Consider the following 115343-nt stretch of genomic DNA (forward strand, 5'->3'; position numbering starts at 1 on the left):
GGGCACTTTATAGATGGCCTATTAGATCCTATATATAAATCAAACGACAATATGATATTCAATATCTGGTCTGATTTAAGAGGAAACACAGCGCCTTTATTTTTTACAATTACAGGCTTAGTGGTTATGTTTTTACTAAAGAAAGCAGAAGCTAAGCACACTGAAAATTTCAGAATTAAAAAAAGTATAAAACGCGGTATCTCTCTAATTATAATTGGTTACAGTTTAAGAATTCCTATTTTTCATTGGTTATCGGGACACTTTGATAGTTATTTTTTAGTGATTGATGTTCTTCAAATTATAGGTGTATCTTTACTTATATTAAACGGGTTATATCTGTTATTAAAGACTAAACCGATACTCCTTTCTTTGCTTTTAACGACAATTGGAACTCTTGTATTTCTTACAGAACCTTTGTATAGAAACTTAGCATTACCATACATTCCAGATCTAGTGGTAAATTATATTACTAAAGAAAACGGCTCTGTATTTACATTTTTCCCGTGGTTTGGTTATGTGGCTTACGGAAGTGTATTGGGAATTATATTTCAGAAATTTCAAACTAAAGCACAATTTAAATCTATAGCAATTTCAAGCTTTTTAATAGGAGGATTAGCCTTATGCTTTTTAAGCTCTATTACTTTAGAAATGCTTTATTATATTACAGATATAAAACTTTTTTACGATGCCTCTACCTATAACTATTTATTTTCTAGATTAGGATCTGTAGGTATTACGTTTGGTATTTTCTATGCTTTAGAAGCCTATTTAAAACACCCACTTATTACTAAAATAGGAAACAACACACTCTCTATTTACGTTGTTCATTTTATAATACTTTATGGAAGCTTTACGGGTATTGGTTTATATAGATATTTTCATGAAGCATTAGAACCTATAACAGCACTTTTAGGTGCTTTAATATTTGTAGTTGTAGTTAGTTTTATTGTATTACAGGAAGACAAAATAAAAGCCTTCCTAAATGTATACATTAGAAAGGCTTTGCTTTTTATTAAACTAAATACGGTAAGCAGAATTAGACTAAACAGACGCTAAATAAGCTTCTACATTTGTTTTAATACGCTCTTGAATGTTTGTAACATCTCCTTTTTCAAACGGTTCTCCCATAATGTTTTCGTATAATTCGATATAACGTTCACTAACAGTTTCTATATATTCGTCGCTCATTTCTGGTAACTCTTGGCCTTCTAATCCTTGAAATCCTTTACCAATTAACCATTGGCGTACAAACTCTTTAGATAATTGCTTTTGGGATTCTCCTTTTTCTTGACGCGCTTCATAACCATCTGCATAAAAATAACGAGAAGAATCTGGTGTGTGAATTTCATCAATCAAGACAATTTTCCCATCTTTAGTTTTACCAAATTCATATTTAGTATCGACTAAAATTAAACCTCTGCTTGCAGCGATTTCTGTACCACGCTGAAATAATTTACGTGTATAATCTTCAAGAATTAAATAATCTGCTTCAGAAACAATACCCCTTTTTATAATATCTTCTCTAGAAATATCTTCGTCATGATCTCCCATTTCTGCTTTAGTTGCAGGTGTAATAATAGGTTCTGGAAATTTATCGTTTTCTGTCATTCCTTCTGGCATTGCAACACCACAAAGTAAACGTTTCCCTGCTTTATATTCGCGAGCCGCATGTCCTGACATATAACCACGAATAACCATTTCTACTTTAAAAGGCTCGCATAAATGACCAACAGCAACATTAGGATCTGGTGTAGCTACCAACCAATTTGGAACTAAATCTTCGGTCTGAGCCATAAATTTAGTTGCAATCTGATTTAAAATCTGACCTTTAAAAGGAATTCCTTTTGGCATTACAACATCAAAAGCACTTAATCTATCGGTAGCAACCATTACTAATAAATTGTCGTTAATATTGTAAACTGCTCTAACTTTTCCTTTATACAAACTTTTCTGTCCTGGAAAATTGAAATTAGTATCTGTTATTGTCATGGTCTGTAATATTGCATCTATACTCCGTTTTAGAAGCTTTAATTATTAATATTAAATGATAAATTTTAAAGACGTAAAAGTAAGGAATAATTCATAAAAATTTTGTCGGATTTTTTAAAATGAAGAATATTTTTCGTGCTGTACTGTTGTAAAAGATAAAGGTCGCTTAATTACTCTACAGCGCCATCTTTACTATGCACTTGTTTTAAATCGTTTTTACGCATAAATTCTAAAACAGATCGCGATTCTTCTAAATTCAAGTTCTGAGACGGCATGCGCGTTAAACAATCTTCTAATTGCATAATCGCTGCTTCGTCCAGATTTAACATCTCATCTGTATTAATAATCATATTCAAGATCCATTCTGGACGTCTGTTATTTGTAATACCTGCCCAACCTGGACCAACACGTCTCTGATCTGTTAATTTATGGCAAGACACACATGAGGTCTTATAAATTAATGCTCCTTTTTTAGCTAAAGTATTAGAAATAGAATCTGTTAAACTCATCTTTTTTACAGAGCCAACACCTCGAGATTTTGTTTTTGTAGTATATTCTGTATGTAAATCTGGATGAATAAATTCTAATGTAGATTTCGTCTTAAAAGCATCTAAACAACTTGTAAACAACACCACGGCTATTAACATTATTATTAAAAACGAAACACGTGTGGTTTTCATAAAATATAAATCTTACTATACAAGAGAAGCTATATTTATCTGGTGTATCTTATGATGTATAAAGGTAGTGTTTTTGAATATTCTATTTAAAACAAACGTAATTACCCGACAATAAGACAGAAAATTCCGACCTACAACCATCCAAAATTAGATAAGTAAAATGGAAACTGTAATTTTAGCTTTATGTATAGTAGAATTGATTGTTATGATGCCTTTTTATGTAGAAATACAGCAAACAAAAACACAGCGTATTTAACAACAATTAAAAAGTTTAGATAAAAAAAAGAGTAGACTTACGCCTACTCTCTATTTTCTATATTTTTATATGCTTCAATCACTTTCTTCACTAATTTGTGTCTAATCACATCATTTTCATCAAGGTAAACCATGCCAACGCCTTCTACGTTTTTAAGTACCAATAAGGCTTCTTTTAATCCCGAAGTCATACGTCTTGGCAAATCTACCTGACCAGGATCTCCGGTAAGTAAAAACTTAGCATTTTTCCCCATACGTGTTAAAAACATCTTCATTTGGGCATGCGTTGTATTCTGTCCTTCATCTAAAATAACAAAAGCATTATCTAATGTACGACCACGCATAAAGGCCAAAGGCGCAATTTGTATGGTTCCATTTTCAATATACATGTTTAATTTTTCGGGAGCAATCATATCTCGTAATGCATCGTAAAGCGGTTGCATATATGGATCTAATTTTTCTTTTAAATCTCCAGGAAGGAATCCAAGATTCTCACCTGCTTCTACAGCAGGACGCGTTAAAATAATACGCTTAACTTCTTTATTTTTTAAAGCTTGTACTGCCAAAGCAACACCCGTGTAAGTTTTTCCAGTTCCGGCAGGTCCAACAGCAAAAACCATATCGTTATTACGCATGCTTTCTACCAATTTGCGTTGGTTTGCCGTTTGGGCGCGAATTAATTTTCCGCTAGCACCATGCACAATAACTTCTCCACTTTGTTTAGAGGTTTTATAATCGTCGCTACTCTGACTCGTTAATACGCGCTCTATAACGTTTTCGTCTAATTTATTGTACTTAGCAAAATGTTTTAGTAACATGGTTAAACGCCGATCAAACTCTTCTAAAAGCTCTTCATCTCCGAAAGCTTTAATTTTATTTCCGCGTGCAACAATTTTTAATTTGGGAAAATATTTTTTTAGAAGTTCAATATTTACGTTTTGCGCTCCAAAAAACTCTTTTGGAGTTATCTCTTCAAGTTCAATAATTATTTCGTTCAAAAGCTAGTCGATTTAATTAAATTTATAAGTTAAGTTTTATTAGTTTTGTGCTTCTAACAAACTTAAACAATTTTACTTCAGATATGTAAAAAACATATCAACAATTCACGTATGGCTATAATAACTTTAACAACTGATTTTGGTGAAAAAGATCACTTCGCCGGGGCGATTAAAGGCGCTATATATAGTGAATTGAATGATGTTAGAATTGTTGATATCTCTCATTCTGTGTCGCCATTTAGTATTTCTGAAGCGGCTTACATTATACAAAACGCATACACAAGTTTCCCTAAAGGAACCATTCATATTATAGGTATAGATGCCGAGTTAAACCCAGAAAACAAACACATTGCTGTGCTGTTAGATGGCCATTATTTTATTTGTGCAAACAATGGGATTATGAGTATGATTTGCACAGAAATTAATCCGGAACGCATTGTACAAATTAATATTCACGAAAATATAGTGAGTAGTTTTCCCGTTTTAGATGTATTTGTAAAAGTAGCTTGCCACATTGCACGTGGCGGAACTTTAGATGTTGTTGGAAAACGTATTGAAGAGATTAAACCCATCCAGAATTTAAAACCTTACGTTAACGACGACAAAACTCAAATAATTGGTAGTATAATATATGTAGATAATTATGGTAACGTAATTTCTAATATTAAACGTAAATTTTTTGAAAGTACACAGAAAGGACGTGCATATAAAATATCTGCTCGAAACCATACATTTACAACCATATACAATAAATATAGCGAAGTTGTAGATTTCACAAAACCTGCTACAGACAGACAATCTGAGGGAAAAGGTTTAGTTGTTTTTAACTCATCTAATTATTTAGAAATTGCCATATACAAGAGTAACATGTCTACTGTTGGAGGTGCATCTACATTAATGGGATTAAAACTTATGGACACTATAACCGTTAACTTTTTAAAAGATTAAGATATGTTTGTACGCATTGTAAAATTAAGTTTTGCCCCCTCTAAGGTCGATGAGTTTTTAAACATTTTTAATTCTAACAAAGCTCAGATTCGTAATTTTAAAGGTTGTGAGTTTTTAGAATTATATCGAGATAAAACACACGACAATATATTTTTTACATACAGTTATTGGGCAGAAGAGCACGATTTACATAATTACAGGCATTCCGATTTATTTACATCGGTTTGGACAGAAACAAAACAATTATTTAACAATAAACCTGAAGCCTGGAGTGTAGACAAATTGGTAAGTTTACCATAAACCGTTACACTTTATTAACTTCAAATTATATTAAAAACACATGTTTGCCATATTAAAAAAAGAAATTAATTCGTTTTTCGCCTCGCCAATAGGCTATCTGGTTATTGCTTTATTCTTACTATTAAATGGATTATTTTTATGGTTTTTTAAAGGCGATTTCAATATTATAGATAACGGTTTTGCAGATCTGTCTACCTTCTTTTTATTAGCACCTTGGATTTTAATTTTTCTTATTCCTGCGGTTACCATGCGTAGTTTTGCAGACGAGAAAAAACAAGGCACTTTAGAGTTACTTTTAACTAAACCTGTTTCTAAACTTCAAATTGTTTTAGGAAAATATTTTGGTGCATTTATTTTAATCCTAATCGCGCTACTCCCAACATTACTGTACGTATACACTGTTTACAAACTAGGAAGCCCAGAAGGCAACTTAGATCTGGGAAGTACACTAGGATCTTATTTCGGATTATTATTTTTAGTTGCAGCATACACTGCTATGGGAATTTTTGGGTCTTCGTTATCAGACAATCAAATTGTAACTTTTATAATTTCTGTCTTTCTATGTTTCTTCTTTTACATAGGATTTGAAGGCATTGCAGACGCTTTATCTAGTAATTTTATAGATAGCCTAGGGATGAGTTTTCATTTTAAAAGTATGAGTCGCGGCGTTTTAGACACCAGAGATATTATTTACTTTTTAAGTGTTTCAGTATTATTTATAGCCTTAACACGTTTCAACATTAATAAAAAATAGTATGATTTATACCGTTCCTTTTATAATTATACTCGTCCTTCTATTTATAGTACTATTTTTCTTTTCTAGAACTATAGATAAACGTATTTGGGTCGCTATATTAATTAGCCTAGTACTTACCCCCTTAGTGTATTATTATGTATTGTACCCATTAATAAACATTTTTAGCGATTACCATCATGAAAAATATTTTGATGCTGAAGCTTGGGAATCTTCGCCAGCATTTAGATACGAAATGGCTCAAGATTTAGAGCAATCGGACACATTAATAGGAAAAACAAAAACAGAAGTCTCTACCATGTTAGGTAAGCCAGAATGGTTTAGTTGGAACGATGCCATAAAAGCAAACGATCCTAATTTCTGGAATTACAATTTAGGTATTAAACCTGGTGCTTTTAATGAAAACCAGGAATGTATTAAGATTACATTTAAAAATAATATTGCACAAAGTTTAGAACACTATCAATTAGAACTAGAATTTAATGAGTAAGAATCTAAAACATATTACGCTAATAATCCTTGGTATTTTAGTACTAAATATTATAGGCAACAAAATATATAAACGTTTCGATTTAACCCAAGATCATCGTTATACATTAAGTAATGCTACACAGCATATTGTTGAAGAAGTAAAGGCACCTATTGTTATTGATGTTTTTTTAGAGGGTGAAGGATTTCCTTCAGAATTTAGACGTCTTCAAACAGAGACCAAACAACTTTTAGAAGAGTTTTACACGCAAAACAGTAATATAAAATTCAATTTTATAAATCCGTTAGAAGATGAAGCTAACCGCGATAAGGTTATTCAACAATTAAATAATCGCGGTCTTACGCCTATGCAACTTACCGTTCAGGAAAATGGTAAAAGCAGTCAAGAAATTATTATTCCTTGGGCCTTGGCTAGTTATAACAATGTCACAGTTAAAATTCCTTTAGTAAAAAACAAGTTAGGTGCTTCTCAACAAGAATTAGTAACCAATTCTGTACAACATTTAGAATATGCCTTTGCAGATGGTATTGGAAAATTAGTCCACGGAAAAAATAAAAAGATTGCTGTTTTAAAAGGAAACGGGGAATTAGAAGATCAGTATTTAGCAGATTTTTTAACCACACTTAAAGACTATTACTTTATAGCACCTTTTACCTTAGACAGTGTTGCAAGTCAGCCAGAAAGCACTTTAAAAAAACTACAGAACTACGATTTAATTATCTCGGCTAAACCAACAGAAGCGTTTACAGAAAAAGAGAAATTAGTATTAGACCAATACACCATGAATGGCGGAAAAAGTCTTTGGCTTATAGATGCTGTTGCTATGGAAAAAGATAGTTTATACAATAAATCTGGTCGTTCTATTGCCTTGGCTAGAGACTTAAATTTAACCGATTTTTTCTTTAAATATGGTGTACGTGTCAATCCGTATTTAGTAGCAACACCTTACTCTGCTCCTATTACATTAGCCATAGGAGAAGGTAGCGAATCTCAGTTTCAGAATGTACGTTGGCCATATTCTCCTTTAGTAAATACAACAAATACACACCCGATTGTAAACAATGTAAATATTATAAAATTCGATTTTGCGAACCCGATAGACACTTTAAAAAACAGCTTAAAGAAAACCATTTTATTAGAAAGTGCTAAACTAACAAAATTAGAAGGTACACCAAGAGAGATTAGTTTAGACCAAGTAACACAAGAACCAGATCCGCAAGAATTTAATAAAGGAAGTCAGCCATTGGCCGTTTTAATTGAAGGCGAATTTACATCTGCTTACAAGAACAGAATTAAGCCCTTTAAAGCTGCTACAATTAAAGATATAAGTACACCAACTAAAATGATTGTTGTTGCAGATGGAGACCTTATTAAAAATGATGTTATTAAAGGTGTGCCACAAGAATTAGGCTTTGACCGTTGGACCGGACAATTATTTGGAAATAAAGAATTTTTATTGAATTCGGTCAATTACCTCCTAGATGATAACGGACTTATAAACATTCGTTCTAAAGAAATTAAGGTCGCATTTTTAGATCAGGAAAAAATTGCAGAATCTAAACTAAGCTGGCAGCTCCTTAACACATTGATTCCTATTGTATTATTAGCCATTTTTGGTTTTGCTTTCAATTACATAAGAAAAAGAAAGTACACGGCCTAAATGTTAATAAGTTTGTTTCATATTTCAGCCTATTAAAGATATATTTGTAATTATTAAAATAATCTTATTAAGAGATACAGATGAAGTTTATAGTATCAAGTACCTATTTATTAAAGCAATTACAAGTTCTAGGAGGCGTAATTAATAGTTCGAACACTTTACCTATTTTAGATAATTTCCTTTTTGAATTAAGCAGCTCTAAACTTATAGTTTCTGCAAGTGATTTAGAAACTACAATGTCTTCAACTTTAGAGGTAGAAAGCGAAAGTGAAGGTAGTGTAGCTATTCCTGCGCGTTTACTTTTAGATACTTTAAAAACTTTTCCAGAGCAACCGTTAACATTTATTATTGAAGACAATAACACTATTGAAATCAGTTCTAATCACGGTAAATATGCACTAGCATATGCTAACGGAAACGAATTTCCTAAAGCTGTATCTTTAGATAATCCTAGTACAACAACAATTGTTGGAGATATTTTAGCAACTGCAATTAGCAAAACTATTTTTGCAGCAGGAAACGACGATTTACGCCCAGTAATGAGTGGTGTATTTTTTCAGTTCTCTACAGAAAGCTTAACATTTGTTGCTACAGACGCACACAAACTTGTAAAATATACAAGAGAAGATGTTGCTGCTTCTGAAGTTGCAGAATTTATTATGCCTAAAAAACCTTTAAACTTATTAAAAGGAATTTTAGCAGGTAGTGAAGATGACGTTATTGTAGAGTATAACGACTCGAATGCTAAATTTACGTTTGATAATGTAGAGTTAATTTGTCGTTTAATTGATGGAAAGTATCCGAATTACGATGCGGTAATTCCTAAAGAAAACCCGAACAAACTTACTATTACTAGAAATCAGTTTTTAAGCTCTGTAAAACGTGTTAGTATTTTCTCTAATAAGACAACACACCAAATTAGATTAAAAATTGCAGGTGCAGAATTAAATATTTCTGCAGAAGATATAGATTACAGTAACAAAGCAGAAGAGCGTTTAACTTGTGATTACCAAGGAGACGATATGCAAATTGGATTTAACTCGCGTTTCTTAACAGAAATGCTTAACAACTTAAATTCAGACGATGTACAACTTGAAATGAGTTTACCAAATCGTGCTGGTATTTTAACGCCTATAGATGGTTTAGACGAAGGAGAACAAGTAACAATGCTTGTTATGCCAGTAATGCTAAACAGCTAATATTTTACAGAATATAACACCATATAAAAGTCATGTAGATATTTAATATTTACATGACTTTATTTTTTCCATCCTTTATGTTCTTCATCACAAACGAACTTTGTATGTGTGAGACTATTGTCATTTTAGAAAATCGCTTCAAAATAAACTCTTGGTACTCGTTCATATCCTTTAATAAGATCTTCAACAAAACATCGTACGTTCCCGCAATGTAATTTGCTTCAATAACATCATCTAACGTATTAATATACGCTTCAAACTTACGGAACGGCTCATCTTGGTGCGTCTTTAATGTAACCTGACAATATACAATTAACGTTTTTCCAAGTTTGCTATAATCTATAATTGCTGTATAGCCATTTATAATCCCTGAAGATTCTAATTTTTTTATACGTTCGTGAACAGGCGTAATAGATAGGTTTACACCTTCGGCAAGTTGTTTTATAGACTGTTTACTGTCTTTTTCTAAGGCTTCTATAAGCTTAAAATCTATGGCATCTAACTTCATATTGGTAAGAATTTCTAAAAGGGTATCGTTTAATAGTCTTCAAAAGTAATAAATTCTACATAAATTAAATTATAAAGTATAATTTTTCAAAAATCACATATTACACATGATATTTTAATTAAATAGTATCTTTGTATAAGAAATATTTAAGATATGAATACACCAGAAATACAAGCTGTTTACGATAGAATTAAAGCACATTCTGAATCCTTTTTAGGGTATCCTGTTGCTAAAGATTTCTCGTATAGTGAATATGCGCCTTTCTTAGATATTTGTATTAATAATGTTGGTGACCCAGAAAACCCTTCAACATTTGCTATTGATACAAAAGACATCGAACAAAAATGTATTCAATTTTTTACAGAAATGCTTTCAGGAAAAACCAAAGATATTTGGGGTTACATTACAAATGGTGGCACTGAAGGCAATTTATACGGTTTATACGTTGCTAGAGAGAGCTTTCCTAACGCCATGGTTTACTATAGCGAAAGCACACATTACAGTGTAAAAAAGAATTTACATTTATTAAATATTCCTAACATCGTGATTCGTTCTCAAGAGAATGGAGAAATGGATTATGAAGATTTAGATCAAACCATTTCTTACCGTCGTGATAAACCAGCCATTTTCTTTTTGAATATTGGAACAACAATGACGGAAGCTATTGATAAAATAGATGAAATTAAAAAAATTATAAAAAAATACGCAATTAAGGATTATTACATCCATTGCGACGCTGCTTTTTTAGGAACAATAGCCCCCTATATTGACCCTAAACCAAAATTTGATTTTGCAGAAGGCATTGATAGTATTTCTATTTCTGGACATAAGTTTATTGGTAGTCCAATTCCTTGTGGAGCCGTTTTAGTAAAACGTAAACACAGAGATCGTATTGCGAATTCTGTATCTTATGTTGGCACTATGGATACAACTATTACAGGATCTAGAAATGGATTAACGCCTTTATTTATTTGGGATTTTATCCAAAAACATGATCACCAAGGTTTAAAAGACCGTGTTGTAGCTTCTCAAGAAGTTGCTGCATATACAGAACATAAATTAAACTTATTAGGGATGAAAGCTTGGAGAAACAATGACGGTTTAACTGTTGTGTTTCAAAAACCAAGTGATGCCCTTTGTAGAAAATACCAAATGGCTTCTGAAGAAGCTATTGCACACATTATATGTGTTCCTGGAGTGACCTTTAGCAAAGTAGATGCTTTTCTTGAAGATTTAAAAATTGAATTAGTCCAAAAATCTTCAAAATCTGAAGCAGTACACGCTTAACCTAAACACACTTTGTCTAGTCCTGAATAAACGATACAGATTATTAAAGGATTAAAAATATTAATTAAAGCTGAACAATCTTAAGATTGTTCAGCTTTTTTGATTTATACTGTTTTCTTTTTAATTTTTGTTGTTTATGCATCATATCAGGTGTTCGCATATGATTAGAAAAATGTGGTCTTAAACTATTGTAAATATTGACTGCATCTTTGATTATTAATTTCTTTGTTTCTATATCGGTATCGTAAGTTGCTATTGCAAATTCTTGTTTCAAAATACCATTTACACGCTCTGCGATAGCATTTTCATAAGGATCATATTTCTCTGTCATACTTGTAATAATATTTTTGTCTTTTAGCAAGTTCTGATAATCATTAGAACAATACTGCAAACCTCTGTCTGAGTGATGTATTAAAGATTGGTCTTTATAACTTCTTTTTCTTAGAGCCATTTCAAGAGCTCTAAGAGAACCTCCAACTTCAAGACTATTTGATATGTCATAGCCCATTATTTTTTTTGAATATGCATCTGTAACTAAAGCAAGGTAAGACGGATTTTTTCTATTCCCAGTGTAGGTGATATCGCTTACCCAAACCTGTTCTGGACGATTAAATTCTATCTCATTAATTTTATTCTTATGCTTTCTAAATCTATGATGAGAGTCAGTTGTTATATGATAACTCTTTTTAGGTTTTATAACCATGTGGTTTGCTTTGAGTATTCTAAACAACTTATCTCTACCTACATGTACTTTGCTTAATTCATTTTTAAGTATATAATATAATTTTCTTGTGCCTAGCCTTGGCATTAAATTCCTAACAGAACGTACCATAGCTATAACTTGTTTTGCTAAGCTTTGCTTATGCTTTTTGGATTTTATAGCTCTGTAATAAACCTGTCTATTTACCCCGAGTAATTCACAGGAAGAGATTATGGTCTCTTTTTGGTCTTCTTTGAAGTTTTTGATAACTCGGGTTTGTAATTTTTTCTGATTTCGATATCATATTCCTTTTCAGCCATATCTACGAGCATATCAAAAATTATAACCTTCTTATCTGCACGTTCAGCAAGGTGTTCTGCTCTTGCCTTTTGCTTTTCTAGAAGTTTAACCTTAGCTTCTAATTCGAGTATTTTTTGTTCTGGAGTTTTTGACATCGTTTTTGGAGATTGGTGTTCCCAATCAAAGTTACCATATTTTTGCAACCATTTGGTTACTGTAGAATCTCCTTGGATGCCATATTTAAGCTTAGCTTGTGATTTTGTAAGAAGTCCAAGCTCTAATTCTTCAACTAATTTAAGTTTAAAAGAAAGAGAGTAGTCTTTTTGGGTACGCTTGGTGTGCCCTAAATGGTCTGATGTTTTCATTACACTAAATTTTAGTGTATCGCTATTTCAGGACGGGACACTTCAAAACATAAAAAAACGCCCATGACAATGGGCGTTTTTTATTTTTATATCTAAATCTATTAATTAATAAAATTAAAAGACAAAGGGTAAGATGTTAATTCTCCATTACTAACTTTTAAGGCATTCATTATAGGAAATACAATACTTAGTATACCTAGAATTAAAAAGCCTAAAATTCCTAAACCGAAAAATAAAATTAGCGGCACACAAATAATACAGTAAATTATTAAACTAATCTGAAAGTTTAAAATTTTCTTCCCTTCTTGGTCCATACCTAAAACTTTATCTTTTTGTGTAATCCAGATAATTAACGGAATTAACAAACTACCAAAGCCTAAAGCCAAAGTTGCTAACTGACTTAAATGTGTGAGGATTAAAAGCTGTTTATCTTCTCTCATGATTGTATGATTTTGATTTGATTGATATATATAAGACGAGTAAAAAACACCTTTGTTACAGTAATATGCTTAATGCGGCAACTTATCTTTTAAAAGCCCATAAACAAAAGTTCCTAAAACAGCCGAGACTAATAATATAATTACGGGTACAAATCCTGCTCCAACAAGAACAAAAATAGGACCTGGACAAGCGCCTGCAAGTGCCCAACCTAATCCGAATATAATACCACCAATAAGATATCTTGCAACAGATTTTTCTTTATCAGCAATAACAATGGGTTCCCCATCGAACGTCTTAATATTAAAACGTTTTATACTCTGAACAAATATAATTCCGAAAAAAAGAGCAGTTCCTATAATGCCATACATGTGAAACGATTCGAATCTAAACATCTCATAAATACGAAACCAAGAAGCAGCTTCAGATTTATACATAATCACTCCAAAAACTAAACCTAATACTATATATAATACTTTTTTCATCATTTAAAATATAAAAGGGAATAACACATGAACCATAAATAAACCTCCAATAAAGAAGCCTATTACAGCAATTAACGATGGTAATTGCAAATTACTTAAACCTGAAATGGCATGACCAGAAGTACAACCTCCAGCATAACGCGCTCCAAAACCAATTAAGAATCCGCCAACAATTAAAATCGCCCATGTTTTTACATCAGATAAAGCGGCTATAGAAAATAATTCGTTTGGTAAATACCCATTAACTGTAGATATATTTAAATCCTGAAGTGCCAATTTAGTAGAGTCACTAATGTCTGGCATACTCGCGTCAGATAAATAATGAGACGCTATAAATCCGCCCAACATCGCACCGATTACGATAAACAAATTCCAACTATCTTGTTTCCAATTGTAATTAAAAAATGGGCTTACTTTCCCGCCTCCACAAATACTACAAAAGGCACGTAAATTAGAAGACATACCAAAACGTTTACCCAAAAGTAAAAGCACAAGCATAAAAAGTGCTATTAAAAACCCGGATACAAACCATGACCACGGCTGAAAAATAAAATCCATATATTATTTTTAATGATTAAATCGGATAACATTATCCAATTACAACTTGCAAATATATGAGGAAGTTCAAGTTTATATTGTAACATAAGTTACACCTTTTTACAACCTAAAACAGTACTCTATATTTGTCCAATATTTTAAAACCAATACTAAGATGAAATTATTAACTTGTATTCAAATTTATTAGCATGAAAAAATTTCTAAAACTGTTTGGTTTACTTATTGTAATAAGTGTAGTCGTTATTATTTATTTAAACTATCCGAAATTAAATTTCATTACGGGCTTTGCCTCAAAAAGTGTATGTTCTTGTACTTTTTTAGATGGTAGAACATTAGAATCTATAGAAACACAAGACAACGACTTCTCCCCTATTAATTTAGCGACAAACACTGTAGATTTAAAAAACAAATCTGTAACCTCTACCGTTTTTGGTCTTAAAGCAAGAACGGCAGTTTATAAAGCAGGTTTAGGTTGTATTTTAATTCCAGAAGATTCCGACCATACAGCCTTAACCGTAAAGCCAAATAGAAATAAAATATCTAACAATCTCCCGTTTCCTTATGGCGATTTACAACAAAAAGATACTGTGTTTTCTAATATAGATTACCCACTTCTAAACGAAGCTGTACAACATGCGTTTGATGTTGGTAATGAAAAATTAAAACGTTCAAGAGCTGTATTAGTTGTGTATAAAGACCAAATTATTGCAGAAAAATATGCCGATGGATTTAATAAAGACACTAAAATTTTAGGTTGGTCTATGACAAAAAGTATTACTAGTGCTATTGTTGGAATTTTAGAAAAACAAGGTCGCGTAAGTAAAGATGAATCGCATTTATTCACAGACTGGGAAAACGACAATCGTGCCAACATCACTTTAAACAATCTTTTACAAATGAATAGCGGTTTGGCTTGGGAAGAAGATTATAACAACATTTCTGATGTTACTAAAATGTTGTTTTTAAAAGAAGATATGCCTAAAATACCACGAGAAAAATTACTTACAGGCATACCTAATAAGAGTTGGAGTTATTCTTCTGGAACTACAAATTTAATATCTGGTTTTATAAGAAATCAATTTAAAACAGAACAAGACTATTTAGATTTTTGGTACACCGAATTAATCGATAAAATTGGCATGCACACTATGACTATAGAAACCGATTTAAAAGGACATTTTGTGGGTTCGTCTTACGGTTGGGCAACCGCTAGAGATTGGAGTAAATTTGGACTTTTATATTTACACGATGGAAATTGGAACGGCGAACAAATCTTAACAAAAAACTGGGTTGATTACACAAAAACACCAACGCCTACATCTAATGGAATTTATGGTGCGCAATTTTGGTTAAATGCTGGCGGACGTTATCCGGACGTGCCTAAGGATTTATTTTCTTGCAATGGATATCAAGGTCAGCAAGTAAGTATTATTCCTTCTAAAGATGTGGTAATAGTAAGATTTGGGTTAGTAGAAGATCCGGTATTTAGCTACAACACTTTTCTTTCTGAAATCCTTTCTGCTATAAACTAAAAAACTCCCAACTTACGTTGAGAGTTTTTAATATTTTAAAGTATACTAAGGTTACGAAATGTTACGCAATTCTGCCATTTTAATAGCAGCAACTGCCGCTTCGGTCCCTTTGTTACCATGTACACCTCCAGAACGATCTCTAGATTGTTGTATATTATTATCTGTTAATAAACAAAAAATAACTGGTACATCGTGAATTACGTTTAAGTCTTTTAATCCTTGAGTAACACCTTCACAAACAAAATCGAAATGTTTTGTTTCTCCCTGAATTACACTTCCTATTGCAATTACAGCATCTACCATTTGTTCTTGCATTTTTTTACAACCGTAAATCAATTCAAAACTTCCTGGTACATTCCAACGTTTAAGATTCACCGGGTCTACGCCGTTTTCAATTAAAGTATCGTAAGCACCTTTATAAAGCCCTTCAGTAATTGTGTCGTTCCATTCAGAAACAACAATCCCAAACCGAAAATTAGTCGCGTCTGGGAGTGTTGTTTTATCGTAATCGGATAAATTTTTATTAACTGTTGCCATCTTTATTTATTTGCTAACACTTGCGCCTTACCAATAAATACATCTACAGTTGTTGCTTCGGTAGAAGTTGGATAATCATTTTTAATAGTTTCAAAATAACCTAAAGCTTCAGCAGCTTTACCTAATTCTAAAGCAATCAATCCAGATTTATTTAAATACATTGGCGTAGTGAATTCGTTCGTACTAATTTTCGCCGCTTGCTTATAATAATCTAAAGCATCATCTAATTGATTTAACTGAACAAAAGCATCTCCAATTGCTCCTTTTGCTAAAGGTGCTAAAGCTTCGTCTTCGCTAGAAAAATCTCCTAAATAGTCTATTGCGTTTTTATAATCTTTCAGGTTTAAGTAAGCCATACCAGCATAATACTCTGCTAAATTTGCTGCAGGCGTACCGCTATGGTTTTCAATGATATCTAACATACCATATTTACCTTCACCACCGTTTAATGCTAAAGTGTAAAGCGAATCTTTTTCTGTCCCGTTTACAGCTTCGTTAAAATAAACTTTAGCTTGAGACATATCGTTCATTGCTTCGTTTTCTTGAGGTTGAGCTACAAATTCATTGTAACCTAAATATCCCAATACTACGACAGCAACGACACCAATAATTACAAAAATATATTTTTGATTACTAGCTACCCAGTCTTCAGTTTTAGAAGCGGTTTCGTCTAACGTATTAAAAACCTCTGCTGTTGTTGAGTTTTCTTCAACATTTTCGAAATTTTCTATATCGTTTTCTACTTCTTCTGGTTTCGTAGAGGGTTTGTAACCTCTCTTTTTATAAGTTGCCATATATTCTATATTATTCGGTCGCAAAAATAAAATATTTCCGCAGAAATAAAAGGTTATTTATTTGTTATTTTTCAATAATTTGCGAGACTTTATAAACGTTGATTTTAAATATACGCACACCTCTCTTTATATGATCCTAAAATCCTTATCTCTAATTAATTACAAAAATTTTGAAAGTGAATCTTTTGAGTTCGACGACAAAATTAATTGTTTTGTAGGACAAAATGGAGTAGGAAAAACAAACATATTAGACGCTATTTATCATTTATCTTTCGGAAAAAGCTACTTTAACCCTATCGCATCGCAAAATATTAGACACAATGAAGACTTTTTTGTTGTACAAGGAGATTTTATAAAGCATGATACTCCAGAGAAAATTGTTGTTAGCTTAAAGAATGGACAAAAAAAGGTAATTAAACGAAATGCAAAAGCATACGATAAGTTTAGTGACCATATTGGTTTTATACCCTTAGTAATGATTTCTCCTGCAGACCGAGATTTAATTATAGAAGGTAGCGAAACGCGTAGAAAATTTATGGATAGTGTAATATCGCAAAGTGATAAAGCTTATTTAAACGATTTAATTAGTTATAATAAAACCATATCGCAACGTAATGCATTGTTAAAATATTTTGCATTAAATCATACTTTTAATCAAGATACTTTAGATGTTTACAACCAACAACTAAACGATTTTGGAGCTAGTATTTTTGAAAAAAGAAAAGCTTTCTTAGATGTTTTTATTCCTATTTTTAAGGCTAGACACAAGGTTATTAGTAATAACCAAGAACCTGTAGATTTAAATTATAAAAGCGATTTATTTAATGGCGATTTAAAACAACTTTTAGAACAAAGTATAAATAAAGACAGAGCGGTACAATACACGTCTACCGGAATACATAAAGATGATTTATTATTTGAAATTGATGGCTTTCCTATTAAAAAATTTGGGAGTCAGGGACAACAAAAATCATTTTTAATAGCTTTAAAACTAGCACAATTCGACTTTATAAAGGCCCAAAGTGGTGTAAATCCTATTTTATTATTAGATGATATTTTTGATAAATTAGATGAGCAACGCGTAGGACAAATTATTAAATTAGTAGATAACTCAGATTTCGGTCAGTTATTTATTAGCGATACTCATGCAGACCGAACAGAAAATGCTATAAAACAAGTACGTCAATCCTATCAGATTTTTAATATTGGCGCATAAATTCTTATTATTATGAAACAGATTATTGTAATTTTTAGCTTAATTATTTTAAGCAGCTGCTCAAAATCTTCAGACATAAAGATTTCAAATTTAAATGGCTATTGGGAAATTGAAGAAGTTATAAAAGCAGATGGAACATCTCACGTTTATAAAATAAATGAAACGGTAGATTTTTTTGAAATAAATGATAGTCTTTCTGGCTACAGACAAAAAATGAAAACAGATTCTGACAATAAATATATGCCTGTAGCGGTTAAGGAACAGATTAAAATTATTACAGAAAACGATAGTTTAAAAGTACATTACCAAACCCCTTTTTCGGATTGGAAAGAGACTATTTTAGAATTAAATAACGACAAATTAAAAGTCGTAAATCAACATCAAAACGTATATATTTACAAACGATATATTCCTTTAAACTTATAATTATGGCGAAACGTAATAACGAAAACCTAAGCATATCAGACGTCTTAAAAGAATTTGTAGAAACCAATAAATTAGAACGTGGTTTAGACAAAGTAAACGTACGCGATGCTTGGACAAAGCTAATGGGAAATGGCGTTAACAATTACACTACGGCTATAAGTTTAGAGCGCGACACGCTTTATGTACAATTAAGTTCTAGCGTATTAAGAGAAGAATTAAGCTACGGGAAATCTAAAATAATTACTATGCTTAATGAAGAATTAGGTAAAGATTTAGTACAAAAAATTATTTTAAGATAAGTTTACCTAAAAAAATACATCCATAAAAAAGGCACCATTTCAAAGTATTGAAATGGTGCCTTTTTTATAAGTAACTACTCTCCTATCTTAATATTAAAAAACATATTCTGTTAATATGGACAAGCTCATAAAGTCCCACGAAAACAACACTTCTTAATGATTCTTAAATTATAACAAACAGAAATTAATCATATTTTTTTATTTATAATTAATCAATTCAATATTTTATAATAAGTTTATACACCAGTTAAAACGCGAAAGAAATAATTAAAATAATTTTCCAATGAGTTTAGATTTATTTAATGTAGAAAACAAAATAGCTTTAATTACAGGAAGCACACATGGTTTAGGTTTAGCTATGGCTAAAGGTTTAGGACTTGCAGGTGCTACAATTATTATAAATGGTAATTCTTCGCAAGATAAAATAGACAAAGCTGTTTCAGAATGTAAAGCCGAAGGAATAAAAGCAGTAGGCTATAAATTTAATGTTACAGAAGAAGCTGAAGTTATTTCTGCAATTTCTAAAATAGAAATAGAAGTTGGCCCTATAGATATTTTAATTAATAACGCCGGTATTATAAAACGTACACCACTTATAGACATGGAGGTAGCCGATTTTAAAGCTGTGGTTAATATAGATTTAGTGAGTCCTTTTATTGTATCTAAACACGTGGTAAAAAACATGATACAACGTAACCAAGGAAAAGTGATTAACATTTGTTCTATGATGAGTGAATTGGGACGAGCTAACGTTGGTGCTTATGCTGCTGCAAAAGGCGGATTAAAAATGTTAACGCAGAATATGGCTACAGAATGGGCAAAACATAACATTCAGGTTAATGGTATTGGTCCTGGTTATTTTGCAACATCTCAGACTGCTCCTATTCGAGTAGAAGGACATCCTTTTAATGATTTTATTATTAGCAGAACACCTGCAGCAAGATGGGGAAATCCAGAAGATTTACAAGGTGCAACCATTTTTTTAAGCTCTAAAGCTAGTGATTTTGTTAACGGACATGTGGTATATGTAGATGGTGGTATTTTAGCCACCATAGGAAAACCTTCTAATGAAGGCTAACAGTATCAATAGTATAAAAATATAAGATATTTTAATACTATAAAACGTCTAAAACAGATAGCAATATTATCTTTTTTAGGCGTTTTATATATGTGTGCCTTTTCTAAATAAAAAAAATGGATTCTTAATCCTTAAAATGTAAATCCCTTTAGATTTAGTAGACAAATCATTTCTAGTACTAACAGAAGATAATTCAATATTTTGTTCTAATAAATGATACAATTGGTATTTATTTCACACTTATCTATGAAGCATAAACCTACCTCTCTTTTAATCTTTTTTTTAGTTGTAATAACAACATCTTTTACATCTAATAATAAAACAAAAACTACTTTAGTAAGTAATAACAGTACAATAAATACAGAAATTTTACTTACTAAAGGAAAAACTAAATCCTTAAAAATTGCCTCGTGGAATATCAGAGATTTAGGACGTACTAAAGACGCTCAGGAAATACTTAAAATAGCTAAGATTCTTAAAGATTTTGACATTGTAGCCATACAAGAAGTCGTTGCTAAAGATCCTGCCGGAGCACAAGCTGTTGCTAAAATTGCTGACGAATTAAATAGAATGGATTCTAAATGGGATTATCGGATAAGCGATCCTACAAAAAGTCCTTCGGTTTATATTAGCGAACGCTATGCTTTCTTATGGAAAACCTCTAAAGTAAAACTAACTAATCGGGCTTATCTAGATTCGGAATTAGAAGACGTATGTTTTAGAGAACCGTTTATAGGCAAATTTCAATTAAAAAATAATACAGAACCATTTTACGTGATAAACTTCCACTCTAGAAAGTTTGATGATAATCCGGAACAAGAAATTATTTTCTTAAAAGAGTATTCAACAAGACTAAATTCTGATAACATATTAATTTTAGGTGATTTTAATCTAAATGAAACACATGAAGTTTGGGATAATTTATACAATCGCGGATTTAACCCCGCACTAAACAATACGAAAACAACTTTAAAAACAAAGTGTAAAAACGGGAATTATTTAAATCACCATATTGATAATATCTACTATTCTAAAAATATAATCCCAATACATTCTGGTGCTATAGATTTTGTTAACACCTGCTCTAATTTAGAAATAGCTAGAGGCTTATCAGATCATTTACCAGTTTATTTAGAGTATTCTTTAAACTAATTTAATCTATATATAAAAGCTGGACATTATATTTGCATGACTTTTATCTATTCTAAATGTTCGTTTCATTGTCAGGTAATAGAATCCTGATTAGAGTAGATTACATCCAGAAACAGAAAAACATTAGATCCAATTACAAAATATATGATTGTAAAAAATACTGTATTTATAAAGTAAATACAGTTTAGAAACACCAGTAAAAAAACAAAATAAACATCAAAAAATCAAACATTTACGGGTAACAGTAATGTTCTTTTGAATTTAAATAGTAATTTTAGTTTGTAATTATACAACATTCTATTAATAGATAATAAACTCCCCAAATGAAATTAGAGAAGATATTAGATAAACTAGGTTCAATTGAAAAAAACTCCTTCATCAAAATAATCGATAATATAATATCTAAAAACCCTAAGCATAATAAGGAAATAGATAAAATTTTAAGTAGTACAGAAAAAGGTTTAAAGTCTGTTGACAATCAAAATATATCTAAGATATTCAATTTAATAGAAGCGGAATTTAAAAATTATATAAAATGTGAATTTCAAGAAATCACATCTCAATTAGATATTTTAATTGATATAATTATAAGAGATGGAAATTGCATAATGAAACAAGACTGGTTTTCTAGGTTATATGAAACAGAAATTAAACAACTAAAAAATAGAATAAAAATACTTAATTCTGATTTTAAAGATGATAAATCTGAATTGAGTCCAACTAGAAAACGTGATTATACTATTTATAAATCATGCTTAAGTACTGCATATTATAATGATGTAGATAATAATAGAGATTCTAAAATAACGTCTGATGAATTATCTATAATTTTAACACTAGAGAAGCAACTTGGCCTTTCTCAGGAAGAAGTAAAACTAATTAATTACTCAATCTTACCAATAAAAAAACTTGATATTCTAGAAGTTATAAAAGGATTAAAAAATATTGGAGTCATATTTTATTCTAATAAAGAAAACACCATTTATGTTGCAGACGAAATAGTTAGATTATTAAGAAAAATAAGAGAAAAGGAAGTTGCTGAAAAATTTTATAGAAGAACACTTAAATTACTTCGAGAACCTATAATAAATCAAATATGCAGAGATCATAATATTGACAGAAAACTTACATATTCACAAAAGGTTGAAGGAATTATAAAAGAAGGAGTTCCATTTACAAACTTGCTCCTTGATCATATCTATAAACAAGGAAGCTCTTTAACCGATAAAAAAAAGACTCTAAATGAGCTTTGTGAAAAAGGATTAAATTTAGAGAATCTTAAAGGAAGTGTTTTAGAAGACAAAATATCTAGTTTAATCGACCATTTTGAAAATGTTGAAAAAGATGAAAAAGTAGGTATTTCATTAGACGGTTATGATAAATTACTCTGTGAACTAAATTTATCTCTACCAACATTAAATAAGCAATTAAAAGATCAGTTCGAATTACAAGATGAATTTGTTTTAAAAGCAGATTTCTTATTAGATTACAATATTAAACCAAGAGATATTTTAGACTTAATTACAAAAAAAGATCTTACTCAGTTTATTAAAGACAATGGCGTAAAACAGCGCGGTGATGATATTTTAAATATTCTAGAACATTATAAAGATGTTGAAAATTTATATTTAGAAAACTATGAAAACGTTGCTTATCGAAATTTAAATCTATTAAAAGAAAATGGAATTACAATTAAAGAAAGTGAATTAGGATTAAAGTTTGAAGAGCTAACAGAAGTAATTTTTAAAGGATTAGGATTCAATGTAGATAATGTGTTTAAAAATGAATTAAACACAAAAAAGGATATGATTGACATCCTTATAAACTTAGGCAATGAAGAAGTTATTATTGTAGAATGTAAGACGAGTAAAGAACGTGGATACAATAAGTTTAGTACCGTCTCTAGACAATTAAAATCATATCAAAATCTAGCCCTTAAAAATAATTTAAGAATCGTAAAAATTTTATTAATTGCTCCAGAATATAGTGACGATTTTATAACAGACTGCGAAATGGATACAGAGATGAATCTATCTCTCATAACTGCATCAACTTTATCTAATATTTTTGAATCTTTTAAAACTTCAAAATACACAGAATTTCCTCATGTACTGTTTAGAGATATTATAATTAATGAAGAACGCATACTAAAAGCACTAAGTAAATAATGGCAGTATCACATAAATCTTATTATAGATCAGATCAAGGTTTATGAGATAATGTCTGTTATTAATCTACATAATAAAACTGTAATTCCTCTTCTTGTTGTCTAGCAGAACTAAAGTTTTAAATACCCAATAACTCGTGTATCATAATCGACATCTTTATAACTACATATTTTAAATGTTTTTTTTCTAAAAGTACGGAATACAGTAATAAAAATCTTCTACTTAAATTTAATTTTACTTGCATAATAATGGATAAGACTTTGACCTGACAAATCCATAAAACAAGGTAAGGCAAGACTAAAATTAAGTAAAATGAATAAATTTATTAAAGTAGCAATTATTGTATTAAGTATGACTTCTCTATCTAGTTGCGCTGTACATAGCGGATTGGTTTCCAATCAAAACAACAATACAACAGAAGTTGTTTTAACAAAAAACAATTACAAAATTATTGAAAGAGTACAAGGAGAATCTGAAGCCCGATATGTTTTAGGTTTTGGAGGTCTTAAGAAAAACGGATTAATAGCTAAAGCAAAATCTAATATGCTTGAAAACGCAGATATTATTGGAAGTTCTAAAGCCGTAATAAACGAAACTGTAGAATTAAAACAATCTTTTTTCCCTTTTGTTACTAAAGTTAAAGTAATTGTATCTGCTTATATTGTAGAATTTACAGAATAAGACAAATAAATATAAATCATTAAATCCGGTAATATGAATTTATATATTACTGGATTTTTTTTTATAAAAAAAAATAAATACTCTGATTAATCTTCAGAATTTAACACGAATTATCATCCTTTATAAATAGAAAGAAACACCTATTTTTATAGCATAAACTAACGTTAAAACATGCAAAAAACTATATATTTTTAACTAATTTTATAGTACTAAAAAAGAAATCAAAATGGGAAAATTGATATTAGTAAGACACGGAAAAAGTCTATGGAATGTGAAAAATGTTTTTACAGGATGGACAAATGTAGACTTGGCTTCTGAAGGTATTGAAGAAGCTAAAAAAGCAGGAGAACTCATTAAATCTAATCATTTAGATATCGATGTATGTTTCTCTTCTTATCTAAAAAGAGCTATTCGTACGCAATGGCTTATTTTAGAAACTGCAAATTTAATGCATACAGACTGCCATTATAGTTGGAAATTAAACGAGAGACATTACGGAGATTGGCAAGGTAAAAACAAAGACGAAGTCCTTAAAGGCGTTGGAGAAGATTTATTTTTAAAAGTAAGAAGAGGTTATGATACACCACCACCAAGTTTAAATCCGGAAGATAAAAGAAACCCTAAATTTGATGCCGATTACAAACTAATAGACCCTACAATTTTACCCTTAGGAGAATCTTTGAAAGACACCTCTAAACGTGTTATTAACTATTTCTTTGAAGCCATAGCTCCTGAGTTAGCAAAAGGAAAAACGGTACTTGTTTCTGCTCACGGTAATTCTCTAAGAGCCCTAATAGAGTATATTGAACACATCGCTATAGAAGATATTGATAAAGTTGAAGTAAAAACAGGAGTTCCTCATTTATATGAGTTTGACGATAAATTAAATGTGACTAATCATTATCAATTAAAATAAAATTTGATTTAGATATATTTGAAATTATCTCTTTCTAAGATTAAATTAATAAAAAAGCTTTGCAGTATTTGCAAAGCTTTTTTGTTTTCAGCCTCTAATCAAACATAATTTGCCAAATGAGATTCCCAACTATAAGGATTATATTCAAGATTATAAGTCGTGATTTCTACTTGTAAAACGGTTTTTAATATACTTTTAATACCTTTTACTCCTCCAAAGTCTCCATGATACCAGAATAGTAGTTTAGATGTTTTTACAGTCTTATTAACAGTGTCTATAATTGTTTCTGAAGACAAGAATGCATACATCGCATCATCTAATTGTTGGTTTAATTTTTCGAAAGTATAAAAAGCTATTGGTGGGCAACTTTTAGCGCCACAATTTAAAGCAAAATGAATGCGATAATCAATTTCTTTTACTGCTAAATTTCTAATTAAGGCGGACGTAAAAAGATTAGGTAAATACCCTAAACTTTTTTTCCATCTATATTTTCTTAAAATACCATGTTCAATATCATCTAAACTAAAAACAGTGTCTGCAATGCTAATCTCCTTTTCTTTAAAAATATGCTTGCCTTGCACATTAGAACGACTGGCTAATATTTGGTAATAGGCATTGTAAATATTAATCCAGAATGTTTTCTTTTCTTTATCTGTTGCCAATAAAGCAGATAATTCTATTAGAGACAGATTGTTTAATTTTTGTTCTAATTCTGTCGTCTCTTTTTTAAGCTTTACGTTAAGTAATAATTCTCCAGATAGCGAAAGTAAAGTATTGTTTTTGTTCATAATTTTAAGTGCTTCTGTAAAGCATAAATAAAGTATTCTAATTAATAAGAAAATTGATTCTCTGGACGATTAATCTTTAAAAAAATTGATTTTCGAATACGCGATTGATGGCAATTTGATTTAATTTTTCTAGTTTTTTATTCCACATTTTTTCAATCATTATTAAAATACTATGTTTCATAATATTTCCGATAAAGTTAAATTCTAAAAATAAATCTAGACTTAAATTTGTATTAGAATCATTTATTTTATCAAGACGAATCACGTAATGAAAATCTCTAACAAACATCATATCTTTAGTTTTTTCTCCATAAATAAGGCTGTCCTTAGATTTTTCTGAAATCGTTTCAAAATTTAGTTTCCCAAATTGTAAAACGCAATGATGTTGTGTTCCTATTCTGTTAATTTTATTTTCATCGAATTCTATACGTTTAACACTGTCATCCCATAAATGCCTATATTTAAGATCGCTTATTAACAAATAAAGAGTGTCTATATCTGTACCCATAGTTTTCTGAATACTTTGTATAGGAATTACAGATTTCTCTTCTTGGATTTCCTTTTCTTTAAATGCAAGTTCATTTTTTATATGATTTAAGTTTGTGTAGAAATATGTTATTTCTTCTTTATCATATATTTCGGTTAACGATTTCCATTCGGTTCCGATCTTGTTTTTATATAAATTATATACAGCACTAGAAATAAGTAAATATTCGTTTAAAAGCACATTATTTTTTAATAATCTGTGTGCTTTTATAACATCTTTACCATAAGGTTTAACAATATCTTTTACCTTAATAAAGTTTAAATCTCCATGATGAACAACAAACTTTAATTCTAAATTATTTGTAGTTCTGCACGCGCCACAGTTACAAATTCGTTTACGCTCATACATTTTAGTATGTGCATGAAACGCCTGTATCATTTTTTGTGTTTGGTTTACAATATCGTCAAACAAAACATGTTGCGTTGTGTACATAAACAAGGCATCTCCCTCAACCTCTATCAATTTAAAATTGATTGGGTTAGTATCTATTAAAATTTCTAATAATTCTGAAATAATATGAATACTATGTTCAATTTCTGTGGTGTTTACAAATTCAGAAAAACCACTAATATCTGGCATAAAGTAAAATGCTTTTTTCATTGGGTAATTTCTATGTTAGTCGAAAGAAAAAACTTAAACTAATTACTATTTTTATTTTATATAATTGAATTGTAAAACATTTCCTTTTCCTTTTCGCCCTTCATTAGAAATATACAAGTCTCCATTTTCTGAAAAGAAAATCCCTTCTGGTTGTTTAAAAAGCGGATAATCCAAAGAATATTTATTTAAAATAACGCCTTCCAAGCTCATTTCAACCATTAATTTACCAACAGTAGAAATAACGAATAAAGTATGCGTTTTAGGATTAATAGCTAAACCACTTGGTGCAAAATGATGTTTCTTATCTTTAAATCTAAAATCCTTTTTAGGTATAATATATGCTGGTGTTTTGTTTAAAGTATTTGTGTCTAAATTAAAAGCATAGATTACATTTTTATCTTCTTTATCAATTTCTACTTCTGCTTTACAGGCTATTAACAATCTATTATTTTCTTTATCAAAAAACAATCCTTCGGCATCTTCCTTGGCACTTAAAAAGGTTTTGTGTTTCTTAACTTTTGGCTTCTTTTTAAAATTTTTAATTTCATAAATAGTTCCGTTAGATTTCAAAACATACACAACATCTTCAATTATAGCTATATCTTCATAATCACCATCTTTACCAAACTTATAACTATCTACTACCTTTTCGGTCTCTAAATTATATTCATACAACTTACCTTCTTCATCATTAATACTTAAAATCTGTGGAAAATTTAAAACTGAAATTCCTGAAATTTCAACTAATTTCTTAGGCATTTCCCATACTTGAGATGGTTCTTTTAAATTATAAATTGGTGTATTCACTTCAGAATTAGGATTTTTACAAGTCATAAAAAAGAATAAAAGAAGAATATTTTTAAACATAGTATCTAGTTTTTTTATTAAAAACGAATGTGAATTTAGTGTTTTAACAAAAACACTCCTTAATTGCACTGAACAAGCAAATTACACCTTCTTAATCTTATATTGTTTTACTGAAAATTGAATCAATTGAATAAGGCCTAAAACGAAGAACAAGAGTGCAATAAAAAGATTGAGATATGGACTAAAAGCTGCAATATTATCTTCAAAAATAAATTTACCAACATAAGCAAAAGTTAACATACCGGAACACGTCCCTAATAATGCTCCTGGAATAAAAACCATGTTAGCACTTTTAGTTTCGGCTAACTTATTAGTACGAAATAGATATAAATAAACGCCAGACCAATATGGCCATTGTACAACATTTAAACTGTTTAATAACAAACCTAAGACTATGGCATATTTAAATTGCATAACATCTTTTAAAGAGAAACTTGTTGTACTATTTAATGTTAAAAATAAGTAAGACGCAATTCCTAAAAGAAATAGTATTGTAAATACATCTATAAAGACTAGTAATGTTTTTTGTTTAACCAACCATTTTGCAAAACGGCTAATAGTGCACATTACAAAAAACTCAATAATAACAATTCCTAATACAAATAAGAAAGTATTTGTAGAGCCTTTATCAATCAATAATTGTAAAGCAATAACATTAAGATAACTTAATGGTAAAGACCCTAAAAAGCTTATAAAAAAGCCTAGCCAAAATGGTTTTCTGTTTGATAAATGCTTTGTAATTAATTCCAAAATACTAGCTTAAAAGTTTTAAATTTTTTCTTAGTAAATTATTCCCTTTAATCATTTTTATAGATTCTGAAAAGGTTAAATATCGGCTTCCCGTTTTTAAATTATGTGTACTTATGGTATATAAAATTTTGTAATGCTTAATGATTTCTTTCCATGCAAAAAAGATAGAATGTTTAGGATCGTAAATATGTGTAGGTTCACTCCCTGCACCATTAAGTTCTATTATAGAAAAATTTTGCCCTGCTTCTAGATCTTCTCGAGAATGGAATTTTATATCTAACCTTCCAAAATGAAAATCTGGAATTTGTTTACAAATGGTATCAAATGTTTTTGTTAATCTATCGTTTGCCCAATCGCTAACATCTGTAAATTTACTACCTCTTACATGGTTACCAAATGGAACCAAATTAAATAGCTCGTCTTCCGGTAATATAGATTCTAAAAAATCCCCATATTTCTTTTTTAATGTTTTTAATTGCAATAAAAATCTTGGATTTGCATGTATAAGTTCTGTAATGGTATGTTTTCCATTTCCTTTTACAACTAAGAAATCTTTATGCACAATTCCCGAAATAACACCTTCAGTTTCAAATGGCATGCGGTAATAAAACAAGCCAATCTCAAGAGAATAATCGATAAATTCTTGAATTAAAAAATCGTAATTCACCTTATCTAAATAAACGCCTAAATCATGCCACGTATCAATTTTTTCTACACGCAACCCTTGTAATCCTATATCTGGCTTAATAATTAATGGAAACGAGATACTTGTCTTTTTCAATTCTGCTTTTATAGCATTTAAAGTCGTTCCTGATTTAAAAAGTAGTGTTTCTGGTATATATTGATTTGGAATAAGATCGTAAATTTCCTTTTTACTTTCCATCGCAAATCCACCATTAATAATTCTCGGGTTACTCGCATTAAAAAAACCTAAAGAACGTGCTTTTATGCTTAAATATATCCAATAAAAATAGATAGGAAAATACAAAATATAGGTATTCCAATATTCCCAATGTATCAATTTATGTAATGTGTTTTTTATTTTAATCACAATGAAACTTCTTTAATAGGTGAATTATTAACTTTATCTATATAAGTCATTTTAATAGTGTTGTTTTTAAAAATTAGCTGACTTATACTTACCGTTGTCAAAATATCATCTCGATTAATAACTAAACCATATTCACTGTTTGTAGGCTGTGTATGATTATGAAACTTTAGAATACTAACATCATCTATTTTGTTTTCTTTTTGAATAAAATCTTTAAACCATTGTTTTCTTAAATCCCGTTGTTCTCGATTATAAAGTGTTGCAGAAGACCAAATAAAAGGTACTGAAACCTCATGATTAATACGATATTTATGTCTGGAGTCCCATTTTAATTCGGTTAACATATTGTGCTTAGCCACAATTAAAGTAAAAGGTTCAATATTGGTTAAATCTATTTCACTAAAATAATTTAGAACATCTTCTGCTGCTAAAATCTCTAATAAAATGGCTCCTCTACTTTTTCTGTAATTTTCTTTTTTCTCATGATTCTCGAATGCCCCATTTAGCAATACAATACATGTTCCTTTTTCGTTTCCGACAATCCAAGTACCTCCTGCTTGTTTATCTTTAGGAAAAACAGCTCTGGTATTATTTATGGTATACACTTCTGGAGCTAATGTAGGGCGCTTTGTTTTTTCATCTCTATTAGAAGTTAAAACAAATCCATCTGGTTGCGGAATATAAGTTACTGTGCACATTGTTTTCTATATCTTATAGTTGCTGGTGCCAATCCAAAAGTATCGTCTATAAAAGACATGCTATTTAGTGCTAACAATCCGACCTTTATTAATGCTTGATGATGTATACTGTGCTCTAAACAATATGCTAATTCTCTTAAAAACGAAGTTTGAATTTTAATTTTTTCACCATCTTCTGTAGAAAAATCGCCTTCAAGAACTAAAAGACTATCGCCTTTAATTTGATTTAAATCGTTATTAATTTCATCAATAATTTGAATGGCATATTGTGTATCTGTTTCAATTAAAAGATTCCTTTTTCTATTATCGTAATTAATAATTTTTGTCTTCAAACCATGAAGTGCACATTTATAAAACTCTAAAATATGTCTTACATGCTGACCAATAGTTGCTCCAAACATGGTATTAGAAGACGATTGGTATTGTGCTTCTGATAATTGATGCAATACGCACTTTATTTCGTTTAAATTTTCTTGACAATGAATTTTCATATAATAAATGATGGAAGGTTTAGTTGGTATTGATACAAAATACTTTATAAGTAGACGTTAAAAAATAATTTCCTAACAATTTATTTACTTTTAAAACATAAAAAATCCAAAACAAAAGATATTGTCTTGGATTTAAAAAAAAACAGTTATATTTAATATGAATGATGATAGAAATAGTTACACATTAAAAGCGTAATACTGTCTGTTTTTTTATGCTATTGAAATAAAATGTATAAATTAAGAGTATAATACGTCTTTTTGTAGTGAGAACTAGAAGAAATAAAAATCCCCCTAAAAAGTTAATTGTAACGCTTTAGGGGGATTAAAAATTAGATAAAAAATATTAATATGATAATACTTTCACCTCTGTTCGTCTATTTTTTTGATGTAATTCTCTAGAACATTTAACACCGTTTGAACAATCGTTAACCAATTGTGTTTCGCCATATCCTTTAGCTTCCATTCGATCTCTAGCAATACCTTTACTTACTAAATAATCTACTGCAGATTGTGCTCTTTTTTGTGATAAATCCATATTGTAATCGTCTGCTCCTCGACTATCTGTATGAGCTGATAATTCAATTTTTAATGATGGATTATCTCTCATTATTCTAATCATTTCATTTAATACAACCTGTGCATCTGTTCTAATGTTGTACTTATCGAAATTATAATAAATTCCATCTAAAACAAATTTCTTACCTACTTCAAATAATGGTTTTAAATGTAGCGCAACTCTAATGGTATCATTTTTAATATCAGTAGTCGTGTTAACTGTAAGTGAATCTGAATAAAATTTTTGTTTCTGACTTAATATTTTAAATTCTGATCCCGGAGTCACTGTAAAACTAAAGTCGCCTTCATATCCGCTTGTTTTTTGTGCGATAAGCTCTCTATCTTTAGAGAATAAACTCACTTTAACATCAGATAATTGTTTCTCTGTAGTTTCTCCTTCATAAGTAATACCTTCTAAGACAACAACCAGTTCTGGTATTTCATAATTAAATGAATAGATATCATCTTTTCCTATACCTCCTGATCTATTAGAAGAGAAAAATCCTTTTGATTTTTTTTCTTTCTCGTAGTTAATCACGTAAGCAAAATCGTCTCCTCCACTGTTTACAGGATACTTAAGATTTTCTAAGTTAGTCCATGTATCTCTAGAACCTTCAGCCTTAAAGATATCTAAACCACCTAAGCCAACAAAACTATTACTTGAAAAGTAAAGTGTTCCGTTAGGTGCAATGTTAGGAAACATTTCATTTTTAGAACCATTTATAGCATTTCCTGCATTTATAGGTTCTCCCCAACTTCCATCAGCTTGTTTTTCTGAGTACCAAATATCTGAACCACCAATACTACCTTCCATGTCAGACACGTAGTATAATGTTTGTTCGTCTGTACTTAAAGTAGCATGTCCAATAGAATATTTTTTTACATTATTGTAAACAAAAGGTTCTGCTTCCCAACCGTCGCTTACTTTTGTATAGATGTATAACTCTAATCTATTTGTTTTGTATTTTACATTCCCTTTTTTTGTTTTCTGACCATCTTTTCCAGAATATGTACGAGTTACATAAAACACATTACCTGACTTATTACTTGTTATAGGACCAACATGAAATTTATGGTTTCCTTTATTAAAAACAAGATCTTCAGATGTTGGATTACTAAGTCCAATATTTAAACTATCTATATCTGCTTTAAATATCTTTAAAAAAGAAGCTCCAGTCCAACTTAATGTTTTTGGCTTATCAGAGCTTTGTTCTTCTCCTGTGTAATAAACTTCATTATCTAAAGGATAAGCACCAAATTCTGAAAGTGGAGTATTTACTTCTTTTTCATTTTTAATTTTGTAATCTAACGGATTTGCCATCCATTTTATAGCAGCATCACAACCTGCTATTTGTACAGCTACATCTTCATTACTTCCTTCGGCTTTAATATAGTCTTGTAAAGCTTTTTTAGCTTCTGCATAACGCGCCGTTTGTTTTAACGTTGTTGCATATAACAACAAGTTTTCAGGATCACTATTAGGATAATCTACTATTCTAGAATACCAGTTAGAAGAAAGCTCATAATCATTCACTTGACTGTAAGAATATGCCAATTGCTCCATGTCTTTCAACTTAGGTCTTGGTACATCTGTAAGTTTTTGATAGATAAGAATAGCTTTTCCGTATTGATAACTATTAAAGTATTCATTTGCTTTTTTTCGGTTACTGGGCTGCTCTTGTGCTTGCACAGACATTAAGCTCATTAAACTCAATAAAAGGATTGCGTATATTTTCATTTTAATCAATTTAAAATCTATTGGTAAACGTTTTAAAAGAATCTTGGACTAATCAATCTTTTAGAACTCGATGAGAAGGTATATCCTAAAGTAAGTTCGTGAGAACCATTCTCGGAATTACCTAAAGTATTCAGCATATAATCATAAGAATATCCAATACGTAATTTATCATTTACATAAAACTGAACGATTCCAGATATTGCATTAGTAGACTTTAAGCTTTCACTATAATCTACATAGTCTTTATCCCATAAAGAAATACCTGTTCTGTAGCTAGCTCCAAACCAAAATTTGTCATTAAATATTAACATTCCATTAATATCTAAACTAGTTGTTCCTTTAAAATCTTCTTTAACAAGAATACTTGGTTTTAATTTCAAATATGAATTCATATCAAAAAGTGCTCCTGCAATAAAATACATGTGCTTATTTTGATCGATATTATAATATGTGTCGTCTGTTCCAAAAAGATAGTTTTCGGTATCTTCTAAAATATTCATGAAAGAAACCCCTGCGTACCATTTCGGACTGTAATAATAAACACCTAATCTAATATTCCATTTCCAGACTGTTTCATTGGTATTATATAAATCAGCATCGCTTCCGTTTACAGCAGAAAACATAGAACCATCTAGTCCGTAACTACCAATTCCTGCACCAATACCAAAACTTAAACGCTGTGTATCTTCATCATTTAATCTAAGACGATATGCATAGTTACCATAAATAGTTGTTGCTTTTTGTGGTCCTAATTGATCTGAAGTAACTTGTAATCCTACTCCAACATTTCTTGTATCTTCAGATACAATTCCATCAATAGATACTTGGCCTGTTTGTGGTGCCCCATCTAAACCGGCCCATTGATTTCGCAGTCCAACTTGAGCAAACCACTGATCTTTATAACCTGCATAAGCTGGGTTTACACTTAATGTGTTAAAAATATACTGTGTAAACTGAATTTCTTGTTGCGCTCTTAACTTTGGTGCTTTAAAAAGCACCAAAGTTAATAACATTAGCAAATAATATTCTTTTTTCATTCGTTTATGAACTTCTTTATTAATAATCTTATTTTATAATTATTCTTTTATATAAAGCCATCCGTCATACCCTTTAACTCCACCTTGTTTGTCGGTTAGTTTTATATGGTAATAATATGTCCCTTTATTTAAGCCTTCTCCTGAGAAACCGTTACTGTTAGAGTAATCAGAATTTCTATAAACTTCATTACCCCATCTATTAAAAATTAATACCTGAGCTTTATTATAGAATTCTAAACCTATAATCTCAAAAGTGTCATTATCTCCATCTTTGTTTGGAGTTATAACGTTAGGTATAAATAATCCAGATATTGATATAGTAACTGTAGCTTCATTAGTCCATCTACCATTTCCATCTTGAACCATGTAAGTAAAGTAATCATCTCCTGTATATTTAATATTAGGATCTGGAGTGTAAATAACTTCACAGTCTGCAGTTACTTCTACTGTACCATATTGTGGCTGATCGACAACTTGAATAGTAGAACAAATTAACTCTGTATCATAAGCTACATCATTATCTAAAATTGGAATACTTACAGATTCATCTAATGTTGTTTCAGCTTCATCATCGTAAGCATCAGGAGGCGTAATATCTAAATCAGTGTCTGTTACATCATCATTATCAAAATCAGTTCCTGAAGTATCATATATAGTGTTTCCTTGAGCATCATCTGCCACAGCAAGTGCTGTATTGATAACATATCCTAAATCTAAATCATCTTGAACTACAGAATAAGAGATAACGAAAGTTGTATTATCACTTTCTCCTGGTTCTAAACTTGCTATACTACTATCTAAAGTTCCTCCTAATAAAGGATCTTCTATTGTAATATTAGTTAAAGTAACACTACCTGTATTTTTAACAGTAAACACATAAGTGATAGCTTTAGTTACTTTATTATAAGTTCCTTCTTTTAATAAGCTAATTGCTGAATTCGTATTAAATACTGTTACCGTAGCATCATCAGGTTCACCATCGCCATTTGCATCAATGTTTGTTGCATCTGTTGGATCATCTGAAAGATCTGAAACTGAATCTCCTGCAGGATCGTTTCCTGTTACTGTTGCTTGATTTGTTACACGTCCAGAATTTACATCTGCTTGTGTAATGGTATAAGTAGCAGTGAACGTTGTAGAATCACTAGCGCCTGGTGCTAAACTTGCAAGACTTCCTGTTACAGATACTAATGGATCTGAGATTGAAATATTTGTAAGTGTTACATTTCCCATGTTTTTTACTACAAATCCGTATGTGATTGTTTCACCTGCTTCTGTAAATCCGTTTCCGTTAGCATCATTAAATGTTGCTGTTTTTTCTAAACTGATACCGCCGTTTGAACCTGAGAATTCTGTTACCGTAGCATCATCAGGTTCGCCATCTCCATTTGCATCAACGTTTGTTGCATCTGTTGGATCATCTGAAAGATCTGAAACTGAAGTTCCTTCAGGATCTGTTCCTGTTACTGTTGCTTGGTTACTTACACTTCCTGAATCTACATCTGATTGTGTAATGGTATAAGTAGCAGTGAACGTTGTAGAATCACTAGCGCCTGGTGCTAAACTTGCAAGACTTCCTGTTACAGATACTAATGCATCTGAGATTGAAATATTTGTAAGTGTTACGTTTCCGGTGTTAGTCACTTTAAATCCGTAAGTGATTGTCTCACCTGCATCGGTAAATCCGTTTCCGTTAACATCATTAAACGTTCCCGTTTTTTCTAAACTCATACTTGAAGAGCTAGAGAATCCTGTTACCGTAGCATCATCAGGTTCACCATCGCCATTTGCATCAACGTTTGTTGCATCTGTTGGATCATCTGAAAGATCTGAAACTGAATCTCCTTCAGGATCTGTTCCGGTTACTGTTGCTTGATTTGTTACACTTCCTGAATCTATATCTAATTGTGTAATGGTATAAGTTGCAGTGAACGTTGTAGAATCACTGGCGCCTGGTGCTAAACTTGCAAGACTTCCTGTTACAGATACTAATGCATCTGAGATTGAAATATTTGTAAGTGTTACATTTCCAGTGTTAGTCACTTTAAAGCCGTAAGTGATTGTCTCATTTACATCTGCAAATCCGTTTCCGTTAACATCATTAAAGGTTGCTGTTTTTTCTAAACTCATACTTGAAGAGCTAGAGAAATCTGTTACCGTAGCATCATCAGGTTCGCCATCGCCATTTGCATCAACGTTTGTTGCATCTGTTGGATCATCTGAAAGATCTGAAACTGAAGTTCCTTCAGGATCTGTTCCGGTTACTGTTGCTTGATTTGTTACACTTCCTGAATCTATATCTGATTGTGTAATCGTATAAGTAGCAGTGAATGTTGAAGAATCACTAGCGCCTGGTGCTAAACTTGCAAGACTTCCTGTTACAGATACTAATGCATCTGAGATTGAAATATTTGTAAGTGTTACGTTTCCAGTGTTAGTTACTTTAAATCCGTATGTGATAGTCTCATTTACATCTGCAAATCCGTTTCCGTTAGCATCATTAAAAGTTGACGTTTTTTCTAAAGAAATACTTGAAGAGCTAGAGAAATCTGTTACCGTAGCATCATCAGGTTCGCCATCGCCATTTGCATCAACGTTTGTTGCATCTGTTGGATCATCTGAAAGATCTGAAACTGAAGTTCCTTCAGGATCTGTTCCGGTTACTGTTGCTTGATTTGTTCACTTCCTGAATCTATATCTGATTGTGTAATCGTATAAGTAGCAGTGAATGTTGAAGAATCACTAGCGCCTGGTGCTAAACTTGCAAGACTTCCTGTTACAGATACTAATGCATCTGAGATTGAAATATTTGTAAGTGTTACATTTCCGGTGTTAGTCACTTTAAAGCCGTATGTGATTGTCTCACCTGCATCTGCAAATCCGTTTCCGTTAGCATCACTAAAAGTTCCCGTTTTTTCTAATGAAATACTTGAAGGTGCATCGTTAAAATTTGTTACCGTAATATCATCAGGTTCACCATCGCCATTTGCATCAACGTTTGTTGCATCTGTTGGATCATCTGAAAGATCTGAAACTAAATCTCCAGCAGGATCCTCACCTTTTACTGTTGCTTGATTTGTTACACTTCCTTTATCTACATCTGCTTGTGTAATGGTATAAGTTGCTGTGAATGTTGTAGAATCACTAGCGCCTGGTGCTAAACTTGCAAGACTTCCTGTTACAGATACTAATGCATCTGAGATTGAAATATTTGTAAGTGTTACATTTCCGGTGTTAGTCACTTTAAAGCCGTATGTGATTGTTTCATTTACATCTGCAAATCCGTTTCCGTTAGCGTCATTAAAAGTTGACGTTTTTTCTAAAGAAATACTTGAAGGTGCATCGTTAAAATCTGTTACCGTAGCATCATCAGGTTCACCATCGCCATTTGCATCAAGGTTTGTTGTATCTGTTGGATCATCTGAAAGATCTGAAACTGAAGTTCCTTCAGGATCTGTTCCGGTTACTGTTGCTTGATTTGTTACACTTCCAGAATCTACATCTGCTTGTGTAATGGTATAAGTTGCAGTGAACGTTGTAGAATCACTAGCGCCTGGAGCTAAACTTGCAAGGCTTCCTGTTACAGATACTAATGCATCTGAGATTGAAATATTTGTAAGTGTTAAGTTTCCAGTGTTAGTCACTTTAAATCCGTAAGTGATTGTTTCACCTACATCTGCAAATCCGTTTCCGTTAGCGTCATTAAACGTTCCCGTTTTTTCTAAACTCATACTTGAAGAGCTAGAGAAATCTGTTACCGTAGCATCATCAGGTTCACCATCTCCATTTGCATCAACGTTTGTTGCATCTGTTGGATCATCTGAAAGATCTGAAACTGAAGTTCCTTCAGGATCTGTTCCTGTTACTGTTGCTTGATTTGTTACACTTCCTGAATCTATGTCTGCTTGTGTAATCGTATAAGTTGCAGTGAACGTTGTAGAATCACTAGCGCCTGGTGCTAAACTTGCAAGGCTTCCTGTTACAGATACTAATGCATCTGAGATTGAAATATTTGTAAGTGTTAAGTTTCCAGTGTTAGTCACTTTAAATCCGTAAGTGATTGTTTCACCTACATCTGCAAATCCGTTTCCATTAGCGTCATTAAATGTTGACGTTTTTTCTAATAAAATACTTGAAGAACTAGAGAAATCTGTTACCGTTTTATCATCAGGTTCACCATCGCCATTTGCATCAACGTTTGTTGCATCTGTTGGATCATCTGAAAGATCTGAAACTGAAGTTCCTTCAGGATCTGTTCCGTTTACTGTTGCTTGATTTGTTACACTTCCAGAATCTATGTCTGATTGTGTAATGGTATAAGTAGCAGTGAACGTTGTAGAATCACTAGCGCCTGGTGCTAAACTTGCAAGACTTCCTGTTACAGATACTAATGCATCTGAGATTGAAATATTTGTAAGTGTTACGTTTCCAGTGTTAGTTGCTTTAAAGCCGTAAGTGATTGTTTCACCTACATCTGCAAATCCGTTTCCGTTAGCGTCATTAAACGTTGACGTTTTTTCTAAAGAAATACTTGAAGAGCTAGAGAAATCTGTTACTGTTTTATCATCAGGTTCGCCATCGCCATTTGCATCAACGTTTGTTGCATCTGTTGGATCATCTGAAAGATCTGAAACTGAATCTCCAGCAGGATTACTTCCTGTTACTGTTGCTTGATTTGTTACACTTCCAGAATCTATATCTGATTGTGTAATCGTATAAGTTGAAGTAAATGTTCTAGAATCACTAGCGCCTGGTGCTAAACTTGCAAGACTTCCTGTTACAGATACTAATGCATCTGAAATTGAAATACCTGTAAGTGTTACGTTTCCGGTGTTAGTGACTTTAAATCCGTATGTGATTGTCTCACCTGCATCTGCAAATCCGTTTCCGTTAGCGTCATTAAACGTTCCCGTTTTTTCTAAAGAAACACTTGAAGGAGAATCTGTAAAATCTGTTACCGTAGCATCATCAGGTTCACCATCGCCATTTGCATCAACGTTTGTTGCATCTGTTGGATCATCTGAAAGATCTGAAACTATATCTCCAGCAGGATCCTCACCTTTTACTGTTGCTTGATTTGTTACACTTCCTTTATCTACATCTGCTTGTGTAATGGTATAAGTTGCTGTGAATGTTGTAGAATCACTAGCGCCTGGTGCTAAACTTGCAAGACTTCCTGTTACAGATACTAATGGATCTGTAATTGAAATACCTGTAAGTGTTACGTTTCCGATGTTAGTCACTTTAAATCCGTAAGTAATTGTTTCACCTACATCTGCAAATCCGTTTCCGTTAGCGTCATTAAATGTTGACGTTTTTTCTAATGAAATACTTGAAGGAGAATCTGTAAAATCTGTTACTGTTTTATCATCAGGTTCGCCATCCCTATTATCATCAACATTTGTTGCATCAGATGGATCATCTGAAGTATCTGAAACTGAAGTTCCTTCAGGATCTGTTCCTGTTACTGTTGCTTGATTTGTTACACTTCCATTATCTACATCTGCTTGTGTAATGGTATAAGTAGCAGTGAACGTTGTAGAATCACTAGCGCCTGGTGCTAAAGTTGCAAGGCTTCCTGATACAGATACTAATGGATCTGTAATTGAAATATTTGTAAGTGTTAGGTTTCCAGTGTTAGTTACTTTAAAGCCGTATGTGATTGTTTCACCTACATCTGCAAATCCGTTTCCGTTAGCATCATTAAACGTTCCAGTTTTTTCTAAAGAAATACTTGAAGGTGCATCGTTAAAATCTGTTACTGTTTTATCATCAGGTTCGCCATCACCATCTGCATCAATGTTTGTTGCATCTGTTGGATCATCTGAAAGATCTGTTACTGATTCTCCAGCAGGATTGCTTCCTGTAGCTGTTGCTTGGTTACTTACACTTCCTTTATCTACATCTGTTTGTGTAATGGTGTAAGTAGCAGTGAATGTTGTAGAATCACTAGCGCCTGGTGCTAAACTTGCAAGGCTTCCTGATACAGATACTAATGCATCTGTTATTGAAATATTTGTAAGTGTTACGTTTCCAGTGTTAGTTGCTTTAAAGCCGTAAGTGATTGTTTCACCTACATCTGCAAATCCGTTTCCGTTAGCGTCATTAAACGTTGACGTTTTTTCTAAAGAAACACTTGAAGGAGAATCTGTAAAATCTGTTACCGTAGCATCATCAGGTTCACCATCGCCATTTGCATCAACGTTTGTTGCATCTGTTGGATCATCTGAAAGATCTGAAACTATATCTCCAGCAGGATCCTCACCTTTTACTGTTGCTTGATTTGTTACACTTCCTTTATCTACATCTGCTTGTGTAATGGTATAAGTTGCTGTGAATGTTGTAGAATCACTAGCGCCTGGTGCTAAACTTGCAAGACTTCCTGTTACAGATACTAATGGATCTGTAATTGAAATACCTGTAAGTGTTACGTTTCCGATGTTAGTCACTTTAAATCCGTAAGTAATTGTTTCACCTACATCTGCAAATCCGTTTCCGTTAGCGTCATTAAACGTTCCCGTTTTTTCTAAAGAAACACTTGAAGGAGAATCTGTAAAATCTGTTACCGTAATATCATCAGGTTCACCATCTCTATTATCATCAACATTTGTTGCATCAGATGGATCATCTGAAGTATCTGTTACTGATTTTCCTTTAGAATCACTTCCTTTTACTGTAGCTTGGTTACTTACACTTCCTTTATCTACATCTGCTTGTGTAATGGTATAAGTTGCAGTGAACGTTGTAGAATCACTAGCGCCTGGTGCTAAACTTGCAAGGCTTCCTGATACAGATACTAATGGATCTGTAATTGAAATATTTGTAAGTGTTAGGTTTCCAGTGTTAGTCACTTTAAAGCCGTATGTGATTGTTTCACCTACATCTGCAAATCCGTTTCCGTTAGCGTCATTAAACGTTCCCGTTTTTTCTAAAGAAATACTTGAAGGTGCATCGTTAAAATCTGTTACTGTTTTATCATCAGGTTCGCCATCGCCATTTGCATCAACGTTTGTTGCATCTGTTGGATCATCTGAAAGATCTGTTACTGATTCTCCAGCAGGATTGCTTCCTGTAGCTGTTGCTTGGTTACTTACACTTCCTTTATCTACATCTGTTTGTGTAATGGTGTAAGTAGCAGTGAATGTTGTAGAATCACTAGCGCCTGGTGCTAAACTTGCAAGGCTTCCTGATACAGATACTAATGCATCTGTTATTGAAATATTTGTAAGTGTTACGTTTCCAGTGTTAGTCACTTTAAATCCGTATGTGATTGTCTCACCTACATCTGCATAACCATTACTGTTAGCATCATTAAACGTTCCTGTTTTTTCTAAAGAAATACCTGAAGGTGCATCGTTAAAATCTGTTACTGTTTTATCATCAGGTTCGCCATCGCCATTTGCATCTACGTTTGTTGCATCTGTTGGATCATCTGAAGTATCTGTTACTGATTCTCCAGCAGGATCCTCACCTTTTACTGTTGCTTGATTTGTTACACTTCCTTTATCTACATCTGCTTGTGTAATGGTATAAGTTGCTGTGAATGTTGTAGAATCACTAGCGCCTGGTGCTAAACTTGCAAGGCTTCCTGTTACAGATACTAATGGATCTGTAATTGAAATATTTGTAAGTGTTACGTTTCCAGTGTTAGTCACTTTAAATCCGTAAGTAATTGTTTCACCTACATCTGCATAACTATTACTGTTAGTATCATTAAAAGTTGACGTTTTTTCTAAAGAAACACTTGAAGGTGCATCGTTAAAATCTGTTACTGTTTTATCATCAGGTTCGCCATCTCCATTTGCATCAACGTTTGTTGCATCTGTTGGATCATCTGAAGTATCTGTTACTGATTCTCCAGCAGGATCCTCACCTTTTACTGTTGCTTGATTTGTTACACTTCCTTTATCTACATCTGCTTGTGTAATGGTATAAGTTGCTGTAAATGTTGTAGAATCACTAGCGCCTGGTGCTAAACTAGCAAGAGTTCCTGATACAGATACTAATGCATCTGAGATTGAAATACCTGTAAGTGTTACGTTTCCGGTGTTAGTCACTTTAAAGCCGTAAGTAATTGTTTCACCTACATCTGCATAACTATTACTGTTAGCATCATTAAAAGTTGACGTTTTTTCTAAACTCATACTTGGAGAGCTAGAGAAATTTGTTACTGTAGCATCATCAGGTTCACCATCGCCATTTGGATCAACGTTTGTTGCATCTGTTGGATCATCTGAAGTATCTGTTACTGAATCTCCAGCAGGATTGCTTCCTGTTGCTGTAGCTTGGTTACTTACACTTCCTGAATCTATGTCTGATTGTGTAATGGTATAAGTTGCCGTGAATGTTGTAGAATCACTAGTTCCTGGTGCTAAACTTGCAAGACTTCCTGTTACAGATACTAATGCATCTGAGATTGAAATACCTGTAAGTGTTACGTTTCCGGTGTTAGTCACTTTAAATCCGTATGTGATTGTCTCACCTGCATCTGCATAACCATTATTATTGGCGTCATTAAAAGTTGCGGTTTTTTCTAAACTCATACTTGGAGAGCTAGAGAGATTTATTACTGTTTTATCATCAGGTTCTCCATCTCCTTCTGTATCAACATTTGTTGTATCTGCAGAATCATCTGAAAGATCTGAAACTGAATTTCCATCAGGATAAGTTGCTGTAGCTGTTGCTTGGTTAGTTACACTTCCAGAATCTATATCTGCTTGTGTAATCGTATAAGTTGCAGTGAATGTTGTAGAATCACTAGCGTTTACTGCTAAACTTGCAAGAGTTCCTGGTACAGATACTAATGGATCTGTAATTGAAATATTTTTTAAGGTTAAATTTCCACTATTTACAACCGTAAATGCATAGGTAATTGTTTCACCTGCATCTGCATAACCATTACTGTTAGCATCATTAAATGTTCCAGTTTTTACTAAATCTATACTTGAATAAGAACCTGTAAAGTCTGTTACTGTAACATCATCTGGTTCTTCATTATTGTCAAGATCGACATCTGTATCATCTGAAGGATCATCTGAAGTATCTGTAATCGTATTCCCTTCAGTATCTACTCCAGTTACCGTAGCTTGATTGCTTACACTTCCATAATCTATATCTGATTGTGTAACAGTATAAGTTGCAGTGAACGTTGTAGAATCACTAGCGTTTACTGCTAAACTAGCTAAAGGACCTCCTGAAACAGTTGCTTTTGGATCTGTTATTTGAATATTTGTTAAAGGTACATTTCCAATATTAGTAACTTTAAATGCATAAGTAATAGTTTCACCAGGATCGGCATAACCACTATTATCAGTATCATTAAAAGTTCCTATTTTTTCTAAACTAAATTTAGGATCACATAAATCCCAACCACGAGCACTACCTGTAATATATGTAGGCCCTTGTACTTCTTGACTGATAATTACGGTGTTATCCGTTTTTTTGTTCCATGGCATAGTATTAAAAGCATTCCCTCTATATAATTCTAAAGGAAACAAAGGCCCTCCAGAGGTTTTACTTCCAAATAAAGACACAGTACCATTAGGATCTATACTTACTCTTATTAAAGGAGCAGAAGCAGAACCTGTCATTTCCCAAATCCTAGATGTATCAGTTTCATATGCATCACCATCTTGAAATTGAACATTTATACCAGTAGTACGAGAACTTTGAAATTGTAATTCATCTACAGCTAAATCAGTTCCATTAATATTTAAATTAAAAGAATTGTCCATAGTATAAATGTCAAATTCAAACCCGTAAGTTGTACCTGGCTGAGTAATAGTAACTGCGTTATTCCCCGTTTTAGAATAAGAATTTCCATTAACTTCTACAATACATACATCATCAGCTTCCGCTTCAGATGTTTTATTGTCTTCTTTATTGATTACTTCTATATTAGTAACATTGTCGCTACTTAAAATAGGTTCTTCAACTTCTTCTATACTATTGTCTGCTGTGGTCCTTTCTATCAAACTAGAAAGTGAGTGTAGATAATTTGAACCATCTGCATAAAGGTCGTAACCTTTAAAAAATAAAAACATTGCTAATACAATATAGGATATTGTACGCGCGCTTGTTTTAAATTCTTTTTTGCTAACAGAAAAAGCAAATTTATTATTCAATAAATCTTTTAATGCTGTTAACACCAAAATGTAAAATTGTTTCATTTAGATATTTATCTTTTAATTTCTAAAGCTTTAACAATCTTCACAAACCATATTTATATTTGTGACAGATATGCAACAAAACTACATAAAGGGCGCAACTTAAGGTGAATTATATATGTTCAGATTCGCCAATATAGACACACTAAATCAAGACATAAAACAGACATACTAAACAGGCACAAACAACAACTAAACCACTAAAAAACAAATAATTAAACAAAAGAACACAAAAACAAAAAGCACAATATGGTAGAGTAAAAACAATACAAGGACAATAGTCTGTTAAAAAACTGTGAAATATTATGATTTTTAGTAAAAAACCAATATCTGAGTAAAAAATAGCACATATAAATTGTAAAAGGCCTTAGGTTGAAGAATCCAAAAAAGTCTTCTTATATATACAATAGTATATATGAAAACTTAAAATATTAGTCATAACAGATTATAAAACTTTAGAAATTTCAAAACATGACATTTTTGAAGTATATGACGTAAATAAAAAATGCTTTGTTTATGACAAGAGAATAATAAAGGGAGACCTCTTTATTTTACTATTATATTCTCTTCTTGTAATTTATTATTTTCTTTACTTATTTTATTAATAAAGACAGAAGGACTTAAACCTTTCTCTTTTTTAAAAACAGCCGAAAATTTACTATGTGAAGAAAAACCACATTCGGAAGACAGATAACTAATCTTATAATTTAAATATTCTGGATTACTGATTAATTTTTTTTCAATAAAACAAATACGCAACTCATTTATATAATTATTAAAATCTTTCTTTTTATGCTTATTTATAACATAGGAAAGATATTTAGTATTTATGCGAAATTCTGAAGACAACTTAGACAAGGTAATATTGGAATTTGTATATCCATGCCCACACTCAAATTTATTTAATTTTTGAAGAATAAGCTGTTCTGTTTCTTCAGACATAAAATGATCCAAATGGCTACAATCATTTTTAGAAGATTCTATTTTTGTTAATCCTAAATCTCTATCTAGAACCACCCCGTTAGTCTGATTTTTTAAATTAGATATGGTTTCTTTAAATTTTTTGTTTTCTTTTATTTGATTTCTTTTTGTTAAAAAAACAAAAAACAAACTGGCTAAAAGTAATAAAGTAACACCTATAATAATGGTTTTTAATTGAGAAGAATTTGCTTCCTGGTTTTTTAAAATACGGTTAACCTCTATATTTAAAACTTCTTTTTTACTTTTCTCTAAATCTTCACCCTGATCTAGATATTTTTTATAATATAAATTATAATTTACAACATCTCCTGTTACCTTATAAAAACTTGATACATTTTTATAAATATGCTCCAGTAATACTTTATAATTACCTGCCTCTGCAATTTTTAATGCTTTATTCAAAAAAACAATTGCCTGATCATATTTTTGCTCATCTAATAGAACTTGCCCTTTTCCATTAAAAGCTTGGCTAACAAATTCAGAATTATTTATTCCAATCTCATTAAATAATTTCAGAGATTTATTAAAATGAGATAATGCAGAATCATTTTGTTTTAAATCTATAAAACTTTCTGCCATAAGAACAGAATTCATCCCAATAAAAAGTTTTCTCTTTTGTGCTGTTTTTTGTTTTTCAAAAAGCTTATTAGCCTGTTTTAAAATATTTATAGATTTATTATAATGTTTTTCACTTTTAGCATATTGTGCTTTTTCCTGAAAAACGAGACCAAAATATAAATCGGAAATATCCTTATCCTCAATTTTTTTTGCATTTTCAATACCAAGATCGAGGTACTTTTCTCCTAAACCTTTCAAGCCAATCAATCTGTATTGTGACGCTAAAAACCCATCTATTCTAGCCAACCATTCATAATCTGGTATAGAAACAGCTAATTTTTCAGCTTTTAAAGTAATTTTAATAGCTTCTTCCCTTTTAGCTTGTTTTACTAAAATATCAGACATAAGCATAAGAGACCTTACTTTATAAAGGTCTGCTTTAGAAGCTTTATATAAAGAATCTGCTACATTTTTTGCTCTATTTACATCTATAGAGGTAAGTCTTACGGCTGTATCGTAAAAAATACTATCATATCTACTCTTTTCTTGCGCACTAGACGCTAGAGAGAAGGTTAAAAGAAATATTAGGGCATAAAATTGCTTCATGTAATTTATTTGGTGATCAAAATATAAAAATTAACATTTAATTAATTAAATTACAAATAACTTTTTTAAAAATTATCATATAACTACTATATGTCTTAAAATATTATTTTAATAATCATCTTTCTTCAAGATTGGTTAAAGTCCAAATCTTACTTTTATGCTTTTTACTGAAAAAATAACATGGACTAGGGAGGAAATAAAAAATTGAATTAATTTTCACTTAATTCAGCCAACAAAGATACTCCTAATCTTTAAATTTTAAAAGAAATCGAACTATAAAATCGATATAAACAAATATATTCAACACACCATTATGGTGTTTTTAAAAAGCATTATAAAATTGTATAAAACAGAAGTTCAATAGAAGTATTGAAAATACAACTTACAAACAGTTACCTGTTTAATTTTATGAAGACTTGTAGAAAAGGTCTAAAACTAAAAAAAGCCTTACATTAAATGTAAAGCTTTCTTTGTCGGGGTGGCAGGATTCGAACCTGCGGCCTCCACGTCCCAAACGTGGCGCGATAACCGGGCTACGCTACACCCCGATGGTTATTGAGGGTGCAAATATACACCTTTTCTTGAAAAACAAATGTTTTTTTTTACTAAATTGTAACTATCACTCTAAAATAATTATCATGACACTTATAAAGCCTTTATTATCAATAGTTTTATGTCTACATGTTTTTACTTGTGCTCAAGAAAAAAAAGGTAATAATACAGAATACACATACAAAGTTGTTGTTTCAGGTATAGATAACCCTTGGGGATTTGTATTTCTACCAGATCAATCCTTATTAATTACAGAAAAATCTGGGGAATTAATTCATTTTAAAAATAATAAAAAAACTACAATTTCAGGTTTACCAGACATACCCCAACTAGGTCAAGGTGGTTTATTAGATATTGCGCTTCACCCAAATTATAAAGACAATGGCTGGATTTATTTTAGCTACGCGTCTTCTAAAGGAGAAAGCTCCGGAGCAAATACGGCTTTAATGCGCGCTAAAATAAAAAACAATACTCTAATTAATAAAGAACTTCTATATAAGGCTACTCCTAATTATAGTAGCGGAGATCATTTTGGTTCACGCATTCTTTTCGATGCTAACAATTACGTATTTTTTAGCATTGGTGAACGTGGCCAAAGAGATATAAATCCACAAGATATTACTCGAGATGGAGGAAAAATTTATCGTTTACATGATGATGGTTCCATACCTAAAGACAACCCATTTGTAAATTTACCAAAAGCTAAAAAAGCCATTTATTCTTACGGACATAGAAATCCGCAGGGTATGATTATAAATCCGGTAACTAATAAAATTTGGGCTCACGAACACGGTCCAAAAGGAGGTGACGAAATAAATATTATTTCAGCAGGAAAAAATTACGGATGGCCACTTGTTACTTATGGTATAAATTATTGGGGAACATCTATTACAGACCACACAGAAATGGAAGGCATGGAATCTCCTATACACCAATGGACACCTTCTATTGCGCCTTCAGGCATGTGCTATGTAACCTCTAACAAATATGCTGGATGGCAAAATAATATTTTAGTAGGTTCATTAAAATTTCAGTTTTTAGATCGCTGTGTTATTAAAAATAATACCGTAATAAAAGAAGAACGCTTACTAGAAAATGTAGGCCGAATTAGATCTGTGGTTCAAGGTCCTGACGGATTTATTTATGTTGGCATCGAAAATGTTGGAATAGTTAAAATTATTCCGAAGAATTAACCTTAAATTTGCCCATTCACTAAATAAAAAAATCAATGTTAATAATAGGTCTTACAGGAGGTACTGGTTGTGGAAAAACAACTGTAGTTAATCAAATTTTAAACGAACTTCCAGAGGCAGAAGTTGGCATAATATCTCAGGATTCCTACTATAACGACACCTCTCACCTATCTTACGACGAACGTAAACTTATTAATTTTGATCATCCAAAATCTATAGATTTCGACTTACTTGTAAGCCACTTAAAACAACTTAAATCTGGACAACCAATAGAACAACCTGTATATTCTTTTGTAAAACACAATAGAACGGGAGACACTATTTTAACACATCCAAGAAAAGTAATGATAGTTGAAGGGATTTTAATCTTTACACATCCTGATATTCGCGAATTATTTGATATAAAAATATTTGTTCACGCAGATAGTGACGAACGATTAATACGTAGATTAAAACGAGATATTGCTGAACGCGGACGCGATTTAGATGAAGTTTTAAACCGTTACCAAACAACATTAAAACCAATGCATCAGCAATTTATAGAACCTATGAAAGAGTATGCAGATATTATAATTCCAAATAACAAATTCAATACTGTAGCGATAGACATCGTACGTACTATTATAAATGAAAAGCTAATATGAAGTTGAATTTTTTCAATAATAAATATATAAAACCTTTTAAAAATCCTTTTGTTATTCCTGGGATTGGCTTTGCAGTGTGGATGCTTTTCTTTGACAGCAACTCCTATTTAATTCATAATGAATTGAATAACGACATAGACGATCTTAATAATAAAAAGGAATATTATATTAATGAAATTACTAAAGATCGTAAAGCTTATAAAAAATTAAACACAGAAGAAGGTATCGAGAAATTCGCAAGAGAAACCTATTATTTAAAGCGTGAAAAAGAAGATATTTATATTATTGAATATGAAGATAGTTTAAAAACAAAAACAAATGAGCAACACTAATTTGTTTGAAGCATTTAATTCTGTATCGGCAAAGGGGTGGAAACAAAAAATTCAGTACGATTTAAATGGCGCCGACTACAATAATACCCTTATTTGGCAAACACCTGAGGATATTAATGTTAAGCCTTTTTACAATAAAGAAGACTTAACAGAAGGAGCTTATAATTTTAAATCTAGTAAAAAGTCATTTAAAATTACTCAAACTATTTTTGTTAATTCTGAAGATAAATCCAATACTTTAGCTAAAAATGCATTGCAAGATGGAGCAGATGCATTACTATTTATTATTGCAACAGCACACTGCGATTTAGATAAATTATTAAAAGATATAGATTTATTTTCTGTTCCTATTTATTTTGATTTGCAATTCTGTGCTTCTAAATTTATAGAAAAAATTAATGCTTTAGCTTTAGAAAACGAAGCTTCCTTTTATGTTAATTTCGATATTATTGGTCATTTAACAGAAGACGGGAATTGGTACTCTACACTTCAAGCAGATCATAAAACGCTAGAAACTGTTCTAAAAAATTGTATTCATTTAAAAAGCAGTGTCAGTGTAAATCTTGTAGGTTACCAAAACGCTGGAGCAACTATTACACAGCAACTTGCTTATGGCCTAGCTCATGCTAACGAATATTTAAATACATTTTCTAAACTATTTTATACTAAAATTACATTTAAAGTTTCGGTAGGTTCTAATTACTTTTTCGAAATTGCTAAACTTCGTGCTTTAAGACTTTTATGGCATACTTTAGCTACAGAATACGATGTTAACACACAATGTAACATTATAACTATTCCTACAAAACGAAACAAAACCATTTACGAAAGCAAAACAAATATATTACGAACAACTACCGAATATATGAGTGCTGTTTTAGGCGGTGCAGATAATATTTGTAATGTTCCGCACGATACTATTTTTCGTAAAAATCATACTTCTGCAGAACGTATGTCTAGACATCAATTACAAAGTTTAAAAGAAGAACATGGTTTTGAAAATGTAACAAATCCTACAGATGGATCTTATTATATAGAAGCTCTAACACAGCAATTAGCCGACAAAGCACTAACCCTTTTTAAAGATATTGAAGCTCAAGGCGGATTTTTAAAATTATTGAAAGACGGCCTAATTCAGAAAAAAATAAAAGAAAGTGCTCAAAAAGAACAAGAATTGTTCGATAATGGCGAATTAACTCTAATTGGAGCAAATGCACATTGCAATACAGAAACCGTAATAAAAGATAAATTAGAACTGTATCCGTTTGTAAAACAAAATCCGAGAAAAACATTATTGGAACCTATTATACCAAGACGTTTAGCCGAAAACAGTGAACAAAACAGATTAAAATCTGAAAATTAGTATATCAAAAACAGAACATGAGTAGAAAAAATCTACAACATATTACTTTAAAGACTGCAGAAAGTGCGACAAAAAATCTTCAGGATAACGTCAAATTTTCTTCGGGAGATCATACTATAAAATCTGTATATTCTAAAACAGATCTTGAACATGTAAATCATTTAAATTTTGCCGCTGGAATGCCGCCATATTTACGCGGAATCTCATCAACTATGTATGTCACATCTCCTTGGGACACACATTTGCATACCACATTAACTTCTACAGATAATTTTAATTGTTTTTTAAAGGATAGATTTACTGCTGGACAACGTGAGTTTCTATTAGAAATCTCTACTAAAAACGAATTTACCCCAGAAACTTTAGACGATTTTAAAGCGCTTTTTAAAGATATTCCGCTACAAGACATTAGTTTTTATTTTAATACTAACACTTGTATTTTACCACTTTTAGCATTCTTTATTACAACAGCAGAATCTCAAAATTTAAAACTTGCTTTTTTAAAAGGAGGATATAATATTGATGCTATTACAAATTTAAACACTCTAAAAACAACTAAAAATTCAAGTTTAGAGGCTTTAGTTTTTTCAAACACCTATTTACCTCTTTTTAATCGTATTTCTATATCTACGGCTTCATTACAAAATCAGATTTTTAATCCAGAAATAGAATTAGCGATACTGCTTATTTGTGGAAATAATCAAATAGAAAAAGGCTTAGATTACGGATTAAAAATAGATGATATTGCCACTCGCCTATCTTTTAGTTTTTCTATTGGATTGCATTATTTTTCTGAAATCGCGAAACTTCGAGCAGCTAGAATGTTATGGGCTAAAATTGTAAAATCGTATGAGCCTAAAAACGATACATCTTTAGCATTACACATAAAAAGCCTTACAAATACCAACACATTACCTAATGCAGACATATATAGTTCTGTAACAAAATCGACTATAAAAGCTGCTTCTGCTATTTTTGGAGGCTCACAAAGCTTAGAAACACATACGAATAGAAATTCTAGTCCAGAATTAGAACGATTAGACCATAATATACAATGGTATTTAAAAGAAGAAACTAAAATTACAAAAACAGTCGATCCTTGGGCTGGTAGTTTTTATGTAGAAAAACAAACTCACGATATTGCAATAAAAGCATGGGGAATTTTTGAAATATATAAAGAAACAGGAACGTTTTCTGAAGCCATTCAAACAGAATTAAATAAATTAAAAACAGATAATTCTCAGAAAAACTCAACAATTACAAAAACTGATTGTGATAATACTATTGCAAAAACACATCTTTTAAACATTACAAAAGCAGTTAAACAAAACACGTCTAATGTATTAGAGTTAACCATAGAAGCCGTTAAAAACGGAGCTAGTTTTATTGAAATTTATAAGGTATTAAATTAATATTAGTATGAAAAGTATTGAAAAAACAGACCAATCTTCTTTTTTAAAAGCAAAAGCGCTTACAGATACTTTTGCAGAACGAGAAGGAAGACGCCCACGTATTTTACTTTCTAAATTAGAACAAAACACCCACGACCTGAATATTAAGCATATTGCTTCTGCGTATGCAGATCTTGGTTTTGATGTAGACCTTGGTCCTTTATTTCAATCGGCTAAAGATATTTCTAAACAAGCTATAGAAAACGATGTACATGCCATTCATTTAAATGGCTTGATTCCTAACGCTATACCAATGGTTGCAGAAATTATTGAAGCGCTTAAAACATATAATCGTGACGATATTTTGATCGTTTTAGATGGAAATCACTTATCTGAAACTGACCATAAAATATTGTATAATCTTGGTGTTCATGTAATATTAAGACCAAACACCACAACAGATATTGCTGCTATTAAAATTTTAAATGAAGTAAGCTAACATCATCACATACTATATCCATCAATTAAATTTTTATTAGGATTAACCTTCATTTTTATAAACCTTATTTTTGTTTTAAAGGTTGAAACATGAATAATAAAACCTTAAAGTCATCCAAAACACAACATATTTTAGAACCATTTTGGGTTTATGAATGGCTTTAGCAGCTATTGGTCATCTTACATTTCAGCATGAATAATTTAAAGCACAAGTTCCTTATTGGATCCCCCTGGAAAAGATTAATCTGGTTGTTCTTTTTTAGACTATATTAATTTTTTTGAGCATTATGGTTTACAGCTACTTTAAAATATTTTAACCATAAACTTCAATAAAAATTTACAATTTTAGTAAGTCCATTTCTAACACACCTAAATTATTCCTAAAAACAAGTTATAAAGTCTCACCTTGTTTCCTTCATATTTAGTTATATTTAAGCACATTATCTGCTTTTTTTTTATAGGTAGATAACTCACATTTTAATCTACAATATATAACAATATTTTAATTCGGATAAATTTGTCTGAATTAAAATTTGTATCTATATTTGCTTAAAAATATAATATATGTTTTCAAAAGCCTGTGAATACGGCATCAAAGCTTCTATTTTTATAGCCTTAAATTCTTTAGAACACAGACGTGTGGGACCAAAAGAAATATCTAAAGAAATTAATTCTCCTGAAGCTTTTACTGCAAAAATTTTACAAGCCTTAGTAAGAAACAATATTGTTAATTCTATTAAAGGCGCACACGGTGGTTTTGAAATAGATAAAAAAGATATTAAAACCATTATGTTAGCAGATATTGTTAATGCAATTGATGGAGACAATATTTATAAAGGTTGTGGCTTAGGATTACAACAGTGTAATGCAGACAAACCCTGCCCTATGCATGAAAAATTTAAATTGGTAAGAGCCGAATTGAAAAATTTGTTAGAATCTACAGATTTAGAATCTTTAGCATTAGACATAAAATTAGGAGAATCCTTTTTAAAAAATTAAAAAAAAATTTACCTGTAAAGAGGACAATTTTGTCCGAATTAAACTTAAATTAATGAACTAACTATTTTTTAATCATGAACAAAGAAAAAAAACTATGGATCATCTTTGCTGCTGTTGTAGCGATTTCGTTTAGTGTTTTAGGCTATTACGGCTTCGAAATTTATCAACAATCGCCACCTGTACCTAAAGCAATCGTATCCACCAACGGTGAAACCATTTTTACTGAAAACGATATTCAAGACGGACAAAATATTTGGCAAAGTATTGGAGGCCAAGAACTAGGTTCTGTTTGGGGGCACGGTGCCTATGTTGCACCCGATTGGACCGCAGATTGGCTTCACAGAGAAGCTGTATACATCTTAGATTTATATGCTCAGAACGATTTTAATAAACCATATGATAAGCTCACAGATGAACAACAAGCAAGCCTAAAAGTACGTCTTCAAAACGATGTTAGAAAAAACACTTTCAATAAAGAAACAAACACCATTACTATTAGCGAAAATCGTGTAAAAGCCATTAATCATTTAAGTGAATACTATCATGGGTTATTTACTAACGATCCTACTTTCGATAAACTTAGAGCCGACTATGCAATCCCGAAGAACACGATAAAAGATGAAGCTAAAATGCATAAAATGAATGCATTTTTTTTCTGGGCTACTTGGGCAACCGTAACCGAAAGACCAAATAGTAAAGTAAGTTATACGCATAACTGGCCTGCAGACGAATTGGTTGGTAACGGACCTACTATGGATTTAATGGTATGGTCTGGTGTAAGTATTATTTTACTTATTCTATGCATTGGTGTACTTGTTTTTTATCATGTTAAATCTGGAGAAGACGAAGAAACACCACCGCCTGCAGAAGATCCGTTATTAAAACAAGGCATGACACCAAGTATGCATTTAATAAAAAAATATTTTTGGGTAGTAACTTTACTTATGGTATTACAAATGTTATTAGGTATAGTAACTGCACATTATGGTGTTGAAGGTGATGGATTTTATGGCTTTGCTTTAGATCAGATTTTACCGTACTCGGTAACTAGAACTTGGCATACACAATTGGCTATATTTTGGATTGCTACAGCATGGTTAGCTACAGGGTTATATATCGCTCCAGCAGTTTCTGGTAAAGATCCAAAATTTCAAAAATTTGGAGTCAACTTCTTATTCATAGCACTCCTAATTATTGTATTAGGTTCTATGATTGGACAATGGTTTGGGGTTATGCAAAAACTAAACCTAGTTAATAATTTCTGGTTTGGCCATCAAGGTTACGAATATGTAGACTTAGGCCGTTTCTGGCAAATCTTCTTATTTGTTGGTCTTCTGCTTTGGTTAGCTTTAATGGTAAGACCCTTATTACCCGTATTAAAACGTAAAACAGAAGAAAAGAATTTAATTATAATGTTCTTAATATCGTGTACTGCAATCGCGTTATTTTACGCTTCAGGATTAATGTGGGGACAACATACCAATTTAGCAATAGCAGAATATTGGAGATGGTGGGTTGTACACTTATGGGTAGAAGGTTTCTTTGAAGTTTTTGCTACAGTTGTTATCGCATTCTTATTTGTTAGATTAGGCTTATTAAAAACAAAAACAGCCACTTTAAATGTGCTTTTAGCGACTATTATATTTATGTCTGGTGGTATTTTAGGAACCTTTCATCACTTATATTTTTCTGGAACACCAAAGGCAATTATGGCCTTAGGAGCTACATTTAGTGCTTTAGAAGTTGTACCACTAACTTTAATTGGTTACGAAGCCTACCACAACTATAAATTATCGAAAGCAACCAAATGGATTGTAGATTACAAATGGCCCATTTACTTTATGATAGCCGTGGCATTCTGGAATTTCTTAGGTGCAGGAATCTTCGGATTTATTATTAATCCACCAATCGCATTATACTATGTGCAAGGTTTAAACACCACACCTTTACACGCACACACTGCTTTATTTGGAGTATACGGAATGCTAGGAATTGGATTGATGCTATTTGTACTAAGAAGTTTATACCGCAATGTGCAATGGAACAATAAACTATTAAAAATATCCTTCTGGTCGTTAAACTTTGGTTTATTAGGAATGGCATTAATAAGCCTACTTCCTATGGGAATTTGGCAAGCTATTGAAAGTATAGAACACGGCATGTGGTACGCCCGCTCATCAGAATTAATGCAAAATCCAGACATGATTACCTTAAAATGGTTAAGAACCATTGGCGATGTTATTTTTGCTATAGGAATTGTAACAATTTGCTGGTTTGTATTCGACTTAACGTTAAAAAATAAAACACAAAAAAATAACAATTAAAATATATAATACTATGGAAGCTATTACACAAAAACACGTAGGTACATTTGTTGCAGAAGACTTTAGAACTGCAGCTGTATTTACTAAATATGGTATCGACTTTTGCTGTAGAGGAAATCGTTCTTTAGAAGAAGTTTGTAAAAAAAACGGAATTTTAACGAGTGAATTGGTTGATAGTTTAGAACATGTATTAAACTCTAAAACCGATCAATCTATAGATTACAAATCTTGGCCTTTAGATTTATTAATTGATTATATAGAGAAAAAACATCATAGATATGTGGAAGAAAAATCTCCTATAATCAAACAATTTTTAGATAAACTATGTAAAGTTCATGGAGAAAGACATCCTGAGTTATTTGAAATTAATGAATTATTTACGGCATCTGCTGGTGAATTGGCTCAACATTTAAAGAAAGAAGAACTCGTTTTATTCCCTTTTATAAAAAAACTACTAAAGGCAAAAGCAACCAATACACCTTTAGAAGCCCCAGGCTTTGGTACGGTAAAAAATCCAATTGCAATGATGATGCAAGAACACGATAATGAAGGTGTACGTTTCAGACAAATTGCAGACATATCAAATAATTACACACCACCTGCAGATGCTTGTAATACTTACAAGGTAACCTTTGCAATGCTAGAAGAGTTTGAGCAAGATTTACATCTTCATATTCACTTAGAAAACAACATTTTATTTCCTGCTGCCGAAGTTTTAGAAAGCCAGTTTAGTTAATAAAAGTAATTAATGTCTTAAATTCCGGGTGTATAATTAATATATACCCCGGAATTTTTTAGTTTATATTGTTCATGACACTTAAACCCCTTTTTCTTGTTTGCCTATTAAATTTTCTAATTGCAGCAGCAATGGGACTGGCCATGCGTTTTGTTTATATATATCCGCTTGATCTTAATTATCGATTTTTAACACATGCACATTCGCATACTGCCATGTTAGGTTGGGTGTATTTAATGCTTTTTACACTTATTACACATCATTTTGTGCCAAATCCGAAATCTGTTTTTACCAAGCTATTTTGGGTAACAGAATTTGCAGTGTTAGGCATGCTAATTAGTTTCCCGTTTCAAGGTTATGCCGCTGTATCTATAACGTTTTCTACTTTACACATTTTTTGTAGTTATTATTTTGTCCGTTTAATTTTTAAACACGCTCAAATTGAAAATAATTTAACAAGAACACTGTTAAAAACGGCCTTAGTTTTTATGTTAGTTTCTACAATTGGCGTCTGGTGTTTAGGACCTGCTGTTGGAATTTTAGGACAAGCTTCAGCCTTTTATCAAATCGCCATTCAATTCTTTTTACACTTTCAATTTAATGGTTGGTTTTTAATTGGTTTACTCGCTTTATTATTTAACCGATTTCAAATTAAAGAAAATGTAAATACTAAACGTTTTTATATACTTCTAGTGATCTCAACCATTAGTACACTCGCATTACCCGTAAGTTGGTATGCTCCTCATCCCATCTTAAATATTATAAATAGCATAGGCGTATTGTGCCAATTGGGTGCTTTGTACTATTTTTTTAAATTAGTAAAACCAAAATTTGCAACACTAACCTATCAAAATTCTAAACTTTTAAAATACTTATATACATTTTCTTTAGGGTCGTTTGTATTCAAAATAATATTGCAAAGCAGTTCGTTTATACCTGCTGTGGCATTAATGGCCAAACAGCAGCATAATTTTGTTATTGGTTTTATTCATTTAACCATGCTTGGCGTGGTTTCTGGATTTCTGTTTGCCTTTTTAATTCATACAAAAATAGCTTACCAACCCAAATATTTTACTTGGGGCGTTTACAGTTTTATCTTAGGTTTCTTAGGTACAGAAGGTATTTTATTTTTGCAAGGGGTATTATTTACTTTTGAAATTGGCTTAATGCCGAAATATTACCTTTTACTTTTTATACTTAGTACTTTTTTAGTATTTGGGATACTCCTTATAATTATGAGTATATTACATACAAATACAAACTATAATGACAGACAAAAAACCATTAAAACGACATAAAGCTTTACAACCGTTAAGTAGAGAGCATCATCAGGGTTTGCTATTATCTTGGAAAATAAGAACAGGATTAAAAAAAGGAATTGAATTTGATCGTATAAAAACCTACGCTAATTGGTTTTACAAGGTTCATTTAATACCTCATTTTAATATGGAAGAAACTCATGTTTTTTCAATTTTAGAAGAAGGTCATACGTGCCGCCAACAAGCGATTAGAGAACATAAACAGTTAGAAAAATTATTTAGTTTACACTCTAATTTAGAAGATAACTTAATAGATATTGCAGATACTCTAGAGCAACATATTCGTTTTGAAGAACGAATATTATTTCCAGAAATTCAAAAAATTGCGACCGAAACGCAAATCAAACTCATAGAAGAGATTCATTACGAAACAGATTTTGAAGACAATCTTACAGATGAATTCTGGAAATAACTCGCATTGTAAATACAATTACATTTCACTTACAGCTTTTTCAATATTTTGAATAGTAGCATCAGAATTTACCCCTAAACCTTCTTGTTGAAAAACCAATTCTCCAGCAGCGTTAAACACACTAATAATATTGGAGTGAGAAAAATCCATTGGAGAAATCTCTTTATATTTCACAGCTAAAACTGCAGCGAATTCTCTGGTATTTTGTTCTGAAGATCTTAAAAATGTCCAAGGCTCTTCGTCCATAAAATTTTCTTTAGCAAAAGCTTTTAAACGTTCTGGCGTATCTGTTTCAGGATCTATACTTACAAAAATCATGTTCACTTTACCTTTGGTCGATTCTGGTAATTGTTTTTCAATATTACGCATATCTGCAACCAATCTAGGGCAGGCTGCTTTACAAGTTGTGTAAATCATAACCATAACTAACACATCTCCTTTTAAATCTTTAAGCTGAATATCTTTACCATTTTGATTGGTCCATGTTGAAGGTAAATTATAAATAGACATATCTGAAATCTCTTCAGATTGTTTTGAAACTTCATTAACTCCTGTTACTTGTTTTGTGTCTTGTTTACAAGACATTACTCCTAAACATAGCATACAAAATACTAAAATATATGTTTTCATTTTATTTCTTTTTTAATTATTCAATTGGCATATCTTGCACACATCGAAAGCCTAAGTTCTTAATATTATAACGTGCTGTAATACTTCCACGAAATGCATAGCGCATAAAGGCAGCGTAGTTCATTAAATCGGTAGCTCCTACAGCAGCACTTCCGCAGAATAGATTGGTATCTTTATCGACATCTTTTCGAGATTCTCCTGTAATTAATATGGAGTTAAAATCTGAAGTCCATTCCCATACTAAACCATGTAAATCTTTTACGCCCCAAAAATTTTCTGGGTTTCGTCCAACTTCATATGTATTTGTTCGCGGTGCTTCATACCAAGATAAAATTTTCTCGTTATAGGTTTTCTTTACCCGTGCATCTGCAAGTTCTTCATCTGCCATAGCAACATATTCCCATTCATCTACCGTTGGTAATCGTTTACCCTGACACTCACAGTATTTACTTGCTGCAAACCAAGATACATATGTAATTGGACTTTCAAGACGTTCTGTATGGTTTAAAATCGTATCGTTTTTCCAATTTATTAAATACATTTCATCTGCAAATAATCGTTTTACTTTAGACTTTTGCCATTCTGGATATTGCTTTACAAAATCTACATATTGTTGATTTGTAACTGGCAGTTTGTCCATAAAAAAATCATTTACTTTAACTAAAACAGAGTCCCTACCATAAAGCGGAATATAACTTCCGCCCTGAATGTGTAACATATCTTTGTTTGTTTGTCCAAACACTACGGTTTGTAATAAAAATGCTATACCAAATAATATATATGTTTTTTTAAACATCGTTTTTGGTTATTTCTGGTTTATAACTTTTTCAACCATTTCTGTGGTCACTACTTTTTTAGAATTTCCCCAACTGTTATAAACGTAAGTTAAAACGTTAGCAACTTCGCTAGGCGATAAACTTTGTCTTGTCATTACACTATTATACGTTTCGCCATTCACTGTTATTTCTCCCGTTAATCCATTAAGTACAATACCTATGGCTCTATTCACATCGGCATTTAAAAAATCTGAATTTGCTAAAGGCGGAAATGCACTTGGTATACCTTGACCTTCACTTTGGTGACACGCAAAACAGGTTTGCATATACGCTTGCTTACCGCGTTCTAGTTGCTCTTCTAAAGACTGTAAAGGTACTTCTTCAACAACACTATCTCCTACAGGCATGGTTTGAATACCACCACCTTCTGGTAAATAAATATCGTCTCTTAACTCTCCAGAATATATTTTTTTATCTTCTTCACCTTCAACTTTAAGCATTCCTAGAGCTCCTTTATTAAATGCTCTAAAGATAGAGTGATCTACCATAATAAATGTTCCAGGTACTTCCACTTTAAATTCAACAATTGCAGCACCTCCGGCAGGTATTAATGTGGTTTGTACATTCATATTTATAAGATCGCCTCCTTCTACATGAACTTTATCAAATATTTCTCCAATAACATGAAAAGATGAAACTAAGTTTGGTCCGCCATTACCAACAAATAATCGTACAGTTTCTCCAACATTAGCAGTAATAGCATTATCGCCTGTAAGTGCACCAACTTTACCATTAAACACTACATAATCTGCTTTTTCATCTATCGCTTTTTGCATATCGAAGGCTTGCAAACCACGTTCTCCATGAGCACCTTTAGTATAAAAATCGCCTTGCATGAGGTAATATTCTTTATCTACTAAAGGAAGTCCGCCTTCCGGTTCCACTAAGATTAATCCATACATTCCATTTGCAATATGCATTCCTACAGGAGCAGTCGCACAGTGATACACAAATAATCCAGGATTTAAGACTTTAAATGAAAACACTTTTTCGTGGCCAGGCGCTACAAAAGAAGATTCTGCACCTCCGCCAGGACCATTTACAGCATGTAAATCTATGTTATGTGGTAATTTATTATCTGGATGATTCTTTAAATGAAACTCGACTTCATCGCCAACTCGCGTTCTTATAAAACTTCCTGGCACCGAACCTCCAAAAGTCCAATACACATAACTTACTCCATTAGTCATTTCTCCTTCTTCCTCAAGAATTTCCATATCGACTATAAGTTTTTTAGCTTTTCGTCTACCCACTGGGGTTGGAACATGTGGTGGTGCGGTTAATTCTGCTATCATTTCTCGATTAACAGGAATATCAACGGCTTGTATCTGCTCTTTTTTATTTTTGTTCGAGCAAGCTGTTAATGTTATAAAAGCGAATGCTATAAAGGCTTGCCTACAATTAAAGCATAGTGTTAAAAAGTGTTGTTTAGTTTTCATACAAAAAAGTTATTTATTTGTGGTTATCATAAATCGGACAAAATTGTCCGATTTATATATCAAATATATAGATATTACTTTTTTTTAAACATGATAATTATCAGGTTATTAAAAGCAGTCATAAGAATAATTAATTATTCACTATATTTTTAAATATAATAAGGAATAAAATCTAAAACTGATTTAAGTCATTTATAAACTCGAACCTAATACCTACCTTTAAAAAATAAACAAATAATTAACTATTAAACAAGTAGTTAAAATATTAAATAACATAAAATTTGAATTAATTAAAGATATTCGTGTCTTAATTTTTCTGTTTTTATATACTAAAAAACACTAAAAATATGTTTTCAAAAGCATGTGAATACGGTATTAGAGCCACAATATTTATTGCAGTAAATTCTTTAGAAAATAGACGTGTGAGTCCTAAAGAAATTGCAAAAGAGATTGATTCTCCAGAAGCATTTACTGCTAAAATTTTACAAGCTTTAGCAAGAAATCATGTTGTGAACTCTATAAAAGGAGCACATGGTGGGTTTGAAATTGATATAGTAAATATAAAAAAAATAAAGCTTTCGGATATTGTTGTAGCTATTGATGGTGATCAAATTTACGAAAGTTGCGGTATCGGATTACATGTTTGTAATGACGATAGTCCATGCCCTATGCATCAAAAATTTAAATCGATTCGAGCAGAATTGAAACATATGTTAGAATCTACAAGCCTTGAAGAATTAGCTACAGACATAGAGTTAGGGAAAGCGCTATTAAAACGCTAAAAATCAAATATTCATACACAAATACATAGTAATATATTTTGAATTTGTATAATGGTCGATATTTCTTGTAAACTTCCCGTTTACAGACATGTTTTAGCTTTCCTTTTGAATTAATAATGCTTAAATAAATTCCGATTAAATTCATTATTATTATTAGAAATTCTTTCATTCGATCTTACAGTAGTCTAACAAAGGGCTTAGAAAAAGAAAACGCACTTAACATTTGTTAACAAGTTACATTTTTAAAACTCATAAATAGTTGTATTTTTACACCTAATAAAATCAAATTATTAATGGGTAAGATCATTGCAATTGCAAATCAAAAAGGAGGCGTAGGAAAAACAACGACTTCTATTAATTTAGCAGCCTCTTTAGGGGTGCTTGAAAAGAAAGTATTGCTGATTGATGCCGATCCTCAAGCCAATGCCACTTCGGGATTAGGTATAGATGTAGAGACTGTTGAAATTGGAACTTACCAATTATTGGAACATACCAATACAGCGAAAGAAGCTATTCTACAAACCGAAACTCCGAATTTAGACATCATTGCATCGCATATAGACTTAGTTGCTATTGAAATTGAACTTGTAGATAAGGACGATAGAGAATATATGCTAAAACGTGCATTAGCAGAAGTTAAAGACGATTACGATTATATTATAATTGATTGTGCCCCATCTTTAGGCTTATTAACTCTTAATGCGTTAACAGCTTCAGATGCCGTAATTATCCCAATTCAATGCGAATATTTTGCTCTTGAAGGTTTAGGAAAATTATTAAACACCGTTAAAAGTGTTCAAAAAATACACAATCCTGAATTAGATATTGAAGGTTTATTATTAACCATGTACGACTCACGTTTAAGACTTTCTAACCAAGTGGTAGAAGAAGTACAAAAACATTTTAATGATATGGTTTTTAAAACTATAATACAACGAAATGTACGTTTAAGTGAAGCACCAAGTTTTGGTGAAAGCATTATTAATTTTGATGCAAGTAGTAAAGGTGCTATAAACTATTTAAGTTTGGCTAAAGAAATAATAAACAAAAACTCCTAGAAAAGAATATGGCGAAGGCAGTAAGAAAACAAGCATTAGGAAGAGGATTATCTGCATTATTAAAAGACCCGACTAACGATATTAACTCGGTTCAAGATAAAAATGCTGATAAAGTTATAGGAAATATTGTAGAGTTAGAATTAAGTACTATTGAAATGAATCCGTTTCAGCCACGTACAAATTTTAACGAAGAATCACTGCGCGAACTATCTTCATCTATAAAAGAATTAGGGGTAATTCAGCCTATTACAGTTAGAAAATTAGATTTTAACACCTATCAATTAGTATCTGGAGAACGTCGTATGCGCGCCTCAGAAGCTTTAGGGTTAAAAACCATTCCTGCTTATATACGTATTGCAAACGACCAGGAGTCTTTAGAAATGGCTTTAGTTGAAAATATTCAACGCCAAGACTTAGACCCTATTGAAATTGCTTTATCATACCAACGTTTAATAGATGAGATTAATTTAACACAAGAGCAAATGAGCGATCGTGTTGGAAAAAAACGATCTACAATTGCCAATTATTTACGCCTTTTAAAATTAGATCCAATCATTCAAACAGGAATGCGAGACGGATTTATTTCTATGGGTCATGGCCGAGCAATTATTAATATTGAAGACCATAGCATTCAAATAGAAATTTATACACGTATCTTAAAACAAAAATTATCTGTTAGAGATACTGAAAGTTTAGTAAAAAATTATAACGAAAATAAATCTTTAGATGAAGCAAAACCTACAGACAAACAAAACACAGAACCCCCTAAGTTTGTAACTAAAAGTATCGAGGATTTTTCTGATTATTTCGGACATAAAATCGATATTAAAATAGCTAAAAACGGAAAAGGAAAAATAACAATTCCTTTTCATTCTGAAGAAGACTTTAATCGTATAAAAAAACTTGTACACAGTGCAAAGTAAATTTTGTATAACTACCCTACTCTTTTTTGTATTCTGCTTAAATAGCTTAGCACAAAAAACAGAAAAAGATCAATCTGCAAATACTAAAAAAGTTGTAGATACATTGATGGTGGATAATGCTAAAATTATAACCACTTCTGAAGAAACCGTAGTTACAACAACAGATTCTTTAGCAATTAAACCTGAAAAAGAATCCAGACTAACAGATCCTTTAGCGCCAGCACGTGCCGCTTTTTATTCGGCCATACTTCCAGGTTTAGGACAAGCATATAACAGAAAATACTGGAAAATTCCAATTGTTTACGCAGCTATTGGTACAGGTATTTACTTTTATATAGATAATAACAATGCTTACAACGACTATCGCGATGCTTACAAACGCAGATTAGCCGGTTATACAGATGATCAATACTACGGTAGAATCTCTGACGACGGACTAATTAATGCGCAAGAGCAGTTGCGAGAGAATAAAGAATTATCATTACTAATTACGCTAGGTTTATACGTCTTAAATATTGTTGATGCCAATGTAGATGCACATTTACTACAATTTAACATCGACGATAATTTATCTCTAGCACCTAAGTTTAATTATAACGAGGTAGAACGATCAACTAATCTTGGGTTCTCCTTTAATTTTAAATTTTAAATTTTACATCATGAAAATTGCATTACTTGGATACGGAAAAATGGGTAAAACCATTGAACAAATAGCACTAAATCGTGGCCATGAAATAGTAATCAAAGCGACTACAGAAAATTCTAATTACGATATCACACAGGCAGATATTGCAATAGATTTTAGTTTACCTGACGCAGTAGTACCACACCTTACTAATTGTTTCAATAATGGCGTTCCTGTAATTTGTGGAACAACAGGTTGGTTAGAAGATTACGATAAAATGGTTGCTTTATGTGAAGAAAAAAAAGGAGCTTTTATTTATGCCTCAAATTTTAGTTTAGGTGTAAATATCTTTTTTGAATTAAACAAAGTATTAGCTAGAATGATGAGTAATAGAAAACGTTATAACGTTTCTATGAAAGAAATACATCATACTAAAAAATTAGACAAACCAAGCGGAACAGCAATCTCTTTAGCAAAAGACATTATTTCGGAACATAAAAAATACGACAAATGGGCTTTAGACAGTAGAGAAGCAAATACGGTTCCTATAGTTGCAAAACGTTTTCCAGAAGTAAGAGGTACACATATTGTAACTTATGATAGTAGTATAGATTCTATTACAATAGAACATAAAGCACACAGTAGAGAAGGTTTTGCAGTTGGTGCAGTTGTTGCTGCTGAATGGTTATTAGGAAAAACAGGTGTATACAGCATGAAAGATGTGTTAAATATTGGTTAATACTATAAAAACCTGTTACATTAATTCCCTTATCAATACTAATACTAATACAAATATTCAGATTAATTCTTGTCTTTTAGGCAATTAGCAACATAAGTAGATTATGACTTTAACTCAGTGGTTCATCTTTATTTTAATTATCCAATTCGTTCACGGATTAGGAACTTGGAAACTTTACGTAAAAGCAGGTAGGCAAGCATGGGAAGCTTTTATTCCTGTTTACAATGCTATTGTTTTAATGAAAATAATAAATAGACCTTGGTGGTGGACAATTCTAATCTTCTTACCTATTGTTAATTTAATTATGTTTCCTGTAATATGGGTAGAAACCGCTAGAAGTTTCGGTAAAAACACCACTCTAGATACCATTCTTGCAGTAGTATCTCTTGGTTTATACAATTATTACCTAAACTACGTCGCAACAGATTTAGAATATATAAAAGACAGAAGTTTAGAACCTAGAACAAGTGCAGGAGACTGGATTAGTTCTATCTTATTTGCTGTAGTTGCTGCAACCATAGTACATACTTACATTATTCAGCCGTTTACAATTCCAACCTCATCTTTAGAGAAAACATTACTTGTAGGCGACTTTCTTTTTGTAAGCAAGTTAAACTATGGACCACGTTTACCAGAAACAACATTGGCTTTACCAATGGTTCACGATTCAATTCCGAAAACCAAGTTAAAATCATACATCGCAGACGATAATTTAGAAACAAAAGAAGAGTCTTGGAAAAACAAAACATTGTTACCTTATCTAAGATTACCTGGATTTCAAAAAATAAAACGTAACGATATTGTTGTGTTTAATTGGCCTGTAGATACAGTTACAGACTTTTTTAGCACGCCAGATCGTAACCATTGGAAACCTGTCGATAAAAAATCTAACTACGTAAAACGTTGTGTTGGTCTTCCTGGAGATTCTCTAGAAGTAAGAAATGGATATGTTTATATTAACGGTAAACAAAACAAATTACCAGAACGTGCTAGACTGCAATTTAGCTATTTAGTACAACCTAAAACACATCAATTTAACGCTAAAGAATTAGCAGATCGATATGGCATTACAGACCGTTTTGGAATCATTAACGACAAGAACACTTATATGTTTATGTCTATTACAGATGAAGCCGTAGAGCAGTTTAAAAATCATCCAAACGTAGAAAGCATTACTCCTATTAAAGAAGAAAAAGGAGTAAGAGATTCTCGAATTTTTCCTCAGAACCCAAATTACAATTGGAATAATGATTTCTTCGGACCATTATACATTCCTCAAGCAGGAAAAACTATAGCTTTAAATGTAGATATTTTACCGCTTTACAAGCGCGTTATTACAGAATACGAGGGCAATAAATTACAAGTAAAAGGAAACCAAATATATGTAAATGGAACAGCTGCAGACAGCTATACATTTAAACAAGATTACTATTGGATGATGGGAGATAATAGACACAACTCTCAAGACGCAAGAGCTTGGGGATTTGTTCCGTTTGACCACGTTGTTGGTAAACCTGTATTTATTTGGATGAGTTGGGACCAATACGGAAAACCACGTTGGGACCGTTTCTTTACAACTGTTGGCGGAAACGGAAAACCAGTATCTTACTTAATTCCGTCGCTTATTATTATTGCTGGATTATTCGGTTTTAATACGTACAGAAAACGTAAAAAAGCAAATGCGTAACGAATACTTTTATGAGTTTGAATAGTCTTTTACATCCTACTTATTTTCCGAATATTACACACATGGCAGCCATTGCGCAGTCTGATGTGGTAACCTTTGAAATGGATGATAATTTTGCAAAACAAACCTATAGAACGCGTACGTATATATATGCCGCTAATGGCAAATTATTATTAAATATTCCGGTGATTTATACTCAAAAAAATCGCCAAAAGTATCGTGAAGTAAAGATTTCTAATACTGAAAACTGGCAAAGTTTACATTGGAAATCTTTACTTTCCGCATACAAAACGTCTCCTTTCTTTGAATATTACGAAGATGATTTGCGTCCGCTTTTTGAAACCAAAGCAGAGTACATTTTAGATTTTAATTTAAAATGTTTCGAGACCATTTCTGAATGTCTTCAATTAGAAAAAACAATTCATAAAACTGAAGAATTCAAACATGAGATTACTAATGGCACTGATTTAAGAGCTTTAGTAAACCCAAAATCTGCAATAGATTTTCAGAATAAAAAATACACACAAGTGTTTGGCGACAAGCATGGATTTATTAATAATTTAAGTGTTTTAGATTTATTATTTAACGAAGGTCCGAATGCATTAGATTACTTAGAAAATCAAGATCTTTCACTGTAATGCTTCAGCCTTTTATACATTATGGCATCCATTTTATAGGCCCATTAGTTGTTGCGCTTTGGTTTTACAAACCCGAATGGAAACACGCTTATTTAATTATGATTTGTGGTATGTTAATAGATTTAGATCATCTTTTAGCTACGCCTATATTTAGTCCCGGACGTTGTAGCATAAACTTTCATCCGCTTCACTCCTATTACGCTATAGCAATATATATACTCCTTTTATTACCTAAAAAAACACGCCTTATTGGTTTAGGTTTAGTTATTCACATTATAGCAGATGCTGTAGATTGTAGCCTAATGTAAAGACAATTTTACCATTATAGGGTAATGATCTGAATACACATCGCTATTAAAGGTTTTAAAGCCTTTAATTTTAATAGCTTCATCAGTAAAAATAAAATCAATTCGTACTGGAAAAAATTTAAAATTAAAAGTCTTTCCAAATCCATTACCAGCTTCCTTAAAAGTATCGTTTAAGTCGCCTCTAATCATTCTATACACATAAGAATAAGCTGTGTTGTTTAAATCGCCAGTAATAATCATTTTATACTTACACGTCTTTTTATGCTCTAAAAACAGCTCTGTTTGGGCTTGTTGCATGGCAAAAGAATGACCAATACTTTTTACTAAACGTTCTGAGTCTTGTTTTTTTAACGCTTCTACTTTTGTATTTATACGAAGTGATTGTAAATGAATATTATAAATACGAACAGTATCTTCTCCTTTAACAACATCTGCAAAGATGGCATTATTGGGTGTATTAGGAAATGTAACAGATCCTTTATTAATAATAGGATATTGAGAAAAAATAGCTTGACCAAATTGTTTTTTTTCGCCAGCCAATTGTATGTATTTATACTTAAAGAATGAAAAATCTATACTTTTATTATTGGGATGGAATTCTTGTATACTTAAAATATCGGGATGTTCTGCTTTTACAAATTTCGAAATTTCGAAGCCAATATCTTTATTCGGAATCCAGTTATAGATATTAAACAACCTTACATTATAACTCATAATAGAAATATTGTCGGCATTAGTATCTTCTGTAGTTCCAGAAAACTTATACAATGTTCCCATATAAAAATACCCAATTACTAAAATAATAAACGACAGTAGCATTTGGCGTTTTAGTTTTAGCAACCAATATAAAGCAAATAGTACGTTAACAAGAATTAAGACAGGTACTACAATACTTAAAACTGATAAAAAGGCAAAATGTTTAGGCGGAAAAAAAGGTAAAATATAAGACAATAAAAGTAAGGTAGCCAACATGGAATTGATGAAAAATATAAATTTATCAATAACGTTTAACTTACTCATACTTATTTTCCTACTTTAAATAAAAATTCCTTTTCCTCTTTTGTCAGGCTATCGTAGCCACTTTTACTAATTTTATCAAGAATAATATCTATGCGCTTTTGTTTATTAAAAGCATCAAACTCTTCTTTTTTAAAGCCAGCCATCTTCTTATTACCGCGTTTATGAACAGTTTTAAGTGGCGATTTTCCAGATTTAGAAAACAAGCCTGTTAGTGTATCTGCAAAAGACTCAAATCCTTTTCCTATGTCTCTGCCTTGCTTATACTGCATAGCGTATAAAAATCCTAAAGCTGCACCTCCTATGTGAGCTAAATTACCTCCTGCATTAGTGCCTGCTAAGCCTAAAACATCTAAAGTTAATATGGCAGCTCCAACCATCCATAACTTAACATTAAACATAAAGAATTTTAAATCCATTTGCGGCATATACGCACACATAAAGATTAATAATGCACGAACTGCTGCAGATGCACCTACTAATCGTCCGCCAGAATGAAACACATTAGGTAACAAATTATAACCTAGTAAAAAAACTACGGCACCAGAAATTGCACCTAAAAAATAAATATTTATAGCTAATTTTTTACTGAACATATTTAAAAACCACTGTCCAATAAAATACAACCACAACATATTAAATAATAAATGTATAAAATCGTAATGCACAAATGCATATGTAATAAAAGACCATGGAGTGACTAATAATTCAGATAAATTACTAGACAATTCAAACCATTGTAAACTAGAATCGTTAGGTAAAGTAGATGTTAGTACTTGTAAAACAAACCCAACAAAAAAGACAATAACATTTATAGCTATTATCTTTTCTAACACATTTAAATGCGTTAATTTTTGTTTAATATCTTGATTAAGCGTGTTCATATATTAATCCCAACGGTTTTTATTAAACTGTGTTCTTTTCCAATACCACATAATTAAGAAGCCTGTTAAAGCACCTCCTACGTGGGCAACATACGCGGTATTACTTGGACTAAAAAAGGATTGACCAGTAACAGCCGAAATTAAATCTAATGCAATAATTCCTGGTATAAAATACTTAGCTTTAATTGGAATAGGTAAAAATATAAGCATCAATTTAGATTCTGGAAACAACATTCCGAAAGCGACTAAAACGCCCATTATAGCACCAGAAGCTCCTACCATAGAACCATTAAATACACTTACAAATTTCCCTAATTGATCTGGATCTAAAACCTTAGACCAACCCGTATTATACATTGCATAACCAGAACGTAACGTTTCTAAGGTTTCTGCTTGACTAAATCCTGCGCCTTCTAAAGCAGACATTCCTGATGAGTATTGATAATAGTAGTACGCTAACATTAAAAGTGCGGCTCCTAAACCAGAAGACAAGTAAAAGAATAAAAACTTTTTCCCTCCAAACTGTTGCTCTACAGGTGTTCCAAACATCCAAAGTGCCAACATGTTAAATGCAATATGCATAAAACCACCATGCATAAACATGTGGGTAAATATTTGCCAAGGTTGGAACGCTGCATTCTTTGGAAAATGCAAAGCAAACCAATCATAAAACAAGTTACCTCCACCAACGACCATGGTCCCGATAAACATAATAACATTTATAATTATAAGGTGTTTAACGGTATCGGAAATTCTATTCATCATAATCTTTCTTTCTATGAAATTACATAAATTTTTTATCTAATTCATCAACCGTCATGGTGATAAATGTAGGTTTATTATTCGGAGAAACATTGGGTTCCTTACACGCAAACAAACTATTTACTAAATGATCTTGTTCTGTTTGTGTAAGCGATTGTCCTGATTTTATAGCCAAACTTTTCGATAACGACTTTGCCAACAAATCTGCAGCACTAAAATTTGCATCAGGAACTTCATGTTCTACATCGCTAATTAATTGTTCTAATATAATACTTACTTCGCTCTCTGGGACATTTATAGGCAAACCAATTATTTCTACCATGTGTTCTTCAATATTCTGAAACACAAAACCTGCGTATTCTAAATCACTCTTTAAATTTAAAACAATATCGTGTTCTTGTTTAGATAATTGAATTTGCAATGGAAATAACAATTGCTGACTTACCGTATCTTTTCCTGTGATGTATTTTAAAAAATCTTCGTAAAGGATACGTTGGTGAGCACGATTTTGATCGATAACTAACATCCCCGATTTAATGGTACTTAATACATATTTATTTTGAAGCTGATATGTGGCTTGCTTAGTAGCCATTTGAGACTCGTCGAACAAGGAAGCTGTACTTTCTACGCTTTCAAATTGAATTTCACTAAAATCACTTTTAGATTTTGTACCTTTAGATTCCATACCCACATATAAACTTTCCCAACCTGCTGTTGGCGGGTCTTTACGTCCTGAGTAAGATGATGGTGTAGACGGTCTTGAAGGCGCTGATTTTTCTGAATTAAACGGATTAAAAGTACGATCTACCTCTATTGTAGGTGTACTTGCAGATTTACTTGAATAATCGTAAGGCGTATCTAGATTCGCATCGTGATCGAAATCTAAAACGGGTGCAATATTAAATTGTCCTAAACTATGTTTAACAGAGGCTCTTAAAATAGCATATAACGTATGTTCATCATCAAACTTAATCTCTGTTTTTGTAGGATGAATATTAATATCTATAGTTTGCGGGTTTACTTCTAAATTTAAAAAATAACTCGCGTGTGTTCCTTCTTTTATTAACCCTTCAAATGCTGCTGTAATAGCATGATTTAAATAGGCACTTTTTATAAATCTATGATTGACAAAGAAAAATTGTTCCCCTCTAGATTTTTTAGCATATTCTGGTTTTCCAACAAATCCAGAAATTTTCAACACATCGGTATCTTCATTCACAGGCACCAATTTTTCATTGGTTTTGGGTCCGAATATATTAACAATACGTTGTCTGTAATTACTATGTGGTAAATTAAAAACTTCAGAGCCGTTATGGTACATTACAAAACTAATACCTGGATGAGCTAAAGCTACGCGCTGAAATTCGTCTATAATATGGCGTGTTTCAACTGTATTCGATTTTAAAAAATTACGCCGTGCTGGAATATTAAAAAACAAATGTTTTACAGCGATAGACGTTCCTGTTGGTGTAACCACGACATCTTGATCTACAATTTCGCTACCTTCAATGGTTATGGTTGTACCAACCTCATCTTGGGCTTGTTTTGTTTTTAATTCTACATGAGCAATAGCGGCAATACTAGCTAAAGCTTCACCTCGAAATCCTTTTGTATCTAATTGAAATAAATCTTCGGCAGAACGAATTTTAGAAGTTGCATGACGTTCAAAACTTAAACGTGCATCTGTAACACTCATACCTACCCCATCATCTATAACCTGTACCAAAGTTTTACCGGCATCTTTAACCAATAATTTTATGGTTTCGGCTTTGGCATCTATAGCATTTTCTAAAAGTTCTTTAACTACAGAAGCTGGTCGTTGCACTACCTCACCCGCTGCAATTTGATTAGCAACATGGTCTGGTAAAAGTTGAATAATATCTGCCATTATGAATTTGGAAGGAATATGGATAAATCGAATTCTATTATAAATAGAAATATAAGAATAAGTATAGCAACAATAATTATAATCCTGCGGTTAGCAGAACGGTCTGGAGATTCTTTTAATTCTTGAAATGCATTTTGAATTTTAGATTTAATTCCTCCTGTAGGTCCAACGGTTTTTCTAAAATCGTCGAATTTATGTTTCATTTCAAACGGACTTCCTTCCCCATCATTTTTAAAATGTTGAGGCGTGTACGTAAATTTTTTATTTTTTCTCGTTTTAAAAATCCCCATGCTGCTTTCTACAATTCATAATTATTTAATACATACCATAAAATGATAACCAAAATCAAGATTATTAACCATCCAGATAAACGGATGCCTTTTTTTCCTTGATGTTTTCTCGTTTGCTTAAGCGCTTCCCATTTAGACGTCATTTCGTTTAAAGGTTTAACATCCTCTTCCTGAAACTTAGCCTTATAATTAAACGATTTATTTTTTCGTTGATTAAATAAATTCACTATTTAAAAACTAGTCTTTGTTAAGCATCAAATGTACTTAAAATTGGGAAGAAAGGCGAATACGGTTTCTAAAAAAATGTTAACAAAAACAATCAAAACGCTAGTAATTCATTAATTTAAAAAGAACCTTTAGTGTTTTAAATATCAATTTTATAAACATTTTATTTCAAAAAGCAATTTAAACACCTCATTTCACACATATAAGAAATGAAAAAGCGCCCTGTAAAAGACGCTTCTGTAACTGGTAATAAATTCTAAATAATTAACCTTTTAAATTAACTACCTTGTTTTATAATTTGAATTAAATCTGATTTTTGGACTATTCCAGATTGTCTCCACTTTTGTTCTCCTGACTTATATAGCATTAAAGTGGGAACATTTCTAACATTTAATTTAGATGCTAACTCTTGATTTTTATCGATATCAATTTTTATAATTGAAACCGACTCGCCTAAACTATCTTTTACATCTTTTAAAATTGGCGCCATTGTTTTACAAGGACCACACCATTCGGCAAAAAAATCGACTAAAACAGGTTTATCCTGTTTAATAAGTTCTGAAAATCGACTCATAACTATATGTTTTAAAATTCTGCACTGATAAAAAAACAACCTTTTTAAGATGCTATTCTTTTAACAATTAATATTTATTCATTTACTTTTTTAATATTGAAGGACATACAAAATCTGTTAACGGAATTCCGGCTTCTTTAATCGCTTTCATACCACCTGCAACATCTATTAAATTATGATACCCTCTACTTTTTAATATTGATGTTGCAATTACAGATCTATAACCTCCTGCACAATGCACGTAAAATGGTGTATCATTAGGAAACTCAGACAAATGTTCATTAATAAATTCTAATGATGCATTTTTAGCATTATCAATATGTTCGGAAGCATATTCTGAATCTTTTCTGACATCAAAAACATTCAATTTCTCTGCCTCTAAACGTGTTTTAAAGGTTTCTGCAGTAATAGACGAAATAGTATCGTATTCCTTACCAACAGATTTCCATGCTTCGAAACCTCCTTTTAAATACCCTAGTGTATTATCGAATCCCACACGAGATAAACGTATAACCGTTTCTTTTTCCATACCAGGATCTGTAACTAATAAAATAGGTTGTTTTACATCTTTAATTAAAGCGCCAACCCATGGTGCAAAACCACCTTGTAGTCCTATAAAAATAGAACGTGGAATATGTCCTTTTATAAATTCATCTTGATGGCGTACATCTAAAACTAAAGCTTCAATAGTATTGGCTACAGTTTCAAACTCATCTGGACTTAATGCTTTTGTACCTTTTTCTATTACAGTATCAATATTATCGTACCCTTCTTTATTCATCTTCACGTTTAACGGAAAATACTGTGGTGGCGGTGTCAAACCATCTGTAACTTCTTTAACAAATTCAGGTTTTGTCATGTCTTCACGTAAGGCATAATTCATCTTTTTCTGATTTCCTAAAGTGTCTACCGTTTCTTTCATCATATTCTTTCCACAAGCAGAACCCGCTCCGTGTCCAGGGTAAACAATTACATCGTTAGCTAAAGGCATAATTTTAGTTCGTAAACTATCATACAAATACCCTGCTAAATCGTCTTGTGTAATCTCTCCTTTTTGTGCCAAATCTGGACGACCAACATCGCCTAAAAACAAAGTGTCTCCGCTAAAAATAGCGTAATCTTTTCCTGTTTCATCTTTTAACAAAAATGTCGTACTTTCCATAGTGTGACCAGGTGTATGCAATACTTTTATAACAACATTTCCTAGTTTAAATTCTTGTTCATCTTCTGCTATAATTGCATCGAAGGATGGATTTGCAGTTGGTCCGTATATAATTGGAGCGCCCGTTAATTCTGATAATGTAACATGTCCGCTAACAAAATCTGCATGAAAATGAGTTTCGAAAATATATTTAATTTTAGCACCTTCTTTTTCTGCTCTGCTTACATAAGGAGCAACCTCACGCAACGGATCGATAATAGCAACCTCACCATTACTTTCTATATAATAAGCGCCTTGCGCTAAACAACCTGTATATATTTGATCTACTTTCATAATCTATTTATTCTATATAAAACTACTCCTCTTTTAAACTATTATTTGGCAATTAACACGGTTACATTGCTAGTTCTCTAATTATAATATAAAGCCCCATAACCAATACAAACCAACCAAAGCCTTTTTTAAGTTTTTTACCTGAAATATAATTAGACAAATAACTTCCTAAAAAAATACCAACAACTGCTACCGCTGTAAAACTAAGTAAGAACGACCAATCGATTTCTATATTTCCGATATCTCCAATAAAACCAATTAAAGAATTTACTGCAATGATGAATAAAGACGTACCCACAGCTTTTTTCATGGATAAATTCCCCAGAATAATTAAAGCTGGAATAATTATAAATCCACCACCTGCACCAACAATTCCTGTAAAAAAACCAATAACAATGGCCTGATTAAAAATTAAAAGATTACTTAATTTTCTATGTGCATGTTCTTTCTTTTCATCTTTTTTAGGCTTTAACATCGTTACCGATGCGATCACCATCATTATAGCAAACATAACCATTATAAAGATATCTTTGGTTATGACAAAACTTCCTATTTGGAATATATTATCAGGAATGGCCGGAATTATAAACTTACGTGTTATATACACCATTGTAAATGCAGGAACCGCAAATACAGCTGCTATTTTTAAATCTACCAAACCTTTCTGATAGTTTTTAAAAGCACCAAAACTAGACGATACACCAACTATAAATAACGAATATGCAGTTGCAGTTACGGGATTTAGCATAAGTAAATATACTAAAATGGGAACCGTTAAAATAGAACCACCTCCTCCGGTTAGTCCCAAGACTAAACCAACAACAAGTGCGCCTATAAATCCTATTATTTGTGTAATATCCATTTGTAAAGTTTAGACAAATGTACTGTTAAGTAGAAGTTTTACAAGTAACCTAAGTTACAATAGGATATTAAATAAAAGATAATTGATTAATATGTATTAAACGAAAGAACTCTATAAATCTAATAAATGAATTTGATTACGGTACAACTTTAAGCGTCCATCATTTTCTAGTTTTTTAAGTAATCTAGAAATTACGACTCTAGATGTATGTAAATCTTGAGCAATATCTTGATGCGTTACAGCAATCATTTCGTTATGATTTACCATCGCTTTATCTTTTAAATATTTTAAAAGACGTTCATCCATTTTTAGAAACGCTATGGTGTCTATAGATTCTAATAATTCTATAGTGCGTTCATGATAACTTTGAAGTATAAAATTTTGCCAGCTTTTATATTTCCCCATCCATTCTCCCATTTTTTCTACAGGAACCATAATTAAGGTAGCTTCTGTTTCTGCAATGGCTCGTATTTCACTTTTAGAGTTTCCCATACAACATGAAATACTCATTGTACACGTATCTCCTTGTTCTATAAAATACAATAGTAATTCGTCTCCGTTTTCGTCTTCTCTTAAAATTTTTAGAGCACCACTAATTAAAAGTGGCATGTGGGAAATGGGCTGACCAATATCCATAAGTGTAAAACCTTCTGGGACGGCTTTAAAAAGTCCGCATTGATTTATTTCTTGAAGTAATTCATCTTCAAACAAATACCCATAATGTGTTTTTAATTCTTCAATCATAACTTATAAATAAGATTTTAAAGATAACAATAACCAAACAATTCTAATTTTATAATTACTTAGATTTACAGTAATAAAAGTTAAAACAGTCTTTAAAGTTGTCTTAAATTGTAAAATCAAGTTACAATTACATCTTATTTAATAGAAAACATAAACGTAGTTTGCGATTTATAAACCTCGCCTGGATTTAAAATAGTAGAAGGAAAAGTGTCTCTATTTGGTGAATCTGGATAATGTTGAGTCTCTAAACATAATGCACCTCGAGGTACAAAAGGCGCATCTAAAAAATTAGCGGTGTAAAATTGCACTCCGGGTTGGTCTGTACAAACGTCTAAACACCTGCCACTAGATTGATCATAAACTTTAGCAGCCAAACGTAATCCTTGATCTTGATGGTTTAAAACCCAGTTATGGTCGTAACCTGAGCCATTTTTAATTTGAATATGATTCGCATCGATGTCTTTTCCTACTTTTTTAGCCGTTGTAAAATCGAATGGTGTACCAGTAACCGGTGCTATTTCTCCTGTTGGAATTGCATTTTTATTTATAGGAATATAAGCATCTGCATTAATCATTACGGTTTCGTCTGTAATACTTTTAGTAAAATCTCCGGACAGATTAAAATAAGAATGTTGCGTTAAATTTACGACGGTTGTTTTATCTGTTTTAGCCTCGTAACGAACATTTAATGTATTATTTGCTGCAAGAGAATAAACTACAGTAACATTTAAATTCCCTGGAAATCCCTCTTCCATATCCGGACTTAGATACGTTAATTTTAAAGCCACGGTCTCTTTTGTTTCAATAGATTCTGCTGTCCAAATAACTTTATCGAATCCTTTATTACCTCCATGTAAACTATTTACCCCATTATTAATTGCTAAAGTATAATCTGTTCCGTTTAACGAAAATTTACCGTTAGCAATACGGTTTCCGTAGCGCCCAATTATAGCTCCAAAATATGTTGGATTTATTAAATAAGGTTCTAATTTATCATATCCTAAAACAACATTTTCGAATTTATGTGCTCTATTCGGTACTTTTAAAGCCGTTATAATTCCTCCAAACGTAATGATATCGACTTCCATACCATTTACGTTTTTAAGTTTATATAAATCTACTTGTTGTCCGTTTGGAGTATTTCCATATACTGATGCATTAATAGATGTTTTATTCATTATTTTTTATGACTTCAAAATTATTTTTATTTATGAACAGCGTTATTTATGTATAAAATTAGCCATACTAAAAGTAAAAAAAAATGTAAAGAACACCTCATGATTTTTCTCATTATTAATAGCACATTTAATATCAATTTTTTTTAACATTCAACCTGTGTAATGTATAGTATTTAAAACAGACATATACTCTATATGTATTTATCTTTGATAGAGATTTTAAACAAATATCGAAAATGACCTGTTAGAAGTTAAAAAACAAGGTTCTATTTTATGTAAAAACCAGAAATATAGGCTTAAAAATAAGTTTTCTGTTTTTAACAATTAATTAACCCCTTGTTAGTTCGGAAAAAACCGAACTAACCTTATATTTGTCCAAATTTTAATAATTATGGAGAAAGAACTGTTAGAAGAAAAACATAAACTTGTCGAGAAGCTTGGGGTTGTTATTGAAAAAAACAATCAATTAGCTCCAGTTGCCGCTCGTATAATCTCTTATGTGGTTTTAACAGGTAGATCGGGTGTAACTTTCGATGATTTAGTTACCAATTTATGCGCAAGTAAGAGTACCATTTCTACACATTTAAATCATTTATTAGATTTAAAACAATTAGAATACTTTACAAAAAAAGGTGATAGAAAGAAGTATTTCATAATTAGTAAATGCCATATTTTAACACATATGGATAATATGATTAACTCTTGGACCTCTGAAAAAGAGTTACATATGGAGATGAAATCATACAAAGAAAAAATGAATGAATTTAATGATGATGAAGCACAAGTATTTAGCCTAGACTTTCATAATAATTACATTACATTTTTAAATGAGGCTACAAAATCAATTATAAAATTAAAAGAAAATATAGTTTATAAATAATCAAAATAGTAGTATTAACAACCCAAGAATAATATGAAAAAAAGTCATTACATTATGCTATCGCTCTCATTATTAGCGATCACCTTTATAAGTTGTGGAGATAATAAATCGGAACAAGCTCAACAACAAGCTCCACCTCCCACAATTCCAGTAACTCAATTACAAACTAAAACAGTGACAGGATATAAAGAATATCCAACAAATATAGAAGGTATTATAAATAGTGCTGTTAGAGCAAAAACATCAGGATACATTCAAAAAGTATTAGTAGACGAAGGTGAAAAAGTACGTAAAGGACAGGTGTTATTTAGATTAGAAACACAATCTTTAAGTCAGGACGCTGGTGCTGCTAAAGCTCGTATTAATGTGGCACAAGTAGAAGTTGATAAATTGGTCCCGCTAGTGGAAAAAAACATTATTAGTCCAGTACAATTAGAAACAGCTAAAGCAAACCTACAACAAGCCAAAGCAAACTATAGTAGTGTGTCTGCAAATATTGGATATGCCACTATGAAAAGTCCTGTAAATGGTTTTGTTGGAATGATTAATTTTAGAGAAGGTGCTCTAATTAGTCCAAGTGATCAAACACCACTAACAACCGTTAGTGATATTAGTAAGGTATATGCTTTTTTTAGTTTAAATGAAACACAATATTTAGACTTCCTCCAAAATGCTAAAGGCAAAAATTTAAAAGAAAAAATCGCAAATTTTGCACCTGTGAATTTAATATTGGCTAATGGCAGTACTTATGAAGAAAAAGGGAAAATAGAAACAAGTTCAGGACAAATTAATCAAAGTACTGGTACAGTAAGCTTTAGAGCTGTTTTTGATAATCCTAACCAATTAGTAACTAATGGTAATAGTGGTAAAATTCAAATCCCTGCAGTTTACGAAAATGCAATTGTAATTCCTCAAGATGCTACTTTCGAGCAACAAGGAAATATAATGATTTTTAAACTAGCTGAAAACAATACTATTAAAACAGCTATTATAAAAGTAAAAACTACAGTAGACAACTTATATGTTGTAGAGTCTGGGGTTGATGCAAAAGAAACAATTATAGTTTCTGGAGTAGGCAAACTAAAAAACGGAATGGTTATTACTCCTCAAAACAAGTCTTTTGATGAAGCTATAAAGCCAATTCCTACACTTTTCAAAAATTAGAAACCTAGAAATTTTATAATTATGTTAAAAACATTTATTGAAAGACCTGTGCTTTCAACAGTTATCTCTATTATTATAGTTTTACTAGGAGTTATTAGTATAACAAGCTTACCAATAGAGGAATATCCGGATATTGCTCCTCCTACCATTAAGGTAACGGCAAGCTATACGGGTGCCAATGCAGAAACCGTTCTTGAAAGTGTTATTATTCCTATAGAAGAACAAATAAATGGTGTTGAAGGAATGACGTACATTACCTCTACAGCATCAAACACAGGAACAGCAGAAATTACTGTATATTTCGATCAAGAAATGGATGCAGATATTGCTGCAGTAAACGTACAAAACCGTGTAGCAAGAGCATCTGCTTTATTACCACAAGAAGTAATACAAACAGGTGTAATTACTCAGAAACAAGAAACAAGTGCATTAATGTTTATTTCTATGTATTCTGAGAGTGATGATTACGATGCTACTTTTATTCAGAATTATTTAAAAATTAACGTAATTCCAGCCATGCAACGTATTAGTGGTGTTGGAGATGTTAGCGTATTCTCGCAACAAGATTATGCGATGCGTATTTGGTTGAAACCAGAAAAATTAGCCGCTTACGGCTTAATTCCTTCAGATATTTCTGCTGCTTTAGCAGAACAAAACTTAGAAGCAGCAGCTGGTTCTTTGGGTCAGAATAGTGGAGAATCATTTTCCTACACATTAACGTATAGCGGTCGTTTTAAAGATGAAAGTCAATACAGTGATATTGTTATTAAAGCATTAGGAAACGGACAATTTTTAAGACTAAAAGATGTTGCTACTATTGAATTAGATGCACAATCTTACGCGGCTAATGCAATGAGTTTGGGACACCCTGCAGTTTTTATGGGAATCTTCCAAACAAAAGGTTCTAATGCTCAAGAAATTATTGAAAACATAAAAACCACTTTAGCAACTGTAGAAAAAGATCTTCCAGAAGGTTTAGGTATTTTTGTACCATACGATACTAGTTTATTCTTAAACGCATCAATAGAAAAAGTAATACATACATTAATAGAAGCCTTTATATTGGTATTCATAGTGGTATTTATTTTCTTACAAGATTTTCGTTCCACATTAATACCTGCAATTGCGGTACCCGTTTCTATTATTGGAACATTCTTTTTCTTGAATGTTTTTGGATACTCTATTAACCTATTAACACTATTTGCATTAGTACTTGCCATTGGTATTGTGGTTGATGATGCCATTGTAGTTGTAGAAGCTGTTCATGCAAAAATGGACCATGGAGAAAAAGATCCAAGAAAGGCCACTTTAGTTGCTATGAATGAAATTTCTGGTGCAATTATCTCAATTACATTAGTAATGGCGGCAGTATTTATACCAGTTACTTTTGTAACAGGTCCTACAGGTGTATTCTACGAACAATTTGGTGTCACTTTAATTATTGCTATTTTAATTTCGGCAGTAAATGCCTTAACATTAAGTCCTGCTTTATGTGCGTTATTATTAAAATCGCACAAAGATGATGAAGAGTTGAAAGGAAAAAATCCATTAAAACGTTTTTACACACTTTTTAATCGTGGATTTAATGCTACGATAGAAAAATATGGAAATTCACTTCATTTCTTACATAAGAGAAAATTCATTACTGGAGTATTAATAATAATTGCATTTGCCGGTATTTACTGGGCTGCGAACACAACTCCAACAGGTTTTGTACCTAATGAAGATAGAGGTATTATTTTTGCGAATATTGAATTACCAGCTGGAGCATCATTAGATAGAACAGATGCAGTTGCTAAAAAACTTTATTCACAAATAGAAGGTATAGAAGGTATTGCTGGAGTAAACTTTATTAAAGGACGAAGTTTAATTAATGGTTCAGGATCTAACTATGGAATGGGAATTATAAAATTAAAAGATTGGAGCGAACGTGAAGATCCTTCGCTTTCTTCTCAGGCCATTACAGGAAAATTATTTGGTATTTCTGCCGGAGTTCCTGAGGCTAAAATTATTTTCTTCTCACCACCAAGTATTCGTGGTTTTGGTAATTCAGCAGGTTTTGAAGTTAACTTATTAGATAAATTTGGAGGAGAATTTAAAGATTTAGACAAAGCAAATCAAGAGTTTGCAATGGCTTTAATGAGTCACCCAGAAATTCAGTATGCGCAATCTGCATTTAACACAAACTATCCGCAATATGAAATGGAAGTGAATGTACCTTTAGCAAAAGAAAAAGGAGTTGATATCTCTAGTATCTTTTCAACTTTACAAGGGTATATAGGTGGAATTTATGCTTCAGATTTTTCTAAATTTGGAAAACAATTTAGAGTATATATTCAAGCACTACCAGAAGACAGAGCAGATGTTAATGCTTTAAATAGTATGTATGTGAGAACGGATACTGGCGAAATGACACCAATTACTCAATTTGTAAAACTAGAAAGAGTTTATGGACCACAATCTGTAACACGTTTTAACTTATTAAATTCTACAAGTATAACTGGAGCTACAAACGAAGGTTACAGTACTGGTGATGCTATTAGAGTTATTGAAGAAGAGGTTGCTAAACTACCAAGTAATTATACTATTGCTTATTCTGGCTTAACTCGTGAAGAAGTAAATGCAGGAAATCAAACTACATTTATATTTATATTAAGTATTCTTTTTGTGTACTTCTTATTAAGTGCTCAATACGAAAGTTACTTATTACCATTTGCTGTAATTCTTTCTTTACCATTTGGAGTATTTGGGGCTTATATTAGTACCAAGTTATTAGGATTAGAAAACAACATTTATTTCCAAATTTCTCTAATTATGCTTATTGGTTTGTTGGCTAAAAATGCCATACTTATTGTAGAAATTGCATTACAGAAACGACACCATGGAGAAAGTATAATCGAGGCAGCTATAGACGGTGCAAAATCACGTTTACGTCCAATTTTAATGACCTCTTTCGCTTTTATCTTAGGTTTAATGCCTTTAGTATTAGCAAAAGGTGTAGGATCGGAAGGAAACAAATCCATTGGTACTGGTGCCGTTGGAGGATTACTTATAGGAACTATTTTAGGAGTATTTATTATACCTATATTATTTATTATTTTCCAATGGTTACAAGAAAAAATTTCTAATAAGACCGTAGTAATCGAACAAAATTTAGAACATTAATCGTATGACATCAATAATAAAACATAACGCATTTAGTAAAATTTCGGTATTGCTTTTTGCTCTAGTAACGTTACAAAGTTGTTTTGTTGCTAAAGACTATGAACGACCAGAATTTGATGAAACACCAAATTTGTACAGAACAGATAATTTGCCATCAGACAGCACGTCTATGGCAGATGTGTCTTGGAAAGATTTGTTTACAGACCCTTTTTTAAATCAATATATTGAAGAAGGTCTTCAAAACAATATAGATATAAGAATCGCCATCCAACAAATGCTAGCGGCAGAATCTTATGCAAAACAAGGAAAAGCAGGGTATTTACCATCTTTAGATTTAAGCGGAACTGCGACAACTACCAAATATTCAAAAAACAGTCAGTTTGGATCTATTTTTAGTGGATCTGTAGACTCATACGACTTGAATGCTAGTCTATCTTGGGAAGCAGATATTTGGGGTAAAATTAGAAGCGGAAAACGAGCAACAGATGCAAGTTATTTACAATCTGTAGCTGCACATAAAGCAGTAAAAACATTATTAGTTGCACAAATAGCAACAACATATTATCAATTATTAGCTTTAGATGCTCAGCTTAAAATAACTAACGAGTCTATTTTAACACGTAAAAAAAGTGTTGAAACCATTCAGGCACTAAAAGATGCGGGCCGAGTTAATCAGGTTGCTGTAGACCAAAGTATTGCTCAATTTAATAGTGCAAGTGCTTTAAAAATAGACATTGAAAGTGCTATTTTTAAAACAGAGAATACACTTAACTTATTATTAGGGAAAAATCCAAGTAGTATTGAAAGAAGCGATTTAGAAGGTCAGAAATTAGACACAGAAATGAAAGTTGGTGTTCCTGCGGTTTTATTACGTAACAGACCAGATGTTATGGCAGCAGAATATGGTTTAATTAATGCTTTTGAATTAACTAATGTTGCTAAAAGTCAGTTTTATCCTTCTTTAACATTAACGGCTTCTGGAGGATTCCAAAGTTTAGACATTAAAGATTGGATTAGCGCTAATTCTATTTTTTCAAGTATTGTTGGAGGTTTAACTCAACCGTTATTTAACAAACGAAGCATTAGAACACAACACGAAGTTGCAATTGCACAACAAGAGCAAGCGCTTTTAAATTTCGAAAAAACATTACTAACTGCAGGTAACGAGATCTCTAACACTTTATACAATTATGATGCTGAAAAACGAAAAATAGTTTTTAGAGAAAATGAAGTTGTTGCTTTAAGAAAAGCAGAAATAAATTCTGAGGAACTTTTAAACTATGGACTTAGCACATTTTTAGATTTATTAACAGCAAGAACTGCGGCATTAAACGCAGAACTTAATGTTGTAGATAGTAAATTACAACAATTATTAAATGTTGTAGATTTATACGAAGCCCTTGGTGGTGGATGGAAATAAAGCAGAAAATAATTAACACTAATTATCTTACAAAAAGCCCTTTTTTTAATAAAAAAGGGCTTTTCTTACATTAAACGTTATATCTTTATTAAGACTTAAAAAACATCCTGTTTTCGATTAAAAAATCAGAATCGTTTCAGATTAAATATTAAATCATGAGAAAAATAAGTATTGTCTCAGCATTAATCTTATCTATAGTTGCAATAGTATGGGCAACGCTTCCTAAATCTATATTTGCTGCTATTCCTGCAATAATAGCATTGATTTTAGCCATTTATGGACTACAATTATCTAAACAAAAAATACAACCTAAAGCCTCTGCACAACTGGCTATTTTACTTAGTAGTATTGCAATTATATTTTCAGTTAGTAAATTAATACTTACACCTTCTAAAACTGAAGTCTTTACAAAAACAGAACAAAAAGTAGAACAGGATATTAATGATGACGAATCAGATTTTGAAGAAGAATTTGAAGACACAGAAGAACATAAACCTGAAGATAGTATTCATACCATTTCAAAACAAAAATAATTTATTTTAAAATATTACACATTATAACAATAGCTCCATGTCTTTAAAACTTTTCTATTTACTCCCCGCTTTCCTAGTTTTAGTCTCTTGTGCAGAAACAAAAGACAGAACTTTAACCCAAAACATTACAGATTCTCTTATTCTTCAAGATAGCAGCATAGTAAGAGAATATATAAATACTATTACAACAGATGAATTACAAAAACATTTAGAAATTTATTCATCTGATGAATTTGAAGGTCGAGGTACCGGAACTGAAGGTCAAAAAAAAGCGGTAGAGTATTTAAAACAATATTATATTAACCAAGACATTTCGTCTCCTATAAACGATTCTGTTTATTTTCAGCACATACCTGCATCCTATTTACCTAAGAAGGTAGATGCTTCAGAAAATGTATTAGCATATATTGAAGGATCTGAAAAACCAGATGAAGTTTTAGTTATTTCGGCACATTTAGATCATGTTGGAATAATTAAAGGCGAAATTTATAATGGTGCAGACGATGATGGTTCTGGTACCGTAGCGCTTTTAGAAATTGCTCAAGCTTTTAAAAAAGCCACTTTAAACGGACACCAACCAAAACGTAGTATTTTATTTTTACATGTTACTGCCGAAGAAATTGGATTATATGGTTCTAAATATTATTCAGAACACCCCATTTTTCCTTTAGAAAACACCATTGCCAATTTAAATATTGATATGATTGGTCGTGTAGACGATAAGCATAAAGACAACCCCAATTATGTTTATTTAATAGGTTCTGATCGTTTAAGTAATGAGCTACATTATGCCTCAGAAAAAACAAATAGCACTTATTTTAATTTGGACTTAGATTATACTTTTAATGCCTTAAACGACAAAAATCAATTTTATTATAGATCGGATCATTATAATTTTGCAAAACATAATATTCCTGTTATTTTTTACTTTAACGGAACGCATGCAGACTACCATAAGGCTACAGATACAGTAGACAAAATTAATTTTTCAATACTACAAAAACGCGCCCAACTTGTATTTGCAACAGCTTGGCAATTGGCAAATCAGCCAAACCGGCCAGCTTTAAATGATGATATTGAATCTGAAGATTAAAAAAACAGATTCTATTTTACAAAAAAATCCTTCAGCATTAATTTGCTGAAGGATTTTTTTATCATATTAAAGTTATTTTATTTTACATCAAACTCTAAATCTACTTCGGTTGGCGGTAAACATCTTGTATCATCGCACATCATAAATTCTACGGTACCATTCACTTTAAACGGCACAACACCCTTTACTTTTATACGTTGTTTAAACGCTGCTTTAGTTTCAAAAAACTTAATTTCCATCTCAAAAACAGGATCATTTACAACATGTCCTTTTCCTTCTTGAGTATTTCCTTTTTTTAAGAAATTTTTATTCCCTTTAAACGTAAACGTTGTTGGAATTGGTCCGTTTTCAGGAACAGATTGCGCATACAAATGCCAACCTTGGTCTATAGTAGCTGTAGCGACTAATTCGTATTCTGTGGCAGAAATTTTATTAACAGTTGTATCCCATTTTACGGGCTCTAAAATTTGAGAATTTACAGCACTAGAAATAATTAAGACTAGTAATAATATAATTTTTTTCATAATTGATTAATTTATGGTTTTAAATGTAACATGAGAATCAAATATATACGAATATCGCTTTTGAAGTATAAAGCGGAATTAAAGTTATATTTCTTTTAACATTTCAAGACATCATTTTTAACGAAGTCTAATATTTAACATTATAAAATAAAAAAAGAGCCAAATTTCAATAATTGAAATTTGGCTCTTTTTAAAATTATTAAAATTGAATTAGAATATTTTTATACCTAAACCAACTTGTATATTACTATTTTTTGCTTCTAAAATTTGATCGTCGTCATACACATTTGTTATTCCGTAAGAATATCTTACATCTACATAAAAGTCATCAAGAAAGATATATTCTACACCTGCAATACCAGAAAAAACTAAGTTATTAAAACCATCTTCAAATTCATGAACTTTAAGTCCTAATTGAGGTCCTAAACCTACAGATAAACGTTCTGTTACGGCATATTTAGCAAATACAGGTAAATTAAGGTAAGATAATCTAAGAGATTCTTCTTTGGCACCTTCTGCAGAAAATTGAATTTCTGGTGCTATAGAAAATTTATCAGAAATACCATATTGAGCTGTAAAACCAACTACAAATCCATTTCTGTGTGCGTTACCTGAAGGAACTTCAGAATCATAATCTAAATTAGACATATTTATTCCGGCTCTTACTCCAAATAAATCGAATTGAGCAAAACTAGTTGTAGTTGCTAGAATAGTTAAAACTAGAAAGGTAATTTTTTTCATATTGATAGATTTTGTTGCTAAGTTAAAATTAATAGAATCACTTTAATATAATTGTAGTAAAAAAAAGGACAAAAATCACATTTTACCTTTAAATCAATTTTTTACTAGACACTGTTTCGTAATACAAACTCTTTATTATCCCATCACTTAACCCTATTTTAGGAACATAAATATCTTTTGCTCCACTCCATTTCATAGCCGACAGATAAATTCTTGCTGCTGGTATAATTACGTCTGCGCGATCTTGGTTTAAATCCAACTCGGTGATACGTTCTTCGTAAGAATAAGATTGCAATATATTATAATAAGATGTTAAATAAAAGAATGTTAACGGTTTTCCCACAGCTTTTCCTGAAACCTTAAAAATTTTATTAATATTTCCTCCAGAACCTATTAAATCTATTTTCTCATACTTTTTAGTATGTTCTTTAATCCAACTTTCTAATTCGTTCCAGGTTTCTCTTTTTACCATGTCGTTTAACAACCTTACAGTACCAATTTTAAAGGATCTAGAGATTTCTGTTTCTCCATGGTCTATAACTGTAAACTCTGTACTACCACCTCCAACATCTACATATAAATATGTTTTATTTGGATTTATAAATGCATTTAAATCTGTTGCTGCAATAATGGCAGCTTCTTCATCTCCTTCAATTATATCAATTTTAATATCCGATTGCTCTAAAATTTGTTGAACAACTTCTTTACTATTTTTTGCTTCACGCATAGCTGATGTTGCACATGCCTTATATTTCTCTACTTTATGAGATTTCATAAGTAATTTAAAAGCATGCATAGTATCAATCATGCGTTCTATATTCTTTTCAGAAATTTTCTCTTCTAAAAACACATCTGCACCTAAACGAATTGGCACACGAACTAAAGAACTTTTTTTAAACTTCGTTGGCTTTCCTTCTTCTTCAATAATATTAGCAATTAATAATCTTACGGCGTTAGATCCAATATCGATTGCTGCATATTTTTTTATTGTAAGCATATTACCCTTTTAATTTGTTTAAGTAATATTCGTAGGTTGCGAACTGCGATCTTACTTTTGTTTTATTATTTTTTTTATGTTCGTTGGTCTGTTCTAAATTTAAAATTCTTGCTTTTACATTATCACTCCAACAAATATTAAACGTATCTAATAATTCTTGTTTAATATCCTTATCATAAATAGGGCAAGTGACCTCTACTCTATTTTCAATATTTCTAGTCATCCAATCTGCAGATGAAATATAAACTTTAGGATTTCCGCCATTACCAAATACATATAATCTGGTATGCTCTAAAAACTTATCGACAATACTTATTACCTCGATATTTTCACTCATACCTTCTATACCTGGAACTAAACAACATAAACCTCTAACAATCATTTGGATTTTCACTCCTGCTCGACTCGCTTCGTATAGTTTATCTACCATTTTATAGCTAGAAATACTATTCATTTTAAGTTTTATACTTGCAGGTTTACCTAATTTCACATTAACAATTTCTGCATCAATTAACTTAAAAAAAGCCTTTTGTGTATAATGTGGCGATGTTATAATATGTTTATATCTGTATATTAAATAATTTGTTTCAAAAAAACTAAAAACTTTATTAATATCTTTTAAAATACTTTGATCTGCTGTGAATAAAGTATAATCTGTATAGATTTTAGCGGTAGATTCGTTAAAGTTTCCTGTACTTACAATTCCGTATCTTTTTATCTTTTTATTTTCTTCGCGTTCAATTACACACATTTTACTGTGCACTTTTAAACCTTGAACTCCAAAAATTAAGTTAATCCCTTCAACTTCCATTTGCTCTGCATAAGCAATATTTGCTTGTTCATCAAAACGGGCTTGTAATTCTATAGATACAGTAACGCGTTTTCCGTTTTTTGCTGCATTAATTAATGAACTTGCAATATCTGAAATTTGAGCTAATCTATAAATTGTTATTTTTATGGTTTTAACTTTAGGATCTAAAGCGGCCTCTCTTAAAAATTTAACGATATAAGAGAATGTATGATAAGGTGCGTATAGTAAAAAATCTTTTTTGGCAATTAGAGGAAAAATACTTTCTTCTAAACTTAATCCTTTAATAAGTAAAGGTTCTATTTTATCATACAACAAATCGGTTCTTCCTAAACTAGGAAACCCCATATAATCACGTCTGTTATGGTAACGCCCTCCAGGAATAATACTATCTGAAGGTTCTATATTCATTTTTTTTAATAAATAATCAAGGGTGTCTTTTTCAATTTCTTTATCGTACACAAACCTAACAGGCTCTCCAACTTGTCTGTGTTTTACACTATCTGATAATTTATCGATAAAACTTTTACTTAAATCGCTTTCAAAATCAAGCTCACCATCTCTAGTAATTTTTATCATGTGAGCAGAAATAGACTTATAATCGAAAATATTAAAAATATCGTCTAAACAATAGCGAAGTAAATCGTCTAACATAATAATATAATCTTTATCATCTTCTCTTGGAAGAACGACAAAACGATCCATATTTTTAGAGATTTCAATTAATGCAAATTGATTTTTATCTGTACTCATATGCATATTTACGGCCAAATATGCAGCACTATCTTTTAATAACGGAAGCTTAACTAAATCGCTTAAAATAATAGTGACTAGCGCAGGGCTTACCTTTTGAATAAAATATTGTTTTATAAACAGGTGCTGTGATGGAGAAATTTGATTTTCATCAATTATAAAAATATTCTCTTTCTTTAAATTATTTTGAATATTTTTTAAAATCATTAAACTTTCAGACTGTTGCTCTATTACAATATCTGTAATAATTTCTAAAAGTTCACTAGCTTTAATTCCGCCAAGTTCACTTTTACCAGCCTTACCAGCTTCATCTATACGTTTAACTGTCGCGTAACGTACTTTAAAAAACTCATCTAAATTATTTGAAAATATACCTAAAAATCGCAAACGTTCAATTAAAGGCACGTTTTTATCTTCAGCTTCTTGCAGTACTCTAGCGTTAAATTGAAGCCAACTAATTTCTCTATTAATATATATGTTATTAGCTTTTTCGATTTTTATCATTTAAATAATTTTTATTTCTTCATACAAATATATTGTATTTAGAATTTAATTTCATTTACTGTATGTTATTAAGTCAAGAATAAATTAAAAAAAAATAATTATTTTAAAGCTTTAGGAAATAATTTAAGTTTTAAGTAACCCGACTTTAGTTCAGACCAATTATTAATATCGAATTCTAAAACAACCAAACCACTAGTTGGTACATTTTCTATATAAACATCGCCATATGTATTTACGAAATTATTTATGGCATTATTATGTCCAAAAATAAATACAGTATCTAAATCGTCTGTTAAAGATTTGATAAAATTGGATAGTTTTTGACCATCAAAATCATACAAATCTTCAATAATTTGTATTTCAACATCCACATTCTTAAAAAAGTTATTAACAAAAATATTACAAGTCTCTAAGGTACGTTTCGCAGGACTACAAAAAATATTTTGGGAAGAAATATCTGACATTTCTAAAAAATTCCTACAAACCTTAACAGTATTACCGTAACCTACTGGTTTTAAAGACCTAAAAAGGTCTTCTACACCACCCTTCCATGATGATTTACCATGTCTTACGACTACTATTTTTTTCATAATTTAAAAATAAGAAAAAGCACTGAATTATAATTTTAATTAATAAAATTATACACTTATAAACACTAATATGTTAATAAGTGCCAAAAAGAAATACGACGAAATACAACAAACACCTGCTTAAAAACAAAGAGATTACACTTCATCGAAAATAAGACGTCTTTTAACATTAAATTTTGTTTTTCTAATACTAACTGTCGTTTTTTGTAAGTATTAATTGTGAAGAATATGATCCCAAGTCTAATTTCAATACCTAAAGCCCAAGTTTTGCTAGTCAAAACTTTCCCACAAGACTTTATGCATTCTAGACAAATTTTACTTCCTAACCAAAAGTAAGACAAATTGATAGTTGAAATAAATTGAATTTTATTTAGAAAAAAGAAATTAACGATAATCAATAAATTGTATATGGTAATAAATTACGCTTCAATTCTATTCTTGTATTTTACTATTTATTATTTAAGGCACCAGGTATATGAATCAGACTCTAGTCCGTCTAGAATACGTTTAAGATTCAAACAAGGGCCGTACAAGATGCTTCTTTTATCGAAAGATTTTAACCTTAAAGAAACACTTCACTCTTTAAATTACTTTTCTTTTATTCTAAAAAATCACATACAAACTTTGTTAAACTCAACAAGTAAGAGTTTACTGAATTTTATTATAGACCCAAAAATAACTAATTATAATAAAGTTGTTAATCCATCATAACCAGTATCAGGATAACTTAATCGATTCATGAAATGAAAAAAATTTACGCTACGAAATTTAAAGCTTATAAAAACATTAGACAGTATTCGCTGTTAGCATTAGTGCTAATGGCATGCAGTTTTTATAGCTATGGACAATCACAAGTACCTTTTAGCTCTAGGGCTACATATTCTGTTAATGGTGATTTTACTATTATAGGAAATGCCAATCTTACTGAAGCAACAGGTTCAGATGACATGATCTATGTAGATATTGATGGAGACCCTAACACGGTTAACTCATCATCTGCTACTGTTCAACTTACAGATGAGAGTGGACAATTAATAGATAATACATCTAATATTGTTTATGCAGGATTATATTGGACAGGTCGTCCTCCTGGTGAAGAGTTTATTGTAACTAACCCTAACACTGGACTTGCTAAAACATTAAAAAAACCTGTAGTATCTATAAATGGACCTAGTTCTGCTGGATATACAGAAGTAACAGCTAACACTGGAGATATCTATTATCCTGAAGGATCTTTTAATGACATGTATATCGCTTTTGCTGATGTAACTAGTTATGTTCAAGCAAATGGTGCTGGTGAATATACTGTTGCAGATATTGCATTAGTTGAAGGACAAGATAACACAGTTGGCTTAGGTATTGGATATTACGGAGCATGGAGTATGGTTATCGTTTACGAAAACTCGACTATGAGAAGCCGTAATATTGGTGTTTTCGATGGTTATTCTTTTAAAGGTGTACCTAACGATCCAAATTATGAACTACTTAGTTACATAGACTTAGATATTAGTGGTTTAAATACTGCTGATTATGTAAATGCCCAAATAGGTGTTATGGGTGCTGAGGGTGATGCTGATTTAGCGGGAGACGCTTTAACAACTCAATATGGTGGTACTGGAGATTATATACAACGATTAAGCCACAGCACGAATACAACAACAAACTTTTTTAATTCATCAATAAATGTTGGAGGCTCTCCAAGAACACCTAATGGGACTGTTTATGGAATTGACTTAAGTAAATTCGACCTTCCAGAAGTTAGTGTAGTTCCTAATCAAAATAATTTATCAATACAATATACAGCAACTACAGATAAGTATGTTATTTACAACTTAACTTTAGCTTTTGAAACAGTAACATTACCTGAGCCTCCTGAAGATGCAACTTATGAGTGTCTTGCAGATGTTCCTGTAATGGAAGATTTAATTGCAGACGATATTTGTTCAGATACAGGTGGTACGATTACCTCTGTAAATAGTGAAACAACAAACGCTTCAGACCCGTGTAATATTATTATAACACGTACATGGTCGTTCACAGATTCATGTGGAGATACATCAGTAGTATCACAAACTATTAATTTAGTAGACACTACTGCTCCTGTTGCTCCAGAAGCTCCTGCAGATATTACTGTAGCCTGCTTAACAGAACTTCCTGCAGATCTTGAATTAGAAGCTACAGATAATTGTGGTGACATTATAACTGCAATTGGTGAAGATACTATAGTAGCTTCTACAAATGGAGGATGTAATCAATCTGTTATTCGTACTTGGACATTTTCAGACGATTGTGGTAATACTTCAGAAATATCTCAAAACATAACAGTTATTGATGATGTTGCTCCTGTATTTATAGAAGAACCTCAAGATATTGTTTATGATTGTGATGGAGAACAAAGACTCCCTACTATTGATGCATGGGTACTACATAATGGATATGCTCTTGCAAACGATAATTGTTCTGATTTAACATGGACAAACAATTACAATTCAGAAATGCCAACATGTAATGAAGGTGTAACAGTAGAATTTACTGCAACTGATGCATGTGGGAATTCAATTTCTCAATCTGCAACTTATACAATATTAGATGAAACTGGACCTATTATAGAGACTGCTCCAGAAGCTTTAGTTATGGAATGTAATGAAGATTATCAAAGCACTTTAAATACTTGGTTAGCATCTAATGGTGGTAGTGCAGCAACAGATGCTTGTTCAACAGAAGTTACTTGGTCTAATGATTTTAGTTCTGATACCTTCAACATGCAAGCATGTGGAGAAGACAATGCAACAACTGTAATTTTTACTGCAACAGATTTATGTGGAAACATAACAACTACATCTTCAACAATTACAGTAATTGATGTTACTGCTCCAACAGTACCAACAAATGTACCTGAAGACGTTTCTGTAGAATGTTATGACGATATTCCTGAAATGATTAATCTTACTGCTACCGACGAATGTGTTGGAGAAATTACAGTATCAGGTGTAGATACAGAAGACAATTCAGATCCATCTAATATAATTATTACACGTACTTGGACATTTACTGATGCTTGTGGAAACACTTCTGAGGTCTCTCAAATCATAACAGTTAGTGATATTACTGCTCCTGTAATAGATAGTATACCTGCAGATTTAGCATTTGAATGTATTGATGATGTACCAGCAATGGAAGCTTTAACCGCAATAGATAATTGTTCTGGTATTATTACTTCTAATGGTACAGAAACAATTAACGATGCAGATGCTTGTAATCTAATTATTACTCGTACTTGGGTATTCACTGATGATAGCGGAAACTCTACTGAAACAACACAAACAATAACAGTTATAGATGATGTTGCTCCAACAGCACCAGCGGCTCCAGAAGATGTAACTGTACAATGTTCAGATGATGTTCCTGCAATGGTTGACTTAACTGCTACAGATAATTGTGGTGGGGAAATAACTTCAACAGGTGTAGATACAACAACAAGTGTAGATACTTGTAGTAGTATTATAACAAGAACATGGTCTTTCACAGATTCATGTGGTAACACGTCAACAGCAACACAAATTATTACAGTAATAGATACAACGGCTCCGGTAATCACTAATGAAGCTGCAGATATAGTAACACAATGTGATGGTTTAGAAGGAACTCCAACAATCGATGCTTGGGTAGCCATAAATGCAGGTGCAAGAGCTGAAGATAATTGTTCAGATATTACTTGGACAAACAACTATGATCCATCAATACCAAGTTGTACAAACCCTATTGAAGTGATATTTACAGCAACAGATGCTTGTGGAAACTCGACTTCTACTTCTGCTACATATATAGTAAACGATGAAACAGCTCCTGTAATAGATACAGAGCCTCAAGATTTAGTTTATGAATGTAATGATGCAGAAAACACATTACAAGATTGGTTAACTACTAATGGTGGTGCTGTAGCATCAGATTATTGTTCAGACACAATAACTTGGAGTAACGATTTTGATGCTTCATCAATGAACTCTACAGTTTGTGGAGAAGATAACTCTGTTACTGTAACATTTACAGCAGTAGATAACTGTGGAAATGCTGCTGAAACTACTGCAACAATAACGATTATAGATGAAACTGCTCCAACTGCTCCAACTAACGTTCCTGCAGATGTTACTGTAGAATGTGATGGAGATGTTCCTGCAATGATTAATCTTACGGCTACAGATGAATGTACAGGAGATATTACTGTTGCTGGTGTAGATACAGAAGACAATACAGATCCTCTTAATATAATTATTACACGTACATGGACTTTTTCTGATGCATGTGGTAATACTACAGAAGTATCTCAAATAATAACTGTTAAAGACGTTACATCTCCTGTAGTAGATAACGTACCAACAGATACAACATATGCATGTATAGACGATGTTCCTGAATTAGATACATTAACAGCAACAGATAACTGTACTGGTATATTAACTTCAGACGGAACAGAAACTATTGAAGATACAGATTCTTGTAACGTAACAATTACACGTACTTGGATGTTTACAGACAATAGTGGTAACACTACAGAAGTAACACAAACTATTAGTGTTATAGATGATGTTGCTCCAACAGCACCAGCGGCTCCAGAAGATGTAACTATACAATGTTCAGATGATGTTCCTGCAATGGTTGACTTAACTGCTACAGATAATTGTGGTGGGGAAATAACTTCAACAGGTGTAGATACAACAACAAGTGTAGATACTTGTAGTAGTATTATAACAAGAACATGGTCTTTCACAGATTCATGTGGTAACACGTCAACAACAACACAAATAATTACAGTAGCAGATACAATCGCTCCTACTCTAGTAAGTGATTTTGATAGTGAAGTTGAAATTAACTGTTCTGAATTACCAGCAATACCTGAATTAGAATTCACAGATAACTGTTCTTCTACTGTAGAAGTAGAGTATACAGAAGAAAGCACATCAACCGGTGCAGCCTTTGAAAACTATCTTGTATTAAGAGATTGGACAGTAACAGATAGTTGTGGTAATACAGAAGTATTTACTCAAACAATCACAGTTAATGTACAACAAGACATAGTACAAGTGTTTGACGATAGATGTACAGAAGGTGGTTCTGTAGACTTAGACAGCTATTTAGAAGATTCTAGTATAGATGGTACTTGGATTGTAGAATCTGGAGAGACTACAATAAACGGAAGTACTTACGATCCTATTAATTCTGAAGTAGGTGCAACCTATGTGTTCACTTTTACTGAAGCAAATGGATGTCAAAATCAAACATCAGTTTCAATACTAATTAATGAAGATTGTGTTGAACCAACTTGTGATCCTATTGTTTCTTCTACAGTTACTCCAAACGGTGACCAATGGAATGAATACTTTACAGTAACAGGACTTGATAGATGTGGATTTGTTATTAACATTGAAATCTATAACCGTTGGGGTGCATTAGTATACAAAGCGACAGATTATCAAAACAACTGGAATGGTAAGAATGATAAAGGAGGTTTTGGAAATGCTAGTAATTTACCAACTGGAACATATTATTACATTGTAACATTAAAAAATAGCGGATTGAAACCATTAACAGGTTCTATTTACTTAGGAAACCAATAAAAAATAACCTATGAAAATTTTAAAGTATCACATAGTAGCTTTAGCATTATTGAGTTGTACCGTCGGGATGGCGCAACAATTGCCTCAGTTTACTCAATACATGTATAACACCATATCTATAAACCCCGCGTATACGGGGAGTAGAGAAACCTTAAGCGTAGTTGGCCTTCATAGAAGCCAATGGGTAGGTATTGATGGTGCTCCTACAACACAAACTCTTTCCGTACACTCGCCTTTAGAGAACGAGAAAATAGGTATTGGTGGTTCGTTTATACACGATGAGCTTGGTGCTGAAAACTTCAATTATTTATATGGGAGTTTTTCATACACCATTAAAACAAGCGAAAAATCTAAATTAGCTTTCGGACTTAACGCTGGTTTTACTCAATATAGTTTAGACCAAGATTTTAGACTTAATAATCCTAACGATCCCGTTATATATGGTATAGAAGATCGTTGGTCTCCAAACGTAGGTGTAGGTCTTTACTGGCACTCTACAAGATGGTACCTAGGTTTATCTGCTCCTAGAATTTTAAATACAGATTATAACACAGACGAATATGAAGCTCTAGAACGTGTTAGTTATTACCTAACTGGAGGTTATGTTTGGGATATTGGTAGTTACACTAAATTTAAACCATCTGTTTTATTAAAAGCAACTAGTGGTGCTCCTATATCTTATGATCTTACAGCTAACTTCTTATTCTATGATAAAATGTGGATTGGAGCTGGTTTCAGACATAACTCAGGTGTAGATGGAAATCAAAGCAACGGTAGTTCTACATATACTTTTGGAGGAACTAATGCTATCGCTGGTTTAATCGATTTTCAAGTATCTAAACAAATTAGAATTGGTTACACTTATGAATCACCAATAAACTCTGAAATTAAATATTACCAAAGCGGGACACACGAACTAATTTTAATGTTCGAATTATTTAAAGAAAGACGTATTAAATCCCCAAGATATTTCTAAAGACTACTACTATGAAGACAAAATTAATATTCACTATACTAGCACTATCAAGTACTTTTATCTTTGCTCAAAAAAAGGTAGCCGACAGATTCTTCAAGAATTATGCTTATGTTAAAGCAAGTGATTTATACCAAGAAGCTGTTAAAAAAGGAGACAGTAGTGCACATGTATTAACACGATTAGGAGATTGTTATTATAACAATTCAGATTCTGAAAAAGCAGCAACCTGGTACTCTGAAGCCATTAAAAAATACGACGATGTAGATCCTATTTACTATTATAAATATGCGCAATCTTTACGTAGTTTAGGTAAATATGACGATGCTGTTGTATATTTAGAAAAATTTAATGAAGTACAAAAAGATGAAGATCGTATAGACGATACAGATTTTACTAATGTTGCTTTATACGAAAAACTAAAAAGTACAGAAGGTATATATGTAGATGTAATTAACTTGCCTATAAATACTAAAAATTCTGACTTTGGTGCAATTGAACATGATGGTATTTTATACTTTGCATCTGCAACTAAAAAAAATAAAGAAGATTTATACTCTTGGAATGATGAGCCTTTCTTAGACTTATATCAATCTAACATTTCTGAAGCTACAGATGGTGAAGATGCTTTAAACTATACATATCCAAACTATGTAAAAGGAGAAGATATCAATACTAAATATCACGAAGCTAGTGTTGCCATAACTAACGATGGTAAAACAATGTATTTTACTAGAGATAATGTTAGCAAGAACAAAAAATTAAAAGCAGATAGAGAAGGTACTTCTCATTTAAAAATTTACAAAGCGACTCTAGTAGATAGTACTTGGCAAGATGTTAAAGAATTAAATTTTAACGATAAAATATTTTCAACTGGTCATCCTGCTTTAAGTCCAGATAATGACATTTTATACTTTACTTCTGATAGAGAAGGCGGTTTTGGACAATCAGATATTTGGAAAGTAGCTATATTAGGTGACGATAACTATGGTTTCCCTGTTAATTTAGGAGCTGCAGTTAATACTGCAGGTAAAGAAATGTTTCCTTTTGTAGATAAAGAAAACAACTTATACTTTTCTTCAGACAGTTATTTAAACTTAGGTCTTTTAGACATCTTTAAATCTGATGTTTTAAAAGGTGGTACAAATGTAGAAAATTTAGGAGCCCCTTTTAATAGTGGTTTAGACGATTTTGCATACAACGTAGATACTAAAACAGGAAGAGGTTATTTTTCTTCTAACCGTTTAGGCGGAATGGGTGGAGATGATATTTATTCATTCGAAATTTGTTCTCAAATCATAACAGGTACTGTTAGAGATAGCAGAACTGTTTTACCGATAGCTTTTGCTAGTGTTCAATTAATAGATGAAACAGGAAAAGTTATAGAAGAACTTATGACTGGTGAAGATGGTACTTATACTTTTAAAGTTAGTTGTAATAGCACATACAATGTATTAGGTAGTATGGCCGATTACAAAGATGACTTAAGACAAGTAAATACGTCATTAATTAACGGTAACGAAATTGTTACAGATCTTAATTTAATACCTCTAATTATTGAAGACGAGATTGTAATTAACCCAATCTACTTCGACTTTGATAAATGGGATATTAGAACAGATGCAGCTTACGAGTTAGAAAACATTGTAAGTGTAATGCGAGCACATCCTGAAATGAAAATTAAAATTGAATCTCACACAGATAGTCGTGGACCAGATAATTATAACTTAACATTGTCTGATAAACGTGCAAAATCTACTAGAGACTACATATTATCTAGAGATATTGATTCAGCAAGAATTGAAAGTGCAATTGGTTACGGAGAAACACAATTAGTTAATGGTTGTGCTAACGGAGTTAAATGTACAAAAGAAGAACATCAACAAAACAGACGTTCTAAGTTCATTATCTTAGAAGATCAAGTTGAAGAACAAACAGAAACTCCAACTGTAGAAGAAGTTGAGACTGAAGTTGAAGAACAAACTGAAACTCCAACTGCAGAACAAGTTGAGACTGAAGTTGAAGAACAAACTGAAACTACAACTGTAGAAGAAGTTAAGACTGAAGTTGAGGAACAAATTGAAGCTCCAACTGCAGAACAAGTTGAAACTGAAGTTATGGAACAAACTGAAACTCCAACTGTAGAAGAAGTTAAAACTGAAGTTATGGAACAAACTGAAACTCCAACTGTTGAAGAAGTTAAAACTGAAGTTATGGAACAAACTGAAACTCCAACTATAGAAGAAGTTAAAACTGAAGTTATGGAACAAACTGAAAATCCAACTGTTGAAGAAGTTAAGACTCAAGTTGAGGAACAAACTGAAACTCCAACTGAAGAAGAAGTTAAGACTGAAGTTATGGAACAAACTGAAAATCCAACTGTTGAAGAAGTTAAGACTCAAGTTGAGGAACAAACTGAAACTCCAACTGAAGAAGAAGTTGAGGAATAATTTATACTACTCATTATAATATAAAAAAGCCGCTATTAAGCGGCTTTTTTTATAGACACTATCCTAAAAAGTGTGTAAGTTCAAAATTTCAGGGTTAAGTTATTTATAGCTTAATCCTGTTTTCAAATATAGCTAAAAATTGATTTAGTATCACTCCCCAATTCCTGATGGGCATTGTCCATTTTTTAGTACTTTCTCTGAGGGCTAGAAAGACCGATTTCATAACGGCTTCATCTGTTGGAAACGAGAGTTTGTTTTTGGTGTATTTCCTTATTTTTCCGTTTAGGTTTTCTATAAGGTTTGTGGTGTAAATAATGGTTCTTATCTCAATAGGAAAATCAAAGAATACTGTAAGCTCATCCCAATTATTTTCCCAACTTTTAATGGCGTAAGAATATTTAGAATCCCATTTAGTTTTGAAGTCATTTAAAGCAGCTTTTGCTGCTTCTTTTGTAGGAGCAGTATAGATTTGCTTCATATCACGAGTAAATTCCTTTTTGTCCTTCCAGACCACGTAACGACACGAATTTCTTATTTGATGCACAACACATATTTGTGTTGTTGAGTTCGGAAAAATAGTTTTAATAGTATCTGTAAATCCATTTAAATTATCGGTAGCTGTGATAAGTATATCTTGAGTTCCTCGAGCTTTAATATCGGTTAAAACACTCATCCAAAAGGCTGAAGATTCATTTTTACCTAACCATAATCCTAGGACTTCCTTTTTGCCATCAGTTCTCAGGCCTACTGCAATATAAATAGTCTTGTTTATGACTTTAGAGTTTTCCCTAACTTTAAATACGATGCCATCCATCCAAACAATTAGGTAAGTGGCCTCCAAAGGCCTGTTCCGCCAAGCAATAACATCTTCGGTTATCTTATCTGTAATCCTTGAAATAGTAGATGTAGAAATATTAAAATCGTACAGCTCACGTATTTGTTCTTCAATATCACTGTTACTCATGCCTTTGGCATAAAGCGATATAATAATATTTTCGATGCCTTCTGTTGTACTTTCTCTTTTCTTTACAATTAAAGGATTAAAAGAACTATCACGGTCTCGAGGAACTTGAATCTCTGTTTCTCCTAAAACGGATTTTAATTTCTTTTTAGTGTAACCATTTCGAAGATTGGCTGCTTTACTTTTTTTGTGCTTATCGTAGTCTAAATGGGCATCTAGTTCCCCTTCTAGTAACTTCTCAATACCACGTTTGTGCAACTGTTCTAAAAAGGATGTTAGCTCTGGTGCATTCTTGAATTGCTTTAAAAAGTCTTCGTTTAATAAATCTTCTGGTTTCATAAGTGTGTAAAAGTTAAAATTAATGAATAAAAAAATCTCAGATTAATATTTAACCTGAGATTTTAAAACTTACACAGTTTATGAGATACTGCCTTTTTATATATCATATATAGACATATTCCAGTACTACCCTATTCTACATTTATAACCACTTAGTATTAATATACAACTGAATACATACTTTATAAAAAAAGTAATCTTCAATATATGTTTTCAAAGTTAAAGAGCTAATACAAAATTAATACTATTATTTTATGTCTATTTATAATCGTTAGATATAGAAATTACACAACAACTTAGACAGGTATACACTGAAATCTAATTATAGTGTATTTCTATATTTTGTTTTATAGAGCTTATTGAATAAATATAAAAGCTAATTAAAGTATACTTTAAGTCTAAACGAACACCTAATAGCTTGTCTATTTATATTTAAAACAGCTTTAACATTACATTATATAATAAGTGTAGAGATACTACTTATTATCTCGAATAAAAACACTTCTTATTTCCACACATATTTTTACATCATTAATGTTTACAGAAAAAATTATTGCTCTGTGAAACCATCTTAATGTTCTCTAGTTCTGTAAGTGCCTTTTCTACTAAAAATTGATTTAGAGGCTTATCTAAAAGCTTAAAAACCCTTTATTAAATAACTCATATCTTACTCATAATTTTTATATAAGTTAGCAAGTTAAATACTCTTGCTAATAAAATGTAATTCGCAATAAGTCTAAAATCCAAACCTCTAAACCATAAGATAAATCACGTTCAAGAACTCGTGTTACAAAGTCATAATAACTTCAATAATATTATCATTAATTCTTAAAATTATACGAAAAAAACTTAATTCGTATTTACTATTCTCTATCACTAATTCACTTTCAATTGTAGTCAAAGGCTATTTCTATTTTGTATAACCATAACAAACATGAATTACTTTACGTTTTTAAAGTTTATAAACTCTACATTATAAAGCCTCTAAACATCTCTTTTTTTATAACTATTCAATAGTAGAAAGTCTAACTCTTATACGCTCTTAAACATCATTAAAAGCACTTTTTAAACAGACTATCGGATTCAAAACTATATGTAATTAGAAATCTTAAATTAAAACGTAACCTAAGATTAAAAAAACTAACAAGGTTTATAAGATACCCTAATAAAATCTGATTACTATATGCTTTCAATACTTTTAGAACATAAAAAAACCTGTGAATTGTTATTCACAGGTTTTAAAATATAGAATATATGAGCTACTAATTATTGAGCTGCATCTAATTTAGCTTGTATTTCTTTAGCTTTACTTGTTTCTCCAGTAGCGTTATAAATATTTATTAATTGTTGGTAAATATTAGGTACTGGGTTAGGGTTATTGGCAATGTATTTAACTAAAACATCTGCTCCTTGATCGAATAAACTTGTTTTTTTAGCACGTAGTTCATCATAACGCGCGTTATCTGCTTTACTTGTACCTAAGCTGTTCATTTCTTCAATTAAAGAGTTTCCTTCATCAATGTAAGTTGTAGACTCGTTTAAAGCTGCATCAGCATAATCAGGCTTTAATTCTAAAGCTTTTTCGAAAGATGTTCTTGCGCCTTCAAAATCTAGATTTTTTAAAGAAATTACACCAATGTTATAATGTAAGTTTGGATTTTCTGGTTGTTGCTTAACAGCTTCTTCCATTAAATCTTTAAATTTATCTGTTTCTTCTAATTCTAAATATAAATTAGCTTCAGTAAGAATTAAATCTAAATTCTCTGGATCTTGCATTCTTGCTTTTTTAGCAGCAGCTAAAGCTTCATCTGTTTTACCTTGAGACACATAAATTAATGCGATATTCTTAGTAATTTCAGCTTGCTTAGATTCTGTTTTACGCATTCCTGGATTGTTATGAGATTTTGCTTTTACAAATAAATCTCTTTGGCTTTTTGCCATAACTTCTTCTTCTCCAGTAGCAACATTTGTAGCGTAATATTGAGTTTCAATACCTGTATATCCTAGGTCGTCTAACTTAATATACTGTCTTAATGCTGTATCGTAATCTTGATCACTTACTGCACTTACTGCTGCATAATACAAATATGTTGTATCTGCAGGTACGATGTTATATAATTGTTCGAATTCTTGACTAGCTAAAGTGTATTTTTTCTCTTTAAAGTTGTTGTTCGCTTTAACTAAATATGTGTTTTGCATTTTATTCTTAAACTCTGCAACTTCACTTTTCATTGAGTCGTCTACCTTGTTTAAGTTTTCAAGCGATTTATTTACATCTTCTGTAGAACCTGCACCATTAGCATATAAAGCTTCAGCTTGTAAAAAATAATACTTTGCTTTGTATTTATCATCTATAGAAGATAACATTGGCGTTACTTGACTTAAAGATGCCTTTGCTTCTGCGTAGTTATTGCTTTTTATTGCCTTTTCCGCGGCCTTTAATTCTTTTTTTTGTGCGAAAGAAAATGCACTAACGGATAGAGCTAAAGCAACTATAACCTGTTTTTTCATTGTAATAAAGTTAATTGTTAATTAATTGTTTTCTAGTTGTTATCTTCTGTTGTAGAGTCTTCACCATCTACTGGTGCATCCTCTCCTTCAATATTTTCAATATTCTCGATGTCTTCTTCTTCAATTACTTCGTCTTCATGCATGACTTTAGCAACTGCTGCAATAGAATCTCCAGCACGTAAATTAATAAGTTTAACACCTTGCGTAGCACGGCCCATAACTCTTAAATCTTGAACTGCAATTCTAATAGCAATACCCGATTTATTAATAATCATAAGATCGTCTGAATCTGATACCGTTTTAATCGCTACTAATTTTCCAGTTTTTTCTGTAATTGAAATAGTTTTTACACCTTTTCCTCCACGATTGGTTACTCTATAAACAGGTTCTCCATCTTCTGGATCGTCTATATACGTACGTTTACCATAACCGTTTTCAGAAACCACTAATACAGATTCTTCTTGAGGGTTTTCTACAGCAATCATACCTATTACCTCATCATTATCTTGTCCTAAAGTAATACCTCGAACTCCAGAAGCACCTCTACCCATAGGTCGTGTTTTAGCTTCTTCAAATCGAATAGCTTTACCCGATTTTAATGCTAACATAACCTGACTTGTTCCTGTGGTAAGTTTAGCTTCTAAAAGCACATCGTCTTCCTTAATTGTAATGGCGTTAATACCATTTGTTCTCGGACGAGAATATTGCTCTAAAGAAGTCTTTTTAACTTGACCTTTTTTAGTTGCCATGATTACGTAATGACTGTTAATGTATTCTTCATCCTTAAGATCTTGAGTACATATAAACGCCATGACTTTATCGTCTTGTTCTATGTTTATTAAATTCTGAATCGCTCTACCTTTAGAGGTTTTACTTCCTTCAGGAACTTCGTAAACACGCATCCAAAAACATTTTCCTTTTTGTGTAAAGAATAACATGTATTGGTGGTTAGTTCCCACAAATAAATGTTCTAAGAAGTCTTCGTTACGAGTTGTTGATGCTTTTTGACCAACGCCTCCTCTATGTTGTGTTTTGTATTCTGTTAAAGAAGTACGTTTAATATATCCTGCATGAGAAATAGTAATGACTACTTGCTCGTCTGGAATCATATCTTCAATACTTAAATCTCCACCAGCATATTCTATAACAGAACGACGTTCGTCTCCGTATTTATCTTTAATGACTTGAAGTTCATCTTCGATAATTTGCATACGACGCTCTTTCTTGTCTAAGATGTCTTTTAAATCTGTGATCGTTTTCATGATCTCTTCGTATTCCAAATGTAATTTGTCTTGCTCCAGACCGGTAAGTTGGCGCAAACGCATTTCTACAATCGCTTTCGCTTGGATTTCAGAAAGTTTAAAACGTTCTATTAAACGTGTACGTGCTTCATCTGCATTAGAAGACCCACGAATAATAGCAATTACCTCATCAATATTATCTGATGCAATAATTAATCCTTCTAAAATGTGAGCACGTTCTTCCGCTTTTCGTAATTCGTAAGTTGTACGTCTTACTACAACGTCGTGTCTATGTTCAACAAAATGGTGGATTAAATCTTTTAAGTTTAACAACTCTGGACGTCCGTTTACTAATGCAATATTATTTACACTAAAAGAAGTCTGTAATTGTGTGTACTTAAATAATTTATTTAGAACGATATTAGGAATAGCATCACGTTTTAAAACATAAACAATACGCATACCATTTCTATCAGATTCGTCTCTAATAGTAGCAATACCATCTAATTTTTTATCGTTAACTAAATCTGCAGTTTTTTTAATCATTTCTGCCTTGTTCACTTGGTACGGAATTTCTGTTACAATAACACATTCACGTCCATGAACTTCTTCAATATTGGCTTTAGCACGCATAATAATACGTCCGCGTCCTGTACGGAACGCTTCTTTTACGCCATCGTAACCATATATTGTTCCTCCTGTAGGGAAATCTGGAGCTTTTATATACTTAATAAGCTCGTCAATTTCAATATCTTTATTCTCTATATATGCTTTAATCCCGTCTACAACTTCACTTAAGTTATGCGGCGGCATATTGGTTGCCATACCTACGGCAATACCAGAGGCACCATTAATTAACAATCCAGGAACACGTGTAGGTAATACTGTAGGTTCTTGTAACGTATCATCAAAGTTTAATTTGTGATCGACTGTCTCCTTGTCAATATCTGCCAACATGTCTTCAGAAATCTTACGCATACGCGCTTCTGTATAACGCATTGCGGCTGGACTATCACCGTCAATAGAACCAAAGTTACCTTGTCCGTCTACTAGCATATAACGTAAACTCCATTCTTGAGCCATACGTACCATTGCATCATAAACCGAAGTATCTCCGTGTGGGTGATACTTCCCTAAAACTTCACCAACAATTCTTGCTGACTTTTTATGCGCTCCAGTCGCTCTAACTCCCAATTCGTACATTCCGAATAAAACACGTCTGTGTACAGGTTTTAAACCATCTCTAACATCTGGAAGCGCACGTGATACAATGACAGACATTGAGTAATCAATGTAAGCCGTTTTCATTTCGTCTTCGATATTAATTGGAATAAGCTTTTCTCCTTCTGCCATCTATAAAAATAATTTAGTTATCTTGTGTGTTTCAAATCGCGCTAATATAACCATTTCCCGTGTCAACATAGGCGTTTTAACACGGTTTTTAACAGTTTTTATTAACAAAACACACTATAGGTTTAGTTAATAAGTAAGACATCAAATATTTTGATTTTATAAAGATTTTTTTTCTATTAGCATAAATCATATAATTAGGGTATACTTTTTGTCTTTGATAATATGTTTTAGTAATTTTAATGCAGAAAGGAATTAATTTATGGATGATAATTTTTCACCGAGAGTAAAGGATGTTATTGCTTACAGTAAAGAAGAAGCCCTACGTTTAGGACACGATTTTATTGGAACAGAACACCTTATGCTAGGTTTATTAAGAGATGGGAACGGAAAAGCAATAAATATTTTAAACGCCTTAGATATAGATTTAAATCATTTAAGGAGAAAAGTCGAAATATTAAGCCCTGCAAACCCAACACTAACAGCTATTTCTAACGAGAAGAAAAATTTACATCTCACTAGACAAGCAGAACGTGCTTTAAAAACAACGTTTTTAGAAGCTAAACTATTTCAGAGTAATTCTATTAATACAGCACATCTTTTATTGTGCATCTTAAGGAATGAAAACGATCCTACAACGAAGCTTTTAAATAAGCTGAAAGTAGATTATGATAACGTTAAAGAACAATTCAAATTTATGATTACAAACGATGATAATTATATAGAGCCAAAAGCGGAATCGTTCCAAGACGATGGTATCGGCGAGGACGATGCACCGAAAGACAATTTGTTCAGTACACCTACAGGAAAAACCAATAAAAAATCTAAAACACCTGTTTTAGACAATTTTGGTCGCGACTTAACTGCCATGGCAGAAGAAGGCAAATTAGATCCTGTAGTTGGTCGTGAAAAAGAAATTGAGCGTGTGTCTCAAATTTTAAGTCGACGTAAAAAAAATAACCCTCTTTTAATTGGTGAACCTGGTGTTGGTAAATCTGCCATTGCCGAAGGTTTAGCAATTAGAATTACAAAGCGTAAAGTCTCTAGAATTCTATTTAACAAACGTGTTGTTACTTTAGATTTAGCGAGTTTAGTTGCTGGTACAAAATACAGAGGTCAGTTTGAGGAACGTATGAAAGCGGTTATGAATGAACTTGAAAAGAATGATGATATTATTCTTTTTATAGACGAAATTCATACCATTGTTGGTGCCGGTGGAGCAACTGGAAGTTTAGACGCTTCTAATATGTTTAAACCTGCTTTAGCACGTGGAGAAATTCAATGTGTTGGTGCAACAACTTTAGATGAATACAGACAATATATTGAAAAAGATGGGGCTTTAGAGCGTCGTTTTCAAAAAGTTATTGTAGAGCCAACTACCGTTGAAGAAACTATAGAAATTTTAAATAATATTAAAGACAAATACGAAAGTCACCATAACGTAAATTATACGCCAGAAGCTATAGAAGCTTGTGTAAAATTAACAAGTCGTTATATGACAGATCGTTTTTTACCAGACAAGGCTATTGATGCTTTAGATGAAGCTGGATCTCGTGTACACATTACAAACATTAATGTGCCTAAACAAATTATAGAACTCGAAAAAGAACTAGAAAAAGTTAGAGAGACAAAAACATCTGTAGTTAAAAAACAAAAATACGAGGAAGCTGCTAAATTAAGAGACGACGAAAAACGTCTTGAAAAAGAATTAGCAATTGCTCAAGAAAAATGGGAAGAAGATACCAAGCAACATCGCGAAATGGTAACAGAAGACAACGTTGCAGATGTTGTTTCCATGATGACTGGTATTCCTGTAAACAGAATTGCACAAACAGAAAGTAACAAACTGGCTTTATTACCAGAACTTATTAAAGGAAAAGTAATTGGTCAGGACGAAGCTGTTTCTAAAGTTGTAAAAGCCATTCAAAGAAATCGTGCTGGACTAAAAGATCCAAATAAACCAATTGGTTCATTTATATTTTTAGGTCAAACAGGTGTTGGTAAAACACAATTAGCAAAAGTACTTGCTAAGCAACTGTTTGATAGTGAAGATGCTTTGGTTAGAATAGACATGAGTGAATACATGGAAAAATTCGCTATCTCTAGATTAGTCGGAGCACCTCCAGGATACGTAGGCTATGAAGAAGGCGGACAATTAACCGAAAAAATTCGTCGTAAACCTTATGCTGTTGTCCTTTTAGATGAAATTGAAAAAGCGCATCCAGATGTTTTTAACATGATGCTTCAAGTTTTAGACGATGGATTCTTAACAGATAGTTTAGGACGTAAAATTGATTTTAGAAACACTATAATCATTATGACTTCTAATATTGGTGCGCGTAAATTGAAAGATTTCGGAACCGGAATTGGTTTTGGCACGGCTTCACAAAAATCACAAGAGTCAGCCAACACAAGAAGTGTTATTGAAAGTGCCTTAAAGAAAGCATTTGCTCCAGAATTTTTAAATAGAATTGATGATGTTATTGTATTCAATACTTTAGAAAAAGAAGACCTTAATAGCATCATTAAAATTGAACTTGATAAATTATTACAAAGAATTAAAGATCTAGGTTATGATTTACAGTTAAGTGAAAAAGCGACTAGTTTTATAGCTGAAAAAGGATTCGATAAACAATACGGAGCGCGACCTCTAAAAAGAGCAATACAGAAATATGTTGAAGATGCTTTGGCTGAAAAGATTATTACTTCAAAAATTCATGAAGGCGATGTCATCCTTATGGATTTAGATGAAACAAATCAAGAACTTGTTATCACTATTGAAAAACAAGAAAAGCCTACAGAATCTTAAAAAGATTAATTATTATAAACTAAATGTCCGTTGTTAATCCTTCGGACATTTTTGTTTTCATTTTTATACACCTTAAACTATTACAATTAATTATAATATATCATTCTATTCTCTTATTTTTAGATACTCAAAAAATACACTATGAAAAAAATTTTTATTGCTATTGGAGCCTTAACCATCTTCGCTTGTCAAGAAACTCCAAAAAAAGATTACGTAACGCTTTCTGGAAAAATAACAGATCAAAATAGCGATTCTATTATCATTAGAAGCCGTAAATACAGTAAAACTATTAAAGTAAATGCTGACGGAACTTTTAGTGACACATTAAAAGTAGAAGCTGGATTATATAACTTTTATGATGGAGGTGAATCGTCTACTATTTTTCTTAAAAACGGCTACGATCTAGACATGTTTCTAGACACAAAAGCTTTTGATGAAACAATTACATACACCGGCGAAGGTTCTGAAAACAATAACTTTTTAGCTGAAAAATCTTTAACTGAAGAAAAATTATTAGATCAAGATTTTTCATCTATGGATTTAGAAACTTTAGATGCTACATTTAAAAACATAGAAACAGAGCTAACTACATTTTATAACTCTAAACAAGGTCTTGATTCTATAATTACAACCTCAGCATCAAAAAGTTTATCACCAATGTTAGAAGGCAATAAAAAATATTACGCTAATAACATTATTCTAAAGCAAGAAATGACAGGAAAACCATCTCCTGTGTTTGTTGATTACGCAAATGCAGACGGTTCTACAACTTCTTTAGAAAGCTTAAAAGGAAAATACGTTTATATAGATGTATGGGCAACTTGGTGCGCACCTTGTAAAGCTGAAATTCCAGCTTTAAAAGCGCTAGAAAAAGAATATCACGACAAGAATATTACGTTTGTAAGCGTTTCTGTTGATGATGATAGAACACACGGTGGTTCTTGGGACAAAGCAAAAGCAGATTGGCTAGCAATGGTTGCTGAGGAAAAATTAGGCGGCGTACAAATTATGTCTCCTGAAGGATGGCAATCTGATTTTGTAAGAGACTACAAAGTTAACGGTATCCCTAGATTTATCTTAATCGATCCAGTTGGAAATATTGTAGACCCTAGTGCACCTAGACCTTCAGATTCTAAATTAAAAGAATTATTTACTTCTTTAAGTATCTAATATCTTAAAATAAAACTTAATAAATCCGCTTAGAATAATTGTTTTAAGCGGATTTTTATTTTGGATCATAGTTTCACCGCTACAGCTAACCTAGTATACAGATAAATCTATAGAGTTAATTTCTCCGTGAGAAGCATATTTAACCACTTCTCCATTCTTGATAATTAAAATTTGTGGAGACTCATGATACACTTTAAACCTATCTGCAATTGCACCAGAAAGCACTTTATTTTGCAACAAATCTAAAAAATACATATCTAAATTAAATTCAGATTTGAATGATTTCTCAAACTGTCTTAACACCATTCTACTAATTCCACAGCGTGTAGAATGTTTAAAAATCGCCTGTGCTTTATCGTGCGACGCCTCAACAATAGTATCTAACTGATTTTCACCAACTAAAGGTCTCCAAATTATTGCACTTTCCTCCTTCTCACTTGAAGAAGAATTATTAAATATTTTATCAAAAAATCCCATATTTTCATTAATTTTAAGTCTTACTTCTTTTCTACAAGAAAGACAATTAGTCAGCTTAATCACTTCAAAAACAGACATTTTGTCTTAATTTTCTAAATGGTAAGAAAATTGATTATTCATTGAAAAACATATATACAATGAACTTTAACAATTATACAATAAAATCTCAAGAAGCCATACAACGTGCGCAACAAATTGCACAAGAATATGGACAACAAAGCTTAGAGAACGAACATGTTTTTAAAGCTATTGCTGAAGTAGATGAAAATGTGTTACCGTTTATTCTAAAAAAATTAAATGTTAACATCAACATTTTAACTCAAGCTTTAGACAAACAAATTGAAAGTTTTCCTAAAGTTTCTGGTGGTGAAATTATGGCGTCCCGAGAACTCGGAACAGCTTTAAATGAAGCGTCTAGTATTGCTAAAAAAATGAATGACGAATATGTTTCTGTAGAACATTTAATCATTGCCATTTTTAAATCGAAAAGCAAAATAGCACAAATGCTGAAAGACCAAGGTGTAACCGAAAAAGGACTTACAGCAGCAATTGAAGAGTTACGTCAGGGCGACCGTGTAACCTCTCAAAGTCAAGAAGAAACATATAACGCACTTAATAAATACTCTAAAAACTTAAATGAGTTAGCCAAAAACGGAAAACTAGATCCAGTTATTGGTCGTGATGAAGAAATAAGAAGAATTCTTCAAATTTTATCAAGACGAACAAAAAACAACCCCATTTTAATTGGAGAGCCTGGTACTGGTAAAACAGCAATTGCAGAAGGTTTAGCGCACAGAATTGTAGATGGAGATGTGCCTGACAATTTAAAAGACAAACAAATCTTTGCCTTAGATATGGGTGCACTTATTGCAGGTGCTAAATACAAAGGAGAGTTTGAAGAACGTTTAAAAGCCGTTATTAAAGAAGTAACATCTAGCGATGGCGATGTAGTATTATTTATAGACGAAATTCACACACTTGTTGGTGCAGGTGGTGGCCAAGGTGCTATGGATGCAGCAAACATTTTAAAACCAGCTTTAGCCAGAGGAGAACTTAGAGCGATAGGTGCGACAACCTTAGACGAGTATCAAAAATACTTTGAAAAAGATAAAGCATTAGAACGTCGTTTCCAAAAAGTAATGGTTAATGAGCCAGATACAGAAAGTGCCATTTCTATATTGCGTGGTATTAAAGAAAAATACGAAACTCACCACAAAGTACGTATTAAAGATGAGGCGATTATTGGTGCAGTAGAATTATCTGAACGTTATATTACAAACCGTTTTTTACCAGATAAAGCTATTGATTTAATGGACGAAGCAGCGGCTAAATTACGTATGGAAATTAATTCTAAACCAGAAGAACTTGATGTTTTAGACAGAAAAGTAATGCAGTTAGAGATTGAAATTGAAGCCATAAAACGTGAAAAAGACGAAGTAAAACTTAAAAGTTTAAAATCTGATTTAGCGAACTTAAAAGAAGAACGTAATACTATAAACGCAAAATGGAAAAGTGAAAAAGCGGTTGTAGACAATATTCAAGCTGCAAAATCTGACATTGAAAACTTTAAGCTAGAAGCAGAACGCGCAGAACGTGAAGGAGACTATGGTAAAGTTGCCGAAATTAGATATGGAAAAATTAAAATAGCTCAAGAACATTTAGATGAACTTCAGAAAGAATTAAATGAAAATAAATCTGAAAGTTCTTTAATTAAAGAAGAAGTTACTTACGACGATATTGCTGAAGTTGTTGCAAAATGGACTGGAATTCCAGTAACCAAAATGTTACAAAGTGAACGTGAAAAATTATTACATCTAGAAGATGAATTACACAAACGTGTTGTTGGCCAAGAAGAAGCAATTACAGCAGTAAGTGATGCTGTAAGACGTAATCGTGCTGGTTTACAAAACCCACAAAAACCTATAGGAACCTTTTTATTCTTAGGAACAACTGGGGTTGGAAAAACAGAACTCGCAAAAGCTTTAGCGTCTTACCTATTTGACGACGAGAACTCAATGACGCGTATTGATATGAGCGAATACCAAGAACGTCACTCGGTAAGTAGATTAGTAGGAGCACCTCCGGGATACGTAGGTTATGATGAAGGCGGACAATTAACAGAAGCTGTACGTAGAAAACCTTATTCTGTAGTGCTTTTAGATGAAATTGAAAAAGCGCACCCAGATACGTTTAATATTTTATTACAAGTTTTAGATGAAGGACGACTAACAGATAATAAAGGACGTGTAGCCGACTTTAAAAACACGATAATAATTATGACATCTAACATGGGAAGTCAGATTATACAAGAACGTTTTGAAGCTACAAAAGATATTGAAAGCGCTATTGAAACCGCAAGAATTGATGTACTTGCGCTATTAAAACAAACGGTTAGACCAGAGTTTTTAAATAGAATAGACGATACCATTATGTTTACGCCTTTAACAAAAGAAAACATTAAAGAGATTGTAGGATTACAACTCAAGAGCGTCTCTAAAATGATTGCGCAACAAGGAATCACTTTTGATGCCACACAAGAAGCTATTAATTATTTAGCTAAAAAAGGATACAATCCAGAATATGGAGCTCGTCCAGTAAAACGTGTAATACAGAAAGATGTTTTAAATGAATTGAGTAAAGAAATATTATCTGGTAAAGTTACAACAGACAGTATTATATTATTGGACAATTTCGACGATAAACTAGTGTTTAGAAATCAAGAAAGTTTAGTACCTCATAATTAATTAAAATTATGTTAAACCCAATTTAATAGATAATATAATAAACTTAAACGCCTTTAAAGTTTAGGTTGGTTAATAAAAAAGCAATGTAAGTCTGAAAATGATGAACATTGCTTTTTTTATGAGCAATAAACAATTTAATAATAAGACATAAAAAAGCATTTTGATACATATATCAAAATGCTTTTAAATTTTATTAAGCGAGTTATATTACAATTTCATTGTAACCCCAATTGCTGGCATTACAGTATTTACACCTCCAGAAAATTCAGCATACACACCCCATTTATCATTCCAAAACCATCTTCCTCCTACTTGTAAACCTATATCAAAACTACTATCATCCAAATCGTTATCTCCTGCATAAATAGCATATCCCGCGTTAGCTCCTCCGTAAACATCCCAAGCATCATCTGTAATTCCAAAAATATTGTCGAAATAATAATTTGCTTTTACACCTACTGTAATCCAATCTAAATCAAAATCTGTACCTATTCCAGGAGCAATTGTTATATCTTCATGAACAGGAATTTCATAATTAACACCTACAAGTCCAAAGTTTAATTCTTCTCTTGCTTGTCCAAAAACATTTGCCACGCTAAACATTAAAGCTAATGTAAATAATAATGTGATTTTTTTCATAATTTTTGTTTTCTTAATTTAATTATTGATGCGCAAATGTAAAAATAAATTCATGTAATTATTAACTCAAACAAGAATAATCATAACGTTTATAAGCATTCAAAACAGACAATAAATGCATATAAATTAGAAGCAAACCATAGTTTTAATATCACAAAAAACAAACCTCAACACAAACATTATTAACAATAAAACAACTTAAAAACTAACAGTAGTTCAAGAAAATTAATCATTCTCTTGAGTACAGATTCAAAATAATTATTTTTAAAATTAAATTCTGTCTTATAAAAAATCATTATAATTAAAAAAAAGACAGTAAAGCATCTTTTAAAGCATTAAATTAATCTAGAATTGAAGTTAATGAAGCTTAAGCATATTAAAAATTATATTTAATTATTTACCTTTGACCACTATGCAAAATAAAATAAACATACAAAATAAGAAAGCTCGTTTTTTATACGAAATCTTAGATAAATATACAGCAGGAATAGTACTTTCTGGTACCGAAATAAAATCGATTAGAAGCAGTAAAGCATCTATTGCCGAAAGTTTTTGCGAATTCAATGAACAAGGCGAATTATTCGTTATTAATATGACGGTTGAAGAATACAAATACGGAAATTTTTACAACCATCGCCCAAAAGCAGAACGTAAATTACTTTTAAATAAACGCGAACTTAAAAAACTTGAAAAAGAAGTTAAAAACAGCGGATTAACGATTGTGCCGTTAAAACTTTTTATAAACGATAATGGGTACGCAAAGTTAAATATTGCTTTAGCTAAAGGTAAGAAACTATACGATAAGCGTGAAACTATTAAAGACCGAGACAACAAACGTAATCTGGATCGTGTAAAGAAAATTTACAAATAATACGCCCACCAACTTATCTTATTTAAAACTATGAAATACACTTTAAAAATACTTTTTTTAGCTTTTACAATTGCTTTACACTCTTGTAGAGGAACAAAATCTACTTCTAAAGAAATAGTTAACAATGTAAATTTTGAAGTTAATCTTTTAGATCGCTATAACGATACTTATAAGGTTACCGTTACTCCGCCAACATTAACAGAAGCTAATTCTATTTACCAATTTGCTTCTACCGCTCCAGGAACATACCAAGTTATGGATATTGGGCGTTATGTAAAAGCTTTTAAAGCCTTAGATAAAAATGGAAAAGAGTTAGAAACAACTCAAATTTCTACAAATCAATTTCAATTAACAAATCCTGAAAATATTTCAAAAATAGAATATGAAATTTCAGAAACTTGGGACACACCTGTTACCGAAAACAAAATTTATTTAATGTGCGGAACGTCTATAGAAAAAGACCATGCCTTAATAAACGGACAAGCTGTATTTGGATATTTTAAAGAAAAACAAGGCAATCCTATTACT

Annotated in this window: 98 protein-coding genes, 1 tRNA gene and 1 pseudogene (2 of these 100 only partly in view); 51 read left to right on the forward strand and 49 right to left on the reverse strand. The window is 31.7% G+C overall.

The genetic code is table 11. The annotated features are described in order from the left end of the window. Nucleotides 1-1056 carry the 3' portion of a heparan-alpha-glucosaminide N-acetyltransferase domain-containing protein gene (locus GQR95_RS15885; RefSeq protein WP_159024066.1) on the forward strand. The gene continues 66 nt to the left of window position 1, outside the view, so the window shows 1056 of its 1122 coding nt (coding positions 67-1122); its start codon lies off the left edge, out of view; the stop codon is at nt 1054-1056. Here the strand turns inward: GQR95_RS15885 and GQR95_RS15890 are convergent. The 3 genes from GQR95_RS15890 to GQR95_RS15900 all read right to left on the reverse strand — a co-directional run bounded on the left by GQR95_RS15890 (nt 1042) and on the right by GQR95_RS15900 (nt 3922). Continuing rightward, nucleotides 1042-1989, reverse strand: a complete 948-nt coding sequence (locus GQR95_RS15890; protein ID WP_159024067.1) for a phosphoribosylaminoimidazolesuccinocarboxamide synthase — start codon at nt 1987-1989, stop codon at nt 1042-1044. The two genes, GQR95_RS15885 and GQR95_RS15890, sit on opposite strands and share 15 nt — an antisense overlap. A 170-nt stretch (nt 1990-2159) precedes the next feature. Further along, nucleotides 2160-2669 (reverse strand): c-type cytochrome, encoded by a 510-nt coding sequence (locus tag GQR95_RS15895; RefSeq protein WP_159024068.1) that lies wholly within the window; start codon nt 2667-2669, stop codon nt 2160-2162. A 299-nt stretch (nt 2670-2968) separates the two neighbouring features. Then, the gene (locus tag GQR95_RS15900; protein WP_159024069.1) at nt 2969-3922 is read right to left on the reverse strand and encodes a PhoH family protein; all 954 of its coding nucleotides are present in this window, start codon (nt 3920-3922) and stop codon (nt 2969-2971) included. Nucleotides 3923-4033: 111 nt separating this feature from the next. On the opposite strand from GQR95_RS15900, the gene GQR95_RS15905 reads away from it, so the two are divergent. The 6 genes from GQR95_RS15905 (at nt 4034) to dnaN (ending at nt 9273) form a co-directional block, all read left to right on the forward strand. Continuing rightward, on the forward strand, nt 4034-4870 hold the full coding sequence (locus GQR95_RS15905; protein ID WP_159024070.1) for an S-adenosyl-l-methionine hydroxide adenosyltransferase family protein: 837 nt from the start codon (nt 4034-4036) through the stop codon (nt 4868-4870). Nucleotides 4871-4873: 3 nt separating this feature from the next. After that, a complete protein-coding gene (locus GQR95_RS15910) occupies nt 4874-5170 on the forward strand; it encodes a putative quinol monooxygenase (RefSeq protein WP_159024071.1) in 297 nt (98 codons plus the stop codon). 40 nt (nt 5171-5210) lie between these two features. After that, entirely contained in the window at nt 5211-5924 is a 714-nt protein-coding gene (gene gldF / locus GQR95_RS15915; protein WP_159024072.1) for a gliding motility-associated ABC transporter permease subunit GldF, read from the forward strand. A 1-nt stretch (nt 5925) separates the two neighbouring features. Next, nucleotides 5926-6414, forward strand: a complete 489-nt coding sequence (locus GQR95_RS15920; protein ID WP_159024073.1) for a hypothetical protein — start codon at nt 5926-5928, stop codon at nt 6412-6414. Then, complete coding sequence (gene gldG / locus GQR95_RS15925) at nt 6407-8074, forward strand: gliding motility-associated ABC transporter substrate-binding protein GldG (RefSeq protein WP_159024074.1); 1668 nt, start codon at nt 6407-6409, stop codon at nt 8072-8074. The genes GQR95_RS15920 and gldG overlap by 8 nt, the downstream gene beginning before the upstream one ends. A gap of 80 nt (nt 8075-8154) precedes the next feature. After that, complete coding sequence (gene dnaN, locus GQR95_RS15930; RefSeq protein ID WP_159024075.1) at nt 8155-9273, forward strand: DNA polymerase III subunit beta; 1119 nt, start codon at nt 8155-8157, stop codon at nt 9271-9273. 49 nt (nt 9274-9322) lie between these two features. On the opposite strand, the gene GQR95_RS15935 is transcribed toward dnaN, so the two are convergent. After that, on the reverse strand, nt 9323-9781 hold the full coding sequence (locus GQR95_RS15935; RefSeq protein WP_159024076.1) for an Lrp/AsnC family transcriptional regulator: 459 nt from the start codon (nt 9779-9781) through the stop codon (nt 9323-9325). Between the two features lie 153 nt (nt 9782-9934). On the opposite strand from GQR95_RS15935, the gene GQR95_RS15940 reads away from it, so the two are divergent. After that, entirely contained in the window at nt 9935-11068 is a 1134-nt protein-coding gene (locus GQR95_RS15940; RefSeq protein ID WP_159024077.1) for a histidine decarboxylase, read from the forward strand. 64 nt (nt 11069-11132) lie between these two features. Here GQR95_RS15940 and GQR95_RS15945 read toward each other — a convergent pair whose 3' ends face one another. The 5 genes from GQR95_RS15945 to GQR95_RS15960 form a co-directional block, all read right to left on the reverse strand. After that, nucleotides 11133-12035: an IS3 family transposase gene (locus GQR95_RS15945; protein WP_199269652.1), complete on the reverse strand. Its 903-nt coding sequence runs from the start codon at nt 12033-12035 to the stop codon at nt 11133-11135. Then, entirely contained in the window at nt 11999-12433 is a 435-nt protein-coding gene (locus tag GQR95_RS17160; RefSeq protein WP_199269618.1) for a hypothetical protein, read from the reverse strand. Before GQR95_RS17160 ends, GQR95_RS15945 begins: the two co-directional genes overlap by 37 nt. A 101-nt stretch (nt 12434-12534) precedes the next feature. Beyond that, complete coding sequence (locus GQR95_RS15950) at nt 12535-12873, reverse strand: DUF4870 domain-containing protein (protein ID WP_159024078.1); 339 nt, start codon at nt 12871-12873, stop codon at nt 12535-12537. Between the two features lie 69 nt (nt 12874-12942). Beyond that, nucleotides 12943-13356, reverse strand: a complete 414-nt coding sequence (locus GQR95_RS15955; RefSeq protein WP_159024079.1) for a DUF6691 family protein — start codon at nt 13354-13356, stop codon at nt 12943-12945. Nucleotides 13357-13359: 3 nt separating this feature from the next. Next, nucleotides 13360-13914, reverse strand: a complete 555-nt coding sequence (locus tag GQR95_RS15960; protein WP_159024080.1) for a YeeE/YedE family protein — start codon at nt 13912-13914, stop codon at nt 13360-13362. A 188-nt stretch (nt 13915-14102) separates the two neighbouring features. On the opposite strand from GQR95_RS15960, the gene GQR95_RS15965 reads away from it, so the two are divergent. Further along, nucleotides 14103-15446: a serine hydrolase gene (locus tag GQR95_RS15965; protein ID WP_159024081.1), complete on the forward strand. Its 1344-nt coding sequence runs from the start codon at nt 14103-14105 to the stop codon at nt 15444-15446. Between the two features lie 51 nt (nt 15447-15497). Here the strand turns inward: GQR95_RS15965 and ribH are convergent, their stop codons facing one another. Together ribH and GQR95_RS15975 are read right to left on the reverse strand one after the other, a co-directional pair. Continuing rightward, nucleotides 15498-15983 (reverse strand): 6,7-dimethyl-8-ribityllumazine synthase, encoded by a 486-nt coding sequence (gene ribH / locus GQR95_RS15970; RefSeq protein ID WP_159024082.1) that lies wholly within the window; start codon nt 15981-15983, stop codon nt 15498-15500. Between the two features lie 2 nt (nt 15984-15985). Continuing rightward, entirely contained in the window at nt 15986-16777 is a 792-nt protein-coding gene (locus tag GQR95_RS15975; RefSeq protein WP_159024083.1) for a tol-pal system YbgF family protein, read from the reverse strand. Between the two features lie 130 nt (nt 16778-16907). Here GQR95_RS15975 and GQR95_RS15980 point away from each other — a divergent pair, with 130 nt between their 5' ends. From GQR95_RS15980 to GQR95_RS16015, 8 genes are all read left to right on the forward strand, one after another. Then, complete coding sequence (locus GQR95_RS15980; protein ID WP_159024084.1) at nt 16908-17993, forward strand: DNA replication/repair protein RecF; 1086 nt, start codon at nt 16908-16910, stop codon at nt 17991-17993. A gap of 12 nt (nt 17994-18005) precedes the next feature. Next, a complete protein-coding gene (locus GQR95_RS15985) occupies nt 18006-18419 on the forward strand; it encodes a lipocalin family protein (protein WP_159024085.1) in 414 nt (137 codons plus the stop codon). A gap of 2 nt (nt 18420-18421) precedes the next feature. After that, complete coding sequence (locus GQR95_RS15990; RefSeq protein WP_159024086.1) at nt 18422-18718, forward strand: DUF721 domain-containing protein; 297 nt, start codon at nt 18422-18424, stop codon at nt 18716-18718. Between the two features lie 283 nt (nt 18719-19001). Then, complete coding sequence (locus GQR95_RS15995; RefSeq protein WP_159024087.1) at nt 19002-19796, forward strand: gluconate 5-dehydrogenase; 795 nt, start codon at nt 19002-19004, stop codon at nt 19794-19796. 246 nt (nt 19797-20042) lie between these two features. Further along, on the forward strand, nt 20043-20948 hold the full coding sequence (locus GQR95_RS16000) for an endonuclease/exonuclease/phosphatase family protein (protein ID WP_233265953.1): 906 nt from the start codon (nt 20043-20045) through the stop codon (nt 20946-20948). A 323-nt stretch (nt 20949-21271) separates the two neighbouring features. Next, nucleotides 21272-23116 (forward strand): hypothetical protein, encoded by a 1845-nt coding sequence (locus tag GQR95_RS16005; RefSeq protein ID WP_159024088.1) that lies wholly within the window; start codon nt 21272-21274, stop codon nt 23114-23116. A gap of 312 nt (nt 23117-23428) precedes the next feature. After that, nucleotides 23429-23797, forward strand: coding sequence for a DUF6567 family protein (locus GQR95_RS16010; protein WP_233265954.1), 369 nt, complete (start codon nt 23429-23431; stop codon nt 23795-23797). Between the two features lie 226 nt (nt 23798-24023). Beyond that, nucleotides 24024-24713, forward strand: coding sequence for a 2,3-diphosphoglycerate-dependent phosphoglycerate mutase (locus tag GQR95_RS16015; RefSeq protein WP_159024089.1), 690 nt, complete (start codon nt 24024-24026; stop codon nt 24711-24713). Between the two features lie 98 nt (nt 24714-24811). Here the strand turns inward: GQR95_RS16015 and GQR95_RS16020 are convergent, their stop codons facing one another. From GQR95_RS16020 to GQR95_RS16065, 10 genes are all read right to left on the reverse strand, one after another. After that, the gene (locus GQR95_RS16020) at nt 24812-25501 is read right to left on the reverse strand and encodes a DUF547 domain-containing protein (RefSeq protein ID WP_159024090.1); all 690 of its coding nucleotides are present in this window, start codon (nt 25499-25501) and stop codon (nt 24812-24814) included. A gap of 76 nt (nt 25502-25577) precedes the next feature. Further along, nucleotides 25578-26648, reverse strand: a complete 1071-nt coding sequence (locus GQR95_RS16025) for a DUF2652 domain-containing protein (protein ID WP_159024091.1) — start codon at nt 26646-26648, stop codon at nt 25578-25580. 51 nt (nt 26649-26699) lie between these two features. After that, nucleotides 26700-27515, reverse strand: coding sequence for an SdiA-regulated domain-containing protein (locus GQR95_RS16030; RefSeq protein ID WP_159024092.1), 816 nt, complete (start codon nt 27513-27515; stop codon nt 26700-26702). An 81-nt stretch (nt 27516-27596) separates the two neighbouring features. Continuing rightward, entirely contained in the window at nt 27597-28265 is a 669-nt protein-coding gene (locus GQR95_RS16035) for a hypothetical protein (protein WP_159024093.1), read from the reverse strand. Nucleotides 28266-28269: 4 nt separating this feature from the next. Further along, on the reverse strand, nt 28270-29316 hold the full coding sequence (locus GQR95_RS16040; protein WP_233265955.1) for a D-alanine--D-alanine ligase: 1047 nt from the start codon (nt 29314-29316) through the stop codon (nt 28270-28272). Continuing rightward, on the reverse strand, nt 29313-30014 hold the full coding sequence (locus GQR95_RS16045) for an NRDE family protein (RefSeq protein ID WP_159024094.1): 702 nt from the start codon (nt 30012-30014) through the stop codon (nt 29313-29315). Before GQR95_RS16045 ends, GQR95_RS16040 begins: the two co-directional genes overlap by 4 nt. After that, a complete protein-coding gene (locus GQR95_RS16050; protein WP_159024095.1) occupies nt 30002-30505 on the reverse strand; it encodes a DinB family protein in 504 nt (167 codons plus the stop codon). The genes GQR95_RS16045 and GQR95_RS16050 overlap by 13 nt, the downstream gene beginning before the upstream one ends. A gap of 343 nt (nt 30506-30848) precedes the next feature. Continuing rightward, nucleotides 30849-32798, reverse strand: a complete 1950-nt coding sequence (locus tag GQR95_RS16055; RefSeq protein ID WP_199269619.1) for an OmpA family protein — start codon at nt 32796-32798, stop codon at nt 30849-30851. A 32-nt stretch (nt 32799-32830) separates the two neighbouring features. After that, on the reverse strand, nt 32831-33835 hold the full coding sequence (locus tag GQR95_RS16060; protein WP_159024097.1) for a type IX secretion system membrane protein PorP/SprF: 1005 nt from the start codon (nt 33833-33835) through the stop codon (nt 32831-32833). A 39-nt stretch (nt 33836-33874) separates the two neighbouring features. Then, nucleotides 33875-35878 carry a gliding motility-associated C-terminal domain-containing protein gene (locus tag GQR95_RS16065; RefSeq protein ID WP_159024098.1) on the reverse strand — a complete coding sequence of 668 codons (2004 nt, stop codon included), beginning with the start codon at nt 35876-35878 and terminating at the stop codon, nt 33875-33877. 13 nt (nt 35879-35891) lie between these two features. Here GQR95_RS16065 and GQR95_RS16070 point away from each other — a divergent pair, with 13 nt between their 5' ends. Continuing rightward, entirely contained in the window at nt 35892-36110 is a 219-nt protein-coding gene (locus tag GQR95_RS16070; RefSeq protein WP_159024099.1) for a hypothetical protein, read from the forward strand. A 155-nt stretch (nt 36111-36265) separates the two neighbouring features. Here the strand turns inward: GQR95_RS16070 and GQR95_RS17165 are convergent. The 4 genes and pseudogenes from GQR95_RS17165 to GQR95_RS16090 form a co-directional block, all read right to left on the reverse strand. Continuing rightward, a pseudogene (locus GQR95_RS17165) lies at nt 36266-36364 on the reverse strand (hypothetical protein); the annotation flags it as partial. A gap of 131 nt (nt 36365-36495) precedes the next feature. After that, on the reverse strand, nt 36496-44004 hold the full coding sequence (locus tag GQR95_RS16080; RefSeq protein WP_159024100.1) for a hypothetical protein: 7509 nt from the start codon (nt 44002-44004) through the stop codon (nt 36496-36498). A gap of 543 nt (nt 44005-44547) precedes the next feature. Continuing rightward, nucleotides 44548-45945 carry an AraC family transcriptional regulator gene (locus tag GQR95_RS16085; protein ID WP_159024101.1) on the reverse strand — a complete coding sequence of 466 codons (1398 nt, stop codon included), beginning with the start codon at nt 45943-45945 and terminating at the stop codon, nt 44548-44550. A 674-nt stretch (nt 45946-46619) separates the two neighbouring features. After that, a tRNA-Pro gene (locus tag GQR95_RS16090) sits at nt 46620-46694 on the reverse strand. Between the two features lie 90 nt (nt 46695-46784). On the opposite strand from GQR95_RS16090, the gene GQR95_RS16095 reads away from it, so the two are divergent. The 11 genes from GQR95_RS16095 to GQR95_RS16145 all read left to right on the forward strand — a co-directional run bounded on the left by GQR95_RS16095 (nt 46785) and on the right by GQR95_RS16145 (nt 57909). After that, complete coding sequence (locus GQR95_RS16095; protein ID WP_159024102.1) at nt 46785-47891, forward strand: PQQ-dependent sugar dehydrogenase; 1107 nt, start codon at nt 46785-46787, stop codon at nt 47889-47891. Nucleotides 47892-47926: 35 nt separating this feature from the next. Beyond that, nucleotides 47927-48535 (forward strand): uridine kinase, encoded by a 609-nt coding sequence (udk, locus tag GQR95_RS16100; RefSeq protein ID WP_159024103.1) that lies wholly within the window; start codon nt 47927-47929, stop codon nt 48533-48535. After that, a complete protein-coding gene (locus GQR95_RS16105; RefSeq protein WP_159024104.1) occupies nt 48532-48867 on the forward strand; it encodes a septum formation initiator family protein in 336 nt (111 codons plus the stop codon). The genes udk and GQR95_RS16105 overlap by 4 nt, the downstream gene beginning before the upstream one ends. Next, nucleotides 48854-50230, forward strand: coding sequence for a methylmalonyl-CoA mutase subunit beta (locus GQR95_RS16110; RefSeq protein ID WP_159024105.1), 1377 nt, complete (start codon nt 48854-48856; stop codon nt 50228-50230). The genes GQR95_RS16105 and GQR95_RS16110 overlap by 14 nt, the downstream gene beginning before the upstream one ends. Nucleotides 50231-50247: 17 nt before the next feature. Then, nucleotides 50248-51642 (forward strand): methylmalonyl-CoA mutase family protein, encoded by a 1395-nt coding sequence (locus GQR95_RS16115; RefSeq protein ID WP_159024106.1) that lies wholly within the window; start codon nt 50248-50250, stop codon nt 51640-51642. A gap of 7 nt (nt 51643-51649) precedes the next feature. Continuing rightward, nucleotides 51650-52120, forward strand: coding sequence for a cobalamin-dependent protein (locus GQR95_RS16120; RefSeq protein WP_159024107.1), 471 nt, complete (start codon nt 51650-51652; stop codon nt 52118-52120). Nucleotides 52121-52683: 563 nt separating this feature from the next. Then, entirely contained in the window at nt 52684-53118 is a 435-nt protein-coding gene (locus GQR95_RS16125; RefSeq protein ID WP_159024108.1) for an Rrf2 family transcriptional regulator, read from the forward strand. Nucleotides 53119-53192: 74 nt separating this feature from the next. Continuing rightward, nucleotides 53193-55442 carry a nitric-oxide reductase large subunit gene (locus GQR95_RS16130; protein WP_159024109.1) on the forward strand — a complete coding sequence of 750 codons (2250 nt, stop codon included), beginning with the start codon at nt 53193-53195 and terminating at the stop codon, nt 55440-55442. A 13-nt stretch (nt 55443-55455) separates the two neighbouring features. Then, entirely contained in the window at nt 55456-56178 is a 723-nt protein-coding gene (gene ric, locus GQR95_RS16135) for an iron-sulfur cluster repair di-iron protein (protein WP_199269620.1), read from the forward strand. A 74-nt stretch (nt 56179-56252) separates the two neighbouring features. Further along, on the forward strand, nt 56253-57476 hold the full coding sequence (locus GQR95_RS16140; RefSeq protein WP_159024110.1) for a hypothetical protein: 1224 nt from the start codon (nt 56253-56255) through the stop codon (nt 57474-57476). Next, nucleotides 57445-57909 carry a hemerythrin domain-containing protein gene (locus tag GQR95_RS16145; protein WP_159024111.1) on the forward strand — a complete coding sequence of 155 codons (465 nt, stop codon included), beginning with the start codon at nt 57445-57447 and terminating at the stop codon, nt 57907-57909. The genes GQR95_RS16140 and GQR95_RS16145 overlap by 32 nt, the downstream gene beginning before the upstream one ends. A gap of 18 nt (nt 57910-57927) precedes the next feature. Here GQR95_RS16145 and GQR95_RS16150 read toward each other — a convergent pair whose 3' ends face one another. The 3 genes from GQR95_RS16150 to nirK are packed head-to-tail and all read right to left on the reverse strand — an operon-like array spanning nt 57928 to nt 60814. Then, on the reverse strand, nt 57928-58539 hold the full coding sequence (locus GQR95_RS16150) for an SCO family protein (RefSeq protein ID WP_159024112.1): 612 nt from the start codon (nt 58537-58539) through the stop codon (nt 57928-57930). Nucleotides 58540-58555: 16 nt separating this feature from the next. Beyond that, nucleotides 58556-59335, reverse strand: a complete 780-nt coding sequence (locus GQR95_RS16155; RefSeq protein ID WP_233265957.1) for a formylglycine-generating enzyme family protein — start codon at nt 59333-59335, stop codon at nt 58556-58558. Nucleotides 59336-59344: 9 nt separating this feature from the next. Next, on the reverse strand, nt 59345-60814 hold the full coding sequence (nirK, locus tag GQR95_RS16160) for a copper-containing nitrite reductase (protein ID WP_199269621.1): 1470 nt from the start codon (nt 60812-60814) through the stop codon (nt 59345-59347). 347 nt (nt 60815-61161) lie between these two features. Between nirK and GQR95_RS16165 the strand changes: the two genes are divergently transcribed. The 8 genes from GQR95_RS16165 (at nt 61162) to GQR95_RS16200 (ending at nt 67574) form a co-directional block, all read left to right on the forward strand. Next, nucleotides 61162-61596: an Rrf2 family transcriptional regulator gene (locus GQR95_RS16165; RefSeq protein WP_159024113.1), complete on the forward strand. Its 435-nt coding sequence runs from the start codon at nt 61162-61164 to the stop codon at nt 61594-61596. 293 nt (nt 61597-61889) lie between these two features. Further along, complete coding sequence (locus GQR95_RS16170; RefSeq protein WP_159024114.1) at nt 61890-62654, forward strand: ParA family protein; 765 nt, start codon at nt 61890-61892, stop codon at nt 62652-62654. An 8-nt stretch (nt 62655-62662) separates the two neighbouring features. Next, the gene (locus tag GQR95_RS16175) at nt 62663-63577 is read left to right on the forward strand and encodes a ParB/RepB/Spo0J family partition protein (protein WP_159024115.1); all 915 of its coding nucleotides are present in this window, start codon (nt 62663-62665) and stop codon (nt 63575-63577) included. Then, nucleotides 63567-64226, forward strand: coding sequence for a DUF5683 domain-containing protein (locus GQR95_RS16180; protein WP_159024116.1), 660 nt, complete (start codon nt 63567-63569; stop codon nt 64224-64226). Before GQR95_RS16175 ends, GQR95_RS16180 begins: the two co-directional genes overlap by 11 nt. A 10-nt stretch (nt 64227-64236) precedes the next feature. Further along, nucleotides 64237-64941, forward strand: coding sequence for a 4-hydroxy-tetrahydrodipicolinate reductase (dapB, locus tag GQR95_RS16185; RefSeq protein WP_159024117.1), 705 nt, complete (start codon nt 64237-64239; stop codon nt 64939-64941). Between the two features lie 103 nt (nt 64942-65044). After that, entirely contained in the window at nt 65045-66628 is a 1584-nt protein-coding gene (gene lepB, locus GQR95_RS16190) for a signal peptidase I (protein ID WP_159024118.1), read from the forward strand. 17 nt (nt 66629-66645) lie between these two features. Continuing rightward, nucleotides 66646-67266, forward strand: coding sequence for a WbqC family protein (locus GQR95_RS16195; RefSeq protein ID WP_159024360.1), 621 nt, complete (start codon nt 66646-66648; stop codon nt 67264-67266). After that, nucleotides 67266-67574 carry a DUF6122 family protein gene (locus GQR95_RS16200; protein WP_159024119.1) on the forward strand — a complete coding sequence of 103 codons (309 nt, stop codon included), beginning with the start codon at nt 67266-67268 and terminating at the stop codon, nt 67572-67574. Before GQR95_RS16195 ends, GQR95_RS16200 begins: the two co-directional genes overlap by 1 nt. On the opposite strand, the gene GQR95_RS16205 is transcribed toward GQR95_RS16200, so the two are convergent. From GQR95_RS16205 to GQR95_RS16255, 11 genes are all read right to left on the reverse strand, one after another. Beyond that, a complete protein-coding gene (locus GQR95_RS16205; protein WP_159024120.1) occupies nt 67566-68594 on the reverse strand; it encodes an endonuclease/exonuclease/phosphatase family protein in 1029 nt (342 codons plus the stop codon). The genes GQR95_RS16200 and GQR95_RS16205 overlap by 9 nt on opposite strands. A gap of 2 nt (nt 68595-68596) precedes the next feature. Then, a complete protein-coding gene (locus GQR95_RS16210) occupies nt 68597-69475 on the reverse strand; it encodes a rhomboid family intramembrane serine protease (RefSeq protein WP_159024121.1) in 879 nt (292 codons plus the stop codon). 3 nt (nt 69476-69478) lie between these two features. Then, nucleotides 69479-70237, reverse strand: a complete 759-nt coding sequence (locus GQR95_RS16215) for a rhomboid family intramembrane serine protease (RefSeq protein ID WP_159024361.1) — start codon at nt 70235-70237, stop codon at nt 69479-69481. A gap of 22 nt (nt 70238-70259) precedes the next feature. Continuing rightward, nucleotides 70260-72125, reverse strand: coding sequence for a DNA mismatch repair endonuclease MutL (mutL, locus tag GQR95_RS16220; protein ID WP_159024122.1), 1866 nt, complete (start codon nt 72123-72125; stop codon nt 70260-70262). Next, on the reverse strand, nt 72125-72415 hold the full coding sequence (locus GQR95_RS16225) for a riboflavin synthase subunit beta (protein ID WP_159024123.1): 291 nt from the start codon (nt 72413-72415) through the stop codon (nt 72125-72127). Before GQR95_RS16225 ends, mutL begins: the two co-directional genes overlap by 1 nt. A gap of 8 nt (nt 72416-72423) precedes the next feature. Beyond that, nucleotides 72424-72642: a hypothetical protein gene (locus GQR95_RS16230; RefSeq protein WP_159024124.1), complete on the reverse strand. Its 219-nt coding sequence runs from the start codon at nt 72640-72642 to the stop codon at nt 72424-72426. 275 nt (nt 72643-72917) lie between these two features. Beyond that, the gene (gene trxA, locus GQR95_RS16235) at nt 72918-73214 is read right to left on the reverse strand and encodes a thioredoxin (RefSeq protein WP_159024125.1); all 297 of its coding nucleotides are present in this window, start codon (nt 73212-73214) and stop codon (nt 72918-72920) included. An 82-nt stretch (nt 73215-73296) separates the two neighbouring features. Then, nucleotides 73297-74709 carry a rhodanese-like domain-containing protein gene (locus GQR95_RS16240; protein ID WP_159024126.1) on the reverse strand — a complete coding sequence of 471 codons (1413 nt, stop codon included), beginning with the start codon at nt 74707-74709 and terminating at the stop codon, nt 73297-73299. A gap of 61 nt (nt 74710-74770) precedes the next feature. Continuing rightward, on the reverse strand, nt 74771-75571 hold the full coding sequence (locus GQR95_RS16245; protein WP_159024127.1) for a sulfite exporter TauE/SafE family protein: 801 nt from the start codon (nt 75569-75571) through the stop codon (nt 74771-74773). Between the two features lie 111 nt (nt 75572-75682). Next, nucleotides 75683-76315 carry a Crp/Fnr family transcriptional regulator gene (locus GQR95_RS16250; protein ID WP_159024128.1) on the reverse strand — a complete coding sequence of 211 codons (633 nt, stop codon included), beginning with the start codon at nt 76313-76315 and terminating at the stop codon, nt 75683-75685. A 134-nt stretch (nt 76316-76449) separates the two neighbouring features. Next, the gene (locus GQR95_RS16255; protein WP_159024129.1) at nt 76450-77493 is read right to left on the reverse strand and encodes an aldose epimerase family protein; all 1044 of its coding nucleotides are present in this window, start codon (nt 77491-77493) and stop codon (nt 76450-76452) included. Between the two features lie 391 nt (nt 77494-77884). On the opposite strand from GQR95_RS16255, the gene GQR95_RS16260 reads away from it, so the two are divergent. The 6 genes from GQR95_RS16260 to GQR95_RS16285 all read left to right on the forward strand — a co-directional run bounded on the left by GQR95_RS16260 (nt 77885) and on the right by GQR95_RS16285 (nt 85748). Further along, nucleotides 77885-78373 carry a GbsR/MarR family transcriptional regulator gene (locus GQR95_RS16260; RefSeq protein ID WP_159024130.1) on the forward strand — a complete coding sequence of 163 codons (489 nt, stop codon included), beginning with the start codon at nt 77885-77887 and terminating at the stop codon, nt 78371-78373. A 33-nt stretch (nt 78374-78406) separates the two neighbouring features. Next, the gene (locus GQR95_RS16265; RefSeq protein WP_159024131.1) at nt 78407-79537 is read left to right on the forward strand and encodes an efflux RND transporter periplasmic adaptor subunit; all 1131 of its coding nucleotides are present in this window, start codon (nt 78407-78409) and stop codon (nt 79535-79537) included. A gap of 21 nt (nt 79538-79558) precedes the next feature. Beyond that, on the forward strand, nt 79559-82702 hold the full coding sequence (locus GQR95_RS16270; RefSeq protein WP_159024132.1) for an efflux RND transporter permease subunit: 3144 nt from the start codon (nt 79559-79561) through the stop codon (nt 82700-82702). Between the two features lie 4 nt (nt 82703-82706). After that, entirely contained in the window at nt 82707-84122 is a 1416-nt protein-coding gene (locus GQR95_RS16275) for an efflux transporter outer membrane subunit (RefSeq protein WP_159024133.1), read from the forward strand. Nucleotides 84123-84277: 155 nt separating this feature from the next. Next, entirely contained in the window at nt 84278-84655 is a 378-nt protein-coding gene (locus GQR95_RS16280; RefSeq protein WP_159024134.1) for a hypothetical protein, read from the forward strand. A gap of 37 nt (nt 84656-84692) precedes the next feature. After that, nucleotides 84693-85748: a M28 family metallopeptidase gene (locus tag GQR95_RS16285; RefSeq protein WP_159024135.1), complete on the forward strand. Its 1056-nt coding sequence runs from the start codon at nt 84693-84695 to the stop codon at nt 85746-85748. 77 nt (nt 85749-85825) lie between these two features. Here GQR95_RS16285 and GQR95_RS16290 read toward each other — a convergent pair whose 3' ends face one another. The 5 genes from GQR95_RS16290 to GQR95_RS16310 all read right to left on the reverse strand — a co-directional run bounded on the left by GQR95_RS16290 (nt 85826) and on the right by GQR95_RS16310 (nt 90665). Further along, nucleotides 85826-86272 (reverse strand): protein-disulfide reductase DsbD domain-containing protein, encoded by a 447-nt coding sequence (locus GQR95_RS16290; protein ID WP_159024136.1) that lies wholly within the window; start codon nt 86270-86272, stop codon nt 85826-85828. A 210-nt stretch (nt 86273-86482) separates the two neighbouring features. After that, the gene (locus tag GQR95_RS16295; RefSeq protein WP_159024137.1) at nt 86483-87013 is read right to left on the reverse strand and encodes a porin family protein; all 531 of its coding nucleotides are present in this window, start codon (nt 87011-87013) and stop codon (nt 86483-86485) included. Nucleotides 87014-87101: 88 nt separating this feature from the next. Then, nucleotides 87102-88010, reverse strand: a complete 909-nt coding sequence (locus tag GQR95_RS16300) for a Ppx/GppA phosphatase family protein (RefSeq protein ID WP_159024138.1) — start codon at nt 88008-88010, stop codon at nt 87102-87104. Between the two features lies 1 nt (nt 88011). After that, entirely contained in the window at nt 88012-90075 is a 2064-nt protein-coding gene (gene ppk1 / locus GQR95_RS16305) for a polyphosphate kinase 1 (protein WP_159024139.1), read from the reverse strand. A gap of 98 nt (nt 90076-90173) precedes the next feature. Continuing rightward, nucleotides 90174-90665 (reverse strand): histidine phosphatase family protein, encoded by a 492-nt coding sequence (locus GQR95_RS16310; RefSeq protein WP_159024140.1) that lies wholly within the window; start codon nt 90663-90665, stop codon nt 90174-90176. 743 nt (nt 90666-91408) lie between these two features. Between GQR95_RS16310 and GQR95_RS16315 the strand changes: the two genes are divergently transcribed. Genes GQR95_RS16315 through GQR95_RS16325 form a run of 3 tightly spaced genes read left to right on the forward strand, consistent with a single transcriptional unit; the run spans nt 91409 to nt 99703 of the window. Continuing rightward, on the forward strand, nt 91409-96280 hold the full coding sequence (locus GQR95_RS16315; RefSeq protein ID WP_159024141.1) for a gliding motility-associated C-terminal domain-containing protein: 4872 nt from the start codon (nt 91409-91411) through the stop codon (nt 96278-96280). 10 nt (nt 96281-96290) lie between these two features. Beyond that, the gene (locus tag GQR95_RS16320) at nt 96291-97256 is read left to right on the forward strand and encodes a type IX secretion system membrane protein PorP/SprF (protein WP_159024142.1); all 966 of its coding nucleotides are present in this window, start codon (nt 96291-96293) and stop codon (nt 97254-97256) included. A gap of 11 nt (nt 97257-97267) precedes the next feature. Beyond that, entirely contained in the window at nt 97268-99703 is a 2436-nt protein-coding gene (locus GQR95_RS16325; RefSeq protein WP_159024143.1) for an OmpA family protein, read from the forward strand. A gap of 103 nt (nt 99704-99806) precedes the next feature. Here GQR95_RS16325 and GQR95_RS16330 read toward each other — a convergent pair whose 3' ends face one another. From GQR95_RS16330 to gyrA, 3 genes are all read right to left on the reverse strand, one after another. Further along, nucleotides 99807-101003, reverse strand: coding sequence for an IS256 family transposase (locus GQR95_RS16330; RefSeq protein ID WP_159023137.1), 1197 nt, complete (start codon nt 101001-101003; stop codon nt 99807-99809). 1266 nt (nt 101004-102269) lie between these two features. Beyond that, nucleotides 102270-103514 carry a lipopolysaccharide assembly protein LapB gene (locus GQR95_RS16335; RefSeq protein ID WP_159024144.1) on the reverse strand — a complete coding sequence of 415 codons (1245 nt, stop codon included), beginning with the start codon at nt 103512-103514 and terminating at the stop codon, nt 102270-102272. Nucleotides 103515-103546: 32 nt separating this feature from the next. After that, the gene (gyrA, locus tag GQR95_RS16340; RefSeq protein WP_159024145.1) at nt 103547-106108 is read right to left on the reverse strand and encodes a DNA gyrase subunit A; all 2562 of its coding nucleotides are present in this window, start codon (nt 106106-106108) and stop codon (nt 103547-103549) included. Nucleotides 106109-106367: 259 nt separating this feature from the next. Between gyrA and GQR95_RS16345 the strand changes: the two genes are divergently transcribed. Beyond that, the gene (locus tag GQR95_RS16345; protein WP_159024146.1) at nt 106368-108914 is read left to right on the forward strand and encodes an ATP-dependent Clp protease ATP-binding subunit; all 2547 of its coding nucleotides are present in this window, start codon (nt 106368-106370) and stop codon (nt 108912-108914) included. A 141-nt stretch (nt 108915-109055) separates the two neighbouring features. Then, nucleotides 109056-110084, forward strand: a complete 1029-nt coding sequence (locus GQR95_RS16350) for a TlpA disulfide reductase family protein (RefSeq protein WP_159024147.1) — start codon at nt 109056-109058, stop codon at nt 110082-110084. 90 nt (nt 110085-110174) lie between these two features. On the opposite strand, the gene ytxJ is transcribed toward GQR95_RS16350, so the two are convergent. Further along, nucleotides 110175-110639 carry a bacillithiol system redox-active protein YtxJ gene (ytxJ, locus tag GQR95_RS16355; RefSeq protein ID WP_370514513.1) on the reverse strand — a complete coding sequence of 155 codons (465 nt, stop codon included), beginning with the start codon at nt 110637-110639 and terminating at the stop codon, nt 110175-110177. A 59-nt stretch (nt 110640-110698) separates the two neighbouring features. Here ytxJ and clpB point away from each other — a divergent pair, with 59 nt between their 5' ends. Then, the gene (gene clpB, locus GQR95_RS16360) at nt 110699-113305 is read left to right on the forward strand and encodes an ATP-dependent chaperone ClpB (protein WP_159024148.1); all 2607 of its coding nucleotides are present in this window, start codon (nt 110699-110701) and stop codon (nt 113303-113305) included. 207 nt (nt 113306-113512) lie between these two features. Here clpB and GQR95_RS16365 read toward each other — a convergent pair whose 3' ends face one another. Continuing rightward, entirely contained in the window at nt 113513-113944 is a 432-nt protein-coding gene (locus GQR95_RS16365) for a hypothetical protein (protein WP_159024149.1), read from the reverse strand. Between the two features lie 412 nt (nt 113945-114356). Between GQR95_RS16365 and smpB the strand changes: the two genes are divergently transcribed. Continuing rightward, a complete protein-coding gene (smpB, locus tag GQR95_RS16370) occupies nt 114357-114815 on the forward strand; it encodes an SsrA-binding protein SmpB (protein ID WP_159024150.1) in 459 nt (152 codons plus the stop codon). A gap of 30 nt (nt 114816-114845) precedes the next feature. After that, nucleotides 114846-115343, forward strand: the 5' portion of a protein-coding gene (locus tag GQR95_RS16375; RefSeq protein WP_159024151.1) for a peptidase. 1041 nt of this gene lie beyond the right edge of the window; 498 of the gene's 1539 nt are visible here — the first part of the coding sequence; it begins with the start codon at nt 114846-114848; the stop codon falls past the right edge of the window.

The sequence above is a fragment of the Formosa sp. L2A11 genome (assembly GCF_009796865.1).
Lineage (GTDB): Bacteria > Bacteroidota > Bacteroidia > Flavobacteriales > Flavobacteriaceae > Formosa.

Excerpts from the sequence above, each read along its gene's own strand:
- GQR95_RS16050 (WP_159024095.1), bottom strand. The coding sequence starts at position 30,505 with ATGAAAATTCATTGTCAAGAAAATTTAAACGAAATAAAGTGCGTATTG.
- GQR95_RS16110 (WP_159024105.1), top strand. The coding sequence starts at position 48,854 with ATGAGCAACACTAATTTGTTTGAAGCATTTAATTCTGTATCGGCAAAG.
- GQR95_RS16250 (WP_159024128.1), bottom strand. The coding sequence starts at position 76,315 with ATGATTGAAGAATTAAAAACACATTATGGGTATTTGTTTGAAGATGAA.
- GQR95_RS16350 (WP_159024147.1), top strand. The coding sequence starts at position 109,056 with ATGAAAAAAATTTTTATTGCTATTGGAGCCTTAACCATCTTCGCTTGT.
- GQR95_RS16315 (WP_159024141.1), top strand. The coding sequence starts at position 91,409 with ATGAAAAAAATTTACGCTACGAAATTTAAAGCTTATAAAAACATTAGA.
- GQR95_RS16085 (WP_159024101.1), bottom strand. The coding sequence starts at position 45,945 with ATGTCTGATATTTTAGTAAAACAAGCTAAAAGGGAAGAAGCTATTAAA.
- dapB (WP_159024117.1), top strand. The coding sequence starts at position 64,237 with ATGAAAATTGCATTACTTGGATACGGAAAAATGGGTAAAACCATTGAA.
- GQR95_RS16270 (WP_159024132.1), top strand. The coding sequence starts at position 79,559 with ATGTTAAAAACATTTATTGAAAGACCTGTGCTTTCAACAGTTATCTCT.
- GQR95_RS15995 (WP_159024087.1), top strand. The coding sequence starts at position 19,002 with ATGAGTTTAGATTTATTTAATGTAGAAAACAAAATAGCTTTAATTACA.
- GQR95_RS16225 (WP_159024123.1), bottom strand. The coding sequence starts at position 72,415 with ATGGGGATTTTTAAAACGAGAAAAAATAAAAAATTTACGTACACGCCT.
- GQR95_RS16025 (WP_159024091.1), bottom strand. The coding sequence starts at position 26,648 with ATGAAAAAAGCATTTTACTTTATGCCAGATATTAGTGGTTTTTCTGAA.
- GQR95_RS16095 (WP_159024102.1), top strand. The coding sequence starts at position 46,785 with ATGACACTTATAAAGCCTTTATTATCAATAGTTTTATGTCTACATGTT.
- GQR95_RS16365 (WP_159024149.1), bottom strand. The coding sequence starts at position 113,944 with ATGAAAAAAATCACATTATTATTTACATTAGCTTTAATGTTTAGCGTG.
- GQR95_RS16130 (WP_159024109.1), top strand. The coding sequence starts at position 53,193 with ATGAACAAAGAAAAAAAACTATGGATCATCTTTGCTGCTGTTGTAGCG.
- ribH (WP_159024082.1), bottom strand. The coding sequence starts at position 15,983 with ATGGCAACAGTTAATAAAAATTTATCCGATTACGATAAAACAACACTC.
- GQR95_RS15940 (WP_159024077.1), top strand. The coding sequence starts at position 9,935 with ATGAATACACCAGAAATACAAGCTGTTTACGATAGAATTAAAGCACAT.
- GQR95_RS15950 (WP_159024078.1), bottom strand. The coding sequence starts at position 12,873 with ATGAGAGAAGATAAACAGCTTTTAATCCTCACACATTTAAGTCAGTTA.
- GQR95_RS16200 (WP_159024119.1), top strand. The coding sequence starts at position 67,266 with ATGCTTCAGCCTTTTATACATTATGGCATCCATTTTATAGGCCCATTA.
- GQR95_RS16175 (WP_159024115.1), top strand. The coding sequence starts at position 62,663 with ATGGCGAAGGCAGTAAGAAAACAAGCATTAGGAAGAGGATTATCTGCA.
- gldF (WP_159024072.1), top strand. The coding sequence starts at position 5,211 with ATGTTTGCCATATTAAAAAAAGAAATTAATTCGTTTTTCGCCTCGCCA.
- GQR95_RS16255 (WP_159024129.1), bottom strand. The coding sequence starts at position 77,493 with ATGAATAAAACATCTATTAATGCATCAGTATATGGAAATACTCCAAAC.
- GQR95_RS16005 (WP_159024088.1), top strand. The coding sequence starts at position 21,272 with ATGAAATTAGAGAAGATATTAGATAAACTAGGTTCAATTGAAAAAAAC.
- GQR95_RS17160 (WP_199269618.1), bottom strand. The coding sequence starts at position 12,433 with ATGAAAACATCAGACCATTTAGGGCACACCAAGCGTACCCAAAAAGAC.
- ric (WP_199269620.1), top strand. The coding sequence starts at position 55,456 with ATGGAAGCTATTACACAAAAACACGTAGGTACATTTGTTGCAGAAGAC.
- GQR95_RS15960 (WP_159024080.1), bottom strand. The coding sequence starts at position 13,914 with ATGGATTTTATTTTTCAGCCGTGGTCATGGTTTGTATCCGGGTTTTTA.
- GQR95_RS16310 (WP_159024140.1), bottom strand. The coding sequence starts at position 90,665 with ATGAAAAAAATAGTAGTCGTAAGACATGGTAAATCATCATGGAAGGGT.
- GQR95_RS15890 (WP_159024067.1), bottom strand. The coding sequence starts at position 1,989 with ATGACAATAACAGATACTAATTTCAATTTTCCAGGACAGAAAAGTTTG.
- GQR95_RS16290 (WP_159024136.1), bottom strand. The coding sequence starts at position 86,272 with ATGAAAAAAATTATATTATTACTAGTCTTAATTATTTCTAGTGCTGTA.
- GQR95_RS16150 (WP_159024112.1), bottom strand. The coding sequence starts at position 58,539 with ATGAAAACATATATTTTAGTATTTTGTATGCTATGTTTAGGAGTAATG.
- GQR95_RS16170 (WP_159024114.1), top strand. The coding sequence starts at position 61,890 with ATGGGTAAGATCATTGCAATTGCAAATCAAAAAGGAGGCGTAGGAAAA.
- GQR95_RS16030 (WP_159024092.1), bottom strand. The coding sequence starts at position 27,515 with ATGTTTAAAAATATTCTTCTTTTATTCTTTTTTATGACTTGTAAAAAT.
- GQR95_RS16205 (WP_159024120.1), bottom strand. The coding sequence starts at position 68,594 with ATGAGTAAGTTAAACGTTATTGATAAATTTATATTTTTCATCAATTCC.
- GQR95_RS15935 (WP_159024076.1), bottom strand. The coding sequence starts at position 9,781 with ATGAAGTTAGATGCCATAGATTTTAAGCTTATAGAAGCCTTAGAAAAA.
- mutL (WP_159024122.1), bottom strand. The coding sequence starts at position 72,125 with ATGGCAGATATTATTCAACTTTTACCAGACCATGTTGCTAATCAAATT.
- GQR95_RS16335 (WP_159024144.1), bottom strand. The coding sequence starts at position 103,514 with ATGAAAAAACAGGTTATAGTTGCTTTAGCTCTATCCGTTAGTGCATTT.
- trxA (WP_159024125.1), bottom strand. The coding sequence starts at position 73,214 with ATGAGTCGATTTTCAGAACTTATTAAACAGGATAAACCTGTTTTAGTC.
- GQR95_RS16055 (WP_199269619.1), bottom strand. The coding sequence starts at position 32,798 with ATGAAAATATACGCAATCCTTTTATTGAGTTTAATGAGCTTAATGTCT.
- GQR95_RS16300 (WP_159024138.1), bottom strand. The coding sequence starts at position 88,010 with ATGCTTACAATAAAAAAATATGCAGCAATCGATATTGGATCTAACGCC.
- GQR95_RS16245 (WP_159024127.1), bottom strand. The coding sequence starts at position 75,571 with ATGGATATTACACAAATAATAGGATTTATAGGCGCACTTGTTGTTGGT.
- GQR95_RS15920 (WP_159024073.1), top strand. The coding sequence starts at position 5,926 with ATGATTTATACCGTTCCTTTTATAATTATACTCGTCCTTCTATTTATA.
- GQR95_RS15990 (WP_159024086.1), top strand. The coding sequence starts at position 18,422 with ATGGCGAAACGTAATAACGAAAACCTAAGCATATCAGACGTCTTAAAA.
- GQR95_RS16145 (WP_159024111.1), top strand. The coding sequence starts at position 57,445 with ATGACAGACAAAAAACCATTAAAACGACATAAAGCTTTACAACCGTTA.
- GQR95_RS16045 (WP_159024094.1), bottom strand. The coding sequence starts at position 30,014 with ATGTGCACAGTAACTTATATTCCGCAACCAGATGGATTTGTTTTAACT.
- ytxJ (WP_370514513.1), bottom strand. The coding sequence starts at position 110,639 with ATGTCTGTTTTTGAAGTGATTAAGCTGACTAATTGTCTTTCTTGTAGA.
- GQR95_RS16275 (WP_159024133.1), top strand. The coding sequence starts at position 82,707 with ATGACATCAATAATAAAACATAACGCATTTAGTAAAATTTCGGTATTG.
- gyrA (WP_159024145.1), bottom strand. The coding sequence starts at position 106,108 with ATGGCAGAAGGAGAAAAGCTTATTCCAATTAATATCGAAGACGAAATG.
- GQR95_RS16345 (WP_159024146.1), top strand. The coding sequence starts at position 106,368 with ATGGATGATAATTTTTCACCGAGAGTAAAGGATGTTATTGCTTACAGT.
- GQR95_RS15895 (WP_159024068.1), bottom strand. The coding sequence starts at position 2,669 with ATGAAAACCACACGTGTTTCGTTTTTAATAATAATGTTAATAGCCGTG.
- GQR95_RS16285 (WP_159024135.1), top strand. The coding sequence starts at position 84,693 with ATGTCTTTAAAACTTTTCTATTTACTCCCCGCTTTCCTAGTTTTAGTC.
- GQR95_RS16165 (WP_159024113.1), top strand. The coding sequence starts at position 61,162 with ATGTTTTCAAAAGCATGTGAATACGGTATTAGAGCCACAATATTTATT.
- GQR95_RS15905 (WP_159024070.1), top strand. The coding sequence starts at position 4,034 with ATGGCTATAATAACTTTAACAACTGATTTTGGTGAAAAAGATCACTTC.
- GQR95_RS16280 (WP_159024134.1), top strand. The coding sequence starts at position 84,278 with ATGAGAAAAATAAGTATTGTCTCAGCATTAATCTTATCTATAGTTGCA.
- GQR95_RS16115 (WP_159024106.1), top strand. The coding sequence starts at position 50,248 with ATGAGTAGAAAAAATCTACAACATATTACTTTAAAGACTGCAGAAAGT.
- nirK (WP_199269621.1), bottom strand. The coding sequence starts at position 60,814 with ATGAAAACTAAACAACACTTTTTAACACTATGCTTTAATTGTAGGCAA.
- GQR95_RS16060 (WP_159024097.1), bottom strand. The coding sequence starts at position 33,835 with ATGAAAAAAGAATATTATTTGCTAATGTTATTAACTTTGGTGCTTTTT.
- GQR95_RS16325 (WP_159024143.1), top strand. The coding sequence starts at position 97,268 with ATGAAGACAAAATTAATATTCACTATACTAGCACTATCAAGTACTTTT.
- udk (WP_159024103.1), top strand. The coding sequence starts at position 47,927 with ATGTTAATAATAGGTCTTACAGGAGGTACTGGTTGTGGAAAAACAACT.
- GQR95_RS16320 (WP_159024142.1), top strand. The coding sequence starts at position 96,291 with ATGAAAATTTTAAAGTATCACATAGTAGCTTTAGCATTATTGAGTTGT.
- GQR95_RS16105 (WP_159024104.1), top strand. The coding sequence starts at position 48,532 with ATGAAGTTGAATTTTTTCAATAATAAATATATAAAACCTTTTAAAAAT.
- GQR95_RS16215 (WP_159024361.1), bottom strand. The coding sequence starts at position 70,237 with ATGAATAGAATTTCCGATACCGTTAAACACCTTATAATTATAAATGTT.
- gldG (WP_159024074.1), top strand. The coding sequence starts at position 6,407 with ATGAGTAAGAATCTAAAACATATTACGCTAATAATCCTTGGTATTTTA.
- GQR95_RS16125 (WP_159024108.1), top strand. The coding sequence starts at position 52,684 with ATGTTTTCAAAAGCCTGTGAATACGGCATCAAAGCTTCTATTTTTATA.
- GQR95_RS15965 (WP_159024081.1), top strand. The coding sequence starts at position 14,103 with ATGAAAAAATTTCTAAAACTGTTTGGTTTACTTATTGTAATAAGTGTA.
- GQR95_RS15975 (WP_159024083.1), bottom strand. The coding sequence starts at position 16,777 with ATGGCAACTTATAAAAAGAGAGGTTACAAACCCTCTACGAAACCAGAA.
- GQR95_RS16330 (WP_159023137.1), bottom strand. The coding sequence starts at position 101,003 with ATGAAACCAGAAGATTTATTAAACGAAGACTTTTTAAAGCAATTCAAG.
- GQR95_RS16020 (WP_159024090.1), bottom strand. The coding sequence starts at position 25,501 with ATGAACAAAAACAATACTTTACTTTCGCTATCTGGAGAATTATTACTT.
- GQR95_RS15980 (WP_159024084.1), top strand. The coding sequence starts at position 16,908 with ATGATCCTAAAATCCTTATCTCTAATTAATTACAAAAATTTTGAAAGT.
- GQR95_RS16140 (WP_159024110.1), top strand. The coding sequence starts at position 56,253 with ATGACACTTAAACCCCTTTTTCTTGTTTGCCTATTAAATTTTCTAATT.
- GQR95_RS16010 (WP_233265954.1), top strand. The coding sequence starts at position 23,429 with ATGAATAAATTTATTAAAGTAGCAATTATTGTATTAAGTATGACTTCT.
- clpB (WP_159024148.1), top strand. The coding sequence starts at position 110,699 with ATGAACTTTAACAATTATACAATAAAATCTCAAGAAGCCATACAACGT.
- lepB (WP_159024118.1), top strand. The coding sequence starts at position 65,045 with ATGACTTTAACTCAGTGGTTCATCTTTATTTTAATTATCCAATTCGTT.
- ppk1 (WP_159024139.1), bottom strand. The coding sequence starts at position 90,075 with ATGATAAAAATCGAAAAAGCTAATAACATATATATTAATAGAGAAATT.
- GQR95_RS15955 (WP_159024079.1), bottom strand. The coding sequence starts at position 13,356 with ATGAAAAAAGTATTATATATAGTATTAGGTTTAGTTTTTGGAGTGATT.
- GQR95_RS16295 (WP_159024137.1), bottom strand. The coding sequence starts at position 87,013 with ATGAAAAAAATTACCTTTCTAGTTTTAACTATTCTAGCAACTACAACT.
- dnaN (WP_159024075.1), top strand. The coding sequence starts at position 8,155 with ATGAAGTTTATAGTATCAAGTACCTATTTATTAAAGCAATTACAAGTT.
- GQR95_RS15985 (WP_159024085.1), top strand. The coding sequence starts at position 18,006 with ATGAAACAGATTATTGTAATTTTTAGCTTAATTATTTTAAGCAGCTGC.
- GQR95_RS16015 (WP_159024089.1), top strand. The coding sequence starts at position 24,024 with ATGGGAAAATTGATATTAGTAAGACACGGAAAAAGTCTATGGAATGTG.
- GQR95_RS16120 (WP_159024107.1), top strand. The coding sequence starts at position 51,650 with ATGAAAAGTATTGAAAAAACAGACCAATCTTCTTTTTTAAAAGCAAAA.
- GQR95_RS16155 (WP_233265957.1), bottom strand. The coding sequence starts at position 59,335 with ATGTTTAAAAAAACATATATATTATTTGGTATAGCATTTTTATTACAA.
- GQR95_RS16265 (WP_159024131.1), top strand. The coding sequence starts at position 78,407 with ATGAAAAAAAGTCATTACATTATGCTATCGCTCTCATTATTAGCGATC.
- GQR95_RS16210 (WP_159024121.1), bottom strand. The coding sequence starts at position 69,475 with ATGAACACGCTTAATCAAGATATTAAACAAAAATTAACGCATTTAAAT.
- GQR95_RS16080 (WP_159024100.1), bottom strand. The coding sequence starts at position 44,004 with ATGAAACAATTTTACATTTTGGTGTTAACAGCATTAAAAGATTTATTG.
- GQR95_RS16240 (WP_159024126.1), bottom strand. The coding sequence starts at position 74,709 with ATGAAAGTAGATCAAATATATACAGGTTGTTTAGCGCAAGGCGCTTAT.
- GQR95_RS15910 (WP_159024071.1), top strand. The coding sequence starts at position 4,874 with ATGTTTGTACGCATTGTAAAATTAAGTTTTGCCCCCTCTAAGGTCGAT.
- smpB (WP_159024150.1), top strand. The coding sequence starts at position 114,357 with ATGCAAAATAAAATAAACATACAAAATAAGAAAGCTCGTTTTTTATAC.
- GQR95_RS16000 (WP_233265953.1), top strand. The coding sequence starts at position 20,043 with ATGAAGCATAAACCTACCTCTCTTTTAATCTTTTTTTTAGTTGTAATA.
- GQR95_RS16260 (WP_159024130.1), top strand. The coding sequence starts at position 77,885 with ATGGAGAAAGAACTGTTAGAAGAAAAACATAAACTTGTCGAGAAGCTT.